At 74.0% G+C, this 110,606-nt stretch carries 113 protein-coding genes, 4 tRNA genes and 1 riboswitch (1 of these 118 running past the window's edge); of the genes, 60 read left to right on the forward strand and 57 right to left on the reverse strand.

Features of this window, described 5'->3' with window-relative positions:
* The first annotated feature begins 158 nt into the window (after window positions 1-158).
* Window positions 159-935, forward strand: coding sequence for a class I SAM-dependent methyltransferase (locus tag ABZW14_RS00610; RefSeq protein ID WP_355337544.1), 777 nt, complete (start codon window positions 159-161; stop codon window positions 933-935).
* A gap of 38 nt (window positions 936-973) precedes the next feature.
* Here the strand turns inward: ABZW14_RS00610 and ABZW14_RS00615 are convergent, their stop codons facing one another.
* Window positions 974-1,261: a hypothetical protein gene (locus ABZW14_RS00615; RefSeq protein ID WP_355337547.1), complete on the reverse strand. Its 288-nt coding sequence runs from the start codon at window positions 1,259-1,261 to the stop codon at window positions 974-976.
* Between the two features lie 160 nt (window positions 1,262-1,421).
* Here ABZW14_RS00615 and ABZW14_RS00620 point away from each other — a divergent pair, with 160 nt between their 5' ends.
* Together ABZW14_RS00620 and ABZW14_RS00625 are read left to right on the forward strand one after the other, a co-directional pair.
* Complete coding sequence (locus ABZW14_RS00620; protein WP_355337550.1) at window positions 1,422-2,279, forward strand: 3-hydroxyacyl-CoA dehydrogenase family protein; 858 nt, start codon at window positions 1,422-1,424, stop codon at window positions 2,277-2,279.
* On the forward strand, window positions 2,276-3,019 hold the full coding sequence (locus tag ABZW14_RS00625) for an enoyl-CoA hydratase/isomerase family protein (protein ID WP_355337553.1): 744 nt from the start codon (window positions 2,276-2,278) through the stop codon (window positions 3,017-3,019). Before ABZW14_RS00620 ends, ABZW14_RS00625 begins: the two co-directional genes overlap by 4 nt.
* Before the next feature lie 55 nt (window positions 3,020-3,074).
* Here ABZW14_RS00625 and ABZW14_RS00630 read toward each other — a convergent pair whose 3' ends face one another.
* Window positions 3,075-4,424, reverse strand: coding sequence for an ABC transporter substrate-binding protein (locus ABZW14_RS00630; RefSeq protein WP_355337556.1), 1,350 nt, complete (start codon window positions 4,422-4,424; stop codon window positions 3,075-3,077).
* Between the two features lie 166 nt (window positions 4,425-4,590).
* Between ABZW14_RS00630 and ABZW14_RS00635 the strand changes: the two genes are divergently transcribed.
* Window positions 4,591-4,980, forward strand: coding sequence for a hypothetical protein (locus ABZW14_RS00635; protein ID WP_355337559.1), 390 nt, complete (start codon window positions 4,591-4,593; stop codon window positions 4,978-4,980).
* A gap of 38 nt (window positions 4,981-5,018) precedes the next feature.
* On the forward strand, window positions 5,019-5,726 hold the full coding sequence (locus tag ABZW14_RS00640) for a DUF2786 domain-containing protein (protein ID WP_355337562.1): 708 nt from the start codon (window positions 5,019-5,021) through the stop codon (window positions 5,724-5,726).
* A gap of 8 nt (window positions 5,727-5,734) precedes the next feature.
* On the opposite strand, the gene ABZW14_RS00645 is transcribed toward ABZW14_RS00640, so the two are convergent.
* Entirely contained in the window at window positions 5,735-6,250 is a 516-nt protein-coding gene (locus tag ABZW14_RS00645) for an SRPBCC family protein (protein WP_355337565.1), read from the reverse strand.
* Between the two features lie 239 nt (window positions 6,251-6,489).
* On the opposite strand from ABZW14_RS00645, the gene ABZW14_RS00650 reads away from it, so the two are divergent.
* Window positions 6,490-7,728, forward strand: a complete 1,239-nt coding sequence (locus ABZW14_RS00650; protein WP_355337568.1) for a hypothetical protein — start codon at window positions 6,490-6,492, stop codon at window positions 7,726-7,728.
* 9 nt (window positions 7,729-7,737) lie between these two features.
* On the opposite strand, the gene ABZW14_RS00655 is transcribed toward ABZW14_RS00650, so the two are convergent.
* Window positions 7,738-8,562: a hypothetical protein gene (locus ABZW14_RS00655; protein ID WP_355337571.1), complete on the reverse strand. Its 825-nt coding sequence runs from the start codon at window positions 8,560-8,562 to the stop codon at window positions 7,738-7,740.
* A gap of 241 nt (window positions 8,563-8,803) precedes the next feature.
* On the opposite strand from ABZW14_RS00655, the gene ABZW14_RS00660 reads away from it, so the two are divergent.
* The 3 genes from ABZW14_RS00660 (at window position 8,804) to ABZW14_RS00670 (ending at window position 11,298) form a co-directional block, all read left to right on the forward strand.
* A complete protein-coding gene (locus ABZW14_RS00660; protein ID WP_355337574.1) occupies window positions 8,804-9,130 on the forward strand; it encodes a hypothetical protein in 327 nt (108 codons plus the stop codon).
* Between the two features lie 198 nt (window positions 9,131-9,328).
* Entirely contained in the window at window positions 9,329-9,859 is a 531-nt protein-coding gene (locus ABZW14_RS00665; protein ID WP_355337577.1) for a SigE family RNA polymerase sigma factor, read from the forward strand.
* Entirely contained in the window at window positions 9,856-11,298 is a 1,443-nt protein-coding gene (locus tag ABZW14_RS00670) for a hypothetical protein (RefSeq protein WP_355337580.1), read from the forward strand. Before ABZW14_RS00665 ends, ABZW14_RS00670 begins: the two co-directional genes overlap by 4 nt.
* Window positions 11,299-11,714: 416 nt before the next feature.
* Here ABZW14_RS00670 and ABZW14_RS00675 read toward each other — a convergent pair.
* The 8 genes from ABZW14_RS00675 to ABZW14_RS00710 form a co-directional block, all read right to left on the reverse strand.
* Window positions 11,715-11,788: transfer RNA gene (locus tag ABZW14_RS00675), tRNA-Phe, on the reverse strand.
* A gap of 75 nt (window positions 11,789-11,863) precedes the next feature.
* A tRNA-Asp gene (locus tag ABZW14_RS00680) sits at window positions 11,864-11,937 on the reverse strand.
* A 33-nt stretch (window positions 11,938-11,970) separates the two neighbouring features.
* Window positions 11,971-12,043 (reverse strand) — tRNA-Glu (locus tag ABZW14_RS00685).
* 154 nt (window positions 12,044-12,197) lie between these two features.
* Window positions 12,198-12,986, reverse strand: a complete 789-nt coding sequence (locus ABZW14_RS00690; RefSeq protein ID WP_355337583.1) for a polysaccharide deacetylase family protein — start codon at window positions 12,984-12,986, stop codon at window positions 12,198-12,200.
* 74 nt (window positions 12,987-13,060) lie between these two features.
* A complete protein-coding gene (locus tag ABZW14_RS00695; protein ID WP_355337586.1) occupies window positions 13,061-14,005 on the reverse strand; it encodes a MerR family transcriptional regulator in 945 nt (314 codons plus the stop codon).
* Window positions 13,995-14,600: an isopentenyl-diphosphate Delta-isomerase gene (gene idi, locus ABZW14_RS00700; protein ID WP_355337589.1), complete on the reverse strand. Its 606-nt coding sequence runs from the start codon at window positions 14,598-14,600 to the stop codon at window positions 13,995-13,997. Before idi ends, ABZW14_RS00695 begins: the two co-directional genes overlap by 11 nt.
* A gap of 55 nt (window positions 14,601-14,655) precedes the next feature.
* Entirely contained in the window at window positions 14,656-16,137 is a 1,482-nt protein-coding gene (crtI, locus tag ABZW14_RS00705) for a phytoene desaturase family protein (RefSeq protein ID WP_355337592.1), read from the reverse strand.
* Window positions 16,138-16,165: 28 nt separating this feature from the next.
* Window positions 16,166-17,323: a polyprenyl synthetase family protein gene (locus tag ABZW14_RS00710; RefSeq protein ID WP_355337595.1), complete on the reverse strand. Its 1,158-nt coding sequence runs from the start codon at window positions 17,321-17,323 to the stop codon at window positions 16,166-16,168.
* Window positions 17,324-17,386: 63 nt separating this feature from the next.
* Between ABZW14_RS00710 and ABZW14_RS00715 the strand changes: the two genes are divergently transcribed.
* Complete coding sequence (locus tag ABZW14_RS00715) at window positions 17,387-18,313, forward strand: phytoene/squalene synthase family protein (protein ID WP_355337598.1); 927 nt, start codon at window positions 17,387-17,389, stop codon at window positions 18,311-18,313.
* Window positions 18,310-19,632 (forward strand): deoxyribodipyrimidine photo-lyase, encoded by a 1,323-nt coding sequence (locus ABZW14_RS00720; protein ID WP_355337601.1) that lies wholly within the window; start codon window positions 18,310-18,312, stop codon window positions 19,630-19,632. The genes ABZW14_RS00715 and ABZW14_RS00720 overlap by 4 nt, the downstream gene beginning before the upstream one ends.
* A 28-nt stretch (window positions 19,633-19,660) precedes the next feature.
* Here the strand turns inward: ABZW14_RS00720 and ABZW14_RS00725 are convergent, their stop codons facing one another.
* Window positions 19,661-20,761 (reverse strand): serine hydrolase domain-containing protein, encoded by a 1,101-nt coding sequence (locus tag ABZW14_RS00725; RefSeq protein ID WP_355337604.1) that lies wholly within the window; start codon window positions 20,759-20,761, stop codon window positions 19,661-19,663.
* A gap of 92 nt (window positions 20,762-20,853) precedes the next feature.
* Here ABZW14_RS00725 and ABZW14_RS00730 point away from each other — a divergent pair, with 92 nt between their 5' ends.
* Complete coding sequence (locus ABZW14_RS00730) at window positions 20,854-22,338, forward strand: FAD-dependent oxidoreductase (protein WP_355337607.1); 1,485 nt, start codon at window positions 20,854-20,856, stop codon at window positions 22,336-22,338.
* A 110-nt stretch (window positions 22,339-22,448) separates the two neighbouring features.
* Window positions 22,449-23,264, forward strand: coding sequence for a hypothetical protein (locus ABZW14_RS00735; protein ID WP_355337610.1), 816 nt, complete (start codon window positions 22,449-22,451; stop codon window positions 23,262-23,264).
* 24 nt (window positions 23,265-23,288) lie between these two features.
* Here ABZW14_RS00735 and ABZW14_RS00740 read toward each other — a convergent pair whose 3' ends face one another.
* Both ABZW14_RS00740 and ABZW14_RS00745 read right to left on the reverse strand, forming a co-directional pair.
* Window positions 23,289-24,053, reverse strand: coding sequence for a crotonase/enoyl-CoA hydratase family protein (locus ABZW14_RS00740; protein ID WP_355337613.1), 765 nt, complete (start codon window positions 24,051-24,053; stop codon window positions 23,289-23,291).
* Between the two features lie 102 nt (window positions 24,054-24,155).
* Entirely contained in the window at window positions 24,156-24,995 is an 840-nt protein-coding gene (locus ABZW14_RS00745) for an NAD(P)H-binding protein (RefSeq protein ID WP_355337616.1), read from the reverse strand.
* A gap of 92 nt (window positions 24,996-25,087) precedes the next feature.
* On the opposite strand from ABZW14_RS00745, the gene soxR reads away from it, so the two are divergent.
* The 3 genes from soxR to ABZW14_RS00760 all read left to right on the forward strand — a co-directional run bounded on the left by soxR (window position 25,088) and on the right by ABZW14_RS00760 (window position 27,289).
* Window positions 25,088-25,456, forward strand: a complete 369-nt coding sequence (soxR, locus tag ABZW14_RS00750; RefSeq protein WP_355337619.1) for a redox-sensitive transcriptional activator SoxR — start codon at window positions 25,088-25,090, stop codon at window positions 25,454-25,456.
* Between the two features lie 52 nt (window positions 25,457-25,508).
* Window positions 25,509-25,709: riboswitch (cobalamin riboswitch) on the forward strand.
* Between the two features lie 35 nt (window positions 25,710-25,744).
* The gene (gene bluB, locus ABZW14_RS00755; RefSeq protein ID WP_355337622.1) at window positions 25,745-26,386 is read left to right on the forward strand and encodes a 5,6-dimethylbenzimidazole synthase; all 642 of its coding nucleotides are present in this window, start codon (window positions 25,745-25,747) and stop codon (window positions 26,384-26,386) included.
* A gap of 51 nt (window positions 26,387-26,437) precedes the next feature.
* The gene (locus tag ABZW14_RS00760) at window positions 26,438-27,289 is read left to right on the forward strand and encodes a Rieske 2Fe-2S domain-containing protein (protein ID WP_355337625.1); all 852 of its coding nucleotides are present in this window, start codon (window positions 26,438-26,440) and stop codon (window positions 27,287-27,289) included.
* Here the strand turns inward: ABZW14_RS00760 and ABZW14_RS00765 are convergent, their stop codons facing one another.
* From ABZW14_RS00765 to ABZW14_RS00820, 12 genes are all read right to left on the reverse strand, one after another.
* Window positions 27,290-28,327 (reverse strand): LysM peptidoglycan-binding domain-containing protein, encoded by a 1,038-nt coding sequence (locus ABZW14_RS00765; protein ID WP_355337628.1) that lies wholly within the window; start codon window positions 28,325-28,327, stop codon window positions 27,290-27,292. It abuts the gene before it with no gap.
* Between the two features lie 15 nt (window positions 28,328-28,342).
* Window positions 28,343-28,774 carry a hypothetical protein gene (locus ABZW14_RS00770; protein ID WP_355337631.1) on the reverse strand — a complete coding sequence of 144 codons (432 nt, stop codon included), beginning with the start codon at window positions 28,772-28,774 and terminating at the stop codon, window positions 28,343-28,345.
* On the reverse strand, window positions 28,771-29,232 hold the full coding sequence (locus tag ABZW14_RS00775; protein ID WP_355337634.1) for a TadE/TadG family type IV pilus assembly protein: 462 nt from the start codon (window positions 29,230-29,232) through the stop codon (window positions 28,771-28,773). Before ABZW14_RS00775 ends, ABZW14_RS00770 begins: the two co-directional genes overlap by 4 nt.
* A gap of 5 nt (window positions 29,233-29,237) precedes the next feature.
* Window positions 29,238-29,741, reverse strand: coding sequence for a TadE family protein (locus ABZW14_RS00780; RefSeq protein ID WP_355337637.1), 504 nt, complete (start codon window positions 29,739-29,741; stop codon window positions 29,238-29,240).
* Window positions 29,741-29,950 (reverse strand): hypothetical protein, encoded by a 210-nt coding sequence (locus ABZW14_RS00785; protein WP_189193410.1) that lies wholly within the window; start codon window positions 29,948-29,950, stop codon window positions 29,741-29,743. The genes ABZW14_RS00780 and ABZW14_RS00785 overlap by 1 nt, the downstream gene beginning before the upstream one ends.
* A gap of 24 nt (window positions 29,951-29,974) precedes the next feature.
* Window positions 29,975-30,838, reverse strand: a complete 864-nt coding sequence (locus ABZW14_RS00790; protein WP_355337640.1) for a type II secretion system F family protein — start codon at window positions 30,836-30,838, stop codon at window positions 29,975-29,977.
* On the reverse strand, window positions 30,835-31,734 hold the full coding sequence (locus ABZW14_RS00795; protein WP_355337643.1) for a type II secretion system F family protein: 900 nt from the start codon (window positions 31,732-31,734) through the stop codon (window positions 30,835-30,837). The genes ABZW14_RS00790 and ABZW14_RS00795 overlap by 4 nt, the downstream gene beginning before the upstream one ends.
* A gap of 3 nt (window positions 31,735-31,737) precedes the next feature.
* Window positions 31,738-33,258 (reverse strand): CpaF/VirB11 family protein, encoded by a 1,521-nt coding sequence (locus tag ABZW14_RS00800; protein WP_355337646.1) that lies wholly within the window; start codon window positions 33,256-33,258, stop codon window positions 31,738-31,740.
* Window positions 33,248-34,081 (reverse strand): ParA family protein, encoded by an 834-nt coding sequence (locus tag ABZW14_RS00805; RefSeq protein ID WP_355337649.1) that lies wholly within the window; start codon window positions 34,079-34,081, stop codon window positions 33,248-33,250. The genes ABZW14_RS00800 and ABZW14_RS00805 overlap by 11 nt, the downstream gene beginning before the upstream one ends.
* Complete coding sequence (locus tag ABZW14_RS00810; protein WP_355337652.1) at window positions 34,081-34,740, reverse strand: SAF domain-containing protein; 660 nt, start codon at window positions 34,738-34,740, stop codon at window positions 34,081-34,083. The genes ABZW14_RS00805 and ABZW14_RS00810 overlap by 1 nt, the downstream gene beginning before the upstream one ends.
* A gap of 19 nt (window positions 34,741-34,759) precedes the next feature.
* Complete coding sequence (locus ABZW14_RS00815; protein ID WP_355339327.1) at window positions 34,760-35,623, reverse strand: hypothetical protein; 864 nt, start codon at window positions 35,621-35,623, stop codon at window positions 34,760-34,762.
* 74 nt (window positions 35,624-35,697) lie between these two features.
* On the reverse strand, window positions 35,698-36,264 hold the full coding sequence (locus ABZW14_RS00820; protein ID WP_355339330.1) for a hypothetical protein: 567 nt from the start codon (window positions 36,262-36,264) through the stop codon (window positions 35,698-35,700).
* 590 nt (window positions 36,265-36,854) lie between these two features.
* On the opposite strand from ABZW14_RS00820, the gene ABZW14_RS00825 reads away from it, so the two are divergent.
* On the forward strand, window positions 36,855-37,619 hold the full coding sequence (locus tag ABZW14_RS00825; RefSeq protein ID WP_355337655.1) for a prepilin peptidase: 765 nt from the start codon (window positions 36,855-36,857) through the stop codon (window positions 37,617-37,619).
* 21 nt (window positions 37,620-37,640) lie between these two features.
* Here the strand turns inward: ABZW14_RS00825 and ABZW14_RS00830 are convergent, their stop codons facing one another.
* A complete protein-coding gene (locus ABZW14_RS00830; RefSeq protein ID WP_355337658.1) occupies window positions 37,641-38,270 on the reverse strand; it encodes a phosphatase PAP2 family protein in 630 nt (209 codons plus the stop codon).
* Window positions 38,271-38,406: 136 nt separating this feature from the next.
* Here ABZW14_RS00830 and ABZW14_RS00835 point away from each other — a divergent pair, with 136 nt between their 5' ends.
* Complete coding sequence (locus ABZW14_RS00835) at window positions 38,407-40,791, forward strand: glycosyl hydrolase family 65 protein (protein WP_355337661.1); 2,385 nt, start codon at window positions 38,407-38,409, stop codon at window positions 40,789-40,791.
* Here ABZW14_RS00835 and ABZW14_RS00840 read toward each other — a convergent pair.
* Together ABZW14_RS00840 and ABZW14_RS00845 are read right to left on the reverse strand one after the other, a co-directional pair.
* Complete coding sequence (locus ABZW14_RS00840) at window positions 40,764-41,246, reverse strand: hypothetical protein (RefSeq protein WP_355337664.1); 483 nt, start codon at window positions 41,244-41,246, stop codon at window positions 40,764-40,766. The genes ABZW14_RS00835 and ABZW14_RS00840 overlap by 28 nt on opposite strands.
* Window positions 41,247-41,394: 148 nt before the next feature.
* A complete protein-coding gene (locus ABZW14_RS00845; protein ID WP_355337667.1) occupies window positions 41,395-42,276 on the reverse strand; it encodes an SdrD B-like domain-containing protein in 882 nt (293 codons plus the stop codon).
* Between the two features lie 234 nt (window positions 42,277-42,510).
* Between ABZW14_RS00845 and ABZW14_RS00850 the strand changes: the two genes are divergently transcribed.
* The gene (locus ABZW14_RS00850; RefSeq protein WP_355337670.1) at window positions 42,511-43,428 is read left to right on the forward strand and encodes a hypothetical protein; all 918 of its coding nucleotides are present in this window, start codon (window positions 42,511-42,513) and stop codon (window positions 43,426-43,428) included.
* Window positions 43,429-43,476: 48 nt separating this feature from the next.
* Here the strand turns inward: ABZW14_RS00850 and ABZW14_RS00855 are convergent, their stop codons facing one another.
* Entirely contained in the window at window positions 43,477-45,063 is a 1,587-nt protein-coding gene (locus ABZW14_RS00855) for a hypothetical protein (protein WP_355337673.1), read from the reverse strand.
* 326 nt (window positions 45,064-45,389) lie between these two features.
* On the opposite strand from ABZW14_RS00855, the gene ABZW14_RS00860 reads away from it, so the two are divergent.
* Window positions 45,390-45,812, forward strand: coding sequence for a hypothetical protein (locus tag ABZW14_RS00860; RefSeq protein ID WP_355337676.1), 423 nt, complete (start codon window positions 45,390-45,392; stop codon window positions 45,810-45,812).
* Window positions 45,813-46,052: 240 nt separating this feature from the next.
* Here ABZW14_RS00860 and ABZW14_RS00865 read toward each other — a convergent pair.
* Window positions 46,053-46,124 (reverse strand) — tRNA-Lys (locus ABZW14_RS00865).
* A gap of 121 nt (window positions 46,125-46,245) precedes the next feature.
* Between ABZW14_RS00865 and ABZW14_RS00870 the strand changes: the two genes are divergently transcribed.
* Complete coding sequence (locus ABZW14_RS00870; protein WP_355337679.1) at window positions 46,246-46,545, forward strand: hypothetical protein; 300 nt, start codon at window positions 46,246-46,248, stop codon at window positions 46,543-46,545.
* A gap of 36 nt (window positions 46,546-46,581) precedes the next feature.
* On the forward strand, window positions 46,582-47,664 hold the full coding sequence (locus ABZW14_RS00875; protein WP_355337682.1) for an NAD-dependent epimerase/dehydratase family protein: 1,083 nt from the start codon (window positions 46,582-46,584) through the stop codon (window positions 47,662-47,664).
* A 27-nt stretch (window positions 47,665-47,691) separates the two neighbouring features.
* On the opposite strand, the gene ABZW14_RS00880 is transcribed toward ABZW14_RS00875, so the two are convergent.
* The 5 genes from ABZW14_RS00880 to ABZW14_RS00900 all read right to left on the reverse strand — a co-directional run bounded on the left by ABZW14_RS00880 (window position 47,692) and on the right by ABZW14_RS00900 (window position 52,356).
* Window positions 47,692-48,867, reverse strand: coding sequence for a hypothetical protein (locus ABZW14_RS00880; protein WP_355337685.1), 1,176 nt, complete (start codon window positions 48,865-48,867; stop codon window positions 47,692-47,694).
* Between the two features lie 72 nt (window positions 48,868-48,939).
* On the reverse strand, window positions 48,940-49,689 hold the full coding sequence (locus ABZW14_RS00885) for a ZIP family zinc transporter (RefSeq protein WP_355337688.1): 750 nt from the start codon (window positions 49,687-49,689) through the stop codon (window positions 48,940-48,942).
* A 39-nt stretch (window positions 49,690-49,728) separates the two neighbouring features.
* A complete protein-coding gene (locus tag ABZW14_RS00890; protein ID WP_355337691.1) occupies window positions 49,729-50,928 on the reverse strand; it encodes a GNAT family N-acetyltransferase in 1,200 nt (399 codons plus the stop codon).
* Window positions 50,929-50,979: 51 nt separating this feature from the next.
* Window positions 50,980-51,699: a protein phosphatase 2C domain-containing protein gene (locus ABZW14_RS00895; protein WP_355337694.1), complete on the reverse strand. Its 720-nt coding sequence runs from the start codon at window positions 51,697-51,699 to the stop codon at window positions 50,980-50,982.
* 93 nt (window positions 51,700-51,792) lie between these two features.
* Window positions 51,793-52,356: an XRE family transcriptional regulator gene (locus ABZW14_RS00900; RefSeq protein WP_355337697.1), complete on the reverse strand. Its 564-nt coding sequence runs from the start codon at window positions 52,354-52,356 to the stop codon at window positions 51,793-51,795.
* 61 nt (window positions 52,357-52,417) lie between these two features.
* On the opposite strand from ABZW14_RS00900, the gene ABZW14_RS00905 reads away from it, so the two are divergent.
* Window positions 52,418-53,623, forward strand: a complete 1,206-nt coding sequence (locus tag ABZW14_RS00905) for a benzoate/H(+) symporter BenE family transporter (RefSeq protein ID WP_355337700.1) — start codon at window positions 52,418-52,420, stop codon at window positions 53,621-53,623.
* Here ABZW14_RS00905 and ABZW14_RS00910 read toward each other — a convergent pair whose 3' ends face one another.
* The 5 genes from ABZW14_RS00910 to ABZW14_RS00930 all read right to left on the reverse strand — a co-directional run bounded on the left by ABZW14_RS00910 (window position 53,624) and on the right by ABZW14_RS00930 (window position 55,836).
* A complete protein-coding gene (locus tag ABZW14_RS00910; protein WP_355337703.1) occupies window positions 53,624-53,899 on the reverse strand; it encodes a hypothetical protein in 276 nt (91 codons plus the stop codon).
* A gap of 22 nt (window positions 53,900-53,921) precedes the next feature.
* Complete coding sequence (locus ABZW14_RS00915) at window positions 53,922-54,287, reverse strand: hypothetical protein (protein ID WP_355337706.1); 366 nt, start codon at window positions 54,285-54,287, stop codon at window positions 53,922-53,924.
* A gap of 29 nt (window positions 54,288-54,316) precedes the next feature.
* On the reverse strand, window positions 54,317-54,565 hold the full coding sequence (locus ABZW14_RS00920) for a hypothetical protein (RefSeq protein ID WP_355337709.1): 249 nt from the start codon (window positions 54,563-54,565) through the stop codon (window positions 54,317-54,319).
* 77 nt (window positions 54,566-54,642) lie between these two features.
* Window positions 54,643-55,113 (reverse strand): large conductance mechanosensitive channel protein MscL, encoded by a 471-nt coding sequence (gene mscL / locus ABZW14_RS00925; protein ID WP_355337712.1) that lies wholly within the window; start codon window positions 55,111-55,113, stop codon window positions 54,643-54,645.
* 39 nt (window positions 55,114-55,152) lie between these two features.
* On the reverse strand, window positions 55,153-55,836 hold the full coding sequence (locus tag ABZW14_RS00930; protein ID WP_355337715.1) for a FadR/GntR family transcriptional regulator: 684 nt from the start codon (window positions 55,834-55,836) through the stop codon (window positions 55,153-55,155).
* Window positions 55,837-56,023: 187 nt separating this feature from the next.
* On the opposite strand from ABZW14_RS00930, the gene ABZW14_RS00935 reads away from it, so the two are divergent.
* Window positions 56,024-57,178 (forward strand): MFS transporter, encoded by a 1,155-nt coding sequence (locus ABZW14_RS00935; protein WP_355339333.1) that lies wholly within the window; start codon window positions 56,024-56,026, stop codon window positions 57,176-57,178.
* Window positions 57,179-57,188: 10 nt separating this feature from the next.
* Here the strand turns inward: ABZW14_RS00935 and ABZW14_RS00940 are convergent, their stop codons facing one another.
* Window positions 57,189-57,545, reverse strand: coding sequence for an STAS domain-containing protein (locus ABZW14_RS00940; RefSeq protein ID WP_091315546.1), 357 nt, complete (start codon window positions 57,543-57,545; stop codon window positions 57,189-57,191).
* A 162-nt stretch (window positions 57,546-57,707) separates the two neighbouring features.
* Between ABZW14_RS00940 and ABZW14_RS00945 the strand changes: the two genes are divergently transcribed.
* The 6 genes from ABZW14_RS00945 to ABZW14_RS00970 are packed head-to-tail and all read left to right on the forward strand — an operon-like array spanning window position 57,708 to window position 63,306.
* Window positions 57,708-58,568: an STAS domain-containing protein gene (locus ABZW14_RS00945; protein ID WP_355337719.1), complete on the forward strand. Its 861-nt coding sequence runs from the start codon at window positions 57,708-57,710 to the stop codon at window positions 58,566-58,568.
* Window positions 58,568-58,978: an STAS domain-containing protein gene (locus tag ABZW14_RS00950; protein ID WP_355337722.1), complete on the forward strand. Its 411-nt coding sequence runs from the start codon at window positions 58,568-58,570 to the stop codon at window positions 58,976-58,978. The genes ABZW14_RS00945 and ABZW14_RS00950 overlap by 1 nt, the downstream gene beginning before the upstream one ends.
* Entirely contained in the window at window positions 58,975-59,394 is a 420-nt protein-coding gene (locus ABZW14_RS00955) for an ATP-binding protein (RefSeq protein ID WP_355337725.1), read from the forward strand. Before ABZW14_RS00950 ends, ABZW14_RS00955 begins: the two co-directional genes overlap by 4 nt.
* Window positions 59,391-60,404, forward strand: a complete 1,014-nt coding sequence (locus ABZW14_RS00960; RefSeq protein ID WP_355339336.1) for a SpoIIE family protein phosphatase — start codon at window positions 59,391-59,393, stop codon at window positions 60,402-60,404. Before ABZW14_RS00955 ends, ABZW14_RS00960 begins: the two co-directional genes overlap by 4 nt.
* Window positions 60,405-60,436: 32 nt before the next feature.
* A complete protein-coding gene (locus ABZW14_RS00965) occupies window positions 60,437-61,765 on the forward strand; it encodes a sensor histidine kinase (protein WP_355339339.1) in 1,329 nt (442 codons plus the stop codon).
* A 2-nt stretch (window positions 61,766-61,767) separates the two neighbouring features.
* Complete coding sequence (locus tag ABZW14_RS00970; protein ID WP_355337728.1) at window positions 61,768-63,306, forward strand: SpoIIE family protein phosphatase; 1,539 nt, start codon at window positions 61,768-61,770, stop codon at window positions 63,304-63,306.
* Between the two features lie 10 nt (window positions 63,307-63,316).
* On the opposite strand, the gene ABZW14_RS00975 is transcribed toward ABZW14_RS00970, so the two are convergent.
* Complete coding sequence (locus ABZW14_RS00975) at window positions 63,317-64,141, reverse strand: AraC family transcriptional regulator (RefSeq protein ID WP_355337731.1); 825 nt, start codon at window positions 64,139-64,141, stop codon at window positions 63,317-63,319.
* A gap of 32 nt (window positions 64,142-64,173) precedes the next feature.
* Between ABZW14_RS00975 and ABZW14_RS00980 the strand changes: the two genes are divergently transcribed.
* The 6 genes from ABZW14_RS00980 to ABZW14_RS01005 all read left to right on the forward strand — a co-directional run bounded on the left by ABZW14_RS00980 (window position 64,174) and on the right by ABZW14_RS01005 (window position 70,207).
* Window positions 64,174-64,740, forward strand: a complete 567-nt coding sequence (locus ABZW14_RS00980) for a TIGR03086 family metal-binding protein (RefSeq protein WP_355337734.1) — start codon at window positions 64,174-64,176, stop codon at window positions 64,738-64,740.
* A gap of 75 nt (window positions 64,741-64,815) precedes the next feature.
* Window positions 64,816-65,352, forward strand: coding sequence for a PadR family transcriptional regulator (locus tag ABZW14_RS00985; RefSeq protein ID WP_355337737.1), 537 nt, complete (start codon window positions 64,816-64,818; stop codon window positions 65,350-65,352).
* Window positions 65,349-66,050 (forward strand): ABC transporter ATP-binding protein, encoded by a 702-nt coding sequence (locus ABZW14_RS00990; RefSeq protein WP_355337740.1) that lies wholly within the window; start codon window positions 65,349-65,351, stop codon window positions 66,048-66,050. The genes ABZW14_RS00985 and ABZW14_RS00990 overlap by 4 nt, the downstream gene beginning before the upstream one ends.
* Window positions 66,047-67,561 (forward strand): FtsX-like permease family protein, encoded by a 1,515-nt coding sequence (locus ABZW14_RS00995; RefSeq protein WP_355337743.1) that lies wholly within the window; start codon window positions 66,047-66,049, stop codon window positions 67,559-67,561. Before ABZW14_RS00990 ends, ABZW14_RS00995 begins: the two co-directional genes overlap by 4 nt.
* Before the next feature lie 106 nt (window positions 67,562-67,667).
* Window positions 67,668-68,087, forward strand: a complete 420-nt coding sequence (locus ABZW14_RS01000; protein ID WP_355337746.1) for a hypothetical protein — start codon at window positions 67,668-67,670, stop codon at window positions 68,085-68,087.
* Between the two features lie 2 nt (window positions 68,088-68,089).
* Window positions 68,090-70,207, forward strand: coding sequence for a bifunctional polysaccharide deacetylase/glycosyltransferase family 2 protein (locus ABZW14_RS01005; protein ID WP_355337749.1), 2,118 nt, complete (start codon window positions 68,090-68,092; stop codon window positions 70,205-70,207).
* An 11-nt stretch (window positions 70,208-70,218) separates the two neighbouring features.
* On the opposite strand, the gene ABZW14_RS01010 is transcribed toward ABZW14_RS01005, so the two are convergent.
* Entirely contained in the window at window positions 70,219-70,383 is a 165-nt protein-coding gene (locus tag ABZW14_RS01010) for a hypothetical protein (protein ID WP_355337752.1), read from the reverse strand.
* Between the two features lie 63 nt (window positions 70,384-70,446).
* Between ABZW14_RS01010 and ABZW14_RS01015 the strand changes: the two genes are divergently transcribed.
* Window positions 70,447-71,388, forward strand: a complete 942-nt coding sequence (locus ABZW14_RS01015; RefSeq protein WP_355337755.1) for a threonine/serine dehydratase — start codon at window positions 70,447-70,449, stop codon at window positions 71,386-71,388.
* Between the two features lie 33 nt (window positions 71,389-71,421).
* On the opposite strand, the gene ABZW14_RS01020 is transcribed toward ABZW14_RS01015, so the two are convergent.
* Window positions 71,422-73,530, reverse strand: a complete 2,109-nt coding sequence (locus tag ABZW14_RS01020; protein ID WP_355339342.1) for a S9 family peptidase — start codon at window positions 73,528-73,530, stop codon at window positions 71,422-71,424.
* Between the two features lie 131 nt (window positions 73,531-73,661).
* On the opposite strand from ABZW14_RS01020, the gene ABZW14_RS01025 reads away from it, so the two are divergent.
* Window positions 73,662-75,269, forward strand: coding sequence for an FAD-binding oxidoreductase (locus ABZW14_RS01025; RefSeq protein WP_355337758.1), 1,608 nt, complete (start codon window positions 73,662-73,664; stop codon window positions 75,267-75,269).
* Window positions 75,270-75,561: 292 nt separating this feature from the next.
* Here ABZW14_RS01025 and ABZW14_RS01030 read toward each other — a convergent pair whose 3' ends face one another.
* Window positions 75,562-77,625, reverse strand: a complete 2,064-nt coding sequence (locus tag ABZW14_RS01030) for a SpoIIE family protein phosphatase (protein ID WP_355337761.1) — start codon at window positions 77,623-77,625, stop codon at window positions 75,562-75,564.
* Between the two features lie 181 nt (window positions 77,626-77,806).
* Here ABZW14_RS01030 and ABZW14_RS01035 point away from each other — a divergent pair, with 181 nt between their 5' ends.
* The gene (locus ABZW14_RS01035) at window positions 77,807-82,159 is read left to right on the forward strand and encodes a HAMP domain-containing protein (protein ID WP_355339345.1); all 4,353 of its coding nucleotides are present in this window, start codon (window positions 77,807-77,809) and stop codon (window positions 82,157-82,159) included.
* Window positions 82,156-82,713 (forward strand): response regulator, encoded by a 558-nt coding sequence (locus ABZW14_RS01040; RefSeq protein WP_355337764.1) that lies wholly within the window; start codon window positions 82,156-82,158, stop codon window positions 82,711-82,713. Before ABZW14_RS01035 ends, ABZW14_RS01040 begins: the two co-directional genes overlap by 4 nt.
* A gap of 4 nt (window positions 82,714-82,717) precedes the next feature.
* On the opposite strand, the gene ABZW14_RS01045 is transcribed toward ABZW14_RS01040, so the two are convergent.
* Complete coding sequence (locus ABZW14_RS01045) at window positions 82,718-83,227, reverse strand: MarR family transcriptional regulator (protein ID WP_355337767.1); 510 nt, start codon at window positions 83,225-83,227, stop codon at window positions 82,718-82,720.
* A gap of 96 nt (window positions 83,228-83,323) precedes the next feature.
* On the opposite strand from ABZW14_RS01045, the gene ABZW14_RS01050 reads away from it, so the two are divergent.
* Together ABZW14_RS01050 and ABZW14_RS01055 are read left to right on the forward strand one after the other, a co-directional pair.
* Window positions 83,324-84,226 carry an ABC transporter ATP-binding protein gene (locus ABZW14_RS01050; RefSeq protein WP_355337770.1) on the forward strand — a complete coding sequence of 301 codons (903 nt, stop codon included), beginning with the start codon at window positions 83,324-83,326 and terminating at the stop codon, window positions 84,224-84,226.
* Window positions 84,223-85,815, forward strand: a complete 1,593-nt coding sequence (locus tag ABZW14_RS01055; protein ID WP_355337773.1) for an ABC transporter permease — start codon at window positions 84,223-84,225, stop codon at window positions 85,813-85,815. Before ABZW14_RS01050 ends, ABZW14_RS01055 begins: the two co-directional genes overlap by 4 nt.
* A 75-nt stretch (window positions 85,816-85,890) precedes the next feature.
* On the opposite strand, the gene ABZW14_RS01060 is transcribed toward ABZW14_RS01055, so the two are convergent.
* On the reverse strand, window positions 85,891-86,223 hold the full coding sequence (locus tag ABZW14_RS01060; protein ID WP_355337776.1) for an STAS domain-containing protein: 333 nt from the start codon (window positions 86,221-86,223) through the stop codon (window positions 85,891-85,893).
* Window positions 86,224-86,375: 152 nt separating this feature from the next.
* Here ABZW14_RS01060 and hemL point away from each other — a divergent pair, with 152 nt between their 5' ends.
* The 7 genes from hemL (at window position 86,376) to ABZW14_RS01095 (ending at window position 92,987) form a co-directional block, all read left to right on the forward strand.
* Complete coding sequence (gene hemL / locus ABZW14_RS01065) at window positions 86,376-87,713, forward strand: glutamate-1-semialdehyde 2,1-aminomutase (RefSeq protein ID WP_355337779.1); 1,338 nt, start codon at window positions 86,376-86,378, stop codon at window positions 87,711-87,713.
* Window positions 87,710-88,366: a histidine phosphatase family protein gene (locus ABZW14_RS01070; protein ID WP_355337782.1), complete on the forward strand. Its 657-nt coding sequence runs from the start codon at window positions 87,710-87,712 to the stop codon at window positions 88,364-88,366. Before hemL ends, ABZW14_RS01070 begins: the two co-directional genes overlap by 4 nt.
* On the forward strand, window positions 88,366-88,938 hold the full coding sequence (locus ABZW14_RS01075; RefSeq protein WP_355337785.1) for a TlpA disulfide reductase family protein: 573 nt from the start codon (window positions 88,366-88,368) through the stop codon (window positions 88,936-88,938). The genes ABZW14_RS01070 and ABZW14_RS01075 overlap by 1 nt, the downstream gene beginning before the upstream one ends.
* Window positions 88,938-89,789 carry a cytochrome c biogenesis protein CcdA gene (locus ABZW14_RS01080; RefSeq protein ID WP_355337788.1) on the forward strand — a complete coding sequence of 284 codons (852 nt, stop codon included), beginning with the start codon at window positions 88,938-88,940 and terminating at the stop codon, window positions 89,787-89,789. Before ABZW14_RS01075 ends, ABZW14_RS01080 begins: the two co-directional genes overlap by 1 nt.
* The gene (locus ABZW14_RS01085; RefSeq protein WP_355337791.1) at window positions 89,789-91,411 is read left to right on the forward strand and encodes a cytochrome c biogenesis protein ResB; all 1,623 of its coding nucleotides are present in this window, start codon (window positions 89,789-89,791) and stop codon (window positions 91,409-91,411) included. Before ABZW14_RS01080 ends, ABZW14_RS01085 begins: the two co-directional genes overlap by 1 nt.
* Entirely contained in the window at window positions 91,411-92,385 is a 975-nt protein-coding gene (ccsB, locus tag ABZW14_RS01090) for a c-type cytochrome biogenesis protein CcsB (RefSeq protein ID WP_355337794.1), read from the forward strand. Before ABZW14_RS01085 ends, ccsB begins: the two co-directional genes overlap by 1 nt.
* 86 nt (window positions 92,386-92,471) lie before the next feature.
* Window positions 92,472-92,987, forward strand: a complete 516-nt coding sequence (locus ABZW14_RS01095; protein WP_355337797.1) for a hypothetical protein — start codon at window positions 92,472-92,474, stop codon at window positions 92,985-92,987.
* A gap of 7 nt (window positions 92,988-92,994) precedes the next feature.
* Here ABZW14_RS01095 and ABZW14_RS01100 read toward each other — a convergent pair whose 3' ends face one another.
* Window positions 92,995-93,465: a MarR family winged helix-turn-helix transcriptional regulator gene (locus tag ABZW14_RS01100; RefSeq protein WP_355337800.1), complete on the reverse strand. Its 471-nt coding sequence runs from the start codon at window positions 93,463-93,465 to the stop codon at window positions 92,995-92,997.
* A 64-nt stretch (window positions 93,466-93,529) separates the two neighbouring features.
* Between ABZW14_RS01100 and ABZW14_RS01105 the strand changes: the two genes are divergently transcribed.
* The 3 genes from ABZW14_RS01105 (at window position 93,530) to mqnP (ending at window position 96,560) form a co-directional block, all read left to right on the forward strand.
* Complete coding sequence (locus tag ABZW14_RS01105; protein ID WP_355337803.1) at window positions 93,530-94,090, forward strand: carboxymuconolactone decarboxylase family protein; 561 nt, start codon at window positions 93,530-93,532, stop codon at window positions 94,088-94,090.
* Window positions 94,091-94,185: 95 nt separating this feature from the next.
* Window positions 94,186-95,646, forward strand: a complete 1,461-nt coding sequence (locus ABZW14_RS01110; protein ID WP_355337806.1) for a menaquinone biosynthesis decarboxylase — start codon at window positions 94,186-94,188, stop codon at window positions 95,644-95,646.
* The gene (gene mqnP, locus ABZW14_RS01115) at window positions 95,646-96,560 is read left to right on the forward strand and encodes a menaquinone biosynthesis prenyltransferase MqnP (protein WP_355337809.1); all 915 of its coding nucleotides are present in this window, start codon (window positions 95,646-95,648) and stop codon (window positions 96,558-96,560) included. Before ABZW14_RS01110 ends, mqnP begins: the two co-directional genes overlap by 1 nt.
* Window positions 96,561-96,596: 36 nt before the next feature.
* On the opposite strand, the gene ABZW14_RS01120 is transcribed toward mqnP, so the two are convergent.
* Complete coding sequence (locus tag ABZW14_RS01120; protein ID WP_355337812.1) at window positions 96,597-97,553, reverse strand: terpene synthase; 957 nt, start codon at window positions 97,551-97,553, stop codon at window positions 96,597-96,599.
* Between the two features lie 127 nt (window positions 97,554-97,680).
* Between ABZW14_RS01120 and ABZW14_RS01125 the strand changes: the two genes are divergently transcribed.
* Window positions 97,681-98,325, forward strand: a complete 645-nt coding sequence (locus ABZW14_RS01125) for a UbiX family flavin prenyltransferase (RefSeq protein ID WP_355337815.1) — start codon at window positions 97,681-97,683, stop codon at window positions 98,323-98,325.
* A gap of 54 nt (window positions 98,326-98,379) precedes the next feature.
* Here the strand turns inward: ABZW14_RS01125 and ABZW14_RS01130 are convergent, their stop codons facing one another.
* A complete protein-coding gene (locus ABZW14_RS01130; RefSeq protein ID WP_013473529.1) occupies window positions 98,380-98,646 on the reverse strand; it encodes a BldC family transcriptional regulator in 267 nt (88 codons plus the stop codon).
* Window positions 98,647-98,925: 279 nt separating this feature from the next.
* Here ABZW14_RS01130 and ABZW14_RS01135 point away from each other — a divergent pair, with 279 nt between their 5' ends.
* The 3 genes from ABZW14_RS01135 to ABZW14_RS01145 are packed head-to-tail and all read left to right on the forward strand — an operon-like array spanning window position 98,926 to window position 101,375.
* Entirely contained in the window at window positions 98,926-99,384 is a 459-nt protein-coding gene (locus ABZW14_RS01135) for an Lrp/AsnC family transcriptional regulator (protein ID WP_091261335.1), read from the forward strand.
* 46 nt (window positions 99,385-99,430) lie between these two features.
* Complete coding sequence (locus tag ABZW14_RS01140; protein ID WP_355337818.1) at window positions 99,431-100,273, forward strand: SDR family oxidoreductase; 843 nt, start codon at window positions 99,431-99,433, stop codon at window positions 100,271-100,273.
* Window positions 100,274-100,283: 10 nt separating this feature from the next.
* Window positions 100,284-101,375 (forward strand): PLP-dependent cysteine synthase family protein, encoded by a 1,092-nt coding sequence (locus ABZW14_RS01145; RefSeq protein WP_355337821.1) that lies wholly within the window; start codon window positions 100,284-100,286, stop codon window positions 101,373-101,375.
* Window positions 101,376-101,379: 4 nt separating this feature from the next.
* On the opposite strand, the gene ABZW14_RS01150 is transcribed toward ABZW14_RS01145, so the two are convergent.
* From ABZW14_RS01150 to ABZW14_RS01165, 4 genes are all read right to left on the reverse strand, one after another.
* Window positions 101,380-102,000: a putative glycolipid-binding domain-containing protein gene (locus tag ABZW14_RS01150; protein WP_355339348.1), complete on the reverse strand. Its 621-nt coding sequence runs from the start codon at window positions 101,998-102,000 to the stop codon at window positions 101,380-101,382.
* A gap of 130 nt (window positions 102,001-102,130) precedes the next feature.
* Window positions 102,131-104,179: a DEAD/DEAH box helicase gene (locus ABZW14_RS01155; RefSeq protein ID WP_355337824.1), complete on the reverse strand. Its 2,049-nt coding sequence runs from the start codon at window positions 104,177-104,179 to the stop codon at window positions 102,131-102,133.
* A 188-nt stretch (window positions 104,180-104,367) separates the two neighbouring features.
* Window positions 104,368-105,909 carry a hypothetical protein gene (locus tag ABZW14_RS01160; RefSeq protein WP_355337826.1) on the reverse strand — a complete coding sequence of 514 codons (1,542 nt, stop codon included), beginning with the start codon at window positions 105,907-105,909 and terminating at the stop codon, window positions 104,368-104,370.
* A gap of 110 nt (window positions 105,910-106,019) precedes the next feature.
* Complete coding sequence (locus ABZW14_RS01165; protein ID WP_355337829.1) at window positions 106,020-107,621, reverse strand: C40 family peptidase; 1,602 nt, start codon at window positions 107,619-107,621, stop codon at window positions 106,020-106,022.
* Window positions 107,622-107,865: 244 nt separating this feature from the next.
* Here ABZW14_RS01165 and mqnE point away from each other — a divergent pair, with 244 nt between their 5' ends.
* Genes mqnE through ABZW14_RS01185 form a run of 4 tightly spaced genes read left to right on the forward strand, consistent with a single transcriptional unit; the run spans window position 107,866 to window position 110,315 of the window.
* Window positions 107,866-109,035 (forward strand): aminofutalosine synthase MqnE, encoded by a 1,170-nt coding sequence (gene mqnE, locus ABZW14_RS01170; RefSeq protein ID WP_355337832.1) that lies wholly within the window; start codon window positions 107,866-107,868, stop codon window positions 109,033-109,035.
* Between the two features lie 10 nt (window positions 109,036-109,045).
* A complete protein-coding gene (locus ABZW14_RS01175; RefSeq protein ID WP_355337835.1) occupies window positions 109,046-109,474 on the forward strand; it encodes a hypothetical protein in 429 nt (142 codons plus the stop codon).
* Window positions 109,475-109,498: 24 nt separating this feature from the next.
* Window positions 109,499-109,777 carry a DUF4229 domain-containing protein gene (locus tag ABZW14_RS01180; protein ID WP_355337838.1) on the forward strand — a complete coding sequence of 93 codons (279 nt, stop codon included), beginning with the start codon at window positions 109,499-109,501 and terminating at the stop codon, window positions 109,775-109,777.
* Between the two features lie 52 nt (window positions 109,778-109,829).
* Window positions 109,830-110,315: a hypothetical protein gene (locus ABZW14_RS01185; RefSeq protein ID WP_355337841.1), complete on the forward strand. Its 486-nt coding sequence runs from the start codon at window positions 109,830-109,832 to the stop codon at window positions 110,313-110,315.
* 58 nt (window positions 110,316-110,373) lie between these two features.
* Here ABZW14_RS01185 and ABZW14_RS01190 read toward each other — a convergent pair whose 3' ends face one another.
* Window positions 110,374-110,606, reverse strand: the final stretch of a protein-coding gene (locus ABZW14_RS01190; RefSeq protein ID WP_355337844.1) for a C39 family peptidase. 1,108 nt of this gene lie beyond the right edge of the window; the window shows 233 of its 1,341 coding nt (coding positions 1,109-1,341); its start codon lies off the right edge, out of view — the gene reads right to left on this strand; the stop codon is at window positions 110,374-110,376.

Here is a 110,606-nt window from a genome sequence, read left to right on the forward strand (position 1 = left end):
CGGGTCTGCGAGCCCCGCAGTCGGGAACAGAGACAGCGCCGTGAGCGCGAGGAGTGAGCCGGGTCTGCGAGCCCCGCAGTCGGGAACAGAGACAGCGCCGTGAGCGCGAGGAGTGAGCCGGGTCTGCGAGCCCCGCAGTCGGGAACAGAGACAGCACCATGACCGGGGAACCCGCTATCGGCGACGTGTTCGGCGAGATGATCCGCGACGCGTACGCCGTCAGCACCGGGATCGGACCCCGGCCGATGGTCGGCGGGCGGTTGCCCCGGCCGGTCATCGAGATCATCGAGCGCGACGACGGGCTGGTCAACGGCGCACCCACCGAGCACTACCTGGACCCGCCGGAGCGGTGGCAGCCGTACGACCACCGGGCCGTCGACCGGGCGCGCGGGCAGGTGCTGGACATCGGCGTCGGGGGTGGCCGGATCGCCCTGCACCTCCAGGAGCGCGGCGTGCCGGTCACCGGGCTCGACACCTCGGCCGGGGCGCTGCGGGTCAGCCGGCACCGGGGCGTACGCGACCTGGTGCTCGGCACCGTGGACGAGCACGTCGCCGACGGCCGGCGCTACGACACGTTCCTGCTGCTCGGCAACAACCTGGGACTGTTCGAGGGGCGGGAGCGGGCCCCCGCGCTGCTGGCCGCGCTCGCCGCGCTGGCCCGCCCCGGCGCGGAGGTGATCGCGCACGGCACCGACCCGTACGGCACCACCGACCCGGTGCACACCGGCTACCACGAGCGGAACCGGCGGCGGGGACGGCTGGGCGGGCAGCTCCGGCTGCGGCTGCGCTACCGGCAGCTCGGCACCGAATGGTTCGACTATCTGGTGTGCTCGGTCGAGGAGTTCGCCGAGCTGGTCCACGGCTCGCCGTGGCGACTGGCCGACGTGGACGACCGGGACCACCCGTACTATCTGGCGACCCTCAGACTGGCCTGAGACCGGCGGGCGCCGGAGGCACCCGCCGGTCGCACGAGTCAGACCCGCACGGTGGGGGCGGTCTGCTCCGGGGGCAGGCCGCCGTCGCCGTCGACCACCTCGTCCGGGGTGCCGTCCTCGTCGATGTCGACCATGGTGATGTCCACCTTGCCGTCGCCGTCGGTGTCGAACTGGAACAGGTCGGCCTTCCCGTCGCCGTCGGTGTCCACCACCCAGACGTCGGTCTTCCCGTCGTTGTTGGTGTCCGCGCGGAGCAGGTCCACCCGCTCGTCGCCGCGGGTCTCCACGGTCTCGGTGCTCTCCGCGCTCTCCGGTGCCTGGCTCATCTCGATCCTTCCCTCGGCGTTGACGGCCGTCTGTACCCGATCCGGCGCGCCCCCACTCATGCCCGCGGGCCGGCCCTGCATAGGGTCGCATCCAGGAACCAGCGGACGGGCCGGCGTGGCGGAGACCCCGCCCGTCACCGGCCGCGGCGGAGGGACATCGATGAGTGGTCGTTTTGTGGTCGTCGGGGCCGGCACCATGGGCCTCGGCATCGCGTACGTGGCGGCCGGCGCCGGCTACGCGGTCGAACTGGTCGAGGTGGACCCGGCGCGCGGCGCCGACGCGGTGCGGCGGCTCGGCGAGCTGTGGGAACGCGGCGTGCAGCGCGGCAAGCTGACCGCCGAGGCGGCGACGGCGAACCGCGAGCGGGTCACGCTGCGCGCGGGACTCGCCGAGGTGGCCGAGGGCCCCGACGTGATCGTGGAGGCGGTCCCCGAGCGGCTCGACCTCAAGCGGGCCGTGCTCCGCGACGCGGAGGGCCGGCGGCCCGCCCTGCTCGGCAGCAACACGTCCAGCATCCCGATCGCCGAGCTCGCCGAGGGGCTGGAGCGGCCCGCCGACTTCCTCGGGCTGCACTTCTTCAACCCGGTGTGGGCCATGGCGCTGCTGGAGGTCGTGGTGGGCCCGGCCACCGCGCCGGAGACCACCGAGGCGGCCGTCGCGCTCGCCGGCCGGCTGGGCAAGGACCCCGTCGTGGTACGCGACCTGCCCGGCTTCGCCACCTCCCGGCTCGGCGTGACCCTCGGCCTGGAGGCGATCCGGATGGTCGCCGACGGGGTGGCCGGCCCCGCCGACATCGACAAGGCCATGGTGCTCGGCTACCGGCACCCGGTCGGCCCGCTGGAGCTGACCGACCTGGTCGGGCTGGACGTCCGGCTCGACATCGCCCGCACCCTCCAGGCCGCGTACGGGGACCGGTTCGCGCCGCCGCCGCTGCTGGTGGAGATGGTGGCCGCCGGCCGGCTGGGCAAGAAGTCGGGCCAGGGCTTCTACAACTGGGAAGGCGGGGTGAAGCAGTGACCGGGCTGCGGATCGAGGAGCTGCCCGACCGGCTCGTGGTCACCCTGGACCGGCCGGAGAAGCGCAACGCGATCGACGCGGACCTGATCGGCGAGCTGCACGCCGTCTGCGCCGAACTGGAGGCGCGGCCCCGGCTGCTGCTGCTCACCGGCGGGACGGACGGCATCTTCGCCGGCGGCGCGGACATCGCCCAGCTCCGTGAGCGCGGCCGGCTGGACGCGCTGGCCGCCATCAACCAGGCCGCCTTCGCGCGCATCCGGGCGCTGCCGATGCCCACCGTGGCGGCCGTCGACGGTCCGGCGCTGGGCGGCGGCGCCGAACTGGCGTACGCCTGCGATCTGCGGGTGTGCACGGCGCGCGCGGTGTTCGGTCAGCCCGAGGTGCGACTGGGCATCCTGGCCGGCGCCGGCGCGACCTACCGGCTGCCGGCGCTGGTCGGGGAGGCCCGGGCCAAGGAACTGCTCTTCACCGGCCGGCGGGTCGACGCCGACGAGGCGCTGCGGATCGGGCTGGTCAACCGGGTGGTGGCCGAGCCGGCGGAGCTGCTGCCCACCGCGCACGGCCTGCTCGACGAGATGGCCAAGGGCTCGGCGCTGGCGCTGCGGCTGACCAAGCTGGCGGTGGACGCCCCGGCCGCCGCGCACCCGCAGCTCGACCTGCTCAGCCAGGCGGTGCTCTTCGAGGACGAGGAGAAGCACCGGCGGATGACCGAGTTCCTGGAGCGGCGCCGCTCCCGCTGACCCCGGACACGACGAGGGCCGCACCGGTTCGTCCGGTGCGGCCCTCGCCCTCGTCTCACTGCCGGATCTGCACCCCGGCGTCGGCCAGCGCGGTGATCACCCGCGCCGACTCACCGAAGCCGATCACCAGCACCGCGTCGGCCCCGTACTCCTTGATCTCCTTGGCGCCCGCGGAGAAGTCCACCGGCGGCGCCGACGCGCCCTCCGGGGGCACGTACGAGAGCAGCTTCACCTTGTCGCCGCCCATGCCGGCCCGCTCCAGCTCGGCGCGGACGTTCTCCTGGAGGCCCTCGCCGTAGGAGTCCTTACGGGCGACGATCGCGATCTTGTGCGGTCCGTCGCGCAGTATCACGTCCGCGAGCGCCCGGCCCTGGAGGCTGTCCGGCGGGGCGGTACGGAAGTAGAGCCCCTTGTCGTCGACCGTGCTCAGCCCGGCGTCGGTGTTCGACGGGGAGAAGAGGATCCGGCCGGCGGCCACCACGTCGGGCAGCACGGCCCGGGAGATGCCCGAGGCCGCGGCGCCGATGATGACGTGCACGCCGCGCTCGACGTGCGAGGCCACGGTCGCCTTCGCCACCTTCGGGTCGGTGCCGTCGTCGCCGTCGATCCACGTCACCGGCTCGCCGAGCGCGCCGCCCGCCGCGTTGATCTCGCGGATGGCCAGCGCCGAACCGGCCGCGATCGGCGGGTACGCCAGCGCCAGGTCACCCGTCTTCGGCAGCAGGCCGCCGAGTACCAGCGGGGAGCCGTCGTCCTTGTAGGACTTGCCCGGGTGGAACTTCTTGCCCCGCGGCGGCGTCTTGGTGCTCGCCCCCGACTCGTCCCCGGCGCCGACGAACTCCGTCTTGCCGTCGTCGATCTGCCGGTCCCCGAAGTGCAGGGTCGCGTAGCTGGCGGTGGCCGGCTCGCCGATGTCGGTGAACCCCGCCCGGTTGAGCGACACCCCGCGGTATTCGATGTCCTGGCCCGCACGGGCCAGCTGGAGGCAGGTCGCGACCACGTCGCAGCGCTGGCCGCCGGTGGTCACACCGACGATCTGCTTGGCGATCTCGGTCGGCTCGGTCGTGCCCGCGAGCTGGGCGGCCAGCACGCTTATCACGATCGCGTCGTAGGTCTCCGCCGAGTAGAGGTAGTCCTTGAGCTTCGGGTCTACGGTGCGTAGCCGATCCTTGAAGCTCTCGGGCAGCGGCGTGAGCGGGATGGTGCCCTTCATGCCGTTGAGAAGGTCCGCGCGGTCCTTCAGCTCGTCGACATACGAGTTCTGCATGTTGCCGTCGGTGCCGTAGAGGCGCACCTGGGTGGCGGCGGCCTCTTCGGGCTTGTCGCTCCCGCAGGCGCTGGTGGCGAGCAGGAGCGCCGCGCAGGCCGTGGACAGGGCCGTACGCGACGCGCGAGATCTGAGCATGGTCGTCCTTCCTCCGGCGAAGGTCCGCTGCGCACATTAGCGTGCCCGGGCGGGGAGCGGGACCGTGGAGGCCCGTCCGTCGGCAGCCCGACTGCCGGTATGACTCTGCGTAATGGTCGGGCCGTTCCGGGGTCACCGCTTGACCTCCGGAACTACTGTTCGGCAGGTGACCGACGAAGCACAGCAGACGCTGGACGATGCGACCGCCGTGCTCCGCTCGGCGCTGGCGGGGGACGGCGCCGGCGTGGTGGGCACCTTCGACGCCGTCGTGGACCGCTCCGGGCTGGCCGGCGCGTACGGGGTGGCCTGGTGCCTGGCCGCCACCATGCTCGGCGACGACGCGCCCGCGGGCGGCGCCGCGCTCGACTTCCCCGGGATCGACCAGGCCGACTACGACACCCGGTGGGTGGCCCGCTTCGTCAGCGCGTACGCCAACGACGACGCCGACACCGGCGAGGCGCTGTTCGGGGCCGCGGCGGCCGACGGGCTGCTGCCCGACTGCCTGCTCACGCTCGCCGGTTCGACGGTCGCGACGCTGCGCAGCCGGGCGGGCTGACCGCCCGTCCCGGCCCCGGCCTGTGATAGCTCTGGTGCATGTCCGAGGCGATGCTGAGCAAGGTCCGCAAGCTGCTCGCCCAGGCCGAGGACCCGGCCTGCACGCCCGCCGAGTCGGCCGCCTTCATGGCCAAGGCCACCGAGCTGATCGCCCGCTACGGCGTCGACCGGGCACTGCTCGCCGCGCGTGAACCCGCCACCGACCCGGTCGGCGACCGGGTGGTCGAGGTGGTCGCCCCGTACGCCCGGGACAAGGCCGGCCTGCTCGCGGCGGTCGCCGACCCGCTGCGCTGCCGCTGCGTACGCCGCCAACGGGGCGGCGGCTTCGACCTGCACCTGTTCGGCTTCGCCAGTGACCTGGAACGGGTCGAGCTGCTCTTCACCTCGCTGCTCGTGCAGGCCGCGCACGGGCTCGCCGGCGCCACGGTGCCGGCCGGAGAGCATCCGGCCGCCTTCCGGCGCACCTGGCTCGCCGGCTTCGCGCACGTGGTCGCCGAGCGGCTGCGTACGGCCGAGGCCGGGGCGGTGGCCGAGTCCGGGGCGCCCTCGGTGGCGCTGGTGCTCGCCGACCGCTCCGACCGGGTCCAGCGGCGGCTCGCCGAGGTGTACCCGCGGCTGCGTACCGCCCCGCGCCGCCGGCTCGCGGGCAGCGGCTTCGGTCCGGGCGCGGCCGCGGGTCGCCGGGCCGACCTCGGCGGCACCGGCGTGGCCGGCGCCGGGACCCCGGCCAGGGGCATCGGCGGCTGACCCGCCTGTCAGTCGGTGGTGCGGGCGACCGTGGCCAGGTAGCGGCAGAGGAGTTCGTGCCAGCCGGCCGTGAGCGCCTTGCGGTAGCCCTCGGCGGCCTCGCCGTGCCGGTCGAAGTAGCGGTGCTCGACGTCGACCCGGGTCAGCTCCGGCCCTTCCGGCTGGAAGATGACCTCGACCTCGCTGGCCCGCGCCGGGTCCGGCACCGGCACCCGGTCCGGCCCGAGCTGCCAGGTGAAGACCAGCCGCCGGGGCGGGTCCCAGGTCAGCACCCGGCCCCAGTCGCCGCGGAAGCCGTACGGGCCGATCTCGTAGAGCATGCCTCCGGCCCGGGGCTCGATGCCCAGTTCGGCCAGCGCCTCCGGCCCCGACCAGGTGTATTCGCGTACCCACCAGTCGGTCAGCGACCCGGTGAACACGGCGTACGCCCGGTCGGCGGAGGCGGGGGCGAAGAGTGTACTGCGGAGGGAGAATCGGTCGGATTCCTGGTGGACCTCGTTCGGATCGGCCATCCCCTGTCCCATAGGCCCGGACCATACCGGCTGATGCCCCGCTGTGCAGCTTTCCTTTCGGGCGGCTTCCGGACAGCGGAGACCGCTCTCCGGCCGGCTGCCGCCGCTGCCATCCAGGGCCTTCCGGATCACCAGGGATGCCGGGCCGTAAAGCGGGTAACCGCGACTGATTCGGCCCGGTCGGCGGGCTGATTCCGCCCGGGCGACTGGCCGATTCCGCCCGGGCTGCGGGCCAGCGGGGAGCGGGGAGCATGAGCGAGAGCGGAGCGACCGAGCGGGAGCCGGACCCGGCGACCGGGCGACCCGCCCGTCAGGGCGGCGGGCAGTCGGAGCCGGACGTCCTGCTCGACATCCCGGAGGTGACGGTCGACCAGATCCGGCTCTCCGTCGAGGGGCTCGACGCCGACCTGTCGCTGCGCGCCCGGCTGGCCAACCTGCTCCAACTCGACGCCGGCGTCCGGGTGCACCTGGAGAACGTGGAACTGGACGTCACCGGCGTCAGCGCCGAGGCACTGCTCAAGGTACGCCTGGAAAAGCTGGTGCAGATCCTGGACCGTGCGCTGACCACCATCGACCGGAACCCGCACCTGATCGAGACGCTGGCCCGCTCGACGCTGAGCAGCGTCGACGACGTCAACCGGGCCGCCCAGCAGCTCGCCGGCGCGCCGGTCCGGGACGAGAGCGGGCAGCGGATCGGCGCGGTCGGCGCGGTGGCCGACCGGGCCCTGCGGGAGGGCGTCGGCCAGCCTGGGCCGCCGTCACCGGCGACGCCGACCGGGGCGCGTGCCCCGGAGCCGCCGACCGGCGAGAAGGGGCGGCCTGCGACGGGTGCCGGTGGTCCGCCGCCGCCGAGCGGTCCGTCCGGCGGCGGGAAGCAGCCGTCCAGCGGTGCGGCCGCCTACGCAGCCCGGGAGGGCGGACCGTCTCGCGAGGGATGGCAGCCCAGCGGCGGGGTCGGCGGCCCGTCCGGCGCAGGTGGACAGACCGGTGCAGGTGGGCGGACCGGCGGTGCGGGTGGGCGGACCGGCGGTGCGGGCGGGCGGTCCGGTGAGGGTAGGGGCGGTCCGTCGACCGGTCCGGCGGCCACCGGACCCGGAAAGGCACCTGCCTCTGGGATGGCGGCCGAGCCGGGCAAAGGCGCGGGCCAGGGAACGGCCGCCGAGGCGAGCAAGACCGGTGAGCCGGGGAAGCCCGGCCACCCGGAAGAGACCGGTGAGCATGGGAAGGCCGGCGAGCCCGGGAAGGCCGGTCAGGCGGGGAAGCCCGCGGAGAAGGCCGGCGAGCCCGGGAAAGCCGCCGAGCCGGGGAGGCCCGGCCAGGCGGGGAAGCCGGCGGCCGGTGGGAAGCCGGCGGAGGCCGAGAAGGGTGCAGGCGGCCCGCCCGGGCCGGCCCAGCTCGCCGGCCAGGCCGGGGAGACGCTGTTGCAGGCCGGCCGGAGCGTGTGGGAGGCGATCCAGAGCGGCATGGGCCAGCACCGCCCGAAGCGGTAGCCGGGAGGCTCAGCGGAGCCGGCCCGCCGACCACCAGGCCGTACGCCGGAGCAGCAGCAACCCGGCGACCGGCGCGAGCGTCGCGGCGAGGGCGGCCCCGCTGGTCAGGTCGCGCGGCGCCCAGAGCAGGTTGTCGCCGATCCCGTTGGCGTGTGCGGTGAGCGAGCAGGCCACCAGCAGCCCCACGGCGGCGAGGCCGGCCCCGACCCGGCGCCGGCCTCGCGCCGCCCCGGCGCCCCGCCGGGCGGTCCGGCTGGTCGTGGCGGGCACGGGCAACGGCGATGCGTGCGAGACGTCTGCCGGTTCGGTGGCGGCGGGTCGGGCGTTCACGGGCTCGGCGGCGACGGCCGGTCCGAGATTCACCGCGCGGCGGGCCGCTGTGTTCGGGTCCGCCCGGTGACCGGTCAGCCGCGATTGGAGGGTGGTCAGCCCGCGGACGGACCAGACCAGCGGCGGGACGACCAGCAGCAGGACCAGGGCGGCGTGGGTCGCCCACGCGCCGGCCAGGGTCGGGCCGCCCCAGGCGTCGGCGTACCAGGCGGTGCCGGTCTGCTCGGCGAGCCCGAGCCCGAGCCAGGGGCGGAACGGGTACCCCACCACGTTGATCAGCACCAGGAAGGCGAGCACGGCAGTGAGCGCGCTGGAGGCGACCGCGACCGGCAGCGCGAGCAGTGCCCCGCCCAGCGCCCGCAGGCGCCCCGGCCGGCGTAGCGCCCTGCTCAGCGCGCCAACCGCGCGCGGCACGGCGACCACCGACCCGGCGAGTCGCCGCCAACTCTCCATCCCGTAGGCGATCCGCCAGGGCGCGAGCACGTCACGGTGATCTCTCGTCATACGACGAGTCTTCGCGCCAGCCGGATCCCGCACCATCGGGCCCAACCCCGGCCCGACCCCGAACTCCGAACCCTGACCCGCCCTGTTGACCAAGAGGTTTGCGTCGGGAATCAGGCCCCGGCCGACGCAAACCTCTTGATCAACCACTGGGCGGGGGGCGTGACCGGGTGGCCAGGTGGGTTGTTGTGCTTGCTGGTGACGGTGGCGCGCTGGACCTTGACGCCGCCGGAAGGATGGCCGCATGAGCCCGACTGATGCGGACCCGCTCCTGGTGACCGGCCGCCTGGTGATCGTCGTCGTCAGCCTCTTCCTGCTCGTCTTCGGCGCCCGCGTCGCCGTGACGCGACGGTTCCCCCGTGCCTGGGTTCGCTTCGCACGTCCGACGAAGAGGCAGCGGTCCCAACCCGTCCGCATCGGTGGTGGACAAGCGTTCATGGGCGCGAGCCTGCTGATCCAGCAGGCACCGCCTCTCGTCCCCATGCCGCACAGCCTCGGAACCGCCCTGTTCGCGGTAGCGCTGCTCCTTGCCGTCACCGCGCTGGGATGGGTCATCCTGCGACGGGACTAGTCATCCACGAGCCGCCCATCGTGAGATGCCGGCGATCGTTCACATCACCGGGCAGCTCGGCGAGAAGCCGTCGGTACTCGGCCTGCGTGCCGTCGCGGCTCACGAACACTCGGTTTCCCACTCAACCCCGGACGTCGCCGATCGCGTCTGACTCGGCATCCGCTCGTGAACGCGAGACGGACGCGACCTGGAGGTGGCGTGAGTCGCTACGAGGACGACGAACAGTTCCGGCTGTTTGTACAACGACAGTGGGGGAGGTTGCTCCGAACGGCCTACCTGCTGACCGGCGACCGGGGGACAGCCGAGGACCTGGTGCAGTCGGCGTTGGAGAAGACCCATCGGCGCTGGGGGCGGGTGGTGCGCAGAGATGCGCCCGAGGTCTACGTACGCCGGGTGATGGTCAACACGGCGATCTCCTGGCGGCGTCGGCGGCGGCCGCTGGAGGTGCCGCTGCTGACCTCCGACAGCGCGCCGATGCCGGACGCGTACGTGCAGGTGGAGGAGCGGCAACTGCTCCTCACCGCGCTGCGTCGGTTGCCGCCCAGAACCCAGGCGGTTCTGGTGCTGCGCTACTTCGAGGACCTCAGCGAGGCGGACACCGCCAGGGTTCTCGGCTGCTCCGTCGGCTCGGTGAAGAGCCAGGCGTCGCGCGGGTTGGCCCGGCTGCGGGTCGAGTTCCCCCCACCCGCCCCTCAGTCCCCGGTACGGCTTCAGGAGGAACCGGCATGACCGAGAGCTTCGCACATTCGACGCTCAGTCCCGCGCTGTGGCAGGCCGCGCACGGTGTCGACGTACCTGAGGACCCGTGGCCGGGGTTCGCCCGGCGCGAGCGACGGCACCGGCGCACGCGGCTGATCCGGACGGCGGTGGCCGCCGCGGTCATGGCCGCGCTCGTCGGGGTCCAGACCAACGTGGTGCCCCTCCCCGGCTGGGCGCCGGGCATCGCGGTCGCCGCCGCCCCGGCAGCGCTGCTCGACGCGCCGCCCCGGGGCGCGCTGGCTGGCGATCAGGCCTGGCTGGACACGCTGCGGGCGCGAATCAGCACCGATCCGTCGATGAGCACCGACACCTCGTCGGGTGGCTCGAACCCGGACGGCTTCTGGAAGGTCGGCGATCGCGACCGGATTCGTCTGCTCTACGGCAGTGACCAGCCGGGCCACCGGGTCGCGCTGGTCGCGGTGCCGCTGCGGTTCGGCCTGCTGACCAAGGAGGCGCTGGTCTGGTACGTGGGTCCGGCCGGGGCCAGCGCCCAGCAGATGCGCTACGCCGGCCACAGCGAGGGCGTCGACGACCCGGTGATGACCCTGATGCAGGCCGGTCCCGACCGGGGCGGATTCGCGGTTGTCGTCGGGCCGGCCGAGTCCACCGTGACGATCAGTGGCGACCCTCGGTACACGCCGAGGGGGACCCTGGAGTACCAGGACCTAGCCAGGGCGGACGGCAGCGGGGTCGGGTTCGCCATCCTGCCCCCCGCGCCGCTCCGGCACGAACCCGTCGTTCGGGTCAGCCGCGACGACCACGTGTTCTACCAGGGCGGCCTGGGCGGCGGCCCGTACGCCGGGAGCTACCCGACCGGGCCGGAGATGGACGTCCTGCTCATCGCCGCCCGACGGGGCGCCCGAGGTACGCCGCTGGACGACGCCAACCTGCGCAACTTCGTCGAATCGGCACTCCTCGACAGTCGCCTCCCGGCTGCCGGGACGACGGTACGGGTGCGTTGGTCCGGCAGCGAGCACGGCCAGTCCGCCGCGCTGCTCACCGTGCAGCCCGCCGGCGGCGGGGTGATCGCGTACGCCATGCACGGCGACAACCGGACCGGCTGGTGGACCGACCTGCGGCTGCTGCTGCCGGCCGAGGGCGCCGACCAGCGACCGATCGGCTGGCGGATCCGGGCCGACAACAGCACCCGCACGCCGACGGACCAGGTGCGGGTGATCGCCCCGCTGGACGCGGCCCGCGTCACGGTCACGGTCGGCGGCGCATCCCCGGCCACGGTCACCCTCGATGCGTCGAACGCCGGCACCACCCGGATACCGCCGGACCAGTCGGCCAGCCTCACCGCGTATTCCACCGACGGCAGCGTCCTCGGAACCACTCCGTTGCCGCCGGTCGAGGCCAACATGTCGGGCCTGCCGGGCGACAGCCCGGCTACCCGGGTGACCCCCTGACGAACCGAAAGCGTGGCCGAGCCGCCCGAAGACGGCTCGGCCACGCCGAGCAGGTTCATAGCCGGGGCGGCCCGCTCCCCAACCGCCCCGGTCGGCCAGTCTCGGAACCCACGGCTTGATCCGGTGCGGACATCTGCCGCATTCCGCGTGGCCGTCCGACACAGCGAGCGGGTCTCACTGCCGCGTCGACCTCTTGAGGATCAAGGCGGCCCGCAGAGCGGGCCGCGCCTTCCCCGGAGGTGACACAAGGACCCCGGCCCGTCGGCGTGCAGCGAACGTGCAACTTGTGGCGGTGATCACCGGCAGAGAGCGGGCAACGACGGACCAACACGATCGGGGTGGCAGGGATGCCAAAAGCAAGATCCCCACCTGCGTTTCCGCTGGTGGGGATCTCTGTAGCCCGGCGAAAGGCTATGTGGCCAGGGGCGGGGTCGAACCGCCGACCTTCCGATTTTCAGTCGGACGCTCGTACCAACTGAGCTACCTGGCCGTGGTGCTCGGCTCATGCTACCGCACGTGCCGATACGCAGAACGCCGCGCATGAAGGGCGCGGCGTCAGCGCTTGCGGTCCTGACGGGACTTGAACCCGCGACCTCCGCCTTGACAGGGCGGCGAGCACTCCGACTGCTCCACAGGACCTAGCTGGTGTTGCATCCGGCCTGAGCCGGACCGTGCCCCCAACGGGATTCGAACCCGTGCTACCGCCTTGAAAGGGCGGCGTCCTGGGCCGCTAGACGATGAGGGCGGCCCCGCCATCATTGCACACTCGCAACTTCAAGCGGACTTGCTCCCATCCGGCCCCGCCGGAGGCATGAGAAGCATATGCCATGCCGCCACGGTCGGCCAAACCGGTATGGCTACTGGCACACGGCCCGGTGAAATCGCAGGTCAGAGGCTAGTCACCGGAGCCTGGAGATCCCGTACCGCCGCTTGAGGTCGGGGATCAGGCGCCGGCAGGCGGCCATCGTCTGGGCCCGGTCGCCGCCCGCGTCGTGCATGAGCACGATCGAGCCGTGGTGGGTCGCGGCGGTCACCCGCTTGATGATCGTCTTCGCCGGCGGGTGGTTCCAGTCCTGCGGGTCGACGCTCCAGTGCAGCGGGCGCAGCCCGAGCTGGCGGGCCACCGTCAGCTCCTCCGCCGTCCAGCGGCCGCCCGGCTGGCGGAACCAGGTGATCGGCGCGTGCGGCGCGGCCGCCCGGATGGCCTCGTTGGTCCGGGCCAGGTCGGCCCGGATCTCGGCGAGGGGTCGCCGGCCGAGATTGAGGTCGTGCCGCCAGCTGTGGTTGCAGAGCTGGTGGCCCTCGCGGGCGATCCGGGCCACCAGCTGCGGGTAGCGCTTGGCCTGCTTGCCGACCAGGCAGAAGGTCGCCGTGACGTGAGCCGCGCGGAGCTGGTCGAGGATCTGTGGCGTGAACCGGGGGTCCGGCCCGTCGTCGAAGGTGAGCGCGACGCCCCGGTCGCCGCTGGAGCGGTGCAATCCGGCAGGCAGGGTCTTCGGCAACGGGCGCAGCTTCGGCTTCGGCCGTGTGGTGCGGCTCGGGCTGGGCCGTGGGCTCGGCGTCGGCGTGGGGACGGCCGAGGCGGACGGCGGGGTGCCGGCCTGGGGCGGCGTCTTGCCGGGCTCGCCACACCCGGCCAGGAGGAGCACCAGGCCGAGGGCGAACGCCAGCGCGGCGCGTGGACGCATCGTCGCTCCCGAGGGGTCGGGTCGGGCGGACTTCCGACCGTAGTGGACGCCGTCCCGAATCGGGAGAGGGGCCCTCAGCCCACCGTCGACTGGTCCAGGGAGTCGCGTACGGCCACGGCCAGCGAGACCGCCTCGGCCAGGTGCAGCGGCCGGACCACCCCGGCGGGAAGCGTGTCGGCCCGCCAGCCCGGCCCGGCGGCGAGCACCAGCAGCGGGCGGCGCGGGGCGGCGAGCACCGTGGTGAGCTGCTCCGGATCGGCCGTGAGCCGGGTGTGTGACCAGAGCACCACGGCCGCCGGCCCGGTCCGCTCGACCGTCTCGACCAGGGCGGCCACCGGCACCCGCGCGCCCAGCATCCGGTAGCCCACCCCGGCCTCGGTCAGGGCGGCGCCCAGCGCCTCCAGGGGCAGCGTGTGCTGTTCCTCATCGGCGCAGGCGAGCAGGATCCGGGGCGGCCCGGCGGCGGGGTGCGTCCGGCCCGCGGTGGCGAACGCCTCGGAGACGCACCGGGACATCAGGTGCTCCACCTCGATCAGCCCGCCGGTGGCGGCGTGCCGTTCGCCGATGCCGGCGAGCACCGGCCGGAGCAGGCCCTCCCAGGTCGGCACCACGCCGTCGGTGGTGAGGGCGTGCGCGATGGTCGCAGCGATCGCCATCGAGTCCAGCCGCATGGCGGCACGGGCCAGGCCACGGGCCACCGGTCCGGCCCGGCCGACCGGGATGGTCGTCCCGCCGCCGTCCCGGGCGGTGGCGCGCCGCGTCAGCCCGAGCTGCTCGGGCGGAAGGACGGCCGGTGCCTGCCGCGCCCAGCGGGCGGCCTCGGCGGGGGCGACCCCCTCGGCGGTGAGCCGCCGCATGATCTCCAGGCGCGCGAGGTCGACCGGCGTGTAACGCCGGTGGTGCCCCGGCACGTGCTCGCTCGGGCCGAGGCCGTAGCGCTGGTGCCAGGTGCGCAGCGTGGTGACGGCGACCCCCAGCCGCCGTGCGACGGCCCCCGCGCTCAGCGCCTCATCCGCCACCCGACCGCCCCGGTGCCTCGTCGGCCGGCGCGCCCGCCCGGGCCACGTCGGCGGCGGGACGGGCCGGCCGCAGCAGCCGGTTCACCACCCCGCCGAGCCAGGGCGCGTACGCGCGGGGGTCGCTGTCCAGGTCGGCCTCCAGCTCGCCCGGGTCGACCCAGCGAAGCGTGGCCACCTCGTCCGGGTCGGGCCGGATGGGCAGGTCGGCCGGTACGTCGGCGCGCAGCACGTGGTCGTACTCGAACTCGACGCGACCGGTGGCCGGGTCCTCGGCGTAGTAGACGTACACCCCGACCTCGGTGAGGTCGACCGGGTCGACGCCGAGTTCCTCGGCGAGCCGCCGGTTGGCGGCCTCGATCAGCGACTCGCCGGGCAGGGGGTGGCCGCAGCAGGCGTTGGCCCAGCGCAGCGGGAAGCGGGTCTTCACGGCGGCCCGCTGCTGGAGCAGGATCCGCCCCTGCGGGTCGACCAGCAGCACCGAGAAGGCCCGGTGCAGCCGGCCGGGTGGCTGGTGGGCGGCGGCCACGGTGGTCTCGCCGAGCACGTGCCCGCCGTCGTCCACCAGCTCGACGAGGTGCTTCTCCCGGGCCGTCACCGCGCCGACCTTTCGTTCGCGACTGCGGGGCTCCGCTCCGCTGCGCTCCTCGCGCTCACCGGAGGCCGCCGGTGATGCGCGCGGCGGCGAGCTTGCCGCTGATCAGGACCATCGGCACGCCCACCCCGGGCTGGGTGCCGGAGCCCACGAAGACCACGTTGCCCAGCGTCCGGTGCAGGTTCGGCGGGCGGAACGGGCCGGTCTGGAAGAGGCTGTGCGCGGCCGCGAACGGGGTGCCGGCGGCCATGCCCTGCGCCTCCCAGTCGGCCGGGGTCACCGCGCGCAGCACCTCGATGCCGCCGCCGAAGCCGACGTAGCCGCGCTCCTCCAGCGTCGCCACGAGCTGGTCGGCGTAGCGGCGGGTCAGGTCGCCCGGCCAGTGCAGGGGCGCCCGGTGGAGGTTGGGCACCGGGGCGAGCACGTAGTAGGTGTGCCTCCCGGCCGGGGCCACCGACGGGTCGGTCCGGCTCGGGTTCGTCACCAGCAGCGAGGGGTCGGACATCAGCTCGCCGCGCCGGATCACCTCGTCGAAGGTGCCCTTCCAGGACCGCCCGAAGTGGATGTTGTGGTGGGCGATTCGGCCGTAGCCCTGGGTCGAGCCGACGTGCAGCACCACGCAGGAGGGCGAGTAGGTGAGCCGGCGCTGCCGGCTCTCCGGCAGCAGGTCCCGGTAGGCGACCGGCAGGTCGGGGTTGAGCACCACGACGTCCGCCGGGACGAACTCGCCGTCGGCGGTGACCACACCGGTGGCCCGGCCGTGCGCGGTCTCGACGCGGGTAACCGTCGTGCCGTACCGGATCTGCACGCCGTGCTTCTCGGCCGCGCCCGCCATCCCGCGGGAGACCGCGTGGATGCCGCCGCGCGGGAAACACACCCCGGCCACCGAGTCGAGGTACGCGATGACGGCGTAGATGGCCAGCGCGTCGTGCGGCGCGAGGCCGGCGTACATGGCCTGGAACGAGAAGATCCGCTGGGTACGCGGGTCGCGGAAGAACTGGTTGATCTTCGTCTGGAGCCGCCGGAACGCGCCGTTGGCCAGCAGCTTGAGCAGGTTGCCGGTGAGCAGGTCGGTCGGCGCGTCCAGGTTGCGCTCGATGAAGTCCGCCCGCTCCCAGCGCCACAGGTCCCGCGCGAAGTCGACGAAGCGCAGGTAGCCGTCGGCCTCGCGGGGCCCGCAGACCCGGGCGATCTCGGCGGCCATCCGCGTGGTGTCGCTGATGACGTCCAGCGTCGACCCGTCCGGGTAGTACGCCCGGTAGGCCGGGTCGAGCGGGGTCAGGTCGAGCCAGTCGCTCAGCTCCTCGCCGACCGCGCCGAGCGCCTCGGCGATCAGGTCGGGCATGGTGAGCACCGTCGGCCCGGTGTCGAACTCGTAGCCGTCGACGCCGAGCCGGCCGGCGCGCCCGCCCGGCACCGGCTCGCGTTCCAGCACGGTCACCTGCCGGCCGCTGCCGGCGAGGTGCAGCGCGCAGGCCAGCCCGCCCAGCCCGGCGCCGACGACCACCACCCGGTCGGTACGCCCGTTCACGCTGCGCATTCGGCCCCCTTGTCCGTGAAGTTGCCCATCATGCCCGCCGCGTCGTGGCGGCGGTGGCCAGCCCGGTCAGCGCGGTCCGCGCGGTGCCCTCGATCGGCGCGTCGTCGAGCGCCACCTGCGCCTCGGCCACCCGTTCGGCGATCATCCGTTCCACCCGGGCCACCGCCCCGGTGTCGCGGACCAGGTCGGCCAGCCGGGCCACCTCGGCCGCCCCGGTGACCGTGCCGGCCCGCTCCAGGGCGCGGCGCTGGGCCGGGGTGCCGAGCTGCCGGGCCAGCATCAGCAGCACGGTCGGCTTGCCGGTACGCAGGTCGTCCCCGGCCGGCTTGCCGGTGGTGGCCGGATCGCCGTAGACCCCGAGCAGGTCGTCGCGGAGCTGGAACGCCTCGCCGACGGCCAGCCCGTAGCGGGTGTAGGCGCTGATCAGTGGGGTGTCCGCCTCGGCGCCGGCCAGAGCGGCGCCGAAGAGCAGTGGCCGCTGGACGGTGTAGCCGGCGGTCTTGTAGCGGGCCACCCGCAGCGCCCGGTCGACCGACCAGTTCGCCGCGTCGTGCTCGCCGAGCACGTCGAGGAACTGTCCGGCGACGGTCTCGACCCGCATCTGGTCGTAGCAGCGGCGCACGTCGAGCAGCCGGGCCGGCGGCACGGCGGCGTGTGCCATCAGGCGGTCGGCCCAGACGAGGCAGAGGTCGCCGACGAGCACGGCGACCGCCTCGCCGTAGCGCTCCGGGTCGCCGGTGTGCCCGGCCGCCCGGTGCCGCACGGCGGCGGCCCGGTGTGCGGTCGGCCGGCCGCGCCGGGTGTCGGAGCCGTCCATCACGTCATCGTGCACCAGCGCGAACGTGTGCAGCAGTTCGAGCGCGGCGAGCGCGGGCAGCACCGACGGCAGCGGCGCGTCGACGCCGGCCACCCCCCGCCAGCCCCAGTACGCGAAGGTCGGCCGGACCCGCTTGCCGGCGGCCAGCACGCAGTCGCGGGCCGTCGCGGCGAACCCGCCCATCGCCGCGTCGATCTCGGCGAGCGCGTCGACCTCGGTGGCCAGGAACGCGGTGAGGGTCTCGTCGACCCCGGTCACCAGGTCCTGCGTGAACGCGGCCAGGACGCCGCGGACCGGATCGTCGGTCGCCCCGGGCTGCGCCGGCGCGACGAGGCGGGGCGGACTACCGGCAACTGCGTCGTTGGCCATGTGGGCGAGCGTACCCTAGGGTACGAGTTGCGTCGATTGCTGCGTCGAATCTGAGGAGGGCCGGTGAACACCGATCTCACCGCTGCCTACGAGCGCTGTCGCGAGCTGCACCGGCGCCACGGCCGTACCTACTATCTCGCCACCCGGCTGCTGCCCGCCTGGAAACGGCGACACGTGCACGCCCTGTACGGCTTCACGCGCTACGCCGACGAGATCGTCGACCGCACCGAGGAGCTTCCGCCGGCCGAGCGCGCGGCCCGGCTGGCCGAGTGGTCCGCCCGGTTCGTCGCCGGCCTCCACGGCGAGCCGGTCGACGACCCGCTGCTCCCCGCCGTGCTGCACACCATCGCCGTCTTCGACCTCGACCGCGACGACTTCGCGTCGTTCCTGCGCAGCATGACGATGGACCTGACGGTCCTGGCGTACCCCACCTACGACGACCTGCTCGACTACATGGAGGGGTCCGCGGCGGTCATCGGCACCATGATGCTGCCGATCCTGGGCAGCTCCGATCCGGCCGCCGCCCGGGAGCCGGCCCGCCAGCTCGGCTTCGCCTTCCAGCTCACGAACTTCATCCGCGACGTGGCCGAGGACCTGGACCGGGGGCGCACCTACCTGCCCGACGAGGATCTGGCCGCGTTCGGGGTCACCCGGGAGGACCTGCTCGCCGCCCGTGCCGCCGGCCGCGGCACCCCGCGGCTCCGTGAGCTGATCGAGTACGAGGTGACCCGCGCCCAGACCCACTACGCGGCCGCCGCTCCGGGCATCCCGCTGCTCGCTCCCGCCTCGCAGGCCTGCATGCGCACCGCGTACGCGCTCTACGGCGGGATCCTCGACGAGGTGGCCGCCCAGGACTTCGACGTCTTCGCCCGGCGGGCCCGCGTACCCCGGCGGCGGCGGCTGGCGGTGGCCGCACAGGCGCTGGTCACCCCGGCCGGCACGCCGGTGCGGCTCCCCGGTCCGGCGCTCCGGCCGGCTCTGGCCGCGTGAGCGACCGCACGGCCGTCGTGCTCCTCACCCGTGACCTGCGGGTGCACGACCACCCGGCGCTGGCGTCGGCCTGTTCGGCCTTCGACCGGGTGGTGCCGCTGTACGTGCTCGACCCGGCCCTGCAAGGGCTCTCCCCGAACCGCACCCGGTTCCTGTACCAGAGCCTGGCCGACCTGCGCGAGGCGCTCCGGCGACGCGGCGGCGACCTGGTGGTCCGGCGCGGCGACCCGGTGGCCGAGACGATCCGGCTGGCCCGCGCGGTCGGCGCCGAGGGGATCGGCCTCTCCGCCGACGTCAGCCACTACGCCCGGCGTCGGGAGCGCCGGCTGCGCGGGGAGTGCGAGCGGCACCGGATGTTCCTCCGGCTCTTCCCCGGCCTCACGATCGTCGGTCCGGGCGACCTGCGACCCGCGGGCGGCGACCACTACCGGGTGTTCAGCCCCTACTTCCGGGCCTGGCAGGGCGTCGAGCTGCGGGAGGAACTGGCCGCACCGGAACGGGTACGGCTGCCCGACGGCGTCGATCCCGGCCGGCTGCCCGACCCGCCCCGGGGCGACTCCCCGGACGCGGCCGCCGGCGGGGAGAGCGTGGCCCGGCGCCGCCTCGCCGGGTGGCTGCCGACACTGGGGCGGTACGACGACATCCACGACGACATGGCCGGCGACGAGACCTCCCGGCTCAGCCCCTACCTGCGCTTCGGCTGCCTCTCGCCACTGGCCGTGGCGAACCGGGCCGGCGACCGCAGCGGGCCGTTCGTGCGGCAGCTCTGCTGGCGGGACTTCCACCACCAGGTCGCCGCCGCCTTTCCCGACCTGTCGTCCCGGGCGTACCGGCGGGGGGTCGAGGAGGACTGGCGGTACGACGGGCACGCGCTGGCGGCCTGGACCGAGGGGCGCACCGGGATGCCGATCGTGGACGCGGGCATGCGGCAGCTCCGCGCCGAGGGCTGGATGCACAACCGGGCCCGGCTCATCACCGCCGGTTACCTGACCCGGCACCTCCGGCTGGACTGGCGGTCCGGGGTGGCGGTCTTCTTCCGCTGGCTGCTCGACGGCGACGTGGCCGACAACTCGGGCAACTGGCAGTGGGTGGCCGGCACCGGCAACGACGCCCGGCCGCACCGCGGATTCAACCCGGTCCGCCAGGCCGAACGCTACGACCCCGACGGCGCGTACGTCCGCCGGCACGTGCCGGAGCTGGCCTCGATCGAGGGGAAGTCGGTGCACCAGCCGTGGCGGCTGCCGGCGCCGGTGCGCGGGGCACTGGACTACCCGCCCCCGCTGGAGGTCCCGGGCGCCGACCCGCTCTGGCTGCGCTGAGCGCCGACTGCCGCCGGTCCGCCTCCGGTCAGAGGCAGGAGTGCAGCGCCTCGACCAGCTCCTCCACCCGGTCGTGGTCGGCCAGCCGCGCGGTCGCGTACGCGAAGGTGTAGCCGCGTTCCGGGTCGGCCCAGGCGCTGCTGCCGCCGATCCCGCCCATGCCCCAGCTCCCGTCCGCCTCCCACTGCATGCCCAACGTCCAGCACGCCGGCCGGTCCAGCACCAGGTCCGGCCCGTCGTACTGCGTCCGGGTCGCCTCGGCGACCAGCTCGGGGCTGAACCGGGGTACCCCGTCGAGGGTGCCTCCGGCGAGCAGGCCCGCGTAGAGGCGGGCCAGGGCGGAGGCGGTGGCGTGCAGGTTCACCGCCGGGAACTCGGTACCGCGCCAGAGCGGGCCGTTCACCACCGCCACGTCAAGGCCGCCGGCCGGGTTCCCCACCGCCCGGGCACGCAGCGACCCCGGCTCGCCTCGCATCCGGTCCGGCCAGTCCGGTTCGGTGTACGACAGGTCGGCGCAGCGCCGCTGGTCCGCGGCGCCGAGGCCGAAGGCCAGGTCGAGGTGCCACGGCCCGGCGATCTCCTCGGCCAGGAAGCGCCCCACCGGCCGCCCGTCCACCCGGCGGACCAGCTCGCCGACCAGGTGCCCGTACGTCCAGGCGTGCTCGCCCGCGACGCTGCCCGGCGTCCACTCGGGGTCGGCGGCGGCCAGGTCGGCGCAGAGCAGCCCCCAGTCGGTGATCGCCGCGGCGGGCCGGGGCACCGGGAACGCGGGCAGCCCGGCGGTGTGGGCGAGCACCTGCCGCACGGTGGCCGGGGTGTGGAACTCCGGCCAGTACGCCGACACCGGCGCGTCGAGGTCGACCCGGCCCCGGTCGACGAGCAGGAGGAGGCAGAGCGCGACCACCGGCTTGCCCACCGAGTAGACGTTCACCAGCGTGTCCGGCCGCCACGGCGCCTCGGCCCAGACGGCCGGCACGACCGCGCCCGGCCCGACGGCGGCCCGGGTGCCGCCGACCAGGTCGAGCACCGGCGCGCCGTCGTACCAGACGGCCAGCGCGGCGCCGGTCTCCCGGCCGGTGGCGAACAGGTCGTGGAAGCAGTCCCGGACCGGGGTGAAGCGTGCCTGCATCCGGCCACCGTAGGCCGTGGTGATGATCACCGGTGCGGGATTTCCCGCCCGACGCGGTGGCCGCCGAACCGGCGGTGCGGAATGCTGGCGGAATGGCGGAGCCGGAACTGGTGGACGTGGTCGTGGTCGGGCTCGGAGTCGGCGGCGAGGAGGTGGCCGGGCGGCTCGCCGAGGCCGGCCTCACCGTGGTCGGCATCGAGCGGGACCTGGTGGGCGGCGAGTGCCCCTACTGGGGCTGCATCCCGAGCAAGATGATGATCCGGGCGGCCAACGCGCTCGCCGAGGCCCGACGGGTCGACGGGCTGGCCGGCAGCGCCGAGGTGCGGCCCGACTGGGCGCCAGTCGCGAAGCGGATCCGCGAGGAGGCCACCGACACCTGGGACGACAAGGTCGCGGTGGACCGGTTCACCGGCAAGGGCGGCCGGTTCGTCCGGGGCAGCGGCCGGCTCGACGGCCCGAACCGGGTCCGCGTCGGCGACCAGGTGTTCGAGGCCCGGTACGGGATCGTTCTCGGCACCGGTACCCGCCCCTCGGTGCCGCCGATCGACGGGCTGGCGGACACGCCCTACTGGACCAACCACCAGGCCATCGAGGTCGAGGAGCTGCCCGGGTCGCTGCTGGTGCTGGGCGGCGGCGCGATCGGGCTGGAGCTGGCCCAGGTCTTCGCCCGGTTCGGGGTCCGGGTGACCGTGGTCGAGGCCGCCGACCGGGTGCTCGCCGTCGAGGAGCCGGAGGCCTCCGAGATCGCCGCCGGGGCGCTGCGCGCCGACGGGGTGGAGATTCACACCGGGGTCCGGGCCGAGCGGGTCACGCACGACGGCACGACCTTCACCGTCCACGCCGGCGACCGCGTGTTCAGCGGCGAGAAGCTGCTGGTGGTGACCGGCCGCCGGGCGCACCTGGAGGAGCTGGGCCTGGAGACCGTGCAGGTGGACGCCGGCCAGCGCTACCTGCCGGTCAACGAGCGGATGCACGTCACCGACGGGATCTGGGCGGTCGGCGACATCACCGGCGAGGGCGCGTTCACCCACATCGCCATGTACCAGGCGGGCATCGTCGTCGCCGACGTGCTCGACCGCATGCGGCGGATGAAGGGCGGGCCGGACGCCAGCGGCACCGCCAGCGTGATGGGCGGGGCGGCGGGCGTGATCAGTGCGGTCGGCGGGGCGATGAGCACGGGTGGTTCGACCTCCGCGCCGGGCAGCGTGCCGGTCGCCGACTACCGCGCGCTGCCCCGGGTCACCTTCACCGACCCCGAGGTGGGTGCGGTCGGCCTCACCGAGCAGCAGGCCCGCGAACGGGGCGTCAACGTCCAGGTCGGCTACACCGACCTGACCTCGTCCACCCGCGGGTGGATCCACAAGGCCGGCAACGAGGGGTTCATCAAGCTGGTCGCCGACGCCGACCAGGGCGTGCTGATCGGCGCCACCTCGGTCGGCCCAGCCGGCGGCGAGGTGCTGTCCGGGCTGGTCGTGGCCGTGCACGCGGCCGTCCCGGTCAGTCAGCTCCGGCACATGATCTACGCGTACCCGACCTTCCACCGCGCCATCGAGGACGCCCTGCGCAATCTGCGCTAGCGGCAGTCGGTCTATTGTGCTGACAACTGGCCGACAGGCTGTTGAGCCCGTCGATGCCGCTCGGAAGAATGATCTCGCTCTCCGGCTGCCGGCTCCGAGGAAGCGAGGTCGTGCCCTTGTGGCTGTACGTGTCGCCCTCACCCACCATCTCGCCGAGCACCGGGGTTTCGGCGGCGAGCGACGCCAACCCGGTCGTCTCACTCCTCTGCATGGTCGTGGTGGTGGCGGCCGTCGTCATGGGCATCTCGTCGTCGGTCAAGGCCAAGCAGCGATTCGACGAGGCGAAGCGGCGCGCCGATGCGATGTCCGACGAGGAACTGGTGGCACTGGAGAGGAAGATTCTCGGTCGGTTGCACCGGGTGCACGGCGCGGACCCCACCATGCGGGAGTTGAGCGCGTCGGCCGGCGAGACCTACGAGGACGCCTGCCTGGCGACCGAGAGGCTGATCAGGGTGGGCATGGCCGAGATAGTTGAACGGGAGAAGCCGGAGGGGGAGCCGTCCCAGCGGCCCGACCCTCGTCGCCGGCCTCTTCCCGGAGACCAGATCCGTGTGACCAACGCCGGTTCCCGCTATTTCCACGACCGCGCAGGGCAGGAGGGCCTCAAGGTGAACGGCGACTACATCAACGTCGGCTCGAACTCCGTCGTCAACAATCGATCGGTCGTTGCCAACTCGTTCAACACGATCGCTGACCGGTACGACATCGAGTTCGCCCGGGCCATGGAGAAGGTGGAGAAGGCCGTCGTCGAGGCGGGGAACCCGGAGGCACAGGAGTTGCTGACGGCCTTCACCGAGGCCCTCACCTCGGATCGTCGGCAACCCTCCGTACTCAAGCGGTTGTTCGCCGGGATCATCGAGGCGGCCCCGGCCGTCGCCGCCATGACCGACGTGGTTACCAAGATCTCCACGCAGATCGCCCAGTGAGCCGGGCGGAGCCGGTCCGGCAGGTCAGCCGGCCGGCGCTCCGTGCCGGCCGGCGCCGGCCGTGAACCGGGCCGCCCCCTGCACGGCGTCGGTCACCAGGGACTCCATCCCGAAGGCGAGTTCGGTGGCCATCGCCTCCGGCTCGGGCAGGCCGGCGCCCGACAGCACCGCGGCCCGGTCGTTGCGCAGGCAGGTCTGCGGGTGCCGGGCGATCTCGGCGGCCAGCCGCTCGGCCTCCGCCCGGGCCGCACCCGGCGCGACCACCCGGTTCACCAGACCCATCGCGTACGCCTCGTCGGCGGGCACCGGGCGACCGGTGAGGATCAGGTCCATGGCCCGGCTCTCGCCGATGAGCCGGGGCAGCCGCACCGTCCCGCCGTCGATGAGCGGCACACCCCAGCGCCGGCAGAACACCCCGAGCGTGGCGTCCGACTCGGCGATCCGCAGGTCGCACCAGAGGGCCAGCTCCAGGCCGCCGGCCACGGCGTGACCGGAGATCGCGGCGAGCACCGGCTTGGACAGGCGCATCCGGGTGGGACCCATCGGGCCGTCGCCCTCGGGCTCCACCCGGTTGCCGCGTGGCGTGCCGATGGCCTTGAGGTCGGCGCCGGCGCAGAACGTGCCGCCCGCGCCCCAGAGCACGGCGACCGCCGCGCCTGCGTCCGCCTCGAAGGCACGGAAGGCGTCGGCCAGGGCCCGGGCGGTCGGCCCGTCGACGGCGTTGCGGGCCTCCGGCCGGTCCAGGATCACCGTGGTCACCGGTCCGGTGTGCTCGACGCGTACCCCCATCGGGTCAGCATGCCCTCGGCGGCGTCCGCCGCGCCAGCGCCCCGCTGTTCCGCCGCCCGGCCGGCCGCGGGAGGTGCGGGGTGCGCCGCACCTCCCGCGGGCTCAGGCGAAGTCGGCCGCGTGGTCGGCCGCCCAGTCGGCGAACGTCCGGGCGGGCCGCCCCAGCACCGCCGCCACGTCGCCGGTCACCGGTTCGGGGGTCTCCACCATCGCGGCCCAGCCGGTCAGCGCCGCCTCCGCGAACGCGGCGCTGCCCATCGCCTCGGCCAGCATGGGGCGTACGGCTTCGGCGGGCACCTCCTCCCAGTGCACGTCGCGGCCGATCGCCGCACCGATGATGCGCACCTGCTCGGCCTGGGCGACCGTCTGCGGGCCGGTGAGCACGTACGTCCGCCCGTCGTGCCGGTCGGTGGTCAGCGCCTCGACCGCCACGGCCGCGATGTCGTCCTCGTGGACCATCGAACGGGCCGCCGCGCCGTACGGCCAGCGCACCACGCCCTCGGTGCGGATCGGCTCGGCCCAGGCCAGCGTGTTGGTGGCGATGCCGGTGGGCCGCAGCATCGTCCAGGGCAGCCCGGCCGCGACGACGGCGCGTTCCACCACGGCCCAGAACGAGTCCGGGTCGGCCTCGGCGGAGGCGGCCGACACGTACACCACCCGCGGTGAGCCGGCACCCGCGAGCACGGCGGCGAGGCGCGGAGCGAGCTGCGCCGTCGGGGCCGGCTCGACGAACGGCCAGATCAGGAACACGGCCCGGACACCGTCCAGGTGCGGGCGCAGCGTCTCCGGATCCGCCAGGTCGGCGGCCACCACCTCCACACCCGCCGGCAGGCTCGCGCGGCTCGGGTCGCGGGTCACGGCGCGTACGTTGTGACCCGCCGCGGCCAGCCGCTCGACCACACGCCGCCCGACGTTGCCCGTCGCGCCGGTCACCAGGATCATCGTCCCCTCCAGGGAATCTCGTGGACTCGATGGAGCCGACCGTAGAACCTCAACAATTGTTGAGGTCAATTCCCGGCGGGCATACTCGGGGCGTGAAGCACGACACGTCCTTCGACTGGCACGAGCCGGGCCTGACGATCGGTCAGGTCGCGCAGCGCAGTGGCGTCGCCGCGTCGGCGATCCGCTTCTACGAGGCGCAGGGCCTGCTCAGCAGCGACCGCACGTCCGGTAACCAGCGTCGCTACCACGGCGACGTGATGTGCCGCCTGGCGATGATCGAGGCGTGCCAGCGGGTCGGCCTCACCCTGGCCGAGGTGGGCTGGGCGCTCGCGGCACTGCCGCCCGGGCAGGCGCCGACCAAGCAGGACTGGAACGCCCTCGCCGAGCGGCTGCGCGCCGAGGCGGAGTCCCGCATCGAGCAGCTCAACCAGGTGCTGCGCGAGCTCGCGCCACCCGCCTGACCCGGCACCGAGCCGCCCCCACCGGGACGGTCCGGCCCCGATAGCATCGGCGGCGGCAACGATCGGGCGAGGTGCCCCGCCGTGCGCGGGGAGAATCGGGAAGCCGGTGGAAATCCGGCACGGGCCCGCCGCGGTGACCGGGGAGCCCCCGTCCACGCGCGTCACGCGCAGCCACTGGCCCCACGGCCGGGAAGGCGGACGGTCAGGCGTCGATCCGGGAGTCCGAAGACCGGCCTCGCGTCCAGTCGCCCACGTGATGCGTGGGCCGAGTGCAGCGGGAGCCTGCCTGTGGACCTGTACGACGTCATCCACCGCCGCCGCGACGTGCGCGCCGAGTTCACCGGGGAGCCGGTGCCGGACGACGTCCTGGACCGGATCCTCACCGCCGCGCACGCCGCGCCGAGCGTCGGCAACTCGCAGCCCTGGGACTTCGTGCTGGTCCGTGATCCGGCGACCCGCCGCCGGTTCCACGCCCACATCCAGGTCGAGCGGGACACCTTCGCCGCCACGCTGGACGGTGCGGCAGCCGAGCGGTTCGCCCGCATCAAGATCGACGGAGTGCTGGAGTCGACGCTGTCGGTCGTGGTCACGTACGACCCGCAGCGGGGCGGGCCGGCGGTGCTCGGCCGGCACGCCATCGCCGACGCCGGTCTCTACTCCGTCTGCCTGGCCATCCAGAACCTCTGGCTGGCCGCCACCGCCGAAGGGCTCGGCGTCGGCTGGGTCTCCTTCTACCGGGAGCCGTTCCTGGCCGACCTGCTCGGCATCCCGCCCGGCATCCGCCCGGTGGCCTGGCTCTGCCTGGGCCCGGTGAGCCACCTCCAGACCGTCCCCGATCTGGTCCGGCACGGCTGGCGTACGCCCCGACCCCTGGCCGCCGCCCTGCACACCGACCGATGGCGGACGGACGTGAACCACCCGTTGGGGTGATCCGTCGTCACCGCCCGGTTTGGGACCCCTCCGGCCGGGAAGTCGGACAACGTGCGCGAACTATTGACGAAACTCGAACAGGCTTCGGCGCTGGACCGGGTGGGTGACCGGTTGCAGCGCGCCGTCCAGGGCGTCCTGCGTCCGCAGCGGGTGCGGGACTTCCTGCACGGCGTCTGGCTGGGGCACCCGCTGCACCCGGCGATGGTGCAGGTGCCGGTCGGCGCCTGGATCTCGGCCGCCATCGTGGACCTGATGCCCGGCCAGCGCCGGGCGGCGACCGCGCTGGTGGGCGTCGGCACCCTCAGCGCGCTGCCGGCGGCGGTGGCCGGCCTCAACGACTGGGCGGCCCTGTCCCGGGACCAGCGCCGGGTCGGCCTCGTGCACGCCGCCGCGAACACCGTCGGTGTGGCTCTCTACGCCAGCTCGCTGGCGGCCCGGCTGAACGGCCGGCACAACACCGGCCGGGCGCTGGCCTACCTGGGGCTGTCGGCGGCGAGCGCCGGGGCGTACCTGGGTGGGCACCTCGCGTACAAGCAGGGCGCGCAGGTCAGCCAGAGCATCTCCGAGCTGCACCTGGTCAGCGAGGGCTGGCACCCGCTCGGCGACCTGTCGAGCCTGCCGCAGCGCCAGCTCCTCACGCGGGAGATCGACGACGTCTCGGTGATCCTCTATCGGCACGGCGACGACGTCACCGTGATGCTGGAGCGCTGCCCGCACCAGAGCGGCCCGCTCGGTGAGGGCGAGGTGCAGGAGATCGACGGTCACGCCTGCGTGGTCTGCCCCTGGCACGGCAGCACGTTCCGCCTCAACGGCGGCGAGGTCGTCCACGGGCCCTCCGGCAACGACCAGGTCGTCCTCCCCACCCGCGTGGTCAATGGCCGCCTGGAAGCCCGCCTCCCCTGATCAGTCCCTGCGGTGGCGGCCGGTCACGAGCGCCCGGACGCCGGGCCGGGCCACCGGCCGTCGGCGGCGCAGGCCGAGAACCGCGCCGATCTGTGCGCCCACGATGCTCGCCACGGCCAGCACCGCCGAGATGGCCAGCGGGCGGTTGATGCCGTCCTCGGGGGTGGCCCGGGACGCGCCCGCCGACATGGCCGGCGCCTGCCCGGCCGGTGCCTCCACGGTGGGGGTGGTGTCGCGCGTGGACGGCTTGCCCTTCGGTGTCGCCGGTGACGCGCCGCCCGGCGTCACCGCCGGGCCGGGAGCCGGGCGGGACGGGCCGGCCGGGGTGACCACGAGCCGGCCGGTGGCGTGCGGGCGGGCACCGGCGTCCACCGCCCTCTCGGGCAGCCTGATCAGCTGCCCCGGGCGGATCCGGTCCGGGTCGGCGAGCCGGTTGAGCCGGGCCACCTCGCGGTAGCGCTCGAAGTCGTCCAGGTAGCGCTCGGCCACCTCGCCCAGGTAGTCGCCCTTCGCCACCCGGTAGACCGCCGGGTCGGTGGTCATCGAGGCGGTCCGCACCTGCGGGGCGGTGAGCGCGGGACCGGCCTGCGGGCTGACCACCGCCGGGGCGGCGGCGACCGGCTGCGGCGCGGCGAGGGTGGCGGCGCTCGCCGCGGCCGGGCTGGCCGCCAGGATCAGCGCCACCGAGCCGACGAGCGCGGCCGCGGCCCGCTGCTGGCGGCGCATCCCGGGCAACCGGGGCGCCGGCCGGCGCAGGGCCGCCGCGAGAAGTTCCACCAGTACGGAGAAGGCGAACGTCGCCCAGCCGAACCAGCCCACCACGGCCAGCGCCCGCAGGAAGAGCTGCCCGTCGTCGCGGCTGGTCAACGAGGTGCCCACCTCGGCCAGGGTGGGCAGGTGGTCGGGGAGGGGGTTGCCGGCGAAGGCCAGCAGGGCGACGGGCCCACCGGCCAGCACCGCGCAGAGCACGACGAGAGCGCCGAGCCCGGTGAGGACCTGGCCGGTCCGCCGGACGGCCGAGCGTTGCGTTGCACCCATGGCTGCCTTCCCTTCCTACGGGGCTCCGGTGAGCGCCCGCGCGGTGGCCTCACCGGTGACGGTGGCGGTGTTCCGGAAGCCGAAGAGACCGAGCAGGTCCCGGCGGTAGGTGATGCGGACGCGTACCTGGATCTGCCGCTCCCCGGCGACCACCGGGAAACTGACGTCGTGGTCGCGGACCCCGCCGGCGGCGCGCAGGTAGTCCGCGACGGCGTTCCGGGCGGCCACCTCGTCGATCTGCTTCGGGCCGCCCTCGATGGCGCTGGCCCGGTCGATCATCTGGCCGCCGCTGCGGGCCGCCTCGGCGGCCAGGTTGTCCGCGCGCTGCAACGAACGGAGCTGCCCGGCGCCGTCGTACGCCAGGCTGATGATCACGAGTACGCCGGTCATCGCCACGGCCAGGAAGAGGCTCACCCGGCCGCTCTCCGCCGCGCGCCGCCCGGTCATCCGCGGCTCCGGTAGGTGTCCAGCGGGGAGGTGAAGCTCGCCGAGACGGTCTTGCGGTTCAGCGCCAGGGGCAGCCCGGGCGCCCGCAGGTCGTCGAAGGAGACGGTGCAGGTCACCGTCACCGTGACGGTCGCCGGCACCCCTGGCGCGCTGCGGTACGCGGCCGCGAAGCCGGTCTCCGTGCTGCCCACCGAGCCGTGGAAGTCCAGCGCCGGTGGGGCGGTGCAGCGCAGCCCCGACCAGTCGAGCTGGCGGCGGGCCGCGTCGGTGGCGTCGGATCTGCCGGTGCGCGCGTCGCGGGCGATCGAGGCGGCCCGGGCCGCGTCGTGGGCGGCCGACTCCACCGCCTCGTCGGCGACGGCCGTCCGGCCGGCCACCCCGGCCAGCACCATCAACCCGATGAAGGCGGGGGCGAGCACCGCCACCTCGATCGAGACGGAACCGCCGTCCCGCGCCATCCGCCTCACCCCGTCGTCCAGCGTTCGGCGGTGCCGTGCGCGGTCTGCCGGACCGGGAAGTCGACCCCCGGGATCACCGACAGGGAGCGTCCGCTGACCGTGCAGGTGACCTCGGTGGGGGTGCCCCCGGTGGCGACGACCTCGCAGGCCGGGCCCGGGTTCTGCCAGTCGACCAGCCAGTCCCCGGCGGCGTGCAGGAAGGTGGTGGCCCGCTCCCGGCCCGCGCCCGGCGGGGCCTCGTGCGCCCGCTGTGCGTTCACCCCGCTCTGCGCCGCGTTGAGGGCGGTGGACCGGGCCACGAACCAGACGGCGAGCTGGATCGAGGCGAAGAGCACCACCAGGATCACCGGCATCACCACCGCCAGCTCGACCGGGTTGGCCCCCCGTTCGGACCCGCCCGCGGCGAGCCGTCCCCGGAGGACGGTGGCGATCCGCCCCGGGCCGCACCGGCCGGAGGGCCGGCCGGCGAGCGCCGGCCGGCTCCGGTCCGTACGGGCGGGGCGGGGCATCACGGGGCCTTCGGCGCCGTGTTGTTGGGGATGGCGTTCATCCAGTTGTTGGCCTTGGCCAGGGCGAGCCCGGTGACCGCCATGGCCACCGCGACCAGGCCGAAGATGATCACCGCGGTCGGCACGGGGCTGTCGCCCCGCTCGGTGTCCCGCCGCAGCTCGGCCAGGCGGCTGCTCACTGCGGCGTAGAGGTAGGCGTAGAGGTGCACGGTCGTCTCCTTCTCGGGGTCGGTTCACAGGCGGGCGAGGAACGGGTAGACGGCGAAGCCGAGCAGGACGAAGACCAGCAGCGAGCCGGGGATGTCCAGCCGGCTGGTCACCCCCTCGGCCCGGGCCAGGTTGTCGGTGCGGATCTGGTCGCGCAGCGAGTCGGCGCGGCTGCGGAGGGTCTCGTGGACCTGGGCGCCCTCGCTGCCGGAGGAGCGCATGATGGCCCCCACGTCGCCCAGCTCCGGGATGCCGATGCGGTCGGCCAGCTCCTGGAGCTCGTCCCAGGGGGAGTGCATCTGGAGCTGGGCGATCCGCAGCGCCTCCCGGATGCGGTCGAAGACCCAGCCGTCGCAGACGGCCGCCGCGCGCTCCAGCGACTGCACCGGGCCGTGGGCGGCGGAGAGCTGCAACGCCACCAGGTCCAGATAGGTGCAGACCGCCTGGCGGAACTCGTCCCGCGCGGCATCCGCCCGGGCCAGCACCGCGCGGTGCGCGAGCAGGCCGGCGACCAGCGCCAGCCCCAGGCTCCCGAGCACCGGTACGACCACCGGCAGCCCCACCCCGCCCAGGAAGAGCACGGCCGAGGCCACCACCGGGGTGGCGAACCCGACCAGCGCGGAGAGCAGCACGGACAGGGCGTACTGCTCGGGGGTCCGGTCGAGCAGGGCGAGCTGCCGGTGCGGTGGCCGCAGCCAGCGGGAGACCCCGCCGAGCCAGTCCGGCCCGCTCCCGGCGACCGGGGCCTGGCCGGGCGGCTGGTGCAACCGGCGCAGTGCCGGCCCGAGCGCCGGGGTGGCGGGCAGCGTCTCGCGCACCACCAGGAACAGGCCCAGCCCGACCGCCGCCCCGCCCAGCACGGCGATCGTCAACTGCCAGTTCAGCGTCACGCGATGGCCTCCTCCGGGTCGGGCGCCGGCAGGAAGCGCGCCGGGCGGGGCGGCTGGCTCATCGAGCGCACCCAGACCAGCAGCCCGACGAAGGCCGCCCCGAGCACCGCCATGACCAGCTGCCCGAAAACCGTCCCGTACGGCCGGACGTAGTCGCTGTTGACCAGCCCGTACGCGAGGGTGGCCAGGGTCATCCCGGTGAGGAAGCGGACTGCGAACCGGGGCTGCGTGCGCTTCGCCTCGACCTCCCGCCGGGTGGCCACCTCGGCCGAGGCGGCGGTGGCGATCGAGCCCAGCACGTCGCCGAGGCGCTCGCCCCGGTCGGTGAGGTGCAGGATCAGCGCCGCGACCACCTGGTCGCAGACCGGGTCGGCGATCTCCTCGGCGAAGGCGAGCAGCGCCGACCTCGCCAGCCAGCCGGCCTGGAGGCGGGCCGCCAGGGTGCGTACCTCCTCCTGGATCTCCTCCGGCGCGGTGGCGATGGTGCCGATGATGGCCTGCTGGAGGCCCTGCCCGGTGCCGGAGATGTCCTTGAGCCGCCGGGTCCACTCGCCGACGGCCTCGATGCGGGCGATGGCCCGCTGCTCGGCCCGGCCCACCGCGAACAGCCACGGCACCCCGGGCACCGCCAGCGCCACCAGCAGGGCGACCACCGGCAGCCCGGTGAGCAGGAAGGCCAGCGCGCCGGCCACCACGGCCGCGCCGAGCAGGAACTGGTGACGGCGCTGGTCCTGCCGGCTCGCGCCGGAGCCGGTCCAGAGCCGGCTCAGCCCCGGACCGGCGCCCGGTGCCGACCCGGCCGGCCGGCGGGTGCCGACCAGCGCGACCACCGCCAGCACCAGCCCGGCCACGCACGCCGCCCCCGACACGAGCGCGATCAGCTCGATCGTCGTCATGGCTTACCGCCGCCCCAGCCGGGTGTGCCGGGGACGGCGCCAGGCGCCCGTGCCGGCCTCGATGAAACGGGTCAGCAGCCGGGCGTCGTAGCCGACCCGCAGCAGCTGGTCGCGGATCCGCTCGGGGAGGTGGCGGGGCACCGCCCGGCCGTCCGGCCCCGGGCCGAAGACGCTGGTGGTGGTGATCCGGTTGCCCTCACCGACGCCGATGACCTCTTCGACGTGCGACACGAAGCGGTGCTTCCGGCCGCCTATCGCGGTCTCGTCCTCGACCGTCACGTAGACGATCAGGTCCAGCGCGTTGCCGGCCATCCGGCGGGCCTGGTCGACCGTCATCTCCCGGCCGTGGGCCAGCGCCAGCTCGATGATCCGCTCACTCACTCCGGCCGGCGTACGCGCGTGGATCGTGCACATCGACCCGCGGCTGGTGGTCATCGCCTGGAGCATCGGCACGATCTCCCGGGACCGCACCTCGCCGACGATGATCCGCAGCACGCCCATCCGCAGCGACACCGGGATCAGGTCGGCGATGCTCACCTCACCGGCGGGCCGGCCGTCGAGCCCGCGCTCGCCGTGCCCCTCCCGGGACTCGAAGCTCATCACCGCCCGGTGCTTGTGCCCGCGGCGGGCCGGCAGCAGCTCCCGGCTCTCCTCCAGCAGCACGTACGGCTCGTCGGCCGGGATCTCGTCCATCAGCGCCCGGATGACCGTGGTCTTCCCGGCACCGGCCAGCCCGGCGACCATGATGTTCAGCCCGGCCCGCATGGCGGCGCGAAGGAAGTCGCGCAGCAGCGGATCGATCATCTCGTCCAGGTCGGCCCGGCCACCGGCGATGTCCTCCAGGCTCACCGCGAGCGTGTTGTGCTTGCGGATCACCGCGTACGGGCGGTGGCTGACCAGGAACACCGCGGCGAGCCGGCTGCCGTCGGGCAGTTGGAGGTCGAGCGTCGGCTTCGAGGTGGACAGGGAACGTTCGGTCGCCCCGGCCCGGCGGGCCGCCGCCTGGAGGATCTCCACCAGTTCGTCGTCGCTGTCGGCGATCGGCTCGGCCCAGTCCACGCCGCCGCCGTGCCGGGTGATGCGCACCTGGTCGCAGCCGAGGATGTGCACCTCCTCGATGGTGTCGTCGACCAGCAGCGTCTGGAGCCGGCCCAGGCCGACCAGCTCGGCGGTCACCTGGTCGAGCAGCAGCCGTTCCTCGTCGGCCGCCATCGGCGTGCCGGCCCGGCGCACCGAGTCCGCGTACGCGGAGACCACCGCGACGGCCAGCCGGGCCCGCTCGACGTCCTCGGCGTCCGCGTCGAACTCCCGGCCGCGCTGCCAGAGGGTGAGCCGTTCGCTGAGGTCCCGGCGTAGCTCGCGGACCACCGCGAAATCGATCCGGGTGCGCGGCGGCGGGGGCGGTGACGCGACCGGCGGCGGGGACGAGTGGTGCCGCCCGTTCGGCGGGACCAGCGGCGGCACCGTCGAGGTGGCACCGGGCTGCTGCCCGCGTGGGTCGTGGGAGACGGGCTCAAACCGCACCGGACACCCCCGGCGTGCCGGTCGCGGTCACCGCGTGAGGGCTGGACGCTCCCGGCCAGGCCAGCCGGGCCCGCCGCCGGTCCAGCAGCGTCCGGACCGGCACCTCCAACTGGCCGGCCGCGCGCATGAGGGGCCGGTTCGCGCGTACGGTGCCGCCGTGGCCGAGCACCGCGGCGGTACGCGGGTCGTGCGGCAGCCGGGCGATCACCGGCAGCCGCAGCGCCTTGCTGATCTCGCTGCTGCCGTGCCCGTCCCCGACCACCAGCAGGCGCAGGGTGCCCGGCGGGATCCGGTGCTCGGCGAAGTCCCGTTCGATGGCCTTGACCGTGGCCCGGGTGGCGGACAGGTCGGGCAGGTGCGCCCGGGTGACCAGCAGGACCACGGCCGCGGCCCGCAGCACCGGCCACGGTGGACCACCGACCTGCAACCGGCCACAGTCGACCAGCACGTCGTACGGCGGAACGCCCTTCTCCAGGCTGGTGAAGAAGTCGGCGAAGCGCTGCCAGAGCGGGGTGACGCTGCCGGCCTGGGCCGGGTCGACCACGCCGGGCAGCAGCAGCCGCTCCCGCCTGGGCGCGTCCAGGTCGACGAGCTGCGACCAGAACGCGCTCTCCAGGTTGCCGTCCCGCAGCTCCCCGACGGCCAGCTCGCCGAGGCCGCGCGGGCCGTCGAGCGCCCCGCCCAGGTAGCCGGCCAGGACCGAGCCGCCCGCCGGGTCGCACTCGGCCAGCACCAGCCGCCGGTGCCAGCTCAGCGCGGCGGCCAGCGCGGCCGTGGTGACGCCCGGCGAGCCCTTCGCCGAGACCAGTGCGATGACCGCCATCAGGCCGCCCCGGTGAGCACGAGCGCGATCCGGTCGTCCGCGGCCAGCGCCACCACGGCCGGTACGTCCCGGACGGCCAGCGCCAGGTAGACGACCACGTCGTCGTTCTCCGGCACGGCGGTGTCGATGACCGTGGCCTCGAACCGGGTGCCGCCGCGCGTGGTGTCGCCGCCGCCGGCGCTGGAGTCCGGGGTGCTGACCAGGAGCACCCGGTCGCCGGGGTGCAGCTTGCGGGCGGGCACCTGGCTCGGCTCCAGACCCAGCGCGAGCTGCTGCTGCCCGGGGCCGAGCAGCGGCGCGTCGGTGAGCTGGGCCGGGGTCAGCAGCGTGCCGGGGGTGAGCCGGACCGCGGCCCGCAGGCCCAGCACCTCCTTGATCCGGTCGGCCCGCACCGGATGGAGTTCCCGCCCGCCGGAGACCCGCACCGGAACCAGGTCGTCGGCGCTGAGCTGCCGGCCGACCTCGACCGGCCGGGCCACCGCGAGGTAGCTGCCGGTGGAGCGGACCGAGGTGACCGCGAACGCGGCACCGAGGCCACCGAGGGCGATCAGCAGCACGGCCAGACCGAGCAGGCCGGGACGGACCCGTCGCTGCCGGACCACCTTGGGCGGCGCCACGGGCGCGTCCAGGGAAGTCCCGTTCCGCGTCGCCACACTCACTGCGCCACGCTCCTCGCGCTCATCGCGTCACCACCTGAAGTTCGTTGATCTGGACCGGAACGCTCCCGCTGACCCGGCTCTGGGCGATCTCGCCGCTCTCGCCACCGCCGGACCACTCGACGGTCCAGAACGTGGTGGCGCTGACCTGGTAGGTGCCGGCCCGGGCGTAGCCGTTGTCGTAGCCGCAGTCGGGGGAGGCGCGCCCGGCTTGCGGGCCGTTCACGGCGTACGGCGTGCCCGGCCCCGTGCAGGTGACCTCGGTGCCGTCGCCCATGTCCCAGACGATCCGGGTCACCCGGGCGGTGATGCGGACGGTCAGCCCGCGGTCGGAGGCGGAGGCGTGCAGCGGCCCGAAGTAGGAGGCCCCCCGGCTGGCCCACATCCACACCGGCAGACCCACGAGGCCGGGGCCCTTGCTGCGCCGGGGCGCCACCGCGACCCGGGGACGCAGCAACGAGATCGAGGCCAGCGCGCGGCGGGCCAGTTCCTCCGGGTCGGGCGGTGCGCCGTAGCCGGGCGGCGGCGCGTCGAGCAGCACCACGGTCTGGGCGCCCAGGTCCCCGCCGTTGCAGGTTCTGACGTACCACTGCCTGCCCTCCGGGGCGGCGGGCTGGGGCTCGGCCAGCTTGTAGTAGCAGCCGTCGCCGTTGTTGAACCAGCCGAGCACCTGGTCGTAGCAGGGGATGACCCGGCCGTTCCACTGGCACTTCGCCGTGCCGCCGCCGTCACCGCCCCCGCCACCGTTCCCGCCCCCGCCGCCCGGCCCACCTGGCGTGCCCGGGTCGTCGTCCCAGACGTTGCAGTCGTCCTGCCCGGGCGGGCACTCGCCGCCGGGGTTGCCGGCGTGAGCGGGGGCGCCGGTCAGCGTGAGGAGCAGCGCCAGGCCGGCCGTGAGCAGCAGCCGCCGGGGCGTCCCGGCCCGGGTCGGGCGGGCCGGGACACCCCTACCTCCCCAGGTCAGCACGGTTGGTCCTGGTGTCCGGCGCCGGCGCTGATCAGCCACCGGCCGTCGGGGTAGCGGGTGGCCGTTGCGGTGGCCAGGTAGCGCCCGCCGCGGGTGCCGGGGACGACCCTGCGGTCCTTGGCGTAGACGAGGCGGTAACCGGTGGCGTCCAGGCAGTCCTGGATCTCCACGGTGGGCGGATCGGCGGCCAGGTCGACCGAGACCACGGTGGGATCGGAAACGAGTGTTCCGGTACGCATCGCGCCGTGCTCCTTCGCGTCACGAATTGCCACTCGCACCCGGGTCAGCAGCGGATCCGCCACGAATCGGGCCAGTGCGGGATGGCCGGGATCACTGCGTGCGCTCGCTGCCCGGGACGCGTCGAGATAGCCGGAATAGGCGGCGAGGGCGGCTTTTCCGGCCGCCTCCTCCTCTGCGGTGGAATGCGCCGCGGGCGCGGCGCCGCGCCCGATCAGTGGGCCGGCCGCCGCCTCGGGCTCGCTGCCGCAACCCGCGGTCGCGGTCAGCAGAGCAAGGCTGAGCAGGCATGTTTCCCGTCGGCGGGATTGCCGTGTGCGCAACGCCGAGCCCTCCTCGGTGCCGACCCGGAGTGGTCGCGCCGACGCACTCCGGGCATGCGGAAGCGCGCCCGGATGTGTGCGGCCGGGCTGCAACTGCTACCGCTGCATTTGCCTGTACGGATCTTTGCTGAATTCGAAAGCTGATGTTTCCGGTCGGCCTCCGACGCCAAATGTTCGGGGGTTGCGTCGTACCCAAGGGGCGAGCATAGGCTGACGTCTGCCGATGCAACAGAGGCAATTCATTCGAACACTCTCAGTGATGACAGGTGGTGGCGGCCGGTGGGTGTCCGGACGGTGACGAACCGCCCTTGGGCGGGTGGGCCGGTGGCAGGAGTGCGTTCACCCGCACGCGACATCCGGTGTCCCTGGCGTGAGTCGCCGGGCGGCGGAATGGGGGGCAAGCGTCCCTCCGGTCCGATCCGTCCCCCCGGTCGCCGGGCCGCCCGCCCGTCACCGGCCGGCGGCTGTGCGGACTCCGCCCGCCCTCGACCGGACGCCGGTTCTCGCGCCATCCGCGACACGGCGATCGACCGGAATTCACTCTGCGTGTTCCAGAGTGGAACGGTGTGCGACCGCTCGGAGGGGCCGGCGTGACCGCGGAACGGGTCCGAGCCACCGCGCCGGCGGCCCCCGCCCGCCGCCCGGGCGTCCGGCTGCTGGCCGCCCTGACCGTCGTGCCGCTGCTGCGGCTGGCGATCGCGCGGTACGCCGTACCCCCTGGGGTGCCCGACCGGGCGGGGTGCGACGCCTGCGGCGCGCCGATCGGCCTGGACCGGCCGCTGCCGGCGCTCGGTCCGGCCGCGCGCTGCCCGTCCTGCCGGGCGCGGGTCGGCGCGGCCCCGCTGGTGGTGGAGGTGGTCCTGGTCGCGGCGGTGGTGGCGGTGGCGCTCACCGGCGGGCCGTCCGGCGCGCGGGTGGCGGTCGCGTGGTGGCTCGCCTGGGCGGTGCCGCTGGCCGTGGTCGACGCGGCGGTGCACCGGCTACCGGACCGGCTGACCTGGCCGGCGGCGGCCGGGGTGTGGGTACTGCTCGGGGTGGCCGCGCCCGGCCCGGCGCCCTGGCTGCGGGCCACCGCCGCCGGGCTCGCCCTCGGCGCGGGTTTCGCGGCGACCACCCTGCTGCTCGGCCGGCGCGGGTTCGGCCTCGGTGACGCCAAGCTGGCGCTCGGCGCCGGGGCGCTGCTCGGCTGGTACGGCTGGCCGGTGCTCGTGGCGGGCCTGGTCCTCGCGGTCACGCTCTCCGCGGTGGCCGGCCTGGCGCTGCTGGCGGCCCGCCGGGTCCGCTGGTCCAGCCACCTGCCGTTCGGCCCGTTCCTCATCCTCGGCACCGCCGTCACCCTCGTCCTGACGACCTGAGCGCCGGCGGCGGCGAGCGGGTCAGCGCCGCACGGGCCGGATGGCCGGGCGGGCGGCGGCGCGCCGGACCCGCCGGCGCAGGACCTCGGCCACCGGGCGGGCCAGCACCGGGGTGAGCAGCGTGCCCACCAGTACGCCGAGCAGCAGCCCGGCGGCCACGTCGTGCGGGTAGTGCACGCCCACGAAGGTGCGGGAGACCGCGGCCAGCACGGCCAGCGGGACGGCCACCAGGCCGATCCGGCGGTGCAGCAGCAGCGTGGTGGCGGCCAGCGCGCCCGCGATGGTGGCGTGGTTGCTCGGGAACGACCAGTCGCCGACCGGTGGGCAGTGCCCGGCCACGATGACCAGGTCGGCCGGGCTGCGGCAGGGCCGGTCCTCGGCGATCAGGGTCTTCAACCCCGCACTCGAGGCGTACGCGCAGACGACCGCGACCGGGGCGGCCAGGGCGAGCGCCCGGCTCCGGAGGTCGCCGCCGACCAGCCGCGCCAGCGCGGCCAGCACCAGCAGGACCCCGAGCAGGACGATGGCCCCCTCGGTGAAGTGCACGGCGAACCAGTGCACCGGTTCCGGTGTGCGGTCGGCGAACTGGACGATGTCGTGGTACCAGTCGGCACTGACGTCGGGGACGTCGGTCACCAGGGCGTCGGTCATGAATCACCTCACCAGCTGTTCATACTCCGTTCACCTGGAGGGTGGTGGGGGAATGACAGTCAGGGGACCCGAGTCTCAGCCGCCTCTCAGGCGGGTCTGATTCGGTGGCCGCGACGTACCGACCTCGGGAGGAGCAGTGCCGCACAGCCCCCAGGGCGACGAGAGCTGGCGGATCCGCCGTACCGCGGCGGACCTGGACCGCCTCGGCGAGACCGAGTCGATCTTCGCGCTGGGCAACGGCTGGGTGGGCTGGCGCGGCACCCTCGACGAGGGCGAGCCGTACGAGATGCCCGGCACCTACCTCAACGGGTTCCACGAGCAGCGCGAGGTGAGCTACCCGGAGAGCGGGTACGCCTTCCCCGAGTACAGCGACACCGTGATCAGCGCCCCGAACGCCGCACTGGTCCGGCTCTGGGTCGGCGGCGAGCCACTGGACCTGCGGACCGGGACCATCCGGCGGCACGAGCGGGTCCTCGACCTGCGCGCCGGAGTGGTCCGCCGGGAGACCGAGTGGATCTCGCCGGGCGGGCGAGGCGTGCGGGTGCGCAGCACCCGGCTGGTCTCGCTGCCCCGCCGGCCGGTCGCCGCGGTCGACTACCAGGTCGAGCCGCTGGACGGCCCGGTCGAGGTGCGGGTCTGCGCCGACCTGCTCGCCAACGAGCGGGTGCCGGAACGCGCCGACGACCCCCGCGCCGCCTCGGTGATCCACGACCCGCTCACCGCCGAGACCGGACGGCGCGACGGCACCGACGGGGTGCTGGTGCACCGGACCGAGCGCAGCGCCCAGCGGGTCGCCGTCGCGGTCGCCCACCGGGTCGACGCGCCCGGCACCGTCGCGACCGGCACCGAGCTGACCGCCGACCGGTTCCGGCTGGCGGTCACCGGCCCGCTGCGCTCCGGCGAGCGGATCCGGGTCACGAAGTTCGCCGCGTACGAGTGCGCGCACGTCGACGGCACCCCGGCCGACGAGCTGGCCGACCTGGTCGTCGCGGAGGCCGCCGCGGCCCGGGCCGAGGGGTTCGCCGCGCTGCTCGACGCGCAGCGGGACGCCCTCGACGCCGCCTGGGCCACCGCCGACGTCGAACTCGACGGCGACCCGGACCTCCAGCAGGCGGTCCGGTTCGCGGTGTTCCACCTGCTCCAGTCCGGCCGCGCCGACGGCGACCGGACCATCCCGGCCAAGGGGCTGACCGGCAACGGCTACGACGGCCACGTCCTCTGGGACACCGAGAGCTACGTGCTGCCGGTGCTCACGTACCTGGCGCCCGGGCTGGCCCGCTCGGCCCTGCGCTGGCGGCACGCGCACCTGCCCGAGGCCCGGGACCGCGCCGCCGAGCTGCGACTGGCCGGGGCCACCTTCCCGTGGCGGACCCTCGGCGGCCGGGAGTGCTCCGGCTACTGGCCGGCCGGCACCGCCGGGCTGCACGTCAACGCCGACATCGCCGACGCGGTGCTGCGCTACGTCGCGGTCACCGGCGATGCCGGGTTCCTCGCCGAGTGCGGCGTCGAGCTGCTGGTGGAGACCGCCCGGCTCTGGCACCGGTACGGCCACTGGTCCGACAGCGGCACCTTCCACCTGACCGGGCTCACCGGCCCCGACGAGTACTCCGCGCTGGTCGACGACAACCTCTTCACCAACGTCATGGCCCGGCGGAACCTGCGCGGCGCGGCCGACGCCGCCGAGCGCTTCCCGGAGGCGGCCGCCCGGCTCGGCGTCGACCCGGCCGAGGTGGCCGGGTGGCGGGCCGCCGCCGACGCGGTGCACGTCCCCTACGACGGCAAGCGCGGGGTGCACCAGCAGTCGGCCGGCTTCACCGAGCAACCCGAGTGGGACTTCGCGAACACCCGCGCGGACGACTACCCGCTGCTGCTGCACTTCCCCTACCTGGAGTTGTACCGCCGGCAGGTGGTCAAGCAGGCCGACCTCGTGCTCGCCATGCTGCGCTGCCCCGGCGAGTTCACCGCCGAGGAGAAGGCCCGCAACTTCGCGTACTACGAGGCCCGGACCGTCCGGGACTCGTCGCTGTCGGCGTCCGTGCAGGCCGTCCTCGCCGCCGAGGTCGGCCACCTGGACCTGGCGTACGACCTGTTCGCCGAGACGGCGTTGCAGGATCTCGAGGACCTCGGCGACAAGACCGCCGACGGGCTGCACCTCGCCTCGCTGGCCGGGGCCTGGCTGGCGGTGGCGCAGGGCTTCGGCGGCCTGCGCGACGACCGGGGCGTGCTCTCGTTCGACCCGCGGCTGCCCCGCCGGATCACCCGGCTCGCCTTCCACCTGCGCTGGCACGGGCACCGGCTGCGGATCACGCTGACCCCGGACACCGCCCGCTACGAGTTGCCCGACGGCGGCCCGGCCGACGGGGTCGAGCTGTGGCACCACGGCGAACGGCTCCGGGTGACCGGCGGTGCGCCGGTCACCCGGCCGATGCCGCCGGTGCCCGACCCCGGGCCCGAGCCGCCGTCACCACCCGGCCGCCGGCCGGCGCCGCGCGCTCAGGCCGAGGTGGGCGGCGCCGGCTGACTCGGCACGCCCGACATCCGCCCGACGATCTCCTCGAGCGCCTCGAAGGCGTACGCCCAGTTGTGGCACTTGAAGCTGCGCAGCCCCTCGATGGGCGTGCGGCAGTCGGCGCAGTGCACGCCGGCGATGGCGTCGGGCACCTCGGTGTTGACGTACTTGCGCTCGCCGAGGATGACCCGCGCGATCATCCCCCGGTCGTGCACACCGTGCAGGGCCGAGGCGACGATGTCGTACCAGTTGACCCGGCGACCGCACTTCGGACAGTCCGGCTCGTCGCCGCTGACCCAGAGCGGGGCGCCGATGCTGCGCGCCGGCATGTTGAGCAGCTTCTCCAGCCGGCGTACGTCCGACTCCGGCGTGGTCCAGCGGTGCCGGCCCGGCAGCGACGCCGGGGAGTCGTAGACGGCGCGGAACACCACCGGGTCGACCTCCACGGTCTCCCGCCCACTGGTCATCGGTACCTCCTCGGCTCGACTGGTCCCACCGTCGTACCAGGTGGAGACCGTTGACAGCCGGATCACGGACACGACGGGCCAGCGGTGTGTCGCGGGGGGTGGGCCGCCCGCCCGGGGTTCGGGTCCTCCGGGCGGGCGGCGGCTGGGGTCAGCTCCGGGTGACGAGGCCGGCGTCGACGACGTACTCGCCGCCGGCGTGGGCCTCGAACTCGGCGCTCGCGGCGAGCAGGGTCGGGTCCCACTGGTACGCCGTCACCAGGTCCGAGTCGGTGGCGTCGTCGCCCACGTTCCCGGCGGTCCGGTCGTACTGGTCGGTGGCCTCCACCCGGACCTGGTAGAGCAGTTCGGTCCGGGCCGTGATGGACCAGGTGCCGTCCGGGTTCACGGTGGCCGAGCCGCCACCGATCGTCTCGCCCTGCGGGCGCCACAGGCTCACCTGGAGCACACCGTCCGGGCCGATGCCCGGCTCGCCCTCCTCGCGCTGCCCGTCACGGTCCAGGTCGTGCCAGACGACTCCCCGGATCACGCAGGTGCCCGCGATGGCCACCGTCACCGAACCCGTGTTGTTGGCGGTGTTCGACTCCCGCTTGTCCGGGGCGATGGTCGCGGTGATCGGCACGGTGGTGCCCGGCGTGGCACCGGCCACCTCGAACGGCACGAACAGTTGGCTGCGCTGCCCGGCCAGCAGCGCCGGGTACGCGCACGAGTAGCTGGTCGCGCTCGCCGCCGTGCAGGTCCACCCCGGGCCGGCGTCCGGGGTCGTGGTGCGCAGGCCGGCCGGCACCGAGACGGTGAGCTTCACCGGGCCCGAGTCGCCGTTGCCGTAGTTGCGCAGGTCGATCCGCGTGGAGAAGGTCTCACCCTCGGCGGGGTTGAGCGGGCTGGTCATCACGAGGTCGACAAGCAGGTCGGGCTGGGTCCTTCCGGCCGCCACCGCGTCGGCCGGAAGAGCCGCCGCGCCGAGGGCGAGGGCGGCCAGGGTGGTGGGGACGACACGTCGGAGCGAGCGGGACAGGGGGTTCGGTCGCATGACTTCCTCACGTCGCGGGCGACGGCCCGACCGGACGGCGAGCCGTGGAGATCAACGGTCTCCGTTCATCCGGCGTTGTCGATCCGTGCGGCGTTACAGCGTGTCGGCGGGGCAGCGTGGCGCGGCCGGAGCTGCCACCATTGATGCCGCTCGCCGAGGCCGACCCGTCACGCGCCGGCGAGCACGGCGGCGGAACGTCCGCCGCGAACGCACCGGAAATCGGGGGAGATCTCGTTGCGTACTCGAAAGTCCACTGTGCTGGCCGGTGTCCTCGGCCTGACCGCCGCGCTGTCGGCGGCGCCGGGTCCCGCCCATGCGGCGTCCGCGGGCTCGACCGCCACGGTCGCCGACCGGCTCTTCCTCGAACCGACCGACCGCGGCTACCGCGGCTCCGTCGAGGTGAACCTGACCTACCGGGGCATGGAGCCCGGCCGCGCCACCTACGTGATCACGGAACCGATCCCCGGTTCCTACGAGAACGTTGAGTGGGGCACCAGCTGCTACAGCGGTGGTGAACTCCTGCCCGACGGGCGGATCCGGGTGGAGTGCGACGTCCCGGGCGGTGAACTGAGCCCGGGCGAGCAGCGGACCTTCACCGTCGACTTCCAGGTGCTGACCACCGTTCAGCCCTACGCGATGAAGGCCGGCAACGGCGAACTCGCCGTCAAGGTCGGCGGCGCGGAGGTCACCGACGAGAACTTCACGACCCGGTTCCGCTCCACCACCGGCTCGCTCGCCGACCCCCAGCGCTACGTCCAGGACCGGCAGCCGGACGCCGCCGTCACCGTCTCCGGCGACCTGACCATGGTGCGGCAGCCCGACGGCACCTTCGAGGGCCGCCTGCCGGTGACCGTCCGCTATGACAGCGACGCCGCGCACGGCGGGATGTCCATCGTCGGAGTCAATCTGCCGGCGAGCTTCGGATACCCCTGGTCGCAGGAGTGCAGCCACGAGTGCGTGCCCGGCGGGGAGTTCATGGAGGGCGAGGAGCGGACCTTCGACCTCTACTTCTTCGCGTCGGCGGACACCCCGATCGGTGACCTGGGGCAGGCCGGCGTCGAGGTGAAGGCCCTGCGGCTGGACGGTTACCCGGACTCCGACCCGGCCGACAACGTCGCCACGTTCTCCATCACGACGACCGAGGCGCCCTGAGCCGCCTGCGGGTACGCGGCCACGGCCGCGTACCCGCAGGGCCGGACCTCAGTCGGCGACCACCGTCAGGACCAGTGGACCGTTGGGAATCGGGTTACCGGCGTTGTTCGGGTAGCCCCACGAGCTCGTGTTCCCGGCCTGATCGGTCAGCGAGAAGCCGATCGTGTACTGCCCGGGTGCCAGCCGGCCGGTCGACACCGCCAGGTGGAAGACACCGGTGCCGTCGTCGCTCTCACCGCCGTACATGCCGCCCTGCGAAGCTCCCGTGCTGTCGTAGATCGTCGCGCTGAACCCCGAGACCGGAGCGAACTCGTCGATCTCGACCGTGACGTCGAAGCCGAGGCCCCACGCGTCCTCGGTCTCCTGCTGGGTCCAGGTCGCCTTGGGAAGCTTCGCCGTGAGCACGACCGGCGCCTTCTCGTCCGGCACCTGGGTGATGGTGAGGCCGAGGTCGGGGGCACCGTAAGCCGTGCCGTAGAAGGCGACGTTGCCCGCCCCGTCGGTCAGCTTGACCCCATCGATCTTGCAGGAGCTGGCCCAGCCCGACGGCATGACGATCTCCACCGAGACGGAGCCGTCGTCCTTCACCGTCGGCGTGCGCGACGGCTGCGAGCACCAGGACAGGTCGACGTCGACGGAGGTCAGGCCGCCGACCGCGCCGTGCGGCGTGAAGGTGAGCGCCGTCGACGCCTGCTCGCGCCAGTTGTTCACCTGCGGTTCGGTGAGAGCGAAGCCCGACGCGCTCACCACGTCGTTACGGCTCACCTGGATCGGAGGCGCCCCCTCGGGCGAGGTGTCGACCCGGGTGTTGCCCCAGCTGTCGGTCAGGGCGAGCCGGGTGACCCGCCACGTGCCGGACGGCGAGCCGGCCGGCACGGTCACCGAGACGGGGCAGGTCACCCAGGTCGGGTCGTAGGCCGTCTCGCCGTTGCAGGACCACTGCGAGCCGCTCTGTGTGAGCTGGAACGTGGAGCTCACTCGCGTTCCGTCCGGGCCGGCGAGCGTGAGCCTGCCCTTGCTGAAGGCGGACTCGTCGACGATCCGCGCCCGGTAGCGCAGCGTCACCCCGGAACCGTCGTCGTAGAAGCCGCGCGGCTGGTCGAAGTCGAAGTAGAGCTGCTCGGCGACCGGCCCTTCGCTGTCGACGAGCTGGGTCACGGCCAGCGCGGCCGGGCCTGGATCGCGCACCGTGCGGGCATGGGCGAGGTCGTCGGCGATGGTCACCTTCGTGACCCGCCAGACCGTCTCGGCCGCGGACGAGTAGCGCGGCACCAGGAACTCGTAGTTGTAGGTGGACTCCTGTGCCGTACCCGAGCCCCCGACCTGCGCCCGGCCCCAGTCCAGGTCGTAGGTGACCGTGCGGGGCTGACCGACCTGCTCGTCGCCGGCGAACTGGCGCAGCTCGACCGCACCGTTGATCCGCTGGGCCTTGGCGGACCGGTCGGTGACCGTCCAGGTGAGATAGACGGCCGCATAGTCCTGCGTGACGTCGACCTGCGTGCGATCGAACGCGATGGACTTGATGTCGAGAACCGGGTCGGTGGCCGACACCGCGGCGGCCGGAGTCGTGAGTGACAGGCCGACTGCGGCAACTGCCACGGTGGTGACGAGCGCGCGGAGGCGCCAAGGCTTCATCTGTTTCCCCCGTTCAACAAGGTCCCTCGATGGGATGGTGGACTGAGGATAGCTACGGGATGCAACAGGAATTGGTCCCGATGACTGCACCGTCACGGGCGGTTCTGCGCCGCATCGAGAGGTCATCGGCTGTGAACGGCCAACCGCCGGTCGAGGTCGAACGAAGAGAATGTGGACGCTTCGGGATGGTCCTACCGCGTGACCTACCAGCCGGACGTGACCGCCGCGCTCGAACAGCTACGTCAGGATGTCTACGCCGGGGCGCGTACTACCGCGATGCTGGGCTCTGAAGCAGGTAGAGCTGGACGGATCCCGAGAGGTGGCCGGTGATCTCCTACGGCGTGAACGTCATCCGTCCGTGTGACGACTGCGGATCCGAGATGACGTGTGAGCTGGCGCAGCGCATCGTCCACGACCGGCTGCACTGGACCGCTTGGTGCCACTGCCCCCACTGCGGCTCGACGGAGGAGACGTTCGGCTGGGATGACACCCCGGCCGAGATCCGAGATGCCTTGATCGCTGGTTGCGGGCTGGCACGCCTCACCGTCGAAGGCATGACGGAACCTGGCGGCGTGGCGTTGCTGAAGGTCTTCCGTGATGCCGGAGCCTCGTTGTCGGAGGCGAAGGCCACGGCTCAGCACGCGCTCACCATCGGCATCCAGGGGACCCGGGCAGAGCTTGAGCTCCTGATGCAGCGGCTCGAACGGAACAACATCACCGCGACCGTCAACGGTGGCGATAGTTGTTGAGTGGGTGCAGCGTCAGGCGAGTCGGCCGCCCGGGACGCCGCTGGCCCTGTTCCGCGGCCGTCGGGCCTGATCGTCACTACCCGCACGGCCGGCCGGTCGAGCTGCGCAACTCCTCGGCGGCCACCCGAGACGCCCTCATGCGGCTCGGCAGCGCACTCGACCGGTGAGGTGGCCTGCTGCTGTACCGGCCCCGATCATGGCAACAGCGGCCCCGGACGGGACCGCTGAGCTGTGGAGGAGTGGGCCGCCAGGGACTCGAACCCTGAACCTATGGATTAAAAGTCCACAGCTCTGCCATTGAGCTAGCGGCCCGCCCGACCAGGCTACCGGAACCCGCCCGCGGGGGCCTTCCGCCTTCCCCACCTGTCGATCTTCGGACTCGCCGGGACCGCCGGTGGGCATGACACCGCCCGCCGGGGGAACCGGGACCCGCATGAGGGCGCGCAGCACCGCCGCCGTGGCGGCGTCCAGCGAGGTGGCCGGGGACGACGGCGTACGTCGCCCCGGTGGCGAGGTGCACGCCTGGCTGCCGGGCCAGAATCAGACCCTCTGCGGGCTCCAGCTCAGCCGCACCCGGCTGCGCCGCTTCCCCCACGTGCCGTTCGACTACTCGGCTACCGACGTGCTCACCGAGGCCGACCCGGAGGGCTACGTCTGCCCCCGCTGCCTGGCCGCCACCCAGGGCCGCCGCGAAGGGGAGCAGGGCTGGGTGCGGACGAACCCCCGTCCGTGAGCGGTTGCTGTCCGCTTCAGCGGGTACGGCACCGGTATGCGGATCGTGATCGTGGGAGCCACTGGCAACGTGGGGACGGCGCTGCTGCGCCGGCTGCGGCGGGAGGCCGGGGCGGAGCTGGTCGGGGTGGCCCGCCGGCTGCCCGGGCCGGCCGCCGGGGAGCCGTACGACGGGGTGGACTGGCACTCCTGCGACGTCGGGGCGCCGGACGCGGTGGAGAAGCTGGCGGCGGCGTTCGCCGGGGCGCGGGCCGTGGTGCACCTGGCCTGGCAGATCCAGCCCAGCCACGACCAGCGCACCCTGCACCGGACCAACGTCGGCGGCAGCCGCGCGGTGGTCGAGGCGACCGTCCGGGCCGGTGTCCCCGCCCTGGTGTACGCCTCGTCGGTCGGCACCTACGCGCCCGGCCCGAAGGATCACCCGGTGAGCGAGAACTGGCCGGCGACCGGGGTGGAGACGTCGTCGTACAGCCGGGACAAGGCCGAGGTGGAGGCGCTGCTGGACGGGGTGCAGCGGGAGCGCCCGGAGCTGCGGGTGGTCCGGCTGCGGCCGGGGTTGACCTTCCAGCGCGACGCCGGCACCGAGATCCGCCGTTACTTCATCGGCCCGCTGGCGCCGGTCCGGCTGCTCCGGTACGGCCGGATCCCGCTGGTGCCGGCGAACCGGCGGCTGCGCATGCAGGCGGTGCACGCCGACGACGTGGCCGACGCGTACGCCCGGGCGGCTCTGGGCGACGCGCGCGGCGCCTTCAACGTGGCCGCGGACCCGGTGCTGACCCCGGAGCTGCTGGCCCGGCACTTCCACGGCTGGACGGTGCCGGTGGCCACCCCGGTGCTGCGCGCGGCGGCTGCGCTGACCTGGCGGGCGCGGCTGCAACCGGTCGACGCCGGCTGGGTCGACCTGGCGTTGAACGCCCCGCTCATGTCCAGCGAGCGCGCCGAGCGCGAACTCGGCTGGACCCCGCAGGTCGACAGCGTCACCGCGCTGAAGGAGCTGTTCGACGGCATGTCGAGCCGCACCGGCACCACCAGCCCACCGATGTCCCCGAACCCGACCCTCCCCGGCCGCCCGAAGGCCCTCCTGAAGGCCCGCCTCCCCGGCCATCCCAACCCGTACTGACCACGCGGGCGAGGGCGCGAGACCGGGTCAGCGCGCCAGGCGGGAGGACGCCACCGTTGGTGGGTGGGCGCCCAGGAAGAAGATGCCGGGGTAGCCCTTCGTCTCGAAGCCCTTGCTCGGGTTGCGGCGGAGGGTCGACGTCTCGATCTTCAGGGTGCCCGTGCGGTTGTTGCTGACGAAGAAGATGGCGCCCCCGCCCTCGTTCGCCGTGTTTCCCTCGATGATCGTGCCGGCGATCCGGACGGTGAACTCGTTGCCGTCGCAGTAGATCGCGCCGCCGCTGCCGCCGCCGGGGGTGCCGGCCCGGGAGGGGTTCGCGCCGCTGCCGACCGCCCGGTTGTCGCGGAAGACGCTGTTCAGCACGGTCCAGGAGACGCCGATGCTGCTGGTCGCCGCGCCGTTCGCGCAGACCCCGCCGGTGAAGCTGCTGTTCACCACGTACACCGGCTTGTTCTCGTGCTGGCTGAGCACCCGCAGCGCCGCGCCACCGAGGTCGGGGCCGGTCCGGTCGCAGCGGTTGTCCACGAAGCGCGTGTTGACCACCTTGAAGCGACCGCCGCGTACGAAGATCGCGCCGCCCCCGCCGCCCTCGGTCCGGTCGCCGGTGGAGTCGCCGTCGGCGAAGGTCAGGTTCTGCACGGTGAGCTGCGGGTGGTCCTGGTTCTGGCAGTGCGAGGTGGTCCAGCCCTGGGCCTGGTCGCAGGTGTTCTGGTAGAGGATCCGGCGCTGGCCGCCGCCGCTCAGGGTGACCTTGCCGCCGCCGTCCAGCACGATCCGCGGGCCGTGCGAGTTGACCACCTTGGCGGTGGCCTTCATCCGGATGGTCACCGGGGCCGGGCCGCAGTCGAAGGTGATGATCCCGCCGGCCGCCACCGCCTTCACCACCGCCTCCGAGGTGCAGCTCGCCGGGGTGCCGCTGCCGACCGTGCGGGTCGGGTGCGAGGTGTCGACCGCCCGCGCCTCGACGGGCACGGCGGCGTGCCCGGCCGGGTTGCCGGCCCGGAGCGCGGCCGCCGAGGGGGTGGCGCTGGGCTTGGCGGTGCCCAGACCGGCCCGCGCGCTGGGGGTGCCGGCCGGAGAGCCGGTCGGGCCGGTGGCGGCGACCGGCGCGGGCGAGCCGGCCGGCTGCTCACCCCCGCACGCCGGCAGGGTCGCGGTGGCGACGGCGAGGACGAGGAGGGCGACAGCGGACTTCACGCGCACCGCCCGATGCTAGGAGGGCCGCCCGCCGCCGCACGACTCCGGACGCGATCCTTAACCCGCCGCTAAGCCGCGTCAGGCGTGGGACAGCGCGAACGCGACCAGGAAGCCGAGGACGGTGATCAGGCCGACCAGGAGGTGGGCGTCCTCGTACGCCTCGGGAACCATGGTGTCGGTGATCATCGCGAGGATCGCGCCGGCCGCGAGGGCGGTGATGCCGGCCAGCAGCGCGGGCGGGGCGCCGCCGAGCAGCGCGTACCCGGCCAGGGCCGCCGCGCCGGAGACCAGGGTGATCGCCGTCCAGAGCAGGAACACGTAGCGGCGGGTCCGGCCGGCCTGGCGCATGCCGGCCGCGCTGGACATGCCCTCGGGCACGTTGCTGAGGAAGACCGCGAGCACCGTGACCAGGCTGACCGGGCCGCCGGCCAGCAGGCTCGCACCGATGACCACCGATTCGGGTACGCCGTCCAGCACCGCGCCGACCGCGATGGCCGCACCGGAACCCGGCTGCTCCTGCTCGGAGGGCTGCTCGTCGCCGGAGCGCTTGCGGTGCCGCGCCCCGCGCCGGGCCAGCAGGATGTTCGCGCCCGTGTAGGCGAGCGCCCCCAGCGCCGCGCCGATCACCACGGGCTTCAGGCCGCCCTGCTCATGCGCCTCGGCGATCAGCTCGAACGAGACCGCCGAGAGCAGCACCCCGGCGCCGAACGCCATGACCGACGCGATGGCGCGGCGCGGCACCCGCGCGAAGAACCCGACGGCCGCCCCGATCAGCAGGGCGGATCCGGCGACCAGCCCCCAGAATCCCGCTTCCAACCACTCCGGCACCCGCAGGACCCTACCCTCGCGCGGAGATCGGAAACGGGCTCAGAAGTCGGCGAACAGGTACGGCAGCTCCCGCGGGAAGATCCGGCGCAGCTCGGCGGTCGCGTCGACCGGCACCTCGCCGAGCCCGCGCACCGCCACCTCGGCCGGGTCGAGCACCCCGTACGCCAGGGCGGAGAGCCCGGCGGCAGTGAGCCGCGCGGCCGGCACGGTGGCCGCGGCGGCGCTGTCCGCCGGCAGCACCTCCAGCGTGCCGGTGGCGCCGTCGAGCAGGTGACTGCCGGCGAGCCAGCGGTCGCCCACCAGGTCGACGGTGACCCGGCCGGTCCCGACGGGCCGCCCGGCGAGCGCGTCCAGGCTGAGCAGCCGGGCCATCGGTGCCGGCGAGCCGGGCCGGGACACCCGCGCCTCCACGTGGACGGCGAGGTCGGTGAGCCACAGCTCGGGCAGCTCGTCGGCGGGCAGCTCGACGCTGATCCGCTCCACCTGGTCGACGTGGCGGGCGAAGAACTGGAGCAGCGACGCCCGGGCGTACGGGTCGCCGGCCAGCAGGTCGTCGGCGAGCAGCGTGCCGCCGTGGTCGTCGATCCGGTAGGTGACCGCGCCGACGGTCTCGCCGTCCCGGACGGCGGTGAGCAGCCAGCGGTCGTCCCGGTCGCGGAGCCCGACCGCGCGGAAGTCCGGGAAGATCGCGAAGCCGTGCCGCTCGCGCAGGCAACGCTCGGTGTACGCCCGCCACCGCTCGTAGCCGGCGCCGACCCGCTCCCACACCACCTCGCCGGGCAGCTCGGCCCGGAGCAGCGGCGCCAGGTCCGCGGGGGAGAAGACCGCGGTACGCCGGCGGGGCAGCCCGACGTAGCCGAAGCGCTCGTAGAACGAGGCGCGGAACGGGTAGAGCGCCGTCAGCAGGTGCCCCTCGTCGCGCATCTCGTCGAGGAGCCGGTCCAGCAGCGCGCGCACGTGCCCGCGCCGGCGGGCCAGCGGATGGGTGGCCACCCCGGCGACGCCGGCCATCGGCAGCACGGCCCCGCGCAGGTTCTGCCGCATCGGAACCGCCGAGACGGCGGCCGTGGCGACCCCCTCCTCCTCGACCACCAGCGTCCGGTTGCCCGCGTTGTACGGCAGGTACTCGCGGAACTCCTCGGTCCGTGACGCGGCCATCGGCGATGTCTCGAAGGCGTACGCCTGGAGCGGGAAGCTGGTGGTCAGACGTTCCTCGGCGGCCAACCGGCGAATGCGCATCCGTTCATCCCAACGTGACCCACCGGGTGGCGCAACCCGAATTGGACGGGCTCAGGCCTCGGTGACGTCGGAGACCACCACGGTGACGTTGTCCGGCGCGCCGGCCTGGTGGGCGAGCTTCACCAGTTGCTCGCCGCACTGCTGCCGGTCGCCGTAGGTGCCCAGCGCGGAGGCGATGGCCGCGTCCTCCACGTAGTCGGAGAGGCCGTCGCTGCACAGCAGCAGCCGGTCGCCGGCGAACACGGTGAGCACCCCGACGGCCGGCGGCGCGTCCGAGCCCTGCACCGCCCGGGTGACCAGCGAACGCTGCGGGTGGTGGCGGGCCTGGTCGGGGGAGAGCGCGCCCTGGTCGACCAGCGCCTGCACGAAGGTGTCGTCCCGGGTGAGCTGGGTCAGCTCGTTGTCCCGCAGGAGGTAGCAGCGGGAGTCGCCGACCTGGGCGAGGACCAGGGTGTCGCCGGCGAGCAGGCCCGCGGTCAGCGTGGTGCCCATGCCGTCGCGGGCCGGGTCGACCGTGATGGCCGCGCGGATGCGCTGGTTGGCGGTGCTCACCACGGCGCGCAGCGCGTCGGCGGCCTCGTCCGGCACGGTCGGCGGGGTCAGCTCGTCCAGGATGCGGATGACGATCTCGCTGGCCACCTCGCCGGCGGGGAGGCCGCCCATGCCGTCGGCCACCGCCACCAGGCGGTCACCGGCGAGGGCGGAGTCCTCGTTGTTGGTCCGGACGAGGCCGACGTCGTTCAGGATGGCCGAGCGGAGGATCAGCGTCATGGGGACAAGCTTGCCAAGAACACCCGGCCCGCGTCTCTACGCACTGCAGGGTCTGGTGAAAGAAATGTCATCGGCTTGCACACGGGGTATGCATCATGAGTCCACTGTGGGCATTCGCGGGTAGCGCAGCAGCAGGCTCGCCCGGACCTCCTCGTCGCCCACCGCGGCGTAGCTGTGCGGCACGTCGGAGACCCAGCGGAGGTATCCGCCCGGGCCGGCGGTGAGCGGGGCGTCGACCGGGCCGGCGCGGAGCACGCCGGAGAAGACGGTGACGTGTTCGGTGACGCCGGCCTGGTGCGCGGGGGAGAGCTGCGCCGGGCCGGGGCTGACCCGCATCCGGTACAGCTCGTAGGTCGCGTCGGTGTCGCTGAAGACCTCCAGCAGGGTGGCCCCCACCGCGGCGCCGCGGACGGTCGGTGTCCCCGCCGGCCCGGAGAGCACGGCGGTGAGCGGCACGGCGAGCTGGGCGGTGATCGCGTACAGGGTCTCCAGGGTCGGGTTGCGGGTGCCGTTCTCCAGTCCGGAGAGGGTGGCCTTACCGACGCCGGCCAGCCGGGCGAGCGTGGACAGGGACATCCCCCGCTCCTCGCGGAGGGCGCGGATCCGCCGGCCGACGGCTTCGGCGGTCCGGTCACCGGCTGGTGGGGCAGCTGCCATGGGGCTATCGTGCTACATCGGCCCGTTCCGTAAACGGAACGGCGGTGAAGGGGGAGAGAGCATGGCCGGTCGACTGCAACCCGTCCTGGCCGGCGTGGTGACCGCCCTGGTCGGTTTCGCCAGCTCGTTCACGGTCGTGCTCGCCGGCCTGCGCGCGGTGGGCGCGCACCAGGCGCAGGCCGCCTCCGGGCTGCTCGCCCTCTGCGTCGCCAGCGGCTGCTGCGCGGTCTGGCTCGGCCTGCGGCACCGGCTGCCGCTGGCCATCGCCTGGTCCACCCCGGGCGCCGCGCTGCTCGTGGCCACCGGGCCGGTGCCCGGCGGATGGCCGGCGGCCGTCGGCGCCTTCCTGCTCGCCGGCCTGCTGATCGTCGCGGCCGGGCTCGTTCCCGCGCTCGGCCGGGCCGTCGCCGCGATCCCCGCGCCGATCGCCAGCGCCATGCTCGCCGGTGTGCTGCTGCCGCTCTGCACCGCGCCCGTCCGGGCCCTGGTCGAGGTGCCCCGGCTGGCCGGGCCGGTGGTGCTCGCCTGGCTCCTGCTGCACCGGTTCGCCCGCCGCTGGGCGGTGCCCGGCGCGCTCGCCGTGGCGGTGGTGGCGATCGCGCTGACCGCCTCCGGGCCGGCCCGGATCGACGCCGCCCCGGCCGTCGTGCTGACCGCGCCGGCCTGGAGCCTGCCCGCCGTCGTCGGGCTGGCGCTGCCGCTCTTCCTGGTCACGATGGCCGCGCAGAACGTGCCGGGGACGGCCGTGCTGGCCGGCTACGGCTACCGCGCCCCGCTGGGCTCCGCGCTGCGGGTGACCGGTCTCGCCACCGCGCTCGCCGCGCCGGCCGGCGGGCACGCCGTGAACCTGGCCGCGATCACCGCCGCGTTGGCGGCCGGCCCGGACGCCCACCCCGACCCGGAGCGGCGCTGGATCGCCTCGGTCACCGCCGGCATCGGCCTGGCGCTGCTGGGCCTGGGGGCCGGGGTGGCGACCGCCCTGGTCCTGCTCTCCCCGCCGGTCCTCGTGGAGGCGGTGGCCGGGCTCGCGCTGCTCGGCGCGCTGGCCGGCGCGGTCGCGGCGGCGGTCGCCGAGCCGGACGCCCGGGAGGCCGCCGTGGTCACGCTCGTGGTCACCGCCTCCGGGGTGAGCCTGCTCGGCGTGGGCGGCGCGTTCTGGGGGCTGGTCGCCGGCTGGCTGATGCTGCTGCTGTTCCGCCGGCACCCGCGCACGCCACCGGCGGCCGAGCCGGCACCGGAGCCGGCCGCCCCGGCCCGCGTGGGCTGATCAGGAGGTGCCTTCCGCCTCGACGCCGATCTCCATGATCCGCAGGCGGATGCCCGTGACGTTCTCCTCGACCATCCGCCGGAGCGCCCGCGCGTGCTCCAGCGTGTCGAGCACGACCAGCGCGTGGGTGAGGTCGGGATCGTCGTCGTCCGAGCCCCACCAGCCCCGGACGAAGCCCGGGCTCTGCCGGGTCACCTCGGCCATGTGCGCGAACTGGGCGGCCCGCGCCGCCGGGTCGGTCGGCGTGCCGCCCTGCTCTCCGATCACCATCCACATGCCGCCCACCGTAAGCGGGAAATCACTCCTCCGGGGGGAGTTCGCCGGCCGGGACGGTGAGGCGTACGCCGTCCTCGGTGACCGCCGCGATCCGGTCGGCCAGCACGTAGACGGCGCCCGTGCGGGCCAGCTCGGTGGAGACCTTGAGGTAGCCCTCGCGCAGCAGCCGGGCGGCCAGGTCGGCCGGGACGTCCGGCTCCTCGGCGGCCGCCGACCCGATCAGCTCGTCCAGGCTGCTGCCCGGGTCCACCGGGGCGGGCGCCTGCACGGTCACGGCGGCCGGGTCGCCGCGCTGGACGAGATCCACGGTGCCCACCTCGACGCCGGTGGAGTCGACCACCCGCATACCGGTGGTGACCCGGGAGACGGTGTCCTGCTGCTGGCTCATACAGGCGCGGTTCCCGAGGGGCGCGGGCGCTAAACGGGCGGGGCCCAGCCGCTCGGCGGGCGGGGGGACAGCTCGCGCCAGCTGTCCGGCCCGTCCAGCAGGGCCCGGACCGTCTCCTCGGCCTCGTCGACGCTGGCGTACTCGTAGAACTGGGAGACCCCCTCGGCGCCACCGGCGCGCTGCTCGACGTGCCAGCGGTCGCCGTCGACCCGGAGGAAGACGTCCCGCCGGGCCAGCCGCCCCCATTTCCCGTTCCACCAGTGCCTGCGCTGCTCCATGCCGGGACTCTATCGAACATGTGTTCGACGCACGTCGGCCCCCGCGGGATTCCCACGGGGGCCGTTCGGCTATGGGGTCAGCGCGCGGCCGGGGGCTCCTGCCGGCGGCCGAGCACGTCGTCGAGCGCGCCGCGCTGGCCCGGCGTGGCGTGGTTGCCGGCGAGCAGCGCGTCCCGGATCTCGGTGAGCAGCTTGATCTCCTCGCTCGGGGCCTTCGGCGGCGGCTCCTCGCCGCGCCGGCGCCGCTCGGCGAGCTTGTTCATCGGGTAGACGACCAGGAAGTACAGCGCCGCCGCGGTGAGCAGGAAGGTGATCACCGCGTTGACGAAGGCGATCCAGTCGAACGCGATGCCACGGAACTCGGGCGCCGTGCCGGCCAGGCCCTTGTCACTGCCGGTGATCAGCAGCACGAACACCCGGATCAGCGGGTCCAGGAACGACTTGGTGAGCTGGGTGACCACGCCGGTGAAGGCGGCACCGATGACGACACCGACCGCCAGGTCGACGACGTTGCCGCGCATGATGAAGTCTTTGAAGCCCTTGAGCATCCGCACTCCCGTGCTGTCCGAATCTCCGTCCGGGACAACCTATGCCCCGGAGGGGGCCTCGAGGAAAGCACCGGCCTCGATCGCCGCCCGGGCGGGGTCACGGTCCCGGATCGCCTCGACGAGGCGGCCGTGGTCCACGTACCGCTCGGGCTCCAGGGTCTCGCCCATCGCCTGCGCGACGGTGCTGCGCAGCGCGGCGCCGACCGAGGCGTAGAGCTCGGCCAGCATGCCGTTGTGGGCGGCGGCCACGACCGCGGTGTGCAGTGCGGCGTCCGCCTCCACGAACTCACCGACCCGGCCGGAGCGCCAGGCGGCCTCCCGGGTGGCGAGCGCGCCGTCGAGCGCCGCCAGGTCCTCGGGGGTACGCCGCAGCGCGGCGAGCCGGGCCGCCTCCACCTCGAAGGCGCGCCGGACCTCGATGACCTCGGCCATCCGGTCGTCGGTGAGCCGGCGGGCCACCACCGGGGCCAGCTCGTCGGTCGACACCACGTAGGTGCCGGAGCCCTGCCGGCACTCCAGCACCCCGGCGTGCACCAGCGCCCGGACCGCCTCGCGGACCGTGTTCCGCCCGACGCCCAGCGCGGCGACGAGCTGCGGCTCGGTGGGGATCTTCGCGCCCACCGGCCACTCGCCGCCGAGGATCCGGGTCCGGAGCTGCTCGATGGTCTGGCGCACCCGGTGGCCGCGCGGCGGCACGGCGACGGAATCGACGGCGGGTGTCACCGGTTACAACTCCTGCCGAAATTCATCCCATGATTGTAGGTTCGAGGTCATGACCCCGCCACCCCCGCCGACCGCGGCTCCCGTCACCGACGCGCCCACCACCGACGTGACCCCCGGGCCGGCCCCGGCCGCCGCCCCCGCGCCCCCGGCCGTCCCGGCCCGCGGCGGCCTGCTGGTCCTGGTCGGCATGCTGCTGGTCGCGCTCAACCTGCGCGCCGCGGTGACCAGCCTGGGCGCCCTGCTCGACGAGATCCGCGACGGGCTGGGGCTCTCCGGCGCGATGGCGGGCCTGGTCACCACGCTGCCCACCATCGCCTTCGCGGGGCTCGGCGCGCTCACCCCGTGGCTGGTCCGCCGCTGGCCCGCCGCCCGGGTGCTGGTCGTGGCCATGCTCGCGCTGACCGTCGGGCAGGTGCTCCGCGTGGTCACCGGCTCCGCGGCGGTCTTCGTGCTCACCAGCGCGCTCGCGCTGGCCGGCATCGCGGTCGCGAACATCCTGCTGCCGATGCTGGTCAAACAGCACTTCCCGCACCGGACGGGGTTGGTCACCGGGGCGTACACGATGGCCCTGACCGTGGGCACGACGGTGGCCGCCGCCTCGGCGGTGCCGATCGCCCACGCCTTCGGCTCCTGGCGGGCCGGGCTCGGCGCCTGGGCCGGGCTGGCCGCGCTGGCCGTACTCCCGTGGGTGCCGCTGGCGCTGCGGACCCGTGCCGCGCGGCGGACGGCGACCCCGGCGGTGGCCGCCGCCCGGCCGGCGCGGGTGCAGCCGGCGCGGACCCGGCTCGGCTGGGCCATGGCGGTCTACTTCGGGGCGCAGTCGCTCAGCGGGTACGCGATCATGGGCTGGCTGGCGCAGCTGTTCCGGGACGCCGGCTACGCGCCGGAGGCCGCCGGGCTGCTGCTGGCCGGGGTGACCGCGCTCGGCGTGCCGGTGGCGCTCATGATGCCCACGCTGGCCGGCCGGCTGCCCACGCTGCGCCCGCTGGTGCTGTCGCTGACCGCCTTCTCCACGGCCGCGTACGTGGGCCTGGCGCTCGCGCCGCACGGCCTCGCGCCGCTCTGGGTGCTGCTGCTGGCGCTCGGCCAGGGGGCGTTCCCGCTGATCCTGACCACCATCGGGCTGCGCGCCCGGACCGCCGAGGGGACCGTGGCGCTGTCCGCCTTCGCGCAGAGCACCGGTTACGTGATCGCCGCGCTCGGCCCGCTGCTGGTCGGCATCCTCTACGAGGCCACCGGGGGCTGGACCGCGCCGATCGGCTTCCTGGTGGTGGCGCTCGCCGTGCAGACGGCGGCGGGCCTGGTGATCGCCCGTCCCCGGCACATCGAGGACGAGCGCTGAGGGGATGCGGTCAGGAGGAGGCCGGCGTGGGGTCGCCCGCCACGGCCTGCTCCACCGTCGGGTAGGTGTGCAGCACCTCGACCAGGCCGCTGACCTCGAGGATGCGGAGCACACCGCGCTGCGGGGCGGCCAGCCGGACCACGCCGCCGGCCTCGTCGCAGCTGTTCTTGGCGCGCACGAACACCGACAGCCCGGTGGAGTCGCAGAACGACACCTCGGCCAGGTCGAAGACGAGGCGGTTGCGCCCCTTGTCCAGCAGGTCCGTGATCTGGTCCTGGAGCTGCGGTGCCGTCGCCATGTCCAGCTCGCCCGCGACCGACACGACGACCACGTCGCCGCGCTGTTCCGTGTGCACCGTCAGGGACATTCGTAGACCTCCTGTGTTCGGTGGAACGGTATCCCACGAACCTGGCAGCGTGCAGAACGGGAGCGGAGAAGGGTGCCGTCGATCATTCCTTTGCTTCGTGGCAAGTATTCCCGTAGTTGCCGGTGATAGAGTCCGGCCCGTCCAGAGTTCAGGGAGGTCACCATGGCGTTGAGCGCCGAACAGAGTGGTCGGCTCGCCCGCCTGCTGACCGAGCACGCCGACCGGCTGACCACGCGCTGGACGGAGATCGTGGCCAGCTCGCTGCGCGGCCGGCTCAGCCAGGCGGAACTGTCCCGCCAGGCGGGGGAGCTGCACCGGAGCATGGTCGATGCCGCCGGGCAGGGTCTCACCGACCTGGCCGACCAGCACGGCGGCGAGCTGCGGGCCGTGCTGGCCGAGCTCTCCACCAGCCGGGCGCGGCAGGGCTTCAGCGCCACCGAGACCGCGATCAGCGTGTTCGCGTTCAAGGACGCGCTGCTGGAGCTCATGGAGGAGGACCAGGACGCGGGCACCCTCCGCGACTTCGTCGCCTTCTCCGCCCTGGTCGACCAGATGGGGCTGTTCACCTTCGAGACCTTCGTGCGGGCCCGCGAGGGCCTGATCGCCGACCAGGCGGAGCAGCTGCTGGAGCTCTCCACGCCGGTGGTCAAGCTCTGGGAGGGCGTGGTCGCCGTCCCGCTGGTCGGCACCCTGGACTCGGCCCGCGCCCAGGTGGTGATGGAGCGGCTGCTCCAGACCCTGGTCGACACCGGCTCGCCGTACGCGATCATCGACATCACCGGTGTGCCGGCCGTGGACACCCAGGTCGCCCAGCACATCCTCAAGACCGTGGTGGCCGCCCGGCTGATGGGCGCCGACTGCATCATCTCCGGCATCCGGCCGCAGATCGCGCAGACGATCGTCGCCCTCGGCATCGAGTTCGGCGACATCGCCACCAAGGCGAGCCTGGCCGACGCGTTGCGCCACGTGCTACGCCTGACCGGCGTCGAGACGACCTCCCGCCGCGCACGCCGGGAGTCCTGATGGAGCGGGTGCCGATCCTCAAGATCGGCGACATCCTGCTGGTCTCCATCCAGGTCGACATGTCCGACCAGACGGCGATCCAGCTCCAGGAGGACCTCGCCGAGCGGATCGTCGCCACCGGCTGCCACGGCGTGATCATCGACATCACGGCGCTGGACATCGTCGACTCCTTCGTCGGCCGGATGCTCTCCACCATCGCGTCCATCTCCAAGGTGCTGGACGCCGAGACGGTGGTGGTCGGTATGCGTCCCGCCGTCGCCATCACCCTGGTCGAGCTGGGGCTGTCGCTCAACGGAATCCGCACCGCGCTGAACGTCGAGCGCGGCATGGAGCTGATCGCGGCGAGCCGGATTGACGAGTGGGACGAGGCGGACCTCGACGAGAACGCCGAGACGACGGCGACGTCATGACCACCGGCGTCGACCTGGGGGTCCCGGCGACCCAGGCGATCAGCAGCGACGAGGACGTGGTCCGGGTCCGGCAGCTGGTGCGCACCACCGCCGTCGCGGTCAAGCTCTCGCTGGTCGACCAGACCAAGCTGGTCACCGCCGCCAGCGAGCTGGCCCGCAACACGCTGATCTACGGCGGCGGGGGCTCCGCCGAGGTGGCCACCGTCGAGGACGGCCGGCGGCGCGGGGTTCGCATCGTCTTCGCCGACCAGGGGCCGGGTATCCCCGATCTCGACCAGGCCTTCACCGACGGCTTCACCACCGGCGGCGGACTGGGCCTGGGGCTCAGCGGCGCCCGGCGGCTCGTGGACGACTTCGACATCTGGACCGCCGTGGGAGAGGGCACCCGGATCACCATCACCAAGTGGTCCCGATGAACGCCGACGTGGTCGCCGACCACGGTCTCTGGTTCCGGGTGGAGAGCGGCGCCACGGCGAGCAGCGTGCGGCGGGCCGCCGAGAGGCTCGGCCGGCAGGTGGAACTCAGCGAGCCGCGCGTCGCCGACCTGGCCATCGTCACCGCCGAGATCACCAGCAACCTGGTGAAGCACGCCCAGGAGGGCACCCTGCTGCTCCGCCCGGTTCGCCGGGGCGGGCGGGCCGGGGTGGAGCTGGTGGCCATCGACTCCGGGCCCGGCATGGCCGACCTCGCGCTCTCCTCGGCGGACGGGCACTCCACCACCGGCACGCTCGGCATCGGCCTCGGCGCCATCGCCCGGCAGGCGAGCCGGTTCGACGGCTACTCCACGCCCGGCCGGGGCACGGTGCTGACCGTCCAGGTCTGGGACGGCCCGGCCCCCGAGCCGGACTGGGCCGGTGCGCTGGCCCGGCCGATCACGGGCGAGCAGGTCACCGGCGACGGGTACGCGGTGCGGGTGGCCGACGGCCGGCGGCAGGTGCTGGTCTGCGACGGCCTCGGGCACGGCCCGCTGGCCGCCGCCGCCACCGGCGCCGCGCTGGCCGCGTTCCGGGCCGCGCCGGCCGGGCCGCCGGCCACCGTGGTGCAGCACCTGCACCGGGCCATCGCGCACACCCGCGGCGCCGCGCTGGCGGTGGCCGAACCCGATCCCGTGTCGGGCTTGCTGCGGTACGCCGGGCTGGGCAACATCGCAGCCATGATCGTGGCCGCGGGCGAGCGGCGGCGGGGCCTTGTCTCGCTGCCCGGCATCGCCGGACACCAGCGCCCCTCGGTGCGGGAGTACGACTACCCGTTCCCGTCCGGGGCGACCCTGGTCATGCACAGCGACGGCGTGGTGGACCGCTGGGACCTGGCCGACTATCCCGGCCTGACCGGCCGCGCGCCGCTGCTGGCCGCCGCCGTCCTGCTCCGCGACGCCGGCGTCCGCCGCGACGACGCCTGCGTTTTGGTCGCCCGGGCGGAGCCGTGACCGGCCCGTCCGCCCCGGACCCGCTGCTGCAGATGGCGCTCCGGGTGGAGCAGGACATCTTCCTGGTCCGGCAGCGCGGCCGGGAGGTGGCCGCCGCGGTCGGGCTGGAGCACCAGGACCAGGTACGCCTGGCCACCGCGCTCAGCGAGGTGGCCCGGGATCTGCTGCGCGGTGTCGACGGCGCGGACGTCACCTTCGCGGTCGTCGCCGACGCCCATACCGGCCAGCGGGTGCTCCGGGTCGACCTGGCCCCGGTCCGCCCGCTGCCCGACGGCCGCTACGAGCCGCAGTCCGGCGCGGTGGCGCGACTGGTGGACATGCTGGGCGTGGTGACCGACGGGGGCGATACCGTCGTGAGGATGTCCCGACGAGTCCCGGCACCGGCGCCGCCACTGACACCGGAGCGCCTCGCCCAGCTCCGGACCGAGCTGGCCAGCAGCGCTCCGGGCACCGAGCTGGACGAGTTGGCCGCGCAGAACGCCCAGCTCATCGCCGCCCTCGACGAGGTGCGCAGCCAACGCGACGAGCTGGAGGTGCTCAACTCCGAGCTCCAGGAGACCAACCGGGGCGTGATGGCGCTCTACAACCAGCTCACCGAGGAGCTGGAGGAGACCAACCGCGGCGTGGTGGCGCTCTACGCCGAGCTGGACGAGAAGTCCGCCCAGCTCCGCGCCGCCAGCGAGTCGAAGAGCCGGTTCCTGGCCAACGTGAGCCACGAGCTGCGCGCCCCGGTGACCGCGATCATCGGGCTGGCCCGCCTGCTCGCCGACTCCGCCTCCGACCCGCTCACCAGCGAGCAGGCCCGGCAGGTGGGGCTGATCCGGTCGTCCGCGGCCGACCTGCTCGGACTGGTCAACGAGCTGCTCGACCTGGCCAAGGCCGAGTCCGGCCGGCTCGAGCCGAACTGGGCCGAAGTGGACCTGCGCGGGCTCTTCGGGCAGCTTCGCGGCACGCTGCGGGCGCTGGCCACCCGGCCGGGGGTGGACCTGGTGGTGGAGGAGCCGCCGGCCCCGGCGACGGTCCGCTCGGACGAGGTGCTGCTCGCCCAGGTGCTGCGCAATCTCCTGCACAACGGGCTGAAGTTCACCGAGCGGGGTGAGGTGCGGCTGCGGGCGGAACAACGAGGCGACCTCTGGTCGCTGTTGGTCACTGACACCGGCGCGGGCATCCCGGCGGAGCTGCACGAGCGGATCTTCGAGGAGTTCTACCAGGTGCCGGGCACCACCCGGGTCGGCGGCACCGGCCTCGGCCTGCCGTACGCGCGGCGCCTGGTCACCCTGCTCGGCGGCACCCTGGAGCTGGTCAGCGAGCCGGGCCGGGGCAGCACGTTCACCGTGGTCCTTCCCGTGGGCGGAGCCTGACGGTGGAGGGCGGGACGGCGACCGTACTGGTGGTCGACGACAGCAGTCCGAAGCGGTACCTGCTGGTGAGCTGGCTGACCCGGGCGGGCTTCGTCACTCTGGAGGCGCAGAACGGCGCCGAGGCGCTGGACCGGGTGCGCAAGGACAAGGTCGACCTCGTGGTGCTCGACGTCCGGCTGCCGGACATGAGCGGCTTCGAGGTCTGCGAGCTGATCAAGGACTTCCGCCCGTCGACACCGGTCATCCACGTCTCGGCGCACGCCGTGGACGTGGTGGACCGGGCGCAAGGGCTGACCCGGGGCGCCGACGCGTACCTGGCCGAGCCGATCGAGCCGGAGGAACTGGTCGCCACCGCGCACGCGGTGCTCCGCTACTACCAGGCCCGGCAGCGGGCCGAGCTGCTCGCCGAGCGGCTGACCGCCCTCGCCGACGCCACCGTGCAGATGCACGCGGCGTCGAACTTCGTCCGGCTGCTGGAGGCGGCGGCGAGCGGCGCGGCGCGGATCTTCAGGAGCCCGGCGGCCGTGGTCGCGGAGACGTTCGACGGGGACTGCCTGGCCGGGGTGGCCGCCGGGCCGGAGACGGCGCCGGTGATCGTGCCGTGGACGGTGGACGACACCGGGCTGCCGCTCGGCACCCGGGTCCGGATCGACGAACCCGCCGCCTGGGACCTGACCGCCTGGCCCGCCGACGACACGCTGACCGTGGCCGCCGCCCGGCTCCGGGAGGACCGGGCCCCGCTCTACGTGGTGGTGCCGACCGCCACCCAGACCGTACGGACCCCGGTGCTGGTGCAGCTCGCCCAGGCCGTCGCGTCGGCGGTCGAGGCGCAGCGCTCCTTCGACCAGGAGCACCGCATCGCGGTGACCCTCCAGCGCAGCCTGCTGCCCCGCCGGCTGCCCGAGATCGCCGGCCTCGACCTAGCCGTCCGCTATGAGCCGGCGAGCGCCCAGACCGAGGTGGGCGGCGACTTCTACGAGCTCGTGATGCTCGACGGGCACCTGCTGGTGGCGATCGGCGACGTGGCCGGGCACTCCCTGCACGCCGCCACCGTGATGGCGGAGCTGCGGCACGCGGTGCGGGCGTACGCGGTCGAGGGGCATCCGCCGGGGGTGATCCTGGACCGGGTCAACGAGCTGATGCGCACCCTGCTGCCGACCGAGCTGGCCACCATCTGCCTGCTGCTCCTCGATCCGGGCAGCGGGCTGATCCGGCTGGCCAGCGCCGGGCACCTGCCGGCCCTGATCAGCAACGACGGGCGGATCGAGTTCGTGCAGCAGTCGGCGCCGCTGCTCGGTGTGCGCGCGCCGCGCCCGCCGGACCTGGAGTTCGTGCTGCCGGCCGGGGCCACGATGGTCCTCTACACCGACGGGTTGATCGAGCGGCGGGACGCGACCATCGACGAGGGCATGGCGGCGCTCGGCGCGGTCGCCACCCGGGTCGACGACGACCTCGACCAGTTCTGCCAGCGGCTGCTCATCGAGCTGGCGCCACCGGAGATCCACGACGACGTCGCGGTGGTCGCCGTCCGCCGCCGCTGAGCCCCGGGAGTCACCCGCCGCGCGAGGCCGCTAGCGAGCGGGCGTACGCGGCCGGCGACACCCCGGCCACCGCGGTGAACTCGCGCACCAGGTGGGCCTGGTCGGCGTACCCCAGGTCGGCGGCGACCCGCGACCAGTCCAGCGGCCCGGCGGCGGCCTGCTCGATGGCCTCCTGGAGCCGGTAGCGACGGATGACCCACTTCGGGCCGACGCCCACATGGTCGAGGAACAGCCGCTGGAGGCGCCGCGTGGAGGTCCCGTGCCGCCGGGCGAAGTCGTCGACGCGCAGGACGCTCCGGTCGGTGCGGATCTCCTCGACCAGGGCCGTGGCCTCGGCGGTGAACGGGTCCGGCACCGGCTCCCAGGCGGTGAGCAGGTCGTCGAGCCGGCGGCACCGCTCCTCGTCCGATCCGGGGCAGACCGGCCCGGCCGCGAACGGCCCGCCGGCCGGTGACGGCCCGGCGGGCAGCGGGAGCTGCCGCCCGGTCAGCTCGGCGACCGGGCGGTGCCAGAAGGGGCGGAAGCCGCCCGGGCGGAACTGCACGCCGGTGACCCGACCGGTGCCGTGCAGGGTCTTCGTGAACAGGCCGGTGTCCACGCCGGCGATCAGGCCCTGCTCCGCCTCGCCCTCCTGCGCCTGGAACACCGCGTTGACCGCCGGGTGCGGGACGACCCGCTGGTCGAACGGGTCGGTCAGCGCCCAGTCGATCAGCCAGTAGTGCTCGACCCAGGGGCGCAGCGCCGGCGCGGGCAGCCGGCGCCGGAAGTGGACCCGCCGCCGGAGCCGGCCGGGGTCGAGGATGCCCCGGCTGTCCCGTCGCGGTTCGTGTCGCATTTCTTCAAGACCGCCCTCATACGCTGGTCCCTATGACCACGAAGACTAGTGAGCTGATGGCGCTTGCCGCGCCCCGGACGGCTGCGGTGGTCCAGGGCATCTCCGACGACCAGCTCGGCCTGCCCACCCCGTGCCCCGACTACACGGTGCGCGACCTGCTCAACCACCTCTTCGACGTGGTGGTGAACTTCCAGGACATGGCCGCCCGGCGGGAGGTCGACTGGGCGGCCAAGACCGACCACCTGACCGAGGGCTGGCGCGACCGGTTCGCCGCCGAGGCCGACCGCCTGACGGCCGCCTGGTCGGACCCGGCGGCGCTGGAGGGTGTCTCGCCCGGCATGGGGCTGCCGCAGGAGACCGTCGGCGACATGGCCCTCATCGACCTCACCGTGCACGGCTGGGACCTGGCCCGGGCGACCGGCCAGCGGCTGGAGGTGGACCCGGCGGTGCTGGCGGCGGGGCACGGCTTCATGGACCGGATGGGCGACACCGGGCAGAAGATGGGCGCCTTCGGCGAGCCGATACCCACCACCGCGGAGCCCACCACGCTGGACGCCCTGCTCGGGCGGACCGGCCGCGACCCCTTCTGGACCGCCTGACCCGACCGGCCCGTGCGGCGACCCGCCGCGCGGGCCGTTCTTGACACCACTATTCACTCAATGAATAGTGGACCCGTGTCCACTCAGCACGTACTGCTCGGGCTGCTCGCGCGCGGCCCCCGGCACGGCTACGAGCTGAAACGCGCCCACGACGAGCGGCTGCCCCGGGCCCGGCCCCTCGCCTTCGGGCAGGTCTACGCGACCCTGGCCCGGCTCCAGAGGGACGGCCTGGTGATTCCGGCCGGCCACGAGCGCGAGGGCGGCCCCGACCGCACCTCCTACGCGCTCACCGGCGATGGGCGGGCGGCACTCGACCGGTGGCTGGCCACCGTCGAGCCGCCGATGCCGTACGTGGCGAGCACCCTCTTCGCCAAGGTGGTGGTCGCGCTCATGGTCGCCGACGCCGAGCGCGCCCGCACCTACCTCGTCGCCCAGCGCCGGGCGCACACCGAGCGGCTGCGCGAGCTGACCGCGGTGAAGACCGCACCCACGGCCGCCCTCGACGACGTGATCGCGGCCGACTTCGCCATCGCCCATCTCGACGCCGACCTGCGGTGGCTGCACACCACCCTCGAACGGGTCGCCGACTGGCACCGGGAGGTGCACTCGTGAGCTATCTTCAGGCGCGCGGCGTGGTCCGGGCGTACGGGAGGACGCCGGCCCTGCGCGGCGTGACGCTCGACGTGGCCGAGGGCGAGATCCTCGCCGTCACCGGCCCGAGCGGCTGCGGCAAGTCCACCCTGCTGCACTGCCTGGCCGGCATCCTGCGTCCCGACGCCGGCCAGGTCACCTGGCGCGGTGCGCGGATCGACGAGTGGCCGGAGGCGGCCCGGTCCCGGTTGCGGCGCACCGACTTCGGGGTGCTCTTCCAGTTCGGCCAGCTCGTCACCGAGCTGACCGCGGCGGAGAACGTCGCCCTTCCGCTGCTTCTCGCCGGCACGGGGCGGCGAGAGGCGCGGACGGCGGCGCTCACCTGGCTGGAGCGGCTCGGCGTGGCCGAGGTCGCCGACGTGCCGCCGGGGGAGATGTCCGGCGGTCAGCAGCAGCGCTGCGCACTGGCCCGGGCCCTGGTCACCGAGCCGCGCGTGCTGTTCGCCGACGAGCCCACCGGCGCGCTCGACACGCTCACCGGCGAGCAGGTGCTCACCCAACTCGTCCGGCTGGCCCGGGAGCAGCACACGACCGTCGTGCTGGTCACCCACGAGCCGCGGATCGCCGCGTACGCCGACCGCGAGGTGACCCTGCGCGACGGGGTGGTCGACCCGTCGGGCCTGGGTCTCGACGCACCGGTGCCCGGCGGCCACCGGTGACGCCGGGCACCCTGTTCCGGCTCGCCCGGGCCGGCACCCGGGCCGACACCGCCCGGGTCGCCCTGACCGCGCTGAGCGCCGCCCTGGCCACCCTCGCCGGCCTGGCCGCGCTCACCGTGCTGGCCATCCGCAAGCCGCCCGGTGACGCGTGGGCCGAGTCCGAGCAGTACACCAACGCGCTGCTGCGCGAGCCGGGCCTGCGGGGCGGCCTGGCGTTCGCCCTGCTGCTGCTCGTCGTGCCGGTGCTCGGGCTGGCCGGGCAGTGCGCCCGGCTCGGCGCACCGGCCCGGGACCGCCGGCTGGCCGCGCTCCGGCTGGCCGGGGCGACCCCGCACCAGGTCAGCCGGATCGCCGCCGCGGAGACCGGGCTGGCCGGTCTGCTCGGCACCGTCGGCGGTCTCGCCGTCTTCCTGGTCGGCCGCCGGCTGCTGCACCGGCCCGACGCCGACGGGCGGCTGCCGCTGCCCACCGACGTCCACCCGGCACCGCCGGCCGTGCTGGCCGTGGTGTTCGGCCTGCCGCTGCTCACCGCCCTGGTCAGCGTGGTGCTGCTGCGCCGGGTCACCACCACCCCGTTCGGCGTGGTCCGCCGGGTCCGCACCCGGGCACCCTGGCCGTGGCCGGGCCTGCTGATCCTGGCGGGGCTGGGCCTGTTCGCCGCGTTTCGTCCGGTGGGCCTCTGGTACGAGCGGCGGCACGCGCTACCGCCGCCCTGGCTGCTGCCGACGCTGCTGATCGTCGGCGCCCTGGCCGCCATGATCGGGGTGGTGGCGGGCACCGGCTGGCTCTCCCACGCCGCCGGCCGCCTGCTGCACCGCTACGGCCGCCACCCGGCCGCGCTGCTCGCCGCGCGCCGGCTGACCGCCGACCCGTGGGCGGGCAGCCGCACCTTCGCCGCGCTGCTGGCGGCCCTGATCTTCGGCGCGGGCGCCGCCGGCATCCGTGCCGACTTCCTGGCCACCGTCGAGCTGAACCGCCGCAGCGGCGCCGGGATGGCCGGCTCGGACTCCTTCTACCTGGGGGCCATGGACCTGGTCGACCTCGGTGTCGCGGTGTCCGTGGCGATCGCGGCCGGCGGGCTGCTGGTGGCGGTCGTCGAGGGGATCACCACCCGGCGCCGGGCGTACGCGGCGCTGGTGGCGACCGGGGTGCCCCGCGCCACCATCGGCCGCTCGCTGCTCTGGCAGTCGCTCACCCCGGCGGTGCCCGCGATCGGCCTCGCACTGACCGTCGGCTACCTGCTCGTCCGGGGCGTGTTCCCCCCGCCGAGGGACGGGGGCTACACGCAGGAGTGGTGCGACGCCGGTGAGCAGCTCTGCGGGGACCCGGCGACCCGGGCCCGCTACACCCGCACCGAATGGGTGCCCGAGGTGATCGTCCCGCCGCACGTACCGTGGGAGCAGCTGGCCTGGTTCGCGGCCGGCGGGCTGGCCGCGGTGCTGCTCACCGTCGGCGTCGGCGCGCTCTTCCTGCGGGCCAGCACGACGGTGGAGGAGCTGCGCACGACCTGATGTGACGCGGCGGGCGGCTCCGGCGCTGTTCGCCTCGGGAGGCCCGAGGTGTGGCCTCCCGAGCCGGCACACCGGCCGGCGGGAGCGACAGCGGGAGACCAGCACCATGCCGAACCAGCCGAACGCCGCGCCGCCGGTGTTCGTCGACCGGACCGGCCGGCGTCGCCGGCTGACCGTGATCGCCGGCGTGGCGATGGGCCTCGGCCTGCTGACCAGCTTCGGCCTCATCCTGGCCGGGCTGTTCTTCGACTCCACGGTGCCGTTGCCGGGCTGGTCCGACACGAGGCCACCGCCGATCGAGGCCGGTGTCGACGCCCCGGCCCAGGACGAGAAGCGGACCAGCCCGAGCCCTCGACCCTCGTCGGTGACCAGCACCGGCCCGTCGGCGCCCGCGGCGACGGCCAGCCGCACCACTGCCCCCACCCGGGCCGCCACCTCGGCGCCCCGCCCGACCGCCACCGTGCCGGGGCAGGGCGATGAGCGGCGCCACTCCGCCAAGCCGAGCCGGTCGCCGGGCAAGCCCTGACCATGGCGCGACACGTCGCCCGCCCCGATCCCCGGGCGCACTGGGTGCTGCTCCTGCTGGGCCTCGTCGCCCTGCTCGCCGCGTTGAGCTTCCACGGCCTGGTCAGCGCCGTCGGCGGCGGGGCCGGCCCGGACCGGGCGCCCGACTCGCCCCCGCCGCGGGCGGTCGCCACCGGCGGGCCGGTGCTGCGGCTGGACGGCCCCACACCGGTCAGCCGGCGGCTGCCGGCACGCACCCTTGCGCTCACGTTCGACGACGGACCCGACCCGCGCTGGACCCCACAGATCCTCGACGTGCTGCGCCGGCACCACGCCCACGCCACGTTCTTCGTGGTCGGCGCGCGGGTGGACGAGCACCCCGATCTGGTCCGGCGGATCCTGGCCGAGGGACACGAGATCGGCTCGCACACCTTCACCCACACCGACGTGACCACCGCGCCGGGCTGGCGCGCCGCGGCCGAGCTCTCCTGGACCCGCAACGCCATCGCCGGCGTGACCGGCCGCGAGGTGACGCTGTTCCGGCCGCCCTTCTCGTCGACCACCGCGGCCGTGACCGACGCGCAGTACCGGGCGTTGCGGTCGGCCGCCGGCAGCGGGCACGTGGCGGTGCTCGCCGACCGCGACGCCAAGGACTGGCAGCGCCCCGGCGTACCGGCCATCGTGGGGGCGGCCACGCCGCAGGGAGGCACCGGCGCGGTGGTGCTGATGCACGACGGCGGCGGCGACCGAAGCCAGACCGTCGCCGCCCTGGACCAGATGCTGCCCCGGCTGGCCGCCCAGGGCTACCGGTTCACCACCGTCTCCGCCGGGATCGGCGCGCCCGACTCGATGGTGCCGGCCACCACCGGCGCCCGGCTGAGCGGCACCGCCCTGCGCTGGGGGCAGGCCGGCGCCGACTGGCTGACCACGGCGATGAACCTGCTGCTCGGCGTGGCCCTGGTGCTCGGCGTGGTCCGCCTCGCCGTGCAGGTGGTCTGCGCCCGCCGGCACGTCCGCCGGGTACGCCGGCCGCGGCACCGGCTGCCCGAGGTGACCGCACCGGTGTCGGTGATCGTGCCGGCGTACAACGAGGCCGCCAACATCGCCGCGACCGTGCGGTCCCTGGTCGCCAGCGCGTACCCGGCGCTGGAGGTGATCGTGGTGGACGACGGCTCCACCGACGGCACGGCCGACATCGTCGAACGGATGCGGCTGCGCGGGGTACGCGTCATCCGGCAGGCCAACGCCGGCAAGCCCGCCGCGTTGAACACCGGGATCCGGGCCGCGCGCGCCGACCTGCTGGTGCTTGTCGACGGGGACACCGTCTTCCAGCCGGACACCGTCTACCGGCTGGTCCAGGGCTTCGCCGACCCGGCCGTGGGGGCGATCAGCGGCAACACCAAGGTGGCCAACCGGCGCCGGCTGCTCGGCCGCTGGCAGCACCTGGAGTACGTGATCGGCTTCAACCTCGACCGCCGCATGTACGACGTGCTGGAGTGCATGCCCACCATCCCCGGCGCGATCGGCGCGTTCCGCCGCCAGGTGCTGTTCGCGGTCGGCGGCGTGCCCGCCGACACCCTGGCCGAGGACACCGACCTCACCATGAAGGTGCTCCGGGCCGGCTGGCGTGTGGTCTACGAGGAGAGCGCCATCGCCTGGACCGAGGCGCCCTCGTCGCTGCGCCAGCTCTGGCGGCAGCGCTACCGCTGGTGCTACGGCACCATGCAGGCCATGTGGAAGCACCGGCACGCGCTGCGCGAGCCGGGCGCCGGCGGGAAGCTGGGCCGGCGCGGCCTGCCCTACCTGGCCGTGTTCCAGATCGTGCTGCCGCTGGCCGCGCCGGCCGTCGACATCTTCGCCCTCTACGGGCTGCTCTTCCTGCCCTGGTCCGAGCTGGCGCTGGCCTGGCTGGGCCTGCTCCTGCTCCAGGGCGGCACCGCCGCGTACGCGCTGCGCCTGGACCGGGAGCGGTTCGGCCCGCTCTGGGCGCTGCCGTTCCAGCAGCTCGTCTACCGGCAGGTGATGTACCTGGTGGTGGTGCAGTCGGTGGTGACCGCGGTGGTCGGCAACCGGCTGCGCTGGCAGCGGATGGTCCGCACGGGCGAGGCAGCGGTGCTGGTGGGCGGGACGCCGGCCCGCTGAATCGGGCCGCGTCAGCGCGGGCCGAACAGCCCGGCAGCCCAGGAGACGGCCAGGCCGATCAGCGCCGAGCAGCAGCAGACCACCAGGGCGGAGGCGACCACACCGAGGATCAGCCAGACGGGCGCGCGCCGGCCCGGTCCCGGTCCGCCTTCCGCCCGCTGCTCGTCGTCGCTCACCCGGGCAGTCTAGGCGGCGGACGCGGGGCGGCGGCCGGCTCCGCGGCGCGGCAGGATGGGGCGATGGACCTGGTCACGATCGCCGACGTCCGGGCCGCCGCCGAGGACGTCGCGGGCGCCGTGGTGCGTACCCCGTTGCTGCCGACGCTCTGGGACGACGAGCTGTGGCTCAAGCCGGAGAGCCTGCAACCGGTCGGCTCGTTCAAGGTGCGCGGGGCGACGCACGCGGTGGCCCGGCTCGACCCGGCCGCCCGGTCCCGGGGCGTGGTGACCCACTCCTCCGGCAACCACGGGCAGGCCCTGGCGTACGCGGCCCGAGCGTTCGGCGTGCCCTGCACGGTGGTCGTGCCCGAGGGAGCGCCGCGGGTCAAGGTGGACCGGATGCGGGCGTTCGGCGCCGATGTGCGGCTCGTGCCGCCCGCCCGCCGGCTGGCCGAGGCCGAGCGGATCGTCGCCGACACCGGTGCCGCGCTGGTGCCGCCCTTCGACCATCCGTGGATCATCGCCGGGCAGGGCACGATCGGCCTGGAGATCGTCGCCGACCTCCCCGACGTCGACGTGGTGCTGGTACCCGTGGGTGGCGGCGGGCTGTCCTCCGGGGTGGCCACCGCCGTCAAGGCGCTGCGCCCGTCGGCCGCCGTGATCGGGGTGGAGCCGCTGCTCGCCGCCGACGCCCGCGACTCCCTCGCGGCCGGGGAGGTGGTGGTCTGGGAGGTCGAACGCACCTACCGGACGTGCGCGGACGGGCTGCGCACCAACCTGTCCGAGCTGACCCTGGCCCACCTGCGGGCCCGGCTCGACGGCATCGTCACGGTGACCGAGGACGAGATCGTCGCGGCCATGGGGCGGCTGGTGCGCGAGGCCCGGCTGGTGGCCGAGCCGAGCGGGGCCGTCGCCCTGGCCGCCCGGCTGTTCCGCCGGGACGAGCTGCCGCCGGGGCGTACGGTCGCGGTGGTCACCGGCGGCAACGCCGACCCGCACGTGCTAGGCCCGCTGCTGGACTGAGGGGCCGGCGCGGGCCCCTCAGCCCTCAGCGGGTCAGGCGCGGCCCAGCCGGTCCAGGGTCCAGGCGTTGACGAACGCCTCTTCGCGCCAGGCGTCGTACCGGCCGCTCGGGCCGCCGTGGCCGGCGCCCATCTCGGTCTTCAGCAGGTAGTCGCCCTGCGGGGCGACCGCCCGCAGCCGGGCGATCCACTTGGCCGGCTCGTGGTAGAGGACCCGGGTGTCGTTGAGGCTCGTCACCGCGAGGATCGCCGGGTAGTCCATGTCGGCCACGTTCTCGTACGGCGTGTAGGACTTCATGTACGCGTAGACCTCGGGGTCGTCGAGCGGGTTGCCCCACTCCTCCCACTCGGTGACCGTCAGCGGCAGCGACGGGTCGAGGATCGAGGTGAGCGCGTCCACGAACGGCACCTGCGCGACGATCCCGGCGAACGCGTCCGGGGCGAGGTTGGCCACCGCGCCCATCAGCAGGCCGCCCGCCGAGGCGCCCCGGGCCACCAGCCGGTCGCTCGCCGTCCAGCCGGCCTTGACCAGGTGCCGGGCGCAGGCCACGAAGTCGGTGAAGGTGTTCTTCTTGGCCAGCAGTTTGCCCTCGTCGTACCAGCGCCGGCCCAGCTCGCCGCCGCCGCGGATGTGGGCCACCGCGAAGATCACGCCCCGGTCGAGCAGGCTGAGCCGGGCGATGGAGAACCAGGGGTCCATGCTCGCCTCGTAGGACCCGTAGCCGTAGATGACGGCGGGAGCGGAGCCGTCGCGCGGCGTGCCCGCGCGGCACACCAGTGAGATGGGCACCCGGGTGCCGTCGTCGGCGAGCGCCCAGTCGCGGTGCTGCTCGTAGTCGGCCGGGTCGTACTCCCTCCCGTCCGGGCCGGGCCGGACCGGCTTCCGCCGGCGCAGCACCATCTGCCGGGTGACCAGGTCGTAGTCGTAGACCGAGTCCGGGGTCACCAGCGAGGTGTAGCGCAGCCGCACCTCACTGGTGCGGTATTCCGGGTTGGCGTCGAGCCCGACGCTGTAGATCGGCTCGGGGAAGTCGATGTCGAAGCTGTCGCCGCCGCCGACGGGCAGCACCCGCAGCCCGGTCAGCCCGTTGCTGCGCAGCGAGACGACCAGATGGTTCTCGAACGCGTCGACGGACTCCAGCCGGGTGCCGGGGGTGTGCGGGATCAGCGGCGTCCAGTCGCCCGGCGCGTCCGCCGACGTGTACGCCAGCGCGAAGTCCTCGGCGCCGTCGTTGTGCAGGATCAGGAAGCGGTGGCCGTGGTGCTCCACCGCGTACTCGACGCCCTGCCGCCGCGGCGCGATGATCGCCGGCTCGCCGGTGGGGTTGGCGGCCGGGATGACCCGGACCTCGCTGGTGATCTTGCTGTGGATGTCGATGACCACGAAGCGCTCGGAGCGGGTCAGCTCGACGCCCACCCAGAACCGCTCGTCGTCCTCCTGGTGCACCACCACGTCCGCACTCGACGGGGTGCCCACGGTGTGCCGCCAGACCCGGTTCGGCCGCCAGGCGTCGTCGACCGTCACGTAGAACAGCGTCGAGGCGTCGTTCGACCAGGCGGTGCCGTAGAAGGTGTCCGGGATTTCGTCGGGGAGTGCCTCGCCGGTCTGCAGGTCCTTGATCCGCAGCGTGAAGCGCTCGTCGCCGGAGAAGTCGGTGGAGTAGGCCAGCCAGCGCCCGTCGGGGCTGACGTCGAACGCGCCGAGGGAGAAGAAGTCGTGCCCCTCGGCGAGCCGGTTGCCGTCGAGCAGAACCTCCTCCCCGTCCAGCGGGGCGCCGTCCTCGCTGACCGGCGGCGTGGTCTCGCCGTCGCGGACGGCCCGGCGGCACTGCACGCCGTACTGCTGGCCCTCGACCGTGCGGGTGTAGTACCAGTAGCCGTCCTTGCGGGTCGGCACCGACAGGTCGGTCTCCTGGGTGCGCCGGCGGGTCTCCTCGAACAGCTGCGCGCGCAGCCCCTCCAGGTGCGCGGTGCGCGCCTCGGTGTACGCGTTCTCCGCGGTCAGGTAGGCGATCGTGTCCGGGTCTTCCTTGCCGGCGAGCCACGCGTACTCGTCGAGGACGGTGTCGCCGTGGTGCGTCCGCTCGCTTGGAACACGCTTGGCGGCGGGCGCTGGCGACGGGTCCCGGTCGTGACGCGGCACGCTGGAGTTGTCGGGGATCTCGGTGGTCACGGGCGTCACGTTACCGGCCGGCAGGGCGCCGCCGTGGTCGCGCGCCGCCGGAATCCCGCGACTCGCCGCCGGGTCTTTCGAACATGTGTACGATAACCGCCATGGCGGCTGCATCGCGTTCCACCGATCGACCCGGAGCCCTTGAGATCACCCGGAAGCTGGCGGAGATCTGCGGTCCGCCGTTCGCCCGTTTCGCGGGCCCGGCCGACGAGGTGGCCGGCCGCACGGCCCGCTGGGTGGCCGTGCCGGGCGGCCCACACGCCGCGGCCGAGGTGCTCCGGCTGGCCGCGGCGCACGACCTGACCGTGGTGCCGCGCGGCGCCGGCACGAAGATCGACTGGGGTGCCGCCCCGGCGCAGGTCGACATCATGCTCGACACCGGCCGGCTGGCCGGGGTCTGGCACGAGCCGCACGCCTCGGTGGTGGCCGAGGTCGGCGCGGGAACCCCGCTGCGGGCCGTGCAGGCCACGCTGGAGCGCATCGGCCGGCGCATCCCGGTCGACGCGCCCTCCCCGGGGGCGACCCTGGGCGGGGTGCTGGCCGCTGACGAGGCCGGCCCGCTGCGTCACCGGCACGGCAGTCCGTGCGCCCAGCTCGTCGGCGTGCGCTACCTCGACGCCGACGGCGAGCTGGTCAGCGTGGGGGAGCCCGGCACCGCGTTGCTCGGCCGCGCCGGGCCGGCACGCGGCGGCGCCGGGCTGGGTGATGCCGGGTTGGGTGGTTCTGGTTTGGGTGGCGCTGGATTGGGCGGGGCGGGGCTCGGTGGTGCTGGGCTGGGCGGTGCTGGGTCGGGTGGAGCTGGGCTCGGTCGCGCTGGACTGGGTGGTGCCGGACTGGGCGGTGGCCCGTTGGGTGGCGCGGAGCCGGGCGGTGCGGCGGCCGTCTTCGGCGCGGCCGAGGTGCCGGGGCTCGACGTGGCCCGGCTGCTCTGCGGCTCGCAGGGCGGCCTCGGGGTGCTGGTCTCGGCAACCATGCGGGTGCAGGCCGTGCCGGCCAGCCGGGTCTGGGTGTCCCGTCCGGTGTGGACGCCGCTGGAGGTGCACGACCTCGTGCGGGCGGTGCTCGCCGCCCGGCTCGACCCGGCGGCCGTCGAGCTGGACCTGCCGGTGCCGGTGCCGCTGCCGCGCCGGAGGATCCCCGCGTCCCACCCGTCCGTGGTCAACCGGCCCGACCACCCCGCGGTGACCGGGCGCCCGGTGCGGCCCGCCGCGGCGGGCAGCCTGGTGGTGCTGCTGGAAGGCGGCCCGGCCGACGTGGCGGAACGGACCGACCGGCTCGTCGCGCTGCTCGGCACCGAGGCCGTGGTCAACCACGCCGCGCCCGATTGGTGGGGGCGCTATCCGTTCGCCCCCGGCGACACGGCCCTGCGGATCGAGGTGCCCATCAACGACCTGCACGCCGCCGTCTACGCGCTGCGCGACGCGGCCGGCACCCCGGTCCCGGTCCGCGGCTCCGCCGGGATCGGCGCCGTGCACGCCGCGCTGCCCGGCTCGCTGCCGCCCGAGCGGGTCGCCTCGATCCTCGCCGCGGTCCGGGGCGTGCTCCTCGCCCGCCAGGGCCGCTGCGTGGTGGTCTCCGCCCCCGCGCCGGTTCGTCGCGCCGTCGACCTGTGGGGCGAACTGCCCACCCTGCCGCGCCTCCGCACGGCCAAGGCTTACCTCGACCCCCACCACCGCCTGTCCCCGGGCCGCCTCCCCGGCGGCCTGTAACCCCCGGGCCGACGCCCTGCCCCGCCTCGGCCCTGCCCCCGCGCCCGGCCCGCACGGCCTCTGCCCCGGTGCCCAGCCCTCCGCCACCGCCGCCCGGCCTCATCGTCGATCAAGAGGTTCGCGTCACCACCCAGCCCTTCCCCGAAGCAAACCTTGATCAACGCCGCGATTGCGCAACATCGCGGCTGACCTGAGTTGACCAAGAAGTTTGCGTCTGAACAGCGCCCGTGATTGACGCAAACTTCTTGATCAACGGGGAGAGCCACGCGGCGGACAGGGCCAGGAAGAGGGATTACAGGGCGTCGTTGCGGAGGACCAGGACGGCGATGTCGTCGCGTGGGGGTTCCACCGAGAAGGCGATGGCCGTGGCGCGGAGGCGGGCGGCCACCACGTCGGCCGAGTAGCCGGCCAGGGGTGCCGCCGCCTCGCGCAGGCGGTCGGTGCCGAAGAGCTCCCGGCCGCGCCGGCGCTCGGTTACGCCGTCGGTGTAGAAGATCAGTGCGTCGCCCGGCTTGAGCGCGATCTCGGCGGTCGGGGTGGCGATCGAGTCGAGCAGCCCGAGGGCCGTGCCGCCGGTGCCGACGAAGCCGGCACCGCCGCCGCCGTGCAGCAGCACGGGCCGGTCGTGCCCGGCCAGGTGCAGGGAGACGTCGAGCTGGTCGCCGTCGCCCGGCCCGACCGCGGCCAGCGCCAGCGTGCAGTAGCGGCCGCCGCCGCGCTCGACCAGCGTCTCGTTGAGCCGGCCGAGCACCTCCGGCAGCGGCTTGCCGTCGCCGACCAGGACCCGGATCACGTCCCGCACCAGCCCGGTCACCGCCGCCGCCTGGACGCCCTTGCCGGATACGTCGCCGACCACCACGAGCCACCGGCCGTCCGGCAGCGGCACCACGTCGTAGAAGTCGCCGCCGACCTCGGCGTCGTCGCCGGTCGGGACGTACTCGGCGGCGAAGCCGATGCCCTCGACCACCGGGAGCACCGGCGGCAGCAGCGACTGCTGGAGGGTCTGCGCGACCCGCCGGCGCTCGGCGTGGATCCGGGCGTTCTCGATGGCCAGCCCGGCCCGCCGGGCCACGTCCTCCAGCACCGACACCTCGTCGGGGTCGTGCCGGTGCCGCTGGTGGCGGCCCACGGCCAGGGTGCCGAGCCGCTGACCGCGGGCGATCAGGGGTACGGCGAAGCCCTCCATCGGCCCGCTCAGCGGCACCTGTGTCGCGCTCCGGGAGGACTCCCGCAGCCGGGCCTGGATCGAGTCGGGCCCGGTCTCCTGGAGCACCCGGTGCAGCTGCGGCAGCACCGCCTCGTCGGCGTGGCTGGCCGCGGCGAGCCGCAGCCGCCCCCACTCGTCGGTGGTGTGCACGGCACACCACTGGCCGAGCCGGGGCACCACGAGCTGCGGGATGAGCGCCATGGTCAGCTCGACGTCCAGCGACTGGGCGAGCAGTTCGCTCGCCTCGGCCAGGAAGGTCAGCCAGGCCGACCGGCGGACGTCGGCCCGGCGCAGCCGGTCGTTCTCCAGGTGCAGCGAGAGCCGTTCGGCGGCCAGCACCGCGAGCGGCCGGGCGTACGCCGAGGGCGCCGCGTCCAGTTCCAGCTCCCCGGCGTACGGGCGGTGCACGGCGAGCGGGACGCGGAGCAGTTCGTTGCCCTCGCGGGGTTGCCGCCCGTAGCGGGCGAGCACCTGGCTGCCCTGCCCGTCGCCGCGGTCCAGCCGCACGACCCCGCCGGCCGCCCCGACCATCTCGGCGACGCGGGTCAGCAGCCCGGCGGCGAACTCGGGCAGCGGGTCGTCCGCGTACGGGTCGGGGGTGGTCTGCATGAGCTCGCTCATCGCGGCGGCGCTCGGGGTGCCCCCGTCGGTCCGCGCGGCGGCGGAGAGCACCGGGCGGGTCTCCGCCGGCCGCGGGGTGGCAGCGAGGTCGGGCCGGTCGAGCCGGAACCAGACGCCCTTCCCGGTGGGCAGGTAGGTGGTGCCCCAGCGGCTGGCGAAGTGGTCGACCAGCAGCAGCCCGCGGCCGCGCTCGGCCACCTCGGTGATCTCGGAGGTGGTGTTCCGGACGCCGACCATCAGCTCGTCGACCGGGCCGGAGGCGAAGTCGGTCACCGTGACGGTGAGCCCCGCTGGGTCGGCTTCGACCTCGATGTCCAGTTCGGTGCGCGCGTGCTCGACCGCGTTGGTGGTGAGTTCGGTGGTCAGCAGCAGCGCCTCGTTGAGCAGCTCGTGCAGGTCCGCCTCGGCGAGGACGGACCGCACCAGCGCCCGGGCCGCCGCGGGTGTGCGCCGGTCGGCGGGGAGGCGGACACGCCGGACGTGCTCGTCCGAGCCGCCGTTCATGGCCGGCCCTGCCTCCGCTGACACCTTCGTATCCTCCACCGCCGCCGCCCCGGGTGCCAAGCCGCTCGGCCGATCCGGTCGGCGCGGGACAGTTCGGGCGTGGCGCGCGGTCGACGCGGTCGGCCTCGACGGGACACGCGGCAGAATGGTGGGATGGCCGCGTGTCGGCACGAGCCTGATGGCCCCCGAGCTGAGCGAGGAACTGATGACCACGGCGAAACAACCGGTAGCCGGGGACGACCACGAGGTGCTCCTCGGCGAGCTGGTCGAGGCGCTGCGACGGGTCCGTCGCGGCGACCTCCGGGTCCGCCTGCCCCGACGGGCCGGCCTGGCCGGTGAGGTGGCGGACTCCTTCAACGACGTGGTGTCGCTCCAGGAGCGGCAGCACCTGGACCTGCGCCGGATCAGCCGGGTGGTCGGCCGGGACGGCCGGCTCACCGAGCGGCTCGACGACGAGGGCCTGGACGGCTCGTGGGCGGAGGGGCAGCGGGCGGTCAACTCGCTGATCGACGACCTGGGGCGCCCGACCACGGAGATCGCCCGGGTGATCGTGGCGGTGGCTGACGGCGACCTGTCCCAGCACATGGCGCTGGAGATCGACGGCCGGCCGCTGCGCGGTGAGTACCTGCGTATCGGCCGGACCGTGAACACCATGGTCGACCAGCTCTCCTCGTTCGCCGACGAGGTGACCCGGGTGGCCCGCGAGGTGGGCACCGAGGGCAAGCTGGGCGGCCAGGCGGACGTGCGCGGCGTCGCCGGCACCTGGAAGGACCTCACCGACTCGGTGAACACCATGGCGTCGAACCTCACCGGCCAGGTGCGGTCGATCTCCCAGGTGGCGACGGCGGTGGCGAAGGGTGACCTGTCGCAGAAGATCACGGTCGGCGCGCGCGGCGAGGTGGCCGAGCTGGCCGACACGATGAACTCGCTCACCGACACACTGCGGCTCTTCGCCGAGCAGGTGACCCGGGTGGCCCGCGAGGTGGGCACCGACGGGAAGCTCGGCGGCCAGGCCGAGGTGCCGAACGTGGCCGGCACGTGGAAGGACCTCACCGACAGCGTCAACTCGATGGCGTCGAACCTGACCAGCCAGGTCCGGAACATCGCCCAGGTCTCGACCGCGGTGGCCCGCGGCGACCTCTCTCAGAAGATCACCGTGGCCGCCCAGGGCGAGATCCTGGAGCTGAAGGACACCGTGAACACGATGGTGGACCAGCTGTCCTCGTTCGCGGACGAGGTGACCCGGGTGGCCCGTGAGGTGGGCATCGAGGGCAAGCTGGGCGGCCAGGCCCAGGTACGCGGGGTCTCCGGCACCTGGCGCGACCTGACGGAGAACGTGAACCAGCTCGCCGGCAACCTGACCAGCCAGGTGCGGAACATCTCGCAGGTGTCGACGGCCGTCGCCAAGGGTGACCTGTCCCAGAAGATCACGGTGGACGCGCAGGGCGAGATCCTGGAGCTGAAGAACACCGTCAACACGATGGTCGACCAGCTCTCGTCGTTCGCCGACGAGGTGACCCGGGTGGCCCGTGAGGTGGGCACCGAGGGCAAGCTGGGTGGTCAGGCGCAGGTGAAGGGTGTCTCCGGCACCTGGCGGGACCTGACCGACAACGTGAACTCGATGGCGTCGAACCTCACGAGCCAGGTGCGGAACATCGCGTCGGTCACGACCGCCGTCGCGAAGGGCGACCTGGGCCAGAAGATCACGGTGGACGCCCGGGGCGAGATCCTGGAGCTGAAGTCGACCGTCAACACGATGGTGGACCAGCTGTCGTCGTTCGCCGACGAGGTCACGCGGGTGGCCCGCGAGGTGGGCACCGAGGGCAAGCTCGGCGGCCAGGCCCAGGTACGCGGCGTCGCCGGCACCTGGCGCGACCTCACCGACAACGTGAACTCCATGGCCTCGAACCTGACCGCCCAGGTGCGGAACATCGCCCAGGTGTCGACGGCGGTGGCCAAGGGTGACCTGTCGCAGAAGATCACGGTGGACGCGCAGGGCGAGATCCTGGAGCTGAAGTCGACGGTCAACACGATGGTCGACCAGCTCTCGTCGTTCGCCGACGAGGTGACGCGCGTGGCCCGTGAGGTGGGCACCGAGGGCAAGCTGGGTGGTCAGGCGCAGGTGAAGGGTGTCTCCGGCACCTGGCGGGACCTGACCGACAACGTGAACTCGATGGCGTCGAACCTGACCAGCCAGGTGCGGAACATCGCGTCGGTCACGACCGCCGTCGCGAAGGGCGACCTGGGCCAGAAGATCACGGTGGACGCGCAGGGCGAGATCCTGGAGCTGAAGAACACCGTCAACACGATGGTCGACCAGCTCTCCTCGTTCGCCGACGAGGTCACCCGGGTGGCCCGTGAGGTCGGCATCGAGGGCAAGCTGGGCGGTCAGGCCCAGGTGAAGGGCGTCAGCGGCACCTGGCGCGACCTCACCGAGAACGTCAACCAGCTCGCGTCGACCCTCACCACCCAGCTCCGGGCGATCTCCCAGGTCTCCACCTCGGTGACCCGCGGTGACCTGACCCAGCGGATCAGCGTGAAGGCGCAGGGCGAGGTCGCCGAGCTGAAGGACAACATCAACCAGATGATCGTCACCCTCCGGGAGACGACCAAGAAGAACGCCGAGCAGGGCTGGCTCGACTCGAACCTGGCCCGGATCGGCGGCCTGCTCCAGGGGCAGCGGGACCTCGGCGAGGTCTGCCGCATGATCATGATGGAGGTGACCCCGCTGGTCGACGCGCAGCTCGGCGCGTTCTTCCTGGCGGACAGCTCTGACGGCAGCATGCGGCTGCGCCTCACCGCCTCCTACGGCTACGTCGCCCGCGGGCATGACGTGACCTTCGGGCCCGGCGAGGGTCTGGTCGGGCAGGCCGCACTGTCCCGGCGGACCATCCGGGTCAACACCCAGCCCGACGGGCGCCTGGTGCTCCGCTCCGGCCTGGCCGAGACGCCCCCGGCCGACCTCGTGGTGCTGCCGGTCCTCTTCGAGGGCGAACTGCTCGGCGTGATCGAGTTCGCCGGTGTGACCACCTTCTCCGAGCTGCACCTGGCGTTCCTGGAGCGGCTCGTGCTCACCATCGGCGTGGCGGTCAACACCATCCAGGCCAACCGGCGTACGGAGGAGCTGCTCGCGCAGTCGCAGCGCCTGGCGCACGAGATGCAGGAGCAGTCGGCGGAGCTCCAGCGCACCAACGCCGAGCTGGAGGACAAGGCGAAGCTGCTCTCCGAGCAGAAGACCAACATCGAGACGCAGAACCGGGAGATCGAGCTGGCCCGGCTCGGCCTGGAGGAGAAGGCGCAGCAGCTCACCCGGGCGTCGGCCTACAAGTCGGAGTTCCTGGCCAACATGAGCCACGAGCTGCGTACGCCGCTGAACTCGCTGCTCCTGCTGGCCCGGCTGCTCGCCGAGAACCCGGAGCAGAACCTGAGCCCGAAGCAGATCGAGTTCGCCCGCACGATTCACAGCGCCGGATCGGACCTGCTCTCCCTCATCGACGACATCCTCGACCTGTCGAAGATCGAGGCGGGCCGGATGGACGTCGAACCGACCGAGATCCACTTCTCCGAGATCCGTGGCTACGTCGAGCAGGCGTTCGCGCCCCAGGCCGAGGAGAAGGGCCTCGACTTCCAGGTGCGGATCAGCAAGGACCTGTCGCCGGCTCTGGTCACCGACGCCCAGCGGTTGCAGCAGATCCTGCGCAACCTGCTCTCCAACGCGGTGAAGTTCACCGACAACGGCGCGGTCACCCTGCGGATCGCGCCGGCCGCCGAGAACGCGGTGTTCGACGTGCCGGCGCTGACCAACGCCCGGCAGGTCATCGCGTTCACGGTGATCGACACGGGCATCGGCATCTCGGACGACAAGCTCTCGCTGATCTTCGAGGCGTTCCAGCAGGCCGACGGCACCACGAGCCGGCGCTACGGCGGCACCGGCCTGGGCCTGTCGATCAGCCGGGACCTGGCCCGCCTGCTCGGCGGCACGATCACCGTGTCCTCCGCGCCGGGGCAGGGGTCGACGTTCACTCTCTTCGTACCCGATGTGCTGGCACCGGACGCGGTGGTGGCGCCGGCGCCACCCTCGCCGCAGCGCGCGGGCCTGCCGTCGTCCCTGCTCATGCCCATGGAGTTGCCGCAGCCGCAGGAGACCCCGGCGACCCGGCGGCTGGAGGGTGTGACCGTTCTGATCATCGACGACGACGTCCGGAACGTGTTCGCGCTGACCTCTGCGTTGGAACTCCACGGTATGACCGTGTTGTACTCGGACAACGGGGCGGACGGCGTCCGCCAACTGGCCGAGCATCCGGAGGTGGACATCGTGTTGATGGACGCGATGATGCCGGACCAGGACGGCTACGAGACGACCGCGCAGATCCGCCGCAACCACCGCTTCGCGGACCTGCCGATCGTGTTCCTGACCGCGAAGGCGATGCCCGGTGACCGGGAGTCGGCGATCGCGGCCGGGGGCAGCGACTACATCACCAAGCCGGTGGATCTGGACGAGTTGATCGAGCTGATGGCGTCCTGGATCGGCCGCAGCCGAGGCGAGGAGAATCCGTGACCCAGATGGCCAAGGCGCTGCTGGTGGACGACCGGCGGGAGAACCTGATGGCCCTGGAGGCGATCCTCCAGGGGCTTCCGGTGCAGTCGGTCGCCGTGGAGAGTGGCGAGGCGGCGCTCAAGCAGCTCCTGGTGGACGACTTCGCGGTGATCCTGCTGGACGCCCAGATGCCGGACATGGACGGCTTCGAGACCGCCACCCACATCAAGCGCCGGGAGCGGACCCGGCACGTGCCGATCATCTTCCTCACCGCCGCGGACAAGGATGCCCAGCTCGCCCTGCGGGGCTACGCGGTCGGTGCGGTCGACTACCTGACCAAGCCCTTCGACCCGTGGGTGCTGCGGGCGAAGGTGTCGGTGTTCGTCGAGCTGTGGGTGAAGACCCGGCAGCTCGCCGCCCAGTCGGATCTGGTCCGGGAGCGCGACGCCCAGTGGCGGGTGCTCACCGACGCGGTGGACGAGGCGACCGCGCTGCTGCGTGCCGACGACGACCCGGAGTCCCGGGAGCGTGCGGTGGACCTGCTGGAGCAGGCCCGCTGGGGCAACACCGCCTGAGCGCTCAGGCGTCGGCCCGGTCGCCGTGTCCCGTCGCGGCGCGCCGGGCCCGCCACCGTTCGCCGAGGGCGTCGATCTCCTCCTGCACGAAGAGGAAGAAGTCCCGCATCTCGGCCACCCGCTCGCCCGCCGGGGTGTTCCGCCCGTGCAGCGCGTCCACCCCGCCGTTGGCGATGTCGATGAAGTTCTTGTAGAGGCCGGTCTTCGTGATGGTGGCCTCGTACCAGGGGTTGGCCGGCATCCGGTAGCGGTCCCGCCGGGAGCCCTTGACGGGCTCGCGGACCAGCATGGCGAACTGGGTGAGGTAGCGCACCGCTCCGGACACGGCCGCGGCGCTGACGCCCAGCCGCTCGCCGATCTCGGCGGCGGTGAGCGGCTCGTCGGCGCTCATCACGGTGAACAGCACCCGGCCGGCCATCCGGGGGAAGCCGACGTCCGCGAAGGCCATCGCCATCCGTTCGACGAAGAGGTGGACCTCTTCCTCGTGCGGGGTCGGGCGGTGGTCGTCAGACATGGGCGGCAGCTCCTCGCGTGAAAATTCCGTGAAGATGATGGTGCCTCGGATCTCACTGTCTTCACAAGTTTGTGAAACGAGCGTAGCTTGCGAAGCATGGAAACCCCAATCGAGGTGTCCGGCCTGGTCAAGACCTTCGGCCGGACCCGAGCGCTCGACGGACTCGACCTGGCCGTCCGTGCCGGCGAGGTGCACGGCTTCCTGGGCCCCAACGGCTCCGGCAAGTCGACCACCATCCGGGTGCTGCTCGGTCTGCTGCGGGCGGACGCGGGGGCCGTCCGACTGCTCGGCGGCGACCCCTGGCGGGACGCCGTCGCCCTGCACCGCCGGCTCGCGTACGTGCCCGGCGACGTCACCCTGTGGCCCAACCTGAGCGGCGGCGAGGTGATCGACCTGCTCGGCCGGCTGCGCGGTGGGCTGGACCCGAGGCGCCGTGCCGAGCTGCTGGAGTCCTTCGAGCTGGACCCGCGCAAGAAGGGCCGGGCCTACTCCAAGGGCAACCGGCAGAAGGTGGGCCTGGTCGCCGCCCTCGCCTCCGACGTCGAGCTGCTCATCCTCGACGAGCCCACCTCCGGGCTCGACCCGCTGATGGAGGAGGTCTTCCAGCACTGGGTGCGCCGGGCCAAGCAGGACGGCCGCACCGTGCTCCTCTCCAGCCACATCCTGGCCGAGGTGGAGGCGCTCTGCGACCGGGTGACGATCATCCGGAACGGCCGGGCCGTCGAGTCCGGCACCCTCACCGAGCTGCGCCACCTGCACCGCACCTCGATCGACGCGGAGGTGGCCGCCCCGCTCGACGGGCTGGCGGAGCTGCCCGGTGTGCACGACCTGCGGGTCGACGGCAACCGGGTCCGCTTCGACGTGGACTCCGCCGCGCTGGACGTCGCTCTGCGGCGCCTCACCGAGCTGGGCGTCCGCAGTCTGGTCAGCACGCCGCCCACGCTGGAGGAGCTGTTCCTGCGGCACTACGAGGCGGTCCCTGAGGAGCTGACGCGATGAGCACCCTCGCCGGAACCCGCCACCTGGCCCGGCTGGTCCTGCGACGGGACCGCCTCGTGCTCCCGCTCTGGGTGCTGGTCCTCGCCGTGCTCCCGATGACGTACGCGACCAGCTTCTTCGAGCTGTTCCCGACCGACGCCGAGCGGGCCGCGTACGCCGCCGGCACCGCCCGCAACCCCTCGATCGTCGCGCTGCTCGGCCCGGTCTACGGGGAGAGCGTCGGCGCGCTGACCGCCCAGCGGTGCGGCTTCCTGCTCGTCATCGTGGCGCTGGCCAGCCTGCTCACCGTGATCCGGCACACCCGCGTCGAGGAGGAGGCCGGCCGGCGGGAACTGCTCGGCGGCGGGGTGCTCGGCCGGCACGCCGGGCTGACCGCCGCGCTGCTCGTCACGTACGCGGCCGACCTGCTGCTCGGCCTGCTCAGCGCGGCCGGGCTGGCGTCCACCGGCCTGCCCGCCGCCGGCTCCTGGGCGTACGGCCTCGGCGCCGCCCTCACCGGCATGGTCTTCGCCACCCTCGGCGGGCTGGCCGCCCAGCTCACCGAGACCGCGGGCGGGGCCCGAGGCATCGGGATCGCCGTCCTCGGCGCCGCGTTCGCGCTGCGGATGGTCGGTGACACCGCCAGCAACGACTGGCCGAGCTGGCTCTCCCCGCTGGGCTGGGCGCCCCGGATCCGGCCCTTCGAGGGGGAGCGCTGGTGGGTGCTCGCGGTGCCGCTCGTCGCGTCGGCGGTGCTCGCCGCGGTCGCGTACCCGGTCTCGGTGCGCCGCGACCTTGGCGCGGGGGTGCTGCCGCCCCGGCTCGGGCCGGCCGGCGCCGGGCGGGGGCTCGCGGGGCCGTTCGGGCTGGCCTGGCGCCTGCACCGCGGACAGATCCTCTGGTGGTCGGTCGGCTTCGGCCTGCTCGGGCTGATCCTCGGCGGCGCCGCGGAGGCGGCCGGCCGCTCGGTCGAGGGGAACCCCCAGCTGGAGGACATCATGGCCCGGATCGGCGGGGCCTCCGGCCTGGCCGACGCCTACCTGGGCGCCACGCTCAGCCTGGCCGGCCTGGCCGCGGCGGGCTACGGCATCCAGGCCGCGCTGCGGATGCGCGCCGAGGAGTCCGCCGGGCACGCCGAGCCCGTGCTCGCCACCGGCACGCACCGCTCGACCTGGCTGCTGTCGCACGTGGTGTTCGCGCTGGTCGGCCCGGTCGTGGTGCTCGCCGTCACCGGCCTGGCGACCGGCCTGACGTACGGGCTGAGCGTGCACGACGTGCCCCGGGAGCTGCCCCGGATGCTCGGTCTCGGGCTGGCGCAGGCGCCCGCCGCCTGGGTGCTGGCCGGGCTCGCCGTGCTGCTCTACGGCCTGCTGCCCCGGCTCGCCCCGGTGGCCTGGGCGGTGCTGGCGGTCTGCGTGCTGCTCGGCCAGCTCGGCGCGGTGCTCGAACTCGACCAGTGGCTGCTGGACGTGTCCCCGTTCACGCACACCCCGCAGGTACTGCGCGACACGTGGAGCGCCACCCCCCTGTGGACCCTGACCGTCGTGGCCCTGGCCCTGGCGGCATCGGGCCTGACCGCCTTCCGCCGCCGCGACGTCCCGGTCACCTGACCTCCGGACTCAGTTGATCAAGAGGTTTGCGTCAGGAATCCGGCTTCAGTAGACGCAAACCTCTTGATCAACGCGTCAGGGGGCCGTTTCGTTGCGGATCATCAGGGCCGAGCGGAGGCCGGTGATGTCCAGGACGCGCAGCAGGAAGTCGCCGACGTTGCTCAGGACCAGCAGGCTCTGGGCGTGACTGGCCTTGCGGCTGAGCACCACGAGGGTGCCGAGCCCCTGCGAGTCACAGAAGGTGACCCCGCCCAGGTCGAGCACGATGCGCGGCGGGGGGTCGGCCAGCACCTCGTTGACGACTGTCGACAGCTGGGCGGCCGTGAGCATGTCGATCTCACCGGCGAGGCGAAGCACGGCTTCGTCACCCGACCGATGTAGCGTGATGGACAGTTCGGCACGATCCACCCGGTCAGCCTATCGCGATCTCGACCAACGGGCCCGTCGAGCGACCCGCCGGGTCAGTGGCGCATGCCGAACGGACGAGGGCGTGAGCCCGGTAACCCTCGGTGCGGGGTGCCTGCCGCTCGGCCGCCCGGCGCTGACACAATGGCGGCATCGTGACCGATACCTTTTCCGCCGGATCCGGCCGCTACCCGGCCGACGCACCGGCCTCCGAGGCCCTGTTCGACCGCGCCAAGGCCATCGTGCCCGGCGGGGTCAACTCTCCCGTGCGCGCGTTCCGTGCCGTCGGCGGCACCCCGCGCTTCATGGTCCGGGGGGAGGGTCCCTGGCTCTTCGACGCCGACGGTCGCCGCTACGTCGACCTGGTCTGCTCGTGGGGCCCGCTGATCCTCGGTCACGCCCACCCGGCCGTGGTCGAGGCGCTGCGCGAGGCCGCCGCCCTGGGCACCAGCTTCGGCACCCCGACCCCGGGCGAGGTCGACCTGGCCGCGGAGATCGTCGCGCGTACGCCGGTGGAGCAGGTCCGCCTGGTCAACTCGGGCACCGAGGCGACCATGTCGGCGATCCGGCTGGCCCGCGGCTTCACCGGCCGCGCCAAGATCGTCAAGTTCTCCGGCTGCTACCACGGCCACTCCGACGCGCTGCTCGCCGCCGCCGGCTCGGGCGTGGCCACCTTCGGCCTGCCCGACTCGCCGGGCGTGACCGGCGCGGCCGCGGGCGACACCATCGTGCTGCCGTACAACGACCTGCGCGCGGTGGAGGAGGTCTTCGCCGCCGAGGGCCCGCACATCGCGGCGATCATCACCGAGGCGGCCGCCGGCAACATGGGCGTGATCGCGCCGCGTGACGACTTCAACCAGCGGCTCGCCCGGATCGCCCACGCGCACGGCGCGCTGCTGATCGTCGACGAGGTGATGACCGGGTTCCGCGTCTCCCGCGCCGGCTGGCACGGCCTCGACCCCTCCGACGCCGACCTGTGGACGTACGGGAAGGTCATGGGCGGTGGCCTGCCCGCCGCGGCGTTCGGCGGGCGCGCGGAGATCATGGCGCGGCTGGCCCCGGCCGGCCCGGTCTACCAGGCCGGCACCCTGTCCGGTAACCCGCTCGCGTGCGCCGCCGGCCTGGCCACGCTGCGGCTGGCCGACGACGCGCTCTACCGCCGCCTCGACGAGACGGCCGCCGCCGTGGGCAAGCTCGCCACCGAGGCACTGGCCGGCGCCGGGGTCCCGCACCGCCTGTCGTACGCGGGCAACATGTTCTCGATCTTCTTCACCGACGCCGACGTGGCGGACTACGACAGCGCGCGCACGCAGCAGGTGCCCGCGTTCAAGGCGTTCTTCCACGCCATGCTCGCCGCCGGCGTCTACCTGCCGCCGAGCGCGTTCGAGTCGTGGTTCGTGTCGGCGGCGATGGACGATGCCGCCCTGGAGCAGATCGCCGCGGCCCTGCCGGCGGCGGCGAACGCGGCGGCAGCGGCAGGACACGGGGGTTGACAATCGTGAGCGAGACGGTGGTTCACGTGCTGCGGCACGGCGAGGTGCACAACCCGGACGGCATCCTCTACGGCCGGTTGCCCGGCTTCCGCCTCTCCGAGCTGGGCGTCCAGATGGCCAAGGCGGCCGCCCAGGCGCTCGCCGACCGCACCGTGGTCCACGTGGTGGCCAGCCCGCTCGAGCGCGCCCAGCAGACGGCCGAGCCGATCGCCGCCCAGTTCGGCCTGCCGGTCGGTGTGGACGAGCGGCTCATCGAGAGCGCGAACTGGTTCGAGGGCAAGAAGGTCTCCCCGGGCGACGGCTCGTTCCGCGATCCGCGCAACTGGTGGGTGCTGCGCGACCCGGTCACCCCGTCCTGGGGCGAGGCCTACCGGGTGATCGCCGAGCGGATGTTCGCCGCGCTGCACGCCGCCCGGGTGGCCGCCGAGGGCCGCGAGGCCGTGCTGGTCTCGCACCAGCTGCCCATCTGGACCCTGCGCCGGCACGTCGAGCGCAAGCGGCTCTGGCACGACCCGCGCAAGCGGCAGTGCGGCCTGGCCAGTCTCACCTCGTTCCACTTCGACGGCGCCAAGATCGTCGGCATCGGCTACTCCGAGCCCGCGGCCCACCTGGTCTCGATCTCGCCGACCGCCCGGACGGCCAAGGGAGCCTGATGCCCAGCCGGAGGCTCGTCGCCGCCCTGCTCGCCGCCGTCACCGCCGCGACGGCGCTGGTCGGCTGCTCCTCCGGCAGCGAGGAGAGCCGCTGCGCGAGCGACGGCGTCACCATCACCTGCGCTCCCGATCAGCGGTCGAAGACCCCGAAGGTGAGCGGTGAGCTGCTCACCGGCGGCAGCTACGACATCTCCCAGGCCCGCGGCCAGGTCGTCGTGGCCAACTTCTGGGGCTCCTGGTGCGCGCCCTGCCGGGCGGAGGCCGACGACCTGGAGGCCGTGTACCAGGCCACCAAGGCGTCCGGCGTGACCTTCCTCGGCATCAACGTGCAGGACAGCAAGGACAAGGCGATCGCCTTCGAGGAGGGCCGGGTCACCTACCCGAGCCTGTTCGACCCGGCCAGCCGGCAGGCGCTCAACTTCGACATCCCGCCCAACACCACTCCGGCGACCGTCGTCCTGGACCGGGACGGCCGGGTCGCCGTGGTGATCCGCCGGGCGATCACCCGGGACGAGCTCCAGCCCATCGTCGAGCGGATCGCGGCCGAGCAGCCCGCGTCCGGAACCCGCTGATGGGCGAGACCTTCCGCCAGCTCGCCGAGTCCGGCCCGCTGCTGCTGGCGGTCGGCGCCGCGGCGCTCGCCGGGCTGGTCAGCTTCCTGTCCCCGTGCGTCCTGCCGCTGATGCCCGGCTACCTGTCCTACGTCACCGGCCTGGCCGGGGCCGACCTGGAGGGCCGGAGTGCAGGGAAGAGCCCTCTCCCGACGCCTCCGGTGGCGGAGGGGAGCCCCGGCGGCACGGCCGTCGCCGTGGCGGCGGCACCGGCCACCCGGTCGGCGGTCGCCGTCAAGGGACGGGTGCTGGCCGGCACGCTGCTCTTCATCGCCGGCTTCACCGCCGTGTTCGTCGCCACCGCGATCCTCTTCTCCGGCGTCGGCAAGCTCTTCTTCCAGTACGAACGCACGCTGGAGATCGTCATCGGCGCCCTCGTCGTCGTGCTCGGCCTCGGCTACCTGGGCGTGATCCCCGGGATGCAGCGCGAGTTCCGCATCCGGCGGCTCCCCGCCGCCGGGCTGCTCGGCGCCCCGGTGCTCGGCGCGGTCTTCGCGCTGAGCTGGCTGCCCTGCACCGGTCCGACCCTCGGCGCGGTGCTCGGCATGGCCACCGTCGACGGGCGGACCGACCGGGCCGTGCTGCTCGCCGTGGCGTACTGCCTCGGGCTGGGGGTACCGTTCGTCGTCTTCGGGCTGGGCTTCCACCGCCTGCTCGGGGTGTTCCGCGCCGTCCGGCGCAACAGCCGCTGGGTCACCCGGATCGGCGGCGCGCTGCTGATCGTGATCGGCGTGGCGCTGGTCACCGGCGGCTGGCAGGACTTCGTGATCTGGTTGCAGACGCACGTGGGCGTGGGCGAGGTGAGCATCTGATGACGACCGTGGACGACCGTCCGGCCGCGCCACCGGCCGGGGCGCCCCGGCGCCGGGTCAATCCCGTGCTCGCCCTGCTGCGCAACTCGTGGCGGCAGCTCACCAGCATGCGTACGGCGCTGATCCTGCTCTTCCTGCTGGCGATCGCCGCCATCCCCGGCTCGGTGCTGCCCCAGCGCGGGGTCAATCCGGAGAAGGTCACCCAGTACTTCGTCGACCACCCCGACCTGGCGCCCCGGCTCCAGCAGCTCGGCATGTTCGAGGTGTTCGGCTCGGTCTGGTTCTCCGCCATCTACCTGCTGCTCTTCACCTCGCTGGTCGGCTGCATCCTGCCCCGGGCCCGCGACCACGTCCGCGCGCTGCGGATGCGGCCGCCCGCCGCCCCGAAGCGCCTGGAGCGGTTGCCCCAGCACGCGGTGCTGGAGGCCCCGGCCGCCGCCGACCCCGAGGCGATCGCGGCCGTGCTGCGCCGCCGCCGCTGGCGGGTCACCGTCCGCGGCAACGAGGTCTCCGCCGAGAAGGGCTACCTCAAGGAGACCGGCAACCTGCTCTTCCACGTCTCGCTGGTCGCCGTCCTGCTCGGGGTCGCGCTCGGCTCGTGGTACGGCTGGCACGGCAACCGGATCCTGGTGTCCGGCGCGGACAACGCCTTCTGCAACACCCGCCAGCAGTACGCCGAGGCGTCGCTGGGCCCGCGCGTCGACTCCGCCGACCTTCCGCCGTTCTGCCTCACCCTGGACCGGTTCGAGGCGGACTACCTGGCCTCCGGGCAGGCCTCCCGCTACTGGGCCACGGTGACCGTGGACCACCTGGACGACGGGTCGACGCGGACTGCCGGCTTCTCGGTCAACTCGCCGCTGCGGCTCGGCGCGGCCAACGTCTACCTGCTCGGCAACGGCTACGCGCCGATCCTGAAGTACACCGACCGGTACGGCCGCACCCAGACCAGCAGCGCGCCGTTCCTGCGCAGCGGCGACCAGAACGCCACCGAGGAGGGCGTGGCCGCCTTCCCCGACGCGAACGTCGATCCGAAGACCGGCAAGCGGGCCGCCGACCAGCAGGTCGCCTTCGACGGGCTCTACCTGCCCACCGCACCGGACCGCGCGCCGTTCGTCGCGTCCCAGTTCCCCGCGGAGCGGAACCCCGCGGTGGTGCTGGCCGCCTACCGGGGCAACCTGGGGCTGGACGCCGGCATCCCCGGTTCGGTCTACAAGCTCGACCAGCGGCAGATCGACAACGGCAAGCTCAAGCAGGTCGGCGAGAAGGTGCTGCGCCCCGGCGAGAAGTGGACCCTGGACGACGGCAGCACGCTGGAGTTCCTCGGCACGAAGCCGTACATCACCATCGCGGTCCGGTACGCCCCCGGCCAGAGCCTGATGCTGGTCGCCTGCGTGACGCTCCTGCTCGGGCTGATGGGCTCGCTCTTCGGCCGCCGGCGGCGGGTCTGGTTCCGGGTTTCGCCCCCGGACGGTGGATCTCCGACGAGCGGTAGTAGCTTGGTGGAGGCCGGTGGGCTGCCGCGCACCGAGCATCCGGGGTTCGCCGACGAGTTCGCACAGCTTGTCGCCGCGGTCAGCGACGACGAGCGGGACGACCGGCGGGCGCGAGAAGGAGACGAGTGATGTCCGCACTCTCCGACCAGCTGGTCACGTTCGCGATCCTGGCGTACCTGGTCGCGATGATCACGCACGCCGTCGAGTACGCCCTGGGCAACGCCCGGAAGGTGCCGGCGGTGGCCCCGGCCCGGGAACTGGTCGGTGCCGGCGTCGGCGGTCCCGGCGGGACGGTCGAGGAGCCGGCCGCCCCGGTCCCGCCGCCGGCCGCCGGCCGCTCCGCCGCCCGGGCCGCGCTCGCCGGGCGGATCGCCGCCTGGATCACCGTGCTCGCCGCCGCGCTGCACCTGGGCGCGGTGGTCACGCGGGGCATCGCCGCCGAGCGGATGCCCTGGGGCAACATGTACGAGTTCGTGCTGACGGTCACCTGGATCGGGGCGGCCGCCTGGCTCGCGGTGCTCTGGAAGCAGCCGTCGCTGCGCCGGCTCGGGCTGTTCCTGACCCTGGTCATGGTGCTGCTGCTGGCGTTCGCCGAGCTGAAGCTCTACGTGCAGGTCGTGCCGCTCATGCCGGCACTGCAGTCATACTGGTTCATCATCCACGTGTCGACGATCATCTTCGCCTCCGGCATCTTCCTGCTGGGCGTGGTGCCGGCCGTGGCCTACCTGATGCGGGCCGGCTGGGAGCGGGGGAAGCGGAGCTTCCCGTACACGCTGGCGCGGCGGCTGCCGGCGGCGGCCGGCCTGGAGCGGCTGACCTTCACGCTGCACGCCTTCGCCTTCCCGATCTTCACCTTCGCGGTGATCGCCGGGGCGATCTGGGCCGAGGCGGCCTGGGGTCGCGCCTGGGGCTGGGACCCGAAGGAGACGTGGGCGTTCATCTCCTGGGTGGTCTACGCGGGCTACCTGCACGCCCGGGCCACCCCGAGCGTCAAGCGCAACGTGGCCACCTGGATCTCCGTGGTGGGCTTCCTGACCATGCTGATGAACCTGTTCGGGGTCAACTTCTTCTTCACCGGCCTGCACTCCTACGCCGGCGTCTGACCCGCACGCCCTGACCGGCGGGCGGTCAGCACGCCGTCGACGCGAAGGGTGATCTGGTAGGCCACCTCGGGGAGGTCGGCCAGCCGTTGATCACCTTCTACCAGGCGATCATGCGCCCGGCCTGGACGGCGCTGGAACAACGCCGGGGTGCGGATGTCTGGCGCCGGTCCCAGCGGCGATACGCCAGTACGGTTCTCGGACCTCGCTTCGAGGAAATCGTCCGGCAGTGGTCCGTGCGCTTCGCCGAGCCCGACACCCTGGGTGGGCTCGTTGCGGAGGCGAGCGCCGCCACGCTCACCGATCCGGCCAGCCGGACGAGTCACGAAGTCGACCTGGTGGCCCTCGGCGAACCGCCGCTGGGGGACGGGCCGCGTCCATTGCTCGCGATCGGTGAGGTCAAGTGGGGCCGCCAGTTGGGAACGGCGGATCTGGAGCGGTTGGAGCGGATCCGGGCGCTGCTCGTTCGGCGGCCGGGATTCGACACGACCGACACCCGGTTGCTGCTGGCGAGCGGCCAGGGCTTCGCCGACGGGCTGGCTGAGGCGGCATCGGCCCGGCCGGATGTGGTCCTGCTCGATCCCGCCCGCCTCTACGGCGACTGAGGCGAGTTCACCCGCCGAACCAGCCGGGGACGTCGAGGCGGAAGACGTCGGCCGGGACCATCCGCCGCAGGTCGTCCTCGATCGCCGCGACCCGGTCGGCCCCGAGGATCGCCGTCCAGCGGTCGCGCAGGTCGTCGAAGACGACCGCCGAGCGGCGCAGCCCGTCGTGGCCCTTCGCCGTCATCCGGACCAGCTTGCGGCGGGCGTCGGCAGGGTCGTCGGCGCGCTCCAGGTAGCCGAGCGCGACCAGGCGGTCGACGGTCTTGCCGGCCGCCTGCTTCGAGACGCCGAGGCGCTGCCCGAGGTCGGAGGCGGTGGTGCCGGCGGGGCCGACGGCCTGGAGCACGAAGCCGTGGGCCGGTCGCAGCTCGGGGTGCCCCTGCCGGGCCAGTTCGGCGTGCAGGTCGTCGATGAGGGTGCGGAAGCCGGCGAGCAGCAGCAGCGGCAGCGCGAAGCCGGGGCGGTCAGGCGTTGCCATGTTCGACAACCTCGTTTACTATTTGGTCAACCACATTGACCATTGTACGTGAGGGGTACCCGTCATGTCCCGGCCCGTCTTCACCGCCCACACCCCCGACACCGCGCCCGCCGCCGCCCGTCGCACCATGGCCGACGTCCAGCGCAAGCTCGGCCACCTGCCCGGCGCCGTGGCCCTGATGGCCGAGTCGCCCGAGCTGCTCAGGGGCTTCCTGACCGCCAACGCCGTCTTCGAGGCCACCGACCTCGACCCGGTCGCCCGCGAGGTGGTCGTGCTGACCGTGGCCACCCGCAACGAGTGCCACCTCTGCGTGGCCATGCACACCGCGACGCTCACCCGGCAGGGCGCCGCGCCCGGGCTGATCGAGGCGCTCCGGGCCGGCGCCGCGCTGCCCGACCCGCGCCTGGAGGCGCTGCGCCGGTTCACCGTCGCCGTGCTCGACCACCGGGGCGCGGTCCCGGACGACGGGCTGGACGCCTTCCTCGCCGCCGGCTGGCAGCCGCGGCATGCGCTGGACGTGGTGCTCGGCGTCGGCACGTACACGATCTCGACCTTCGCCAACCGCCTCACCGGCGCCCCGCTCGACCCGCCCCTGGCCGCCCACGCCTGGGAGCCGGCCGCCTGACCCGTCGGATCGGCGACGGCTGCGTGGGCAGGCACACAGCCGTCACGCCGACCCGGCGTGGGCAGCACGGGAAGCCGTGCGGGAGACTGGCGGGCATGGCGGCTCGTGGCTTCCCGTACACCGATCTCAAGGACTTCCTCGCGGCGCTGGAGGCCGCGGGTGAGCTGCGGCGGGTGAGTGTCCCGGTCGACCCCACGCTGGAGATCAGTGAGGTGGTCACCCGGACCGTCCGCGACGGCGGCCCGGCGCTGCTCTTCGAACGGCCCACCCGGGGCGAGATGCCGGTGGCGATCAACCTGTTCGGCACCGAGAAGCGGATGGCCATGGCGCTCGGCGTCGAGACGCTCGACGAGATCGGCGAGCGGATCGGCGCCATGATCAAGCCGGAGCTGCCCGTCGGCTGGTCCGGCATCCGCGAGGGCCTGGGCAAGGTCATGCAGCTCAAGTCGCTGCCGCCGCGCAAGGTCAAGACCGCGCCCTGCCAGCAGGTCGTCTACCGCGGGGACGACGTCGACCTGAACCGGCTGCCGGGCCTCCAGGTCTGGCCCGGCGACGGCGGGATCTTCCACAACTTCGGGCTGACCCACACGAAGCACCCGGAGACCGGCAAGCGCAACCTCGGCCTCTACCGGCTCCAGCAGCACGGCCGGAACACCCTCGGCATGCACTGGCAGATCCACAAGGACTCCACCGCCCACCACGCGGTCGCCGAGCGGCTCGGCCAGCGGTTGCCGGTCGCCATCGCCATCGGCTGCGACCCGGTCGTCTCGTACGCGGCGACCGCGCCGCTGCCCAGCGACATCGACGAGTACCTGTTCGCCGGCTTCCTGCGCGGCGAGCGGGTCGAGATGGTCGACTGCCTGACCGTGCCGCTACAGGTGCCGGCGAACGCGCAGGTGGTGCTGGAGGGCTACCTGGAGCCCGGCGAGCGGCTGCCCGAGGGGCCGTTCGGCGACCACACCGGCTTCTACACCCCGGTGGAGCCGTTCCCGGTGCTGCACGTCGAGACCATGACGATGCAGCGCGACCCGGTCTACCACTCGATCATCACCTCGAAGCCGCCGCAGGAGGACCACGGCCTCGGCAAGGCCACCGAGCGGATCTTCCTGCCGCTGCTCAAGCTGATGATCCCGGACATCGTCGACTACGACCTGCCGGCCGCCGGCGTCTTCCACAACTGTGCGATCGTCTCCATCCGCAAGCGCTACCCGAAGCACGCGCAGAAGGTGATGAACGCGATCTGGGGCGCCCACCTCATGTCGCTCACCAAGCTGATCGTGATCGTCGACGAGGACTGCGACGTGCACGACTACAACGAGGTCGCGTTCCGCGCGTTCGGCAACGTCGACTACGCCCGCGACCTGCTGGTCACCGAGGGGCCGGTGGACCACCTGGACCACGCCTCCTACCAGCAGTTCTGGGGCGGCAAGGCGGGCCTCGACGCGACCCGCAAGCTGCCCACCGAGGGCTACACCCGGGGCTGGCCCGAGGAGATGACCATGTCGCCCGAAGTGGTCTCGCTGGTCGACAAGCGCTGGAAGGAGTACGGCATCTGATGGCCGCCGTCGCTGAGATCCCGGTGGAACGCCCGGGCCGGGTCAAGTCGTTCCTCAAGCTGGTCACGATCGAGCACTCGGTGTTCGCGCTGCCGTTCGCGTACCTGTCGGCGCTGACCGCCATGCAGGTCCACGGCGGGCACGTCCGTTGGCTCGACCTGCTGCTCATCACGGTGGCGATGGTCGGCGCGCGGACGTTCGCCATGGCCGCCAACCGGATCCTCGACCGGCGGATCGACGCGCGGAACCCGCGTACCGCCAACCGCGAGCTGGTGACCGGGGCGGTGAGCGTCCGGACGGCCTGGACCGGCGCCGTCGTCGCGCTGGTGGTCTTCCTGGCCGCCGCCGCCCTGCTCAACCCGCTCTGCCTTGCGCTCGCCCCGCTCGCCGTGGTGCCGCTGGTCGTCTACCCCTACGGCAAGCGGTTCACCAACTGGCCGCACGCCATCCTGGCCGTCGCGCAGGCGGTCGGCCCGGTCGGCGCCTGGCTGGCGGTCACCGGCACCCTCGCCGGCTCCGGGCCGGCCTGGCTGCTCGGCGCGGCCGTCGGCCTCTGGATCGGCGGCTTCGACCTGATCTACGCCTGCCAGGACTCCGAGATCGACCGGGAGATCGGGGTGCACAGCGTCCCGGCCCGCTACGGCCGGCGCTTCGCGCTGCACGCCTCGACCGTCGCGCACGTGGTGACCTTCGCGCTGTTCATCTGGTTCGGCGCGCTGGTGGGTTTCGGCTGGCTCTGGTGGATCGGGCTGGCGCTCACCGCGGTCGCCTTCGGCTACCAGCACCTGGTGGTCAGCCCGACCGACCTGAGCAAGGTCAACCGGGCGTTCTTCACGGCCAACGGCTTCGTCGGCATCGCGCTGTTCGTCTTCGCCCTGCTCGACCTGGTGATCCGGCTGGGCCTGGGCGCCTGACGATCCCGCCGGCCCGCTCCGCGGAGTCTGCGTCGGTCACCCGGCCACCGGATAGCGGGCGCTCTCCAGCGTCCAGTCGACCGTGCCACGGACCGCGTTGGCCAGCCCGTCGAGGTGGGCGGTGACCGCCTCGTCCAGCGCCGGCCCGAACGACGGCACCGCGGCGCGCAGCGCCATGAAGCGGGCCATCTCCGCGCGCCAGCGCGTGGCGACCAGGTCCACGGCGGCCGGCACCGGTACGCCCCGCTCGGCGGCCACCGCCAGCACCAGGTTGTGGCCCCCGGCGCCGGCCCGGTCCCGCTCCAGCGAGGCCAGGTCGTTGTACCAGGACAGCAGGTCGTTGGCGAGGTCGGCGAGCCGGCGCAGCGCGGGATGGTGGTAGACCGCGTCGGGCAGCGGCCGCCCGGCGGCGAACTCGATCAGCGGGTACGACACGTAGGCCGCCGAGGTGGCCCGGCGCAGCTGCACGTACTCGGCGACGCCCGGTGGCCGCCCGGCGACGGTGGCGACCGCCTCCCGCCAGGCGCCGTCGAGGTGGTCGGCCACGGCGTCGGCGAAGCGCAGCCGCCAGCGGGCCGGCATCCGGCGCCGGGGCTCCCGCCACGCCTGCACCAGCAGCCGGCGCAGCGGGCCGGAGAAGCCGGGGTGACGCGCCCGGGGACCCTCCCGGAGCAGGGCGAGCGCCCCGTCGCGCAGCGCCCGGATCTGCGCCGGGGCCAGCCGGTCCGGCCCCTCGCAGGCGTCGTCCACCAGGAAGAACCAGGTGAACAGGGCGGCCAGCGCCCGCAGGTCGGGCTCGGTGGCATCGGGGTAGAGGCGGCCGGCGTAGCGGGCGAAGCCGGCCCGGGCCAGCCGCTCCCGGGTGACCGGATCCAGCAGACCGAGCCGGTCGAGCTGGCCGACGAGCCACTCCTGCGCCGCGTCGGCGTGCGGGGAGAGCCGGGACGGGATCGGACACTCGGAGCGCAACGCCCGCAGTACCGCCGCCGTCATCACCGGTCCTTCCATCGACGCGCATCGCCGACGGAAGAATCCCACGTTCGTGGTCCGACCGTTGACCCGGGCGGACAACGCCGGGGTGGCCGCCCGGCGCGCGGCTCGACCAGGCAGTCTGGACGGCATGCGCGAACCATGGGTGGTCGGCGTCTCCGGGGCCTCCGGCACGCCGTACGCGGCCGCGGTCGTCCGGGGCCTGCTCGACGCCGGCCAAGCGGTGGATCTGATCGTCTCCCGGGCCGCCCGGCTGACCATCCTCGACGAGACCGGCCGGGCGTTCCGGGACGGGCACTGGGCCGAGGACCTGGCCGCCTGGCTGGGCCGCGACCTCGCCGACGCGGACGTGCGGCACTGGCCGGCCGGTGACCTGGCCGCCGGCCCGAGCAGCGGCTCCTACCGGGTACGCGGCATGGCCGTCGTCCCGGCCAGCACGGCGGCCTGCGCCGGCATCGCCATCGGGCTCTCGAAGGACCTGTTGCAGCGCGCCGCCGAGGTGAACCTAAAGGAGCGGCGGCCCGTGGTGGTGGTGCCCCGGGAGACCCCGGTCACCCGCAGTCACCTGGAACACCTCATCGCGCTGCACGACGCCGGCGCCGTGGTGCTGCCGGCGAGCCCCGGCTTCTACGGGGCCGGGGCGGCGGCATCCGCCCAGCAACTGGTCGACTTCGTGGCCGGCAAGGTGCTGGACGCGCTCGGCGTGCCGCACACGCTGTTCCGCCGCTGGTCCGGTGAGCTGGCCGCGGCCCGCCGGGACCCGGACGGGACGTGAGGATGCCGATCGGGACGCGGGCCAGGAACGGGCCGCGTCCCGATCGGTGTCGCCTCAGTACATTCCGGCGTTCGCCGGCCCCGGGCCGGTCGAGGCGGTCGGGCCCATGTTGCGTGCCTTGCCCATGTCCTCCGCCTCGTCCAGCATGCCCTCCCCCTCAAGCAGGGCCCGCACCTCGGATTCCCGAAACCGGCGATGCCCGCCTGGAGTCCGGATGCTGCCGATCCGGCCGGCCGCTGCCCATCTGGTCACGGTCTTCGGGTCAACCCGAAACAGCGCGGCGACCTCACCCGGTGTCAGCAGGCGATCTCCAGTGTCCACAGCCCCCTCCTCGCGTCGACGAAGCCCCCGGCTGAACACACTGCCCCCGGCCGGTGCGAGCCCAGAGCCGTCATGAGGGACGTATGGCAATTACAGCACCAGCGACCTGGCGTGTCCGCCAAACGCGAAAAACGCACACAGTGAGAAGTTAATGAGAAGTTAGTAAATGCTACCGGCGCAGAACCCCCGTGACGGCACGTTTGTGAATGGCAACGCGACGTCATGTTCAACTGATGCCGAGCGTCCGGCGTTACGCGCGAAAGGATAGGGTCACTCTCCGTGGATGCGATCGACCTGAGCCTCGTGGAGCTGCTGCGGGGCAACGCCCGCCTGTCGTACGCCGAGCTGGCCCGCCAGGTCGGCCTCTCCGCCCCGGCCGTGCACGAGCGGGTCGGCAAGCTGGAGTCGGGCGGCGTCATCCGGGCGTACCGGGCCGAGGTCGAGCCGGAGGCGATCGGGCTCGGCGTGACGGCGCTGATCGGCATCGTCGAGGACTCGACCGCCGACACCGACGACGTGCTGGAGGCGTTCCGGCAGATGCCCGAGATCGAGTCCTGCTATTTCATGGCGGGAGTCGAGTCCTTCCTGCTGAAGGCCCGGGTGGGCACCATCGCCGAGCTGGAGCAGCTGATCGTCCGGCTGAACCGCACCGCCGGGGTGGCCTCCACCCGCACCGGCATCGCCCTGTCGACCAAATGGGAGAACCGGCCCCAGCCGCTCGAATCCGCCGCCTCCTGACCGTCACCCTCTGGTCCCGGCCGATCCGGGGCGTTACCGTGCGCCGATGACGACTCCGGGGCGGGGCGCCGCCGTGGTGACCGGGGCGGCCGGCGGCCTGGGCCGCGCGATCGCCGCCGCGCTGCACGCCGACGGGTGGCGCGTGCTGCTCACCGACGTGGACGCCGGTGCCGTGGCGGCCGCCGCGGCGCCGCTCGGTGGCTGGTCGCGCGCGCTCGACGTGCGCGACGAGGCGGCCTGCACGGCGGTGGCCGCCGAGGCGTCCGGGGCTCCGGGCGGGCTCGCGCTCTGGGTCAACAACGCCGGCATCCTGGCCACCGGGCCGTCCTGGACGCACGACTCGGCGACCCGGCGACGGTTGGTCGAGGTGAACACGCTGGGTGCCATGAACGGCACCCACGCGGCGCTGGCGGTGATGCGGGCGCAGGGCCACGGGCACGTGCTCAACGTCGTCTCGCTGGCCGGGTTGATCGCCGCCCCCGGCGAGACCGTCTACGCGGCCAGCAAGCACGCCCTGCTGGCGTTCAGCCTCGGCACCCTCTCCGACCTGCGGATGGCCGACGTCCGGGGCGTACACGTGTCGTGTCTCTGCCCGGACGGGATCTGGACGCCGATGCTGCACGACAAGCTCGACGACCCTGGGGCACTGGCGTCCTTCACCGGGGCGCTGCTGACCCCGGAGCGGGTCGCCGCGCGAGCCGTACGGCTGGCCCGGCGGCCCCGGCCGGTGGTCAGCCTGCCGCGCTGGCGCGGCGCCCAGGTGCGGCTCCTCGACGCCTTCCCGCGGCTCGCCCTGGCCCTCACGCCGGTGGTCCGGGCCGCCGGCCGCGCCGGTCAGCGGCGGCAGGCGCGCCGGACCCGCCCGGGCGCGAGCCCACCTCGCTTGTAACGTTGCCGGCGTGACTCATCTCGACCGGTGTGACGAGGCCAGCCGCAGCTGGGTGACCGAGGCGATCGCCACGGTCGAGGCGGACGCCAACCGCTCCGCCGACACCCACCTCCTGCCCTTCCCGCTGCCCAGGGGGTGGGGCATCGACCTCTACCTCAAGGACGAGTCGGTGCACCCCACCGGCTCGCTCAAGCACCGGCTCGCCCGTTCGCTCTTCCTGTACGGGCTCTGCAACGGCTGGATCGGCCCGGACACCACCGTCGTCGAGGCGTCGTCCGGCTCGACCGCGGTGTCCGAGGCGTACTTCGCGCGGATGCTCGGGCTGCCGTTCATCGCTGTCATGCCCGCCTCCACCTCGCCCGAGAAGATCGCCCAGATCGAGTTCCAGGGCGGTCGCTGCCACCTGGTGCAGGACCCGGCCAAGGTGGTCATCGAGGCGCGCTGGCTCGCCGAGGACACCGGCGGGCACTACATGGACCAGTTCACCTACGCCGAGCGGGCCACCGACTGGCGGGGCAACAACAACATCGCCGAGTCGATCTACGCGCAGCTCGCCCTGGAGCGGCACCCCGTGCCGGCCTGGATCGTGGTGGGCGCCGGCACCGGCGGCACCAGCGCCACCATCGGCCGGTACGCCCGCTACCGCCGGCTGCCCACCAAGCTCTGCGTGGTCGACCCGGAGAACTCCGCGTTCTATCCGGCCTGGCAGGCCGGCGACTGGTCGGTGCGCACCGACAAGGGCTCCCGGATCGAGGGGATCGGCCGGCCCTGCGTCGAGGCGTCCTTCCTGCCCAGCGTGGTCGACCGGATGATGCAGGTGCCGGACGCCGCGTCGCTGGCCGCCATGCGGGCCGGCTCGGCGGTGCTCGGCCGCCGGGTGGGCGGCTCCACCGGCACCAACCTCTGGGGTGCCTTCGGGCTGATCGCGGAACTGCTCGCCGCCGGCCGGACCGGTTCGGTGGTCACCCTCATCTGCGACCCGGGCGACCGCTACGCGCACACCTACTACGACGACGAGTGGGTGGCCGGGCAGGGCCTCGACCTCGCCCCGCACCTGGCCACCATCGACCGCTTCCTGGCCAGCGGCGCCTGGCCGGCCTGAGGAGTCAGCGCGGGTCGATCCGCTCGGCCAGACCCGGGTAGCGCACCACGAACCCCTCCTGGTCCAGGTCCAGGTCGGCTGTGAAGGAGTCGCTGGAGTAGCGGACCCGGCCCGGACCGAGCGGGGTGTAGACCTGCTCGGCGGGGAGCACCGCCAGGCCGGGCAGCAGCACCCAGGCGGCGGTGATGGTCCGCGGCTGATCGGCCGGGGCCCGGCCCAGGTCGAGCCGGCGCACGGGCAGGGTGTTGGTCAGCGGCGAGCCGTCCAGGTCGACGTCGAGCGCCTCGGCCAGCCGGCCCGGGTCGTCGGTGCCCGGCAGCCCGGCCGGCGGATGCCCGGCCGCGCGCAACGCCGCGTCGAGGTCACCCTCTTCGCCGGTGCGCACCCGCCACCCGTCTCCGGACCGTTCCAGGCGTACGCTCCGCGACCAGCCCGCGCCCTCTGCGGTGACCTCCAGCCGGCTCGTCGACCAGTCGGCGCCCACGGTCAGCTGGTAGCGGCAGGTGTAGGGGATCGGATCGACGGCCAGCGCCACGCCCTGTGCGGTGAGCCCCTGCCGGTCGTCGAGCAGCACGTGCTCCGAGCCGGCGGTGTCGGTCCGGGTCCAGAAGAGCGACTTCGGCATGGTCGGCATGAACCGGACGTTACGCGACCCGGCGGACACCGGCAGCGGATGCGCGAACGCCGCCGCCGAGCAGGTGCTCGACGGCGGCGCCGGTGTCACTCCCGGCCGGTCCGCTGGTCCGGCCGGTGGATCAGTGCGTACGGGCCGGCGGACGGCCGAAGCCGCGCCGGTCGTCACGCGGCCGGTCCTCGCGGCCCCGCCCGTCGGACCGGAAGCCGCCCCGGCGCTCGGCCGGACGGAACTCGCCCCGCTCGCCGAAGCGCCGTTCACCCCGGCCGTCCCGGTCGCCGAAGCGCCGCTCACCCTGCGGGCGGTCCTCGTAGCGGCGGCCGTGGTCGCCCTGGCCACGCGCGCCGTCCCGGTCGCCGTAGCCGCGGCCGCCGGCGGGGCGGTCGCCGTAGGCACGGCCGCCGTCCCGGTCGCCATAGCCGCGGCCGCCGGTGGGGCGGTCGCCGTAGGCACGGCCGCCGTCCCGGTCGCCATAGCCGCGGCCATCGGTGGGCCGGTCGCCGTAGGCGCGTCCGCCGGCGGGCCGGCCGTCGTGCCGCCGGTCGCCGCGGTCGTAGCCGCGGCCGGTGCCGGTCGGCCGGTGCTGGTCGCGCCCCGCCCGGTCCGCGAAGTGGCGGTCGCCCGAGGGCCGGCCGGCACCGCGCTCGTCGCGGTCGCCGAAGCGCCGCTCAGTACGCTCCCCGAAGGGTCGCTCGCCACGGTCGCTGAAGGGTCGGTCGGCACGCTCGCCGAAGCGCCGGTCGCCGCGCCCGTCCCGGTCGAAGCCGCGGTCGGTGTGGCGGCGCTCGCCGGTGCCCCGGTCGTCGCGGTCGAAGCGCCGCTCGCCGAAGGGCCGGTCGTTGCCGCGGCCGCCGGTCGGGCGGCCGCCGAAGCGGCGCTCGCCGTGCCCGTCCCGCTCGAACGAGCGGCGCGGGCCGCCCCGGCGCGGCTCCGGCTCGTCGCGGACCGGCACACCGCTGGGCTCCCGGGCGCCGATCAGCTCGGCCAGCGTCGGGTCGCCCGCGCGGACCCGGGTCTGGGCCGGCTCGACGCCCGCCTTCTCCAGCATGGCGAGCGTGGTCCGGCGCTGCTTGGGCAGCACCAGCGTCGCCACCGCGCCGGACTCACCGGCCCGCGCGGTGCGACCCGCCCGGTGCAGGTAGTCCTTCGGGTCCTTGGGCGGGTCCACGTGCAGCACGAGCGACACGCCGTCGACGTGGATGCCCCGGGCCGCCACGTCGGTGGCGACCAGCACGTTCATCCGACCCTCGCGGAACTCGGCCAGGGTGCGGGTGCGCATCCGCTGGGTCTTGCCGCCGTGCAGGCCGCCGGCCCGCACGCCGACCGCGGCGAGCTGCTCGACCAGCCGGTCGACGCCGAGCTGGGTACGCGCGAAGAGCATGGTGCGGCCCTCGCGGGCCGCGATGGACGCCGCCACGGCGAACTTGTCGTGCGGCGGGATCAGCAGCAGGTGGTGGTCCATGGTGGACACGGCCGCGGTGGGCGGCGCGGTCGAGTGGGTGACCGGGTCGGTCATGAACCGCTTGACCAGGGTGTCGACGTCGTTGTCCAGAGTGGCCGAGAAGAGCAGGCGCTGGGCGTCCGCCGGGGTCTTCGCCAGCAGCTCGGTGACCTCGGGCAGGAAGCCCATGTCGGCCATCTGGTCGGCCTCGTCCAGCACGGTGATCTCGACGTCGTCGAGGTTGCAGACGCCGCGCTCGATCAGGTCGCCGAGCCGCCCGGGGGTGGCCACGACGATCTCCACACCGCGGCGCAGCGCGTCGATCTGCCGGTCGTACGGGACGCCGCCGACGGCGGTCTTCAGGAAGATGCCGACCGCCTTGCCGAGCGGCATCAGCGCGTCGTTGACCTGCATGGCCAGCTCACGGGTCGGCACCAGGACCAGGGCGCGCGGGTGCAGCGGCCGGGCCCGGTTCCGCTCGGCGAGCCGGGCGATCACGGGGAGACCGAAGGCGAGGGTCTTGCCCGACCCGGTCTGGCCCCGGCCGAGCACGTCGCGGCCGGCGAGGGCGTCCGGCAGGGTGGCCCGCTGGATCTCGAACGGGGTGGTGATGCCCTGCCGGGCGAGCGCCTCGACCAGCTGGCGGGGCAGGCCGAGCGCGGCGAAGTCAGGGGTGTCGATGGTCGGGTCGGCGGACGGGGACGTGCCAGAGGCAGCGAACGTGGTCAAGAAATGCCTTTCGAGCGGGGCGCATCTTCGCGATGGCCGCCGCGGCTTCGTCACGCCGCCGATTCGCCCGCAAGATCGCCCATGGGCGCGCGTAACGGGCGCGCCGGGTCAGTGATCTCCACAAGTGTACGGCGATCCGGCGGACCCGCCACCGCGCCGCGTGGCCGTAGTGGGCGGGCTCACCCCGGTCACCTGGTGAGCGCGGTGCCGGTGATCCCGCTCAGCGCGTCATTGGCCAGGAAGACCACCACCAGGCTGATCGCGACCAGCAGCGCCAGCGCGCCGGCCAGCATGATCACCACCTTGGTGTTGCTCGACCGGGTCGCCGGAGGGTCCTCGGCCCAGCCCTGGGCCAGGATGTGCCCGGTCAGGGAGCCGGAGTTCTCCAGCGGGTTGCCCTGCGGGAAGGAGACCGTGGCGAAGCCCGGCCCCTCGGTGCCGCCGTACGCGGTGCCGGCCAGGTCGGGACCGCCGGACGGCTGGTTCACCGGGTGCGCCGGCCCGGACCGGTACTCGGTCGGGCTGGTCGGCGGCGGCCAGGCGGGCAGGGCCGGCGACGGCACCGCCGGTGGCGCGGTGGGGAGCGGCGGGGTGGCGGCCGGGGCCCATGGCGCGGCGGCCGCCCCCGGCTGGCCGGTGCCGGTGAACTGCGTCGACCCGGGCACGCCGGCCATGGCGGGCGGCGGCGGGAACGGCGGTGCCGGCATCGGGCCGGGTGGCGGCGGAGGCGCGGGCACCGGCGGCCCCGGCGGCGGCGCGGGCGGCCCCGGCACGGGAGGCACCGGCGCCGGTGGGGTCGGGCCCGGCGGCGGCGCGGGCACCGGCGGCACCGGCCGGATCGGGGGCTCCGGGGCCGGTACGGGCGGTGCCGGGGAGGGCGGGGTCGGACCCGGTACGGGGGTCGGCGCCGGCTCGGGCTCCGGCACGGGCGGCGTCGGGGGCTGGGCCGGCTCCGGCGGCTGGGCCGGCTCGGGCGGCTCGGGGTTCACCGGGCCCGCCTGGTAGACCTTGGCGCTGCCCGACGTGCCAGCCGTGGCGGCGGCGACCTCCTCGGCCGAGGCCCGGGTCAGCCCGGGGACCGACGCGCTGGCCCGGGCCTGTCCCTGAGCCGGCACCGGGGCCCGCGCCCGGTCGGCGTTCGCACCCGCCTCCGGTCGAGGCGTCGGCAGCACGGGTGCCGCAGCCGGTTCGCCTTCCGGCGCGGAGACCCGCGCGAATCCGGCGACCCGAGGTGCGGGCGGGGTGCCCACCGCGCCCGCCTCGGCGACCGCCGGCGGGCCGGGCTCGATGCCGGCGGAGCCGGCCACGCTCGGCGTCCCGGGCACGGCGTCGCCCCCGCCGGGGCGGGCGTCGCCCGCCGAGCCCGGGGCGGCGTTGTCGGCAGGGGCGGACGGGCGCTCGGCGGCGGCGAAGGCGGACCAGGTCGAGGGCGGCGGGACGGAGGCACCCGGGCGGCGCCGGTCCAGCGCCGGCACAGGCTCCGCCGGTCCGTTCGCGAGGACGGGCTCCGCCGGTCCGTTCGCCCGGTAGGTGGTGCCGGTGGCCGGAGTGCTCGGCAGCTCCTCGGGCGGCGGCGCGGCCGTGGCACCGGCGACGCTGACCCGGGCCCGGGCGACGGTCACCGGGGCGGCCGGGCCGGGCCGCTCCCTCGCGGGGCCGGCCGGCCGGTCGGTGGCGTCGGGCGCGGATCCGGGGTGGACCGTCTCCGCCGGAACGTCCTGCTCGCCCATCTCGCCCTCCGTGCCCACGCTCGCCCCCGACCGGTGGCGCCGGTCGGGCGTGCCTGGATCTCACCGTGCCACATTCCGGCCCGGGAGCACAGCCGGAGTGGACGGTTGGGTCAGTCGGTGGCGCTGGGGCTGGCGGCGTCGCTCTCGGCCGCGCTGCTCGCCGGGGCGACGGAGCTGGTGCTCGGCTCGGCGCCCTCGGTGCTGGTCGGCGCCGGGGTCGGCGAGTCGGTCGGGCTCGGCGGCGGCGTGGTCGGCGGCGGTGTGGTGTGGCTCGGCGAGGTCGACGGCTCCGGCGTCGGGCTGGACGTGCTCGGCGTCGGCTTCGGCGTGGTCGTCCTGGTCGGCTTGGGCGTCGCCGTCTTCGTGGGCTTGGGCGTCGTGCCGGGCTTCGACGGGGTGGCCGAGGGGGTGGTCGGCGGGGTGGTGGGCACCGTCGGGGCGGGCGGCGGGGTGGCGGGAGCGGGGACGGCGCCGATCACCCGGGTGGCGGCGTAGAGCCGGGACCACCGGACCACCGAGATCTTGACGACGTCGCCGGTCCGCGGCGCCTCGACCATCTTGCCGTTGCCGATGTACATGGCGACGTGGTGGATGCTCGTCCAGCTGCTGCCCGAGGCGAAGAAGAGCAGGTCGCCGGGGAGCAGCGCATTGGGGTCGACCGTGCGGGAGCGGGTGGCGTAGTACTGGTCCCGGGAGACCCGCGGCAACCCCTGGTAGCCGGCCGACTGGTAGGCGGCGAGCACCAGGCCGGAGCAGTCGAACCGGTCCGGCCCCTCGGCTGCCCAGAGGTAGGGGTCGCCGAGCTGGGCGAGGGCGTAGCGCACCGCGGCCAGGGCCCTCGGGTCGGCGACCCGCCCGCTGACGCTCTGGTTGACGACGTACGAGGTGCCCAGCTGCTGCTCGGCGGCGTCCTCGCGGCGCTCGATCTCGCGCAGCTTGGCGGCGTTGTCCTTGCGGAGCTTGAGCAGCGTGGCTTCCTGCTTGTGCAGGTCGGTCTCGACCCGGGTGTACTCCGTGGCCTTCTCGCCGGCACGCCGCTCGGCCGAGGCGTGCGCCTCGCGGGCGACCTGCTCGGCGGCGGTGGCCCGGGCGAGTTCGCCGGTAACCGCGGTGGTGGCGCCCTCGGCCTTGTCGCCCCGGGTGATCCGCTGGAGGTTGGCGAGCTCGCGCAGGCTGGCCCCGAACTCGCCGGGCGGCAGCGCGGCGTCGGCCTTGACCGCGTCGGCGGCGGCGGTCTTCGCGTTCTCCTGGGCCCGGGTGAGGGCGTCCTGGGCCTCCTTCAGCCGGGTGGCGGCGAGGGCCAGGTCGGCCTGCGCGGTGTCCCGTTCGCCCTTGATGGTGAGCAGGGTGTCGCCGAGCTGGGCGACCCGCGCGTCGGCCTGATTGATCTGCGCGATCAGCGGGCCGTCGGCGGGGTTGGTGACGGCGGGCGTGGTGCCGGGGAGACCCGGGGTGCGGCCGGGCCCGCCGGTCACCGTGCCGGGCAGGCCGGGGACGGCGCCGGGCACGGTGGGCAGCTGGAGGGCGCCGGTTACCTGGGGGCGGGAACCGGTGCTGGGGACGGTGTCGGGCAGCGGATCGGCCCAGGCCGGGGTGGCCAGCGCCGCGGCCGCGACCGCCCCGAGCAGGGCGGACCAGAGCGTCGGGCGCAGCACCGGTGAGATCACCGGATAGCGGCTCCGTCGGCGTCGGCCCTGGGTGCTGTCGACCATTCCGCTCCCCGTCCGGTCTGCGTGTCTTCCGCGCGAGGTGAGGCGCGGTGAGGCAGGACGGTACCGGTGTGTGTTCCGCCCCATCCTGTCTTACCTCACGGGCGCAGCTATGTCGATGCGCGGAGCGTGACGACGGCCGGGGAGTCCGGTGAAGTAGGTCGCTGCGGTTGACCGGGTCGCCGGTTCGTCCGACCCGCGACGTACGCTCGACCGGGACCGCAGGTGGAAGGGGACGTGGCTTTCGATGGACGCCGGACTCAAGCGCGAGCTCGAAGCGAAGGTCTACGCGGGGGAGCGGCTCACCCGCGAGGACGGCATCGCCCTCTACGAGAGCGACGACCTCGCCTGGCTGGGGCGGCTGGCCCACCACAAGCGCACCGAGATGAACGGCGACCGGGTGATGTTCAACGTCAACCGGCACCTCAACCTGACCAACGTCTGCTCCGCGTCGTGCGCGTACTGCTCGTTCCAGCGCAAGCCGGGCGAGAAGGACGCCTACACGATGCGCATCGACGAGGCGGTCCGCAAGGCCAAGGAGATGGAGGACGAGCAGCTCACCGAGCTGCACATCGTCAACGGCCTGCACCCGACCCTGCCGTGGCGCTACTACCCCAAGGTGCTCCGCGAGCTGAAGGCGGCGCTGCCGAAGGTCAACCTCAAGGCGTTCACCGCGACCGAGGTGCAGTGGTTCGAGAAGATCAGCGGCCTGGGCGCCGACCAGATCCTCGACGAGCTGATGGACGCCGGCCTGGAGTCGCTCACCGGCGGTGGCGCCGAGATCTTCGACTGGGAGGTCCGGCAGCACATCGTCGACCACGCCTGCCACTGGGAGGACTGGTCGCGCATCCACCGGCTGGCCCACTCGAAGGGCATGAAGACGCCGTCGACGATGCTCTACGGCCACATCGAGGAGCCCCGGCACCGGGTCGACCACGTGCTGCGGCTGCGCGAGCTGCAGGACGAGACCGGCGGCTTCCAGGTCTTCATCCCGCTGCGCTACCAGCACGACTTCGTCGACTCGGCGGACGGCAAGGTCCGCAACCGGATCCAGGCGCAGACCACGATGGCCTCGCCGGCCGAGTCGCTCAAGACGTTCGCCGTCTCCCGGCTGCTCTTCGACAACGTGCCGCACGTGAAGTGCTTCTGGGTGATGCACGGACTCTCGGTGGCCCAGCTGTCGCTGAACTTCGGTGTCGACGACCTGGACGGCTCGGTCGTGGAATACAAGATCACCCACGACGCCGACTCGTACGGCACGCCGAACACCATGCACCGCGAGGACCTGCTCGACCTGATCTGGGACGCGGGCTTCCGCCCGGTCGAGCGGAACACCCGCTACGAGATCGTCCGCGAGTACGACGCGGCGCCGTCGCTGGCCGAGCGCCGCGCCGAGCCGCAGCAGGTCTGGGCCTGACCGCACGCCGATGAGCACCGAGGAGCAGCAGCGCAGCTTCCCCCGGCGGGACGCCGAGGGGCGCATCCTCACCCTGGGCGACCTGCTCGGGGTGAGTCTCGCCGGGCTGGTGATCGGGGTGCTGGCGCTGGTGCTCTTCGAGTGGGCCTTCGCGACGATGGGCGCGGGCGGGTTCGGGCGGACCAACGGCTGGCTGGCGGTGATCCTGCCGCTCTGGCTGTTCTGGGACGACTTCCGGGCCTGGGAGTTCGGTGCGGCCCGGGTGCTCGCCGCGCTGGCCGGGGTCGTGGTCGGCGTCCTCGCCGGGCTGCTGGCGGCCGGCCTCGCCGCCGGGCTGCCGCCGCTGGCCTCCGGCGCGCTGGCGGCGGCGGTGTTCACCGTGGTCTACGCGGTGGTCTGGTTTCATGGCGTGCACTGGCTGGCCCGGCGGACGGGCTGAGGCGTTGAGAGAGAAGGCAGGGCAGTGAGCGCGGCGGTCAAGTACACGCTGGGCCGGATCGGGCTGTTCGTCGGTGTGCTGGCGGCCCTCTGGTTCGTCGAGATGAACATGTTCCTGCGGCTGATGCTGGCGCTGGTCTTCTCCGCCGCGCTGTCGTTCTTCCTGCTTCGCGGCTGGCGGGACGAGATGGCCGGGGAGATGTCCGAGGCGTCGGAGCGGCGCCGCGCCGAGAAGGACCGGCTGCGCTCGGCGCTGGCCGGGGACGATCAGGCCGAGCACACCGACGAGCGCCGCGAGAGCTGACCCCGGGAAACGGGGCAGCGGGAAACGGTGCCGGCCGCTATGGTCGCTCGCCGTGAGTTTCCTGAACACGATCAACGGGTGGCGGACGAAGGTCTTCGTCTGGATCGGCCTGCCGGTCATCGCCGCCATCGGACTGATGCTGAGCGTCACCGACCTCGCCCCGACCTGGGAGGCGAAGAACGGTGGCGGCACGCCGGGCACCTTCACGGCGGTCCACGAGGACTGCGGCCGGCGTAACTGCGAGTGGCGCGGCACCTTCGTGGCCGACCAGGGTGGCGCCCGCCGCGCCGACGTGATCCTCTACGACGCGCCCGACGGCCTCGCCGCCGGCGCCACCGCCCCGGCCCGGGACACCGGCGCCCGGGCGGGGGTCTTCTCCACCACCGGCGGGTCGACGTACCTGCTGGTGACCGGGCTTGCCCTGGCCGGCGTGGCCGCCCTGGTGGCCTGGGTGTGGATCATCGTGCGGGCGATCCGGAACCGGCGCCGGGCGAAGGAGCCCACCACCCCGCCGGCCTCGTTCGCCCCGTCCGTCTGACAGGAAGAGCCGGGCCCGGCGCGATCCCCGAGTGGGGACCGCGCCGGGCCCGCGTCGTTCACCAGTTGGTCGAGCCCGGCACGACCGGCCAGGCCCGGTCGGCCGGCTTGATCAGGTACGCGATGCCGCCGGAGCCGGAGGCGACCGTGCCGTTCGCCCGGTGCCGCTTGGTGCGCAGCCAGATCTGCTCGAACTGCTCCCGCTTGTACACGTTGCGCACGGCGTCGTTCGACGACGAGGCCGGGTCGTTGACGATCACGTCACCGTCGGCGGTGAAGCCGACGATCACGA

This window comes from Micromonospora sp. NPDC004551 (assembly GCF_040609975.1).
GTDB lineage: Bacteria > Actinomycetota > Actinomycetes > Mycobacteriales > Micromonosporaceae > Micromonospora.

Coding starts and splice junctions, on each gene's coding strand:
- ABZW14_RS00610 (WP_355337544.1), top strand. CDS start 159: ATGACCGGGGAACCCGCTATCGGCGACGTGTTCGGCGAGATGATCCGC.
- ABZW14_RS00615 (WP_355337547.1), bottom strand. CDS start 1,261: ATGAGCCAGGCACCGGAGAGCGCGGAGAGCACCGAGACCGTGGAGACC.
- ABZW14_RS00620 (WP_355337550.1), top strand. CDS start 1,422: ATGAGTGGTCGTTTTGTGGTCGTCGGGGCCGGCACCATGGGCCTCGGC.
- ABZW14_RS00630 (WP_355337556.1), bottom strand. CDS start 4,424: ATGCTCAGATCTCGCGCGTCGCGTACGGCCCTGTCCACGGCCTGCGCG.
- ABZW14_RS00640 (WP_355337562.1), top strand. CDS start 5,019: ATGTCCGAGGCGATGCTGAGCAAGGTCCGCAAGCTGCTCGCCCAGGCC.
- ABZW14_RS00645 (WP_355337565.1), bottom strand. CDS start 6,250: ATGGGACAGGGGATGGCCGATCCGAACGAGGTCCACCAGGAATCCGAC.
- ABZW14_RS00650 (WP_355337568.1), top strand. CDS start 6,490: ATGAGCGAGAGCGGAGCGACCGAGCGGGAGCCGGACCCGGCGACCGGG.
- ABZW14_RS00655 (WP_355337571.1), bottom strand. CDS start 8,562: ATGACGAGAGATCACCGTGACGTGCTCGCGCCCTGGCGGATCGCCTAC.
- ABZW14_RS00660 (WP_355337574.1), top strand. CDS start 8,804: ATGAGCCCGACTGATGCGGACCCGCTCCTGGTGACCGGCCGCCTGGTG.
- ABZW14_RS00670 (WP_355337580.1), top strand. CDS start 9,856: ATGACCGAGAGCTTCGCACATTCGACGCTCAGTCCCGCGCTGTGGCAG.
- ABZW14_RS00690 (WP_355337583.1), bottom strand. CDS start 12,986: ATGCGTCCACGCGCCGCGCTGGCGTTCGCCCTCGGCCTGGTGCTCCTC.
- crtI (WP_355337592.1), bottom strand. CDS start 16,137: ATGCGCAGCGTGAACGGGCGTACCGACCGGGTGGTGGTCGTCGGCGCC.
- ABZW14_RS00710 (WP_355337595.1), bottom strand. CDS start 17,323: ATGGCCAACGACGCAGTTGCCGGTAGTCCGCCCCGCCTCGTCGCGCCG.
- ABZW14_RS00725 (WP_355337604.1), bottom strand. CDS start 20,761: ATGCAGGCACGCTTCACCCCGGTCCGGGACTGCTTCCACGACCTGTTC.
- ABZW14_RS00730 (WP_355337607.1), top strand. CDS start 20,854: ATGGCGGAGCCGGAACTGGTGGACGTGGTCGTGGTCGGGCTCGGAGTC.
- ABZW14_RS00740 (WP_355337613.1), bottom strand. CDS start 24,053: ATGGGGGTACGCGTCGAGCACACCGGACCGGTGACCACGGTGATCCTG.
- ABZW14_RS00745 (WP_355337616.1), bottom strand. CDS start 24,995: ATGATCCTGGTGACCGGCGCGACGGGCAACGTCGGGCGGCGTGTGGTC.
- ABZW14_RS00765 (WP_355337628.1), bottom strand. CDS start 28,327: ATGGGTGCAACGCAACGCTCGGCCGTCCGGCGGACCGGCCAGGTCCTC.
- ABZW14_RS00770 (WP_355337631.1), bottom strand. CDS start 28,774: ATGACCGGGCGGCGCGCGGCGGAGAGCGGCCGGGTGAGCCTCTTCCTG.
- ABZW14_RS00775 (WP_355337634.1), bottom strand. CDS start 29,232: ATGGCGCGGGACGGCGGTTCCGTCTCGATCGAGGTGGCGGTGCTCGCC.
- ABZW14_RS00780 (WP_355337637.1), bottom strand. CDS start 29,741: ATGCCCCGCCCCGCCCGTACGGACCGGAGCCGGCCGGCGCTCGCCGGC.
- ABZW14_RS00795 (WP_355337643.1), bottom strand. CDS start 31,734: ATGACGACGATCGAGCTGATCGCGCTCGTGTCGGGGGCGGCGTGCGTG.
- ABZW14_RS00805 (WP_355337649.1), bottom strand. CDS start 34,081: ATGGCGGTCATCGCACTGGTCTCGGCGAAGGGCTCGCCGGGCGTCACC.
- ABZW14_RS00830 (WP_355337658.1), bottom strand. CDS start 38,270: ATGACCGACGCCCTGGTGACCGACGTCCCCGACGTCAGTGCCGACTGG.
- ABZW14_RS00840 (WP_355337664.1), bottom strand. CDS start 41,246: ATGACCAGTGGGCGGGAGACCGTGGAGGTCGACCCGGTGGTGTTCCGC.
- ABZW14_RS00845 (WP_355337667.1), bottom strand. CDS start 42,276: ATGCGACCGAACCCCCTGTCCCGCTCGCTCCGACGTGTCGTCCCCACC.
- ABZW14_RS00855 (WP_355337673.1), bottom strand. CDS start 45,063: ATGAAGCCTTGGCGCCTCCGCGCGCTCGTCACCACCGTGGCAGTTGCC.
- ABZW14_RS00870 (WP_355337679.1), top strand. CDS start 46,246: ATGAGGGCGCGCAGCACCGCCGCCGTGGCGGCGTCCAGCGAGGTGGCC.
- ABZW14_RS00875 (WP_355337682.1), top strand. CDS start 46,582: ATGCGGATCGTGATCGTGGGAGCCACTGGCAACGTGGGGACGGCGCTG.
- ABZW14_RS00890 (WP_355337691.1), bottom strand. CDS start 50,928: ATGCGCATTCGCCGGTTGGCCGCCGAGGAACGTCTGACCACCAGCTTC.
- ABZW14_RS00895 (WP_355337694.1), bottom strand. CDS start 51,699: ATGACGCTGATCCTCCGCTCGGCCATCCTGAACGACGTCGGCCTCGTC.
- ABZW14_RS00900 (WP_355337697.1), bottom strand. CDS start 52,356: ATGGCAGCTGCCCCACCAGCCGGTGACCGGACCGCCGAAGCCGTCGGC.
- ABZW14_RS00905 (WP_355337700.1), top strand. CDS start 52,418: ATGGCCGGTCGACTGCAACCCGTCCTGGCCGGCGTGGTGACCGCCCTG.
- ABZW14_RS00910 (WP_355337703.1), bottom strand. CDS start 53,899: ATGTGGATGGTGATCGGAGAGCAGGGCGGCACGCCGACCGACCCGGCG.
- ABZW14_RS00915 (WP_355337706.1), bottom strand. CDS start 54,287: ATGAGCCAGCAGCAGGACACCGTCTCCCGGGTCACCACCGGTATGCGG.
- ABZW14_RS00920 (WP_355337709.1), bottom strand. CDS start 54,565: ATGGAGCAGCGCAGGCACTGGTGGAACGGGAAATGGGGGCGGCTGGCC.
- mscL (WP_355337712.1), bottom strand. CDS start 55,113: ATGCTCAAGGGCTTCAAAGACTTCATCATGCGCGGCAACGTCGTCGAC.
- ABZW14_RS00935 (WP_355339333.1), top strand. CDS start 56,024: ATGCTGCTGGTCGCGCTCAACCTGCGCGCCGCGGTGACCAGCCTGGGC.
- ABZW14_RS00940 (WP_091315546.1), bottom strand. CDS start 57,545: ATGTCCCTGACGGTGCACACGGAACAGCGCGGCGACGTGGTCGTCGTG.
- ABZW14_RS00945 (WP_355337719.1), top strand. CDS start 57,708: ATGGCGTTGAGCGCCGAACAGAGTGGTCGGCTCGCCCGCCTGCTGACC.
- ABZW14_RS00950 (WP_355337722.1), top strand. CDS start 58,568: ATGGAGCGGGTGCCGATCCTCAAGATCGGCGACATCCTGCTGGTCTCC.
- ABZW14_RS00955 (WP_355337725.1), top strand. CDS start 58,975: ATGACCACCGGCGTCGACCTGGGGGTCCCGGCGACCCAGGCGATCAGC.
- ABZW14_RS00960 (WP_355339336.1), top strand. CDS start 59,391: ATGAACGCCGACGTGGTCGCCGACCACGGTCTCTGGTTCCGGGTGGAG.
- ABZW14_RS00965 (WP_355339339.1), top strand. CDS start 60,437: ATGGCGCTCCGGGTGGAGCAGGACATCTTCCTGGTCCGGCAGCGCGGC.
- ABZW14_RS00975 (WP_355337731.1), bottom strand. CDS start 64,141: ATGCGACACGAACCGCGACGGGACAGCCGGGGCATCCTCGACCCCGGC.
- ABZW14_RS00980 (WP_355337734.1), top strand. CDS start 64,174: ATGACCACGAAGACTAGTGAGCTGATGGCGCTTGCCGCGCCCCGGACG.
- ABZW14_RS01000 (WP_355337746.1), top strand. CDS start 67,668: ATGCCGAACCAGCCGAACGCCGCGCCGCCGGTGTTCGTCGACCGGACC.
- ABZW14_RS01005 (WP_355337749.1), top strand. CDS start 68,090: ATGGCGCGACACGTCGCCCGCCCCGATCCCCGGGCGCACTGGGTGCTG.
- ABZW14_RS01015 (WP_355337755.1), top strand. CDS start 70,447: ATGGACCTGGTCACGATCGCCGACGTCCGGGCCGCCGCCGAGGACGTC.
- ABZW14_RS01025 (WP_355337758.1), top strand. CDS start 73,662: ATGGCGGCTGCATCGCGTTCCACCGATCGACCCGGAGCCCTTGAGATC.
- ABZW14_RS01035 (WP_355339345.1), top strand. CDS start 77,807: ATGACCACGGCGAAACAACCGGTAGCCGGGGACGACCACGAGGTGCTC.
- ABZW14_RS01045 (WP_355337767.1), bottom strand. CDS start 83,227: ATGTCTGACGACCACCGCCCGACCCCGCACGAGGAAGAGGTCCACCTC.
- ABZW14_RS01050 (WP_355337770.1), top strand. CDS start 83,324: ATGGAAACCCCAATCGAGGTGTCCGGCCTGGTCAAGACCTTCGGCCGG.
- ABZW14_RS01055 (WP_355337773.1), top strand. CDS start 84,223: ATGAGCACCCTCGCCGGAACCCGCCACCTGGCCCGGCTGGTCCTGCGA.
- ABZW14_RS01075 (WP_355337785.1), top strand. CDS start 88,366: ATGCCCAGCCGGAGGCTCGTCGCCGCCCTGCTCGCCGCCGTCACCGCC.
- ABZW14_RS01080 (WP_355337788.1), top strand. CDS start 88,938: ATGGGCGAGACCTTCCGCCAGCTCGCCGAGTCCGGCCCGCTGCTGCTG.
- ABZW14_RS01085 (WP_355337791.1), top strand. CDS start 89,789: ATGACGACCGTGGACGACCGTCCGGCCGCGCCACCGGCCGGGGCGCCC.
- ccsB (WP_355337794.1), top strand. CDS start 91,411: ATGTCCGCACTCTCCGACCAGCTGGTCACGTTCGCGATCCTGGCGTAC.
- ABZW14_RS01100 (WP_355337800.1), bottom strand. CDS start 93,465: ATGGCAACGCCTGACCGCCCCGGCTTCGCGCTGCCGCTGCTGCTGCTC.
- ABZW14_RS01105 (WP_355337803.1), top strand. CDS start 93,530: ATGTCCCGGCCCGTCTTCACCGCCCACACCCCCGACACCGCGCCCGCC.
- ABZW14_RS01110 (WP_355337806.1), top strand. CDS start 94,186: ATGGCGGCTCGTGGCTTCCCGTACACCGATCTCAAGGACTTCCTCGCG.
- mqnP (WP_355337809.1), top strand. CDS start 95,646: ATGGCCGCCGTCGCTGAGATCCCGGTGGAACGCCCGGGCCGGGTCAAG.
- ABZW14_RS01120 (WP_355337812.1), bottom strand. CDS start 97,553: ATGACGGCGGCGGTACTGCGGGCGTTGCGCTCCGAGTGTCCGATCCCG.
- ABZW14_RS01125 (WP_355337815.1), top strand. CDS start 97,681: ATGCGCGAACCATGGGTGGTCGGCGTCTCCGGGGCCTCCGGCACGCCG.
- ABZW14_RS01140 (WP_355337818.1), top strand. CDS start 99,431: ATGACGACTCCGGGGCGGGGCGCCGCCGTGGTGACCGGGGCGGCCGGC.
- ABZW14_RS01150 (WP_355339348.1), bottom strand. CDS start 102,000: ATGCCGAAGTCGCTCTTCTGGACCCGGACCGACACCGCCGGCTCGGAG.
- ABZW14_RS01160 (WP_355337826.1), bottom strand. CDS start 105,909: ATGGGCGAGCAGGACGTTCCGGCGGAGACGGTCCACCCCGGATCCGCG.
- ABZW14_RS01165 (WP_355337829.1), bottom strand. CDS start 107,621: ATGGTCGACAGCACCCAGGGCCGACGCCGACGGAGCCGCTATCCGGTG.
- mqnE (WP_355337832.1), top strand. CDS start 107,866: ATGGACGCCGGACTCAAGCGCGAGCTCGAAGCGAAGGTCTACGCGGGG.
- ABZW14_RS01175 (WP_355337835.1), top strand. CDS start 109,046: ATGAGCACCGAGGAGCAGCAGCGCAGCTTCCCCCGGCGGGACGCCGAG.